Source organism: Sinomonas sp. ASV322, assembly GCF_030908245.1.
Classification (GTDB): domain Bacteria; phylum Actinomycetota; class Actinomycetes; order Actinomycetales; family Micrococcaceae; genus Sinomonas.
Map to the genome: position 1 here is coordinate 111,360 of NZ_JAVFJJ010000007.1, position 100,285 is coordinate 211,644.

Genomic DNA, 100,285 nt, shown 5'->3' on the forward strand with positions numbered 1-100,285 from the left:
CAAGGATCTTCGCGACCCCGGACTCGTCGACCAGACTCCCGGACCCCTTGTGTGCTCGCTTGCCTCGCCGAGCCCGGCGCCCACACCGGCGAAGTAGCCGCGCCAGGCGTCAGGCCCTGACCGGGCGCCGATCGTCGTCGAAACGCGCCCCCACGCCGAGCTGGATGAACCGCACGGTGGCGTCAGTGTGCCGATCCGGCGAAGTGGGCTCCCCCATGGGGTCCGACGAGGGCGACGCGTCCACCTCGCCGTCCTTCTGCCCGCGGTTCGCGCTCGCCGCGAGCGAGCCCAGGACAAGCTGAGCGAGCTCCTCGAGATCGGCCCGCGGGATGTACCCCTCGTCCATGCATTCGCGCAGGATGTCGCGGAGCACCGCGTTGAGCTCGCCAACGTGATCCCCGAGCTTCGCGAACGACGACGGCGAAAGCACCGCGCGCATCGCCGGTCCCGGCGGGAGATGGCGGCGCGAGAGGTCCTCGACCTGCGCCCGCACGTAGATCGCGAGCTTGTCGACGGGATTCCTGGCCGCGGCGAGCTGGTCCTTGAGCTCGGTGAGGAAGCGGCCGGTCTCGTCCAAGGCGTAGCCGATGAGCAGCTCTTCGAGGTCGGCGTAGTAGTTGTAGACGGCGGTGCGCCCGATGCCGGCTTGCCGTGCGACGTCGGTCATCGTGAGCCCTGGTAGGCCGCGAGTGAACAGGAGCTCGCCGAACGCGTCGAGGATGCGGCGCTGTGTGAGGGCGCGCTGGGCGGCATTCGACTCTGCCTGGATGCGGGGCATACTGCCATTTTACGTCGGAGTGTCACCAAACGCGTGCATCGGGGCCGTTCTGGTGGGGCGCGGTCGCGCTCCGGCCCGCTTCTTGGGCTCCGTTTTCGCGTGCCGGCGCGACACGCCGCGCTCCCGACCGATTGGGAAATCACAACCGGTCGGGAGCGCGGCGGCGCGAGGCGGCGGGAGGCGGGCCAAGCGCAGCGGCGGTCAGCCCTGGTTGCTGAAGGCCGCGTCGAAGGAGGCGGTGCTCGGCGCGAAGTCGAACTTCTTGAGCGCCGCGAGGGCCTCGGGGGCGCCCTGGAGGCGGTCCATGCCGGCGTCCTCCCATTCGACGGAGATCGGGCCGTCGTAGCCGATCGCAGTCAGTGCCCGGAACGAGTCCTCCCAGGGGACGTCGCCGCGGCCGGCGGAGACGAAGTCCCAGCCGCGGCGGGGGTCGCCCCATGGCAGGTGGGAGGAAAGGATGCCCGCGCGGCCGTTGCCCATGCGCATGCGGGTGTCCTTGCAATCCACGTGGTAGATGCGGTCGGCGAAATCGGTGATGAAGGCCACGGGGTCGATGCTCTGCCACATCATGTGGGACGGGTCCCAGTTGAGGCCGAACGCGGGCCGGTTCCCCACCGCGTCGAGGGCGCGCTTCGTGGACCAGTAGTCGTAGGCGATCTCGGACGGGTGGACCTCGTGGGCGAAGCGGACGCCGCATTCGTCGAAGACGTCCAGGATGGGGTTCCACCGGTCGGCGAAGTCCTGGTACCCGGCGTCGATGACCTCGCCGGGCACGGGCGGGAACATCGCCACGTACTGCCAGATGCTCGAGCCGGTGAACCCGACGACGGTCTTGACCCCGAGCGCCTTGGCCAGCCGCGCGGTGTTCTTGAGCTCCTCGGCGGCACGCTGACGCACGCCCTCGGGGTCGCCGTCGCCCCACACGCGGGAGCCGACGATCGCCTGGTGGCGGAAGTCGATCGGGTCGTCGCACACGGCCTGGCCCTTGAGGTGGTTCGAGATGGCCCAGACCTTGAGGCCGTACTTTTCGAGGATGCCGAGGCGCTCGGCGATGTACGCCTCGTCGTCCCAGCGCCATGCGTCGAGGTGCTCGCCCGAGACCGCGATCTCGAGCCCGTCGTACCCCCACTCGGCGGCGTACCTGGCCACCTCCTCGAGGGTCAGGTCGGCCCACTGGCCGGTGAACAGGGTGAAGGGGCGGGGCATCGGGATTCCTTCCGGGGGAGCGGGTGTGGGTGGGAGGACTTTCGTTCAGGGGTCACGTCCCGTGGGTCGTGACCCACGGGACGTGACCCCTGAACGGGCGGGCGGGTGGCTGGGTGGGTTTGGTTGCGGGGCTAGAGCTGGACGGTGAGCGACTTCGCCGCGGCGGATTCCTCGACGGCGGCGAGGACGCGCTGGACCTGCAGTCCCTCCTCGAACGACGGCGACGGGGCGGCCCCGTCGCGGATCGCGGCAAGGAAGTCGCGGATCTGGTGCGTGAACGTGTGCTCCCAGCCGATGATGTGGCCCTGCGGCCACCACGCCCCCACGTACGGGTGCTCGGGCTCGGTCACGACGATCCGGCGGAAGCCCTGCTCGGCCGCCGGCGCGGCACCGTCGAGGAACTCGAGCTCGTTGAGCCGCTCGAGGTCGAACGCGAGGGCCCCCGCGGAGCCGTAGACCTCGATCCGCAGCGAGTTCTTGCGGCCCAGAGCCACCCGCGAGACCTCGACCGAGGCCACCGCGCCCCCGGCGAGGGACAGCGTGGCCCACGCGGCGTCGTCGACCGTGACGTCCTCGACCCCGGACGGGCCGGGGCGCTGGCCCACGAAGGTGTGCAGGCGGCCCGAGGCCTCTGTGACGGTGTCCCCGAGCAGGAACTGGACCTGGTCGATCGCGTGCGAGGCGATGTCTCCGAGCGCCCCGGACCCGGCGGTCTCCTTCCGCAGCCGCCACGTCATGGGCGAGGAGTCGTCGGCGAGCCAGTCCTGCAGGTACGACGCGCGGACCTCGCGGACCGTGCCGAGCCGCCCGTCCGCGATGAGCTGGCGCGCGTACGCGAGCGCGGGCACGCGCCGATAGTTGAAACCGACCATGGACTGCACCCCGCGGGCCCGGGCGGACTGAGCCGCGGCGACCATGCGCTCGGACTCGGCCATCGAGTTCGCGAGAGGCTTCTCCACGAGCACGTGCTTGCCCGCCTCGAGCGCCGCGATCGCGATCTCGGCGTGCAGCCACCCCGGTGCGCAGATGTCCACGATATGCACATCATCCCGGGCGATCACCTCGCGCCAGTCCGTCGCGGACTCCGCCCACCCGTACCGCGCCGCAGCCTCGGCGACCTCGACGGCGTTGCGGCCCACGAGCACGCGCTGCTCGACCGCCGGGACGTCGAAGTACGCCGCGACATTCCGCCACGCCTGCGAATGGGCCTTGCCCATGAACGCGTACCCGATCGCGGCTACGCCCAGCGGCGCCGGGCCCACCCCGCTGCGGGGAGTGCTCATGCGAGCACCTCGTCGAGGGTCGGCTCCTCAGGGGCCCAGTCCTCGGGGAGCGGCGTGGACGACGGCGCCGAGCTGGCGACGTCGATGAACGTCCCCGAGTCGATGGACTCGGAGATCGAGACCATGGTGTCGAGAACGTGGTACGCGAGCTGGCCCGTGGCCCGGTGGGGCTGGTCGGCGCGGATCGAGCGGGCCATGTCGAGCACGCCCATCCCGCGTCCGTTCGCGGGCCCCGTGGTCGGGATGGCGGTCCATTCCTCGTCTCCGGCCCGGCGGATCTGCAGCTCGCCGTCGAAGTAGTTCGGGTCCGGGATGAGGAGCGTGGCCTCGGAGCCCGAGAGCTCGAAGTACCCGGCCTTCGCGAACGGGGACTGGAAGCTGTAGATGCCGTGTGCCGAGCCGCCGCCCTCGAACTGCACCTGGGCGCTCACGTGGGTGGGCACCTCGACGACGAACTCCTCGCCTGCCTTGGGGCCTGAGACGACCGTGCGCACGTCCTTCGACTTCGAGCCGACGGCGGCCACGCGGCGCGCGCTGCCGAACGTCTGGACGAGGGCCGTGAGGTAGTAGGGCCCCATGTCGAAGAGCGGGCCCGCGCCGTGCTGGAACAGGAACGCGGGGTTCGGGTGCCACAGGTCGGGGCCGGCGTACTGGAAGACGGTCTGCGCCGTGAGCGGGACGCCGATGTCGCCGCGCTCGATGATCCGCCGGGCCGTCTGGAGGCCCGCCCCCAGGAAGGTGTCGGGGGCGCACCCAAGCCGGATCCCGGCGTCGTCCGCTTCCGCCAGGAGCGCAAGCCCGCTTTCGCGGTCGAGGGAGAACGGTTTCTCGCTCCACACGTGCTTGCCGGCGCGCACGGCGGCCGTCGCGACCTCGACGTGAGCGGCCGGGATCGTGAGGTTCACGATGATGTCCACGTCCGGGTGGCCGAGCGCGAGCTCGGGGGCGCCGTGCTCGGCGATGCCGTACTCCTCGGCGCGGGCCTTGGCCGCCTCGGGGAACAGGTCCGCGATGACGTGGACCTTGAGGTCCGGGAACTTCGTGAGGTTGTCGAGGTACTGCGTGCTGATGTTGCCCGCGCCGATGACGGCGACGCCAACCGGACCGCGGCTCATCGAGCCACCTCCTGAGCTCCAGCGCCGGCCTTGAGGTAGCGCAGCGAGCCCGCGACGCCGTCGAAGATGTCGCCCGCGAAGCCGTCGAACTCGACGACGCCGACCTCGAGCCCCTTCGCCGCGGCGATGACGCCCCAAACATCGATCTCGCCCTGGCCAGCCGGCAGCTGGGTCGCCTTGAGCGCGTCGTAGTCGAGTTCTTCGAGGGAGACGCTGCCGAGGTCGCGCACCGGCCCGTCCTTGATGTGGATCGCGATGACGCGCTCGCCAAGCCGTTCGAGCAGCGCAGCCGGGTTCTCGCCGCCCATCGCGACCCAGTAGGTGTCGACCTCGAGGACGAGCTCGGGGTCCAGGAGCGAGGCGAAGTACTCGAGCGCGGTGGTGCCCTCGATCTTCGACGTGATCTCCCAGTAGTGGTTGTGGTAGCCGACGCGGATGCCGTGCTCGGCGCCCTTCTTCGCGGCGTCATTGAGGCGCTCCGCGATGGCACGCACCGAGTCCGCGTCCTGCCATTGCTCGGCCGGGATGAACGGGTCGATCACGGTACCGATGCCAAGGCGCTTCGCGGCGGCGAAGATCTCGTCCTGATCGGCCGAGAGGAGGGGTGCGTGGCCGGTCGGAGCCGTGACGCCGTTGTCGGCGAAGGCCTGGGCGAGCTCGTCGGCACGGGCCGCGAAGTTGTACGGCTCGACCTGGGTGTAGCCGATCTCGGCGAGCCGCCGGATCGCTCCCGGCAGATCGGCCTCGATCGCGTCGCGGACGGTGTAGAGCTGGACTGAATAGGACATGCGGAACAGTTTCCTCTTTGGGGTGGGTGGGAGGGTAGATGGGTCCGTGGAAGAGCGTTTCAGCGGCCCGCGAGGGAGCCGCCGATGCCGCCGACGCTGAAGTACTTGTTGAGGGCGGCGAAGACGATGATGGGTGGGAGCATCATGACGACGGCGAGGGCCATGACGGAGCCCCAATCGGTCGCGTTCTGCTGGAAGAAGGACTGCACGCCGACGGGGAGGGTGAAGACCTCGTTCGAGCGGAGGAAGACGATCGCGACGAGGTAGTCGTTCCACGCGAGGAGGAACGCGAAGATCGCGGTCGAGAGGACGCCGGGGAGGCTGTTGCGGAGCACGACCTTCGTGAACGAGCCGAACACCGAACAGCCGTCGATCCAGGACGCTTCTTCGAGGCTGGCCGGGATGGAGTCGAAGTAGGCGGCCATCATCCAGGTGGCAACCGCCATGGTCGAGGCGACGTAGACGATCGTGATGCCGAGCAGGTTGTCCGCGAGGCCGAGGTTCGCGAAGAGGATGAACAGCGGCACGATCGAGGTGATGATCGGCAGGGACTGCATGACGAACAGCAGCAGCGAGTAGCCCGAGACAGCCTTGGAGCGTCCGCGGGAGAGGACGTAGCCCGCGGGCGCGGCGACGGCGACGGAGACGACGACGGTCGCCATCGTGACCATGAGGCTGTTCCCGAGCCAGGTTCCGGCGAGGGTCTTGTCGAAGACGCTCGCGAAGTTCTCGAAGGTCAGCCCGGTCGTGGTGCTTGCCGCCGCGGGCGTGAAGGCGAGGACGACGACGGCGAAGATCGGCACGAGGACGACGGCGGTGATTGCGAGGATGAGCGCGAAGCGCCACCAGCGCCCGCGGAGGTCGGCTTCCGATACCGTACGGCGCTTCCGCGGCCCTGCGGTTGAAACGACTGCAGGCTCGGCGTGGGTGTGCAGGACGGTGCTCATTCGACGCTCGACTTTCGGATCTGGCGGTACAGGATGGTGGAGATGATCACGAGGGTGAGGGTCATGAGGAACGCGATCGCGACGCCGGGGCCTGTCTGGAAGTCCTGGAAGACCTTGCGGTAGGCATAGACGACGAGGGAGGTGGTGGCGTCGACGGGGCCGCCGCCGGTGAGGAGGTAGATCGTGGGGAAGTCGTTGACGCAGAAGATCGTCATGAGGATCCACGAGATGTAGGTCGAGCGGGCGGTCAGCGGCAGGGTGATGCCCGTGAACTGCTGCCAGCGCGTTGCGCCGTCCATGCTCGCGGCCTCGTAGACGGTGTTGTCCACGCTTGTGAGGGCGGAGGCGGACATCATCATCATGAACGGGAAGCTGATCCAAACCTTGAACACGCACACGGTGACCTGGGCGAGGGTGGGGTCGGCGAGGAAGAGCGGCGTGCCGAGGCCGAGGGCGTTGAAGAGGGCGCTCGTGGGGCTCCCGGGGGAGGCGACGAGCCAGTTCCACGACGTCGACGAGACGACGATCGGCACCACCCAGGGCAGGAGCAGGAGGACCTTGAAGAAGCCTCTCGCGGGGATCCGCGTGCGCAGGAGGAGCGCGAGGCCGAGCCCGACGGACCACGAGCCGAAGACGCCGACGATCGTGAACACGATCGTGAACTGGACGGCCTTCCAGAACGCGGCGGACGCGAGGACTTCGGTGAAGTTCGCGAAGCCGACGAAGTCGCCCGCCTCGATGAGGGAGCCGTTGTGGGTGGCCTGGATCGCGGCGTAGACGAGCGGGTAGCCGTTGATGAGCAGGAGGAGCAGGACCGAGGGCAGGATGAGCCAGAAGTAGGTCTTCGTGGTCTGCGAGCTCAGCCTGCTGGCACGGTTGCGGGCCGGGCGGCCCGGCCCGCCGGGGGCGAGGCCCCGGCGGGCTCGGGCGAGCCCCGTGTCAGTCGTGGTGGTCACGGGGTGCCTCCTACTAGGACTTGACGACGGACTTGAGCCCGTCTTCGAAGGCCTTGAGCGCGGTCTTCGCGTCGCCCTTGCCGGAAAGCACGGTCTGGGCGAACTGCGTGAGGGCCTGGCCGCCGTCGAGCACCGCGGTGTTGGCCGAGAGCTTCGTCCCGCGAGAGGCGAACGTCTTCGCGATCGGCTGCCATTCCTTGATGATCTTGACGTTGTTCGGGTCCGACGTGAACTCGGGGAGCTCGGTGATCGACTTGAACACGGGCAGCGCGTTCATCTGCTTCTGCTTCCAGAGTTCCTTGATCTGGCCGAGGTACGCGACGAGGAACGCCTCCGAGGAGTCCTGCGACGGGGTGTTCTTGTACATCATGATGTTGTTCGGGAACACGAGCGTGCCCTTGTCCCCGTGCGGCCCGGACACGACCGGGGCGACCTGGAGGTCGCCGGACGTGTCGCCCACGCGGTTGGTCAGGCCCGCCACGTGGAGGCCGTAGGCGCCCTTCGTCTTGTCCTTCCACTGCGCGTCGTGGTTGTCCTGCGTGTAGCTCACCGCGGCGGGGTCGATGATGCCGTTCGAGTAGAGCTCGTACAGGAACTCGATGGCTTCGATGTTGCGGTCGTTCACGACGTCGATCTGGCCATCTGTGCCCCACACGCCGCCGCCGTTGTTGACCATCGTCTGGACCACGAGGTGGTTGCCCATGAAGTTGCCCGCACCCGCACCGGTCACGAATCCGCCGGCGCCGATCTTCTTGAGCGCCTTGCCGGCCTCGAGGATGCCCTTCCAATCGGTCGGGGCCGCGACGCCAGCCTTGTCGAAGAGGGACTTGCGGTACCACATGACGCGCATGTCGAGCTGCCACGGGACGGCGACGTAGCCCTTGTCCGACTTGAACGGGTCGAGCACCCCGGGCAGGAAGTCGTCGTACTGGCCGTTCTTCTTGAGGGCGTCGATGACCTTGTCGGCGTACGCGATCGCGCCCTGCTGCTCGAACTGGAACGCCTGGAAGCCGCCACCCGTCGAGACGGCGGGGCCGGTCTTGGACGCGATCGCCGAGGAGAACGTCTGGTAGAAGTTGTTCCACTGGATGATCTGGTAGCTCGCCTTGAGGTTGCTGCCGGTCGGCGCGTAGCCCTCGACGATCTTCTTCGCCGCGTCGTTGTAGGCGGGCGTTCCCCACGGCATGTCCCAGAACTTGATCGCGTCGCCGCCTCCGCTCTTCGATGCGGAGCCGCCGCCGCATGCGGCGAGGGCGGGGACGGCCGCGGCTGCGGCCGCGAGGCCGAGAAAGCCCCTCCGGGAGAACGGCTGGCGGGAGAACGGCTGCCGGGACAACGGGCGCGAAGAGGTCATAGCTGGTCCTTCATCTTTGAGGGTGGGTGGGGCAGGAAAAAGCGCTTCGCTTCAGCCGAGAGCGGCGGCGGCGAGAGGGGTAAGGCGGTGAAGCTCGGCGATGTCGCCGGAGATGGTGTCCCCGGCGGCGATTGCCACGGCCCGCCGCCAGCTTGCGCGGCGGGAAGTTTCCCAGAGCGTCGGGAGGAGGCGTTCGCCGTCCCGAGCGACGACCCGGATTTCGGCCGGAGCGGCCGTGTCTGGGCTGGGCACGACGGCGGTGAGCCCGCCGTCGTCGGTCAGGATCCGCAGCCGCAGGCTTGCCGACGCGGCGTCCGTGACAACGAGTGAGAGGGCGAGCGGGGCGCCCGAGCGGGTCCCGCCCGCGAGGTGCCAACTGTTCGCGCCGCGGTGCAGCGAGCGCAGGGAGGCAGGCTCGCCGGCGACGCGGTCGACGGCGACGAGCACGTCGAGCAGCGCGGCGTCGAGGTCCGTGCCGCTCGGCACGGCGAGGGTTGCCTCGGCGAGCACGGCGCTTTCGCGCAGCGGCGCGGCGGCGTCGGCTGCGGCGAGGACACCCGGATTTGCGGCGAAGTCCCACGCGAGCACGACGCGCGGCGCGGTCTCACTCGCAAGGGCCGCGACGCCGTCGTCCGTCTGAGGCGAGCCGACGACGACGGCGAGCGCTCCGCCGTCGGCCGCCTCCATCGCACGCTGTGCCCACCCGGGCGAGCCGGCGACGGCCGCGAGCTGGGCGGGCCCGTCGCCAACCGGTGAGAGCGAAAGCGGCAGGGACGCGACGATTTCGGCGAGGCCCGCCGTATGCGTCGTGTCGACGGAAAAAGCGCTCATGCTGCGGCCTCCAGGACGTGGGCCCGCGCTCCGTCGGCGATCGCGAGGGCGAAGCGGAGGTCGTCGATGAGCGTCGCGGCGTCCGGGGCCTGCTCGGTTCCGCGGACGATCCCGGCGATCCGCCGCCACTCGCCCTCGTAGCCGTTGCAGCCGAAGGGGCCGGCGACCGTCGTCTGGTCGGCGGTCGTGAACTCGGCGACCGCCGAACCCGCCTGAACGTACGACGGCGTGAACGTCACCTTGAGGGTCGAGTCCGGGCCGATGGCCTCGAACGTCCAGTCGGGCTTCCAGGTCGCGTTCATCGCCGCGGTCAGCTCGATCGTGCGGCCGCCCGCCTGCAGGAGGAAGACGTAGCCGAACGGGCGGACGATCTCGGCATGGAGCACCTCGAGGTCGTCGAAGCGCGGCACGAAGCGGCGCACGATCGGCAGGTCGTGGATCGCGAGGCCCAGGACGCCGCCCTCGAGCATCGTGGCCACGACTGCCAAGTCGGAAAGGTCCGGCTCGGGGCGGGAGGGGTGGGTGAGAGGAGGGCGGGTAGGGCCGGGAGGGCGGGTGAAAACTTGAGTCGCGAAGTCCTCGAACCGGGCGTTTGGCGGGAGGACGACCGAGGAGCGCAGCGTGTGTGCGGTCTCGGGGAGGTCGCCCATGAGCTGCTCGGCGGCGAGCCAGCCCGGATCGAACGTGTGCATCGCGCCGACGACGATCGGCACGCCCGTCTCGTCGGAGACGGCAGCGATCTCTGCCGCCTCCTCGCCGGAGACCGCGAACGGCTTCTCGCACAGGACGGCCTTCTTGCCGGCTCGGCACGCGGCGATGACCTGCGTGGCATGGAACTTGTGCGGGCTGCAGATCGCGACGACCTCGACGCGCGGGTCGGCGAGCAGTTCCTCCATGGACGTCGAGTGGCGGGCTCCTGCGCGGGCGGCCACGTCGGCGGCGACTCCGCCGTCGACATCCATGACGTGCGCGACCGCGAAGAGATCCGTGAGCCGCGCGAGGCTCGGAAGGTGGATCGCCTGCGTCACCGGCCCCGCACCGAGGAAGCCGACGCCGATGAGCGGCGAGCCGTCCTCGGTGTGAGTCGTGTGGGGCATCGATGCTCCTGGGGTGGGTTCTGTAGCGCGGGTGGGCTTTGAATCGGGTGGGTTCTGTGGCTCGGGCGTTCCGTGTCGGTGTGAGCTGGTTCACTAGGAGCGTAGAGGGACTTTTGACGAGACGCAAGCAAAAGTTGTGAAGTCTGTGGTTGTCTTTTGATCTATGGCTTCGATTAAGCCCGTATGGGAGACTTTCGTCCATGGCAGATGACCGACGCGCGACAGCCCGGACGGCCGTCGAGGCCGCCCTCGGCGAGCCCGTTTCCGCTGCCATGTCACGGGCCGGCGATCTGTTCCAGCTCCTGCGCGACGGCAATCCGTGGACACGCGCCCAGCTCGCCGTCACGACGGGACTCGCCCGCTCGACCGTGGCCGGGAAGGTGGACCTGCTCCTCAACTCGGGCCTCATCGTCTCGGTCGGCGAGGCGGCGTCGAGCGGCGGCCGCCCGCCGTCGCGCTTTGCCTTCCACGCTCAGGCGCGCACGGTCCTCGCGGCCGACGTCGGCGCGAGCCACGTGCACGTCGCCCTGACCGACCTCAACGGCGACGTCCTCGCCGAGGAGCGCGAGGGGCTTCCGGTCACGGCCGGGCCCGAGGCCGTGCTCGGTCACGTTGTCGCCGCCGGAAAGCGGCTCCTCGCCGCGGCGCATCGGCCCGACCGCCTCCTCGCGGGCGTCGGGATCGGGCTCCCGGGGCCGGTCGAACACGCGACGGGCCGGCCCGTGAAACCGCCGATCATGCCTGGATGGGACGGGTTCGACGTCGTCGGACTGGTCCAGCGCTCGCTGCAGGTGCCGGTCCTCGTCGACAACGACGTCAACATCATGGCCCTCGGCGAACGCGCGGGCTTCTGGCCCGGCGTCGACGACCTGCTCTTCATCAAGGTCGCGACCGGCATCGGGTCCGGGATCATCAGCAGCGGCGAGCTCCAACGCGGCGCCGACGGCACGGCTGGGGACCTCGGCCACGTCCGAGTCGCGCGGGGCGAGGGGATCGTGTGCCGGTGCGGGAACATCGGGTGCCTCGAGGCGCTCGCGTCGGGCGCCGCCGTCGCCCGCTCCCTCGCGGCGAGCGGCGTCGCCGCCGGGAGCGGGCGCGACGTCATCGAGCTCGCCTCGCACGGCAACATCGCCGCGATCCAGGCCCTCCGGCAGGCCGGGCGGGACATCGGCGAGGTGCTCGCGACGTGTGTCAACCTGCTCAACCCGAGCGTCATCGTGATCGGCGGGTCCATGGCCGCGGCGGGCGAACACATCATGGCCGGCGTGCGCGAGGTCGTGTACCACCGGTCGCCGCCGCTCGCGACGACGAACCTTCGGATCGTCCTCTCCCGCGCGGGGGGCCGGGCCGCCGTCATGGGCGCGAGCCAGCTCGTCTCGCAGCACGTTCTCTCGCCCGCCGGGATTGAGGCCGCGCTCGCGGCACTCGTCGCGGCGGGGTAAGCGGGGCTCAGTCGGCGCGGATCCGGACCACCCTGTCCGCGCGGTGCGACATCGCCTCGATGAGCGCCGCGTTGGCCTCGTCCGTCCCGAGCGCCCACGCCGTCGCGGCCTCGCGAGACTTGCCGAACGCGACGTGGCGGGCGATGAGCCGCGAATGCCGCAGGGGCCTGTCGATCTCGAGGAACCAGCATTCCGTGAGGCACGCCCTGGCCCGCGGCCACGCCCCGGACTCGGCGAGGAGATAGTTCCCCTCGGTCACGACGAGCGGAACGTCCGGCCTCACAGGGATGCTCCCCGCGATGGGCTCCTCGAGCGACCGGTCGAAATGCGGCGCGTACACGACCTCGCCTGGTGCCTGGCTGCGCAGGCGCTCGAGCAGGCTCGCGTAGCCGGCGTCGTCGAACGTCTCGATCGCACCCTTGACGTGCCGCAGCCCGCGCTCGAGCAGGACGCTGTTCGCAAGGTGGAAGCCATCCATGGGCACGAGCACCGCGCGGCCCGGCCCGAGTTCGCGCACGATGCGCTCGCCGAGCGTGGACTTGCCGGCGCCAGGGGCGCCCGTGATGCCGAGGATCGCCCGCTCGCCTCGCGATGCGAGTGCCTCGGCGAGGGCGACGAGTCCGGCTTCCCTCATGGTGCTGTGCCGCATCTGGCGCCCTTCCCCGCTATGGTGCTGCTGGCCCGCAGCACCATAGCGGGGAAGAGGCACCCAAGAAGGGAAGCGGCACAGATCGGGGGTGTCCCGGCCACGTCTCAGCCGCCCCGCCGGGCTGTGAGCACCGCGTCGGTCAGGACCACCCGCTGCCCCTCGGGCCCCACCGCCTCGCGGCCCTCCGTCGTCGTCGCCTCCACGGACCACCCGCCAGCCCGCAGGCCGAGCGAGGCGGCGAGCTCCTCCGCCGTCGGCAGCTCCGCGCCCTCCCCGTGGGTCTCCTCGCCGGCGTGCCACGGCGGGAATGCCGCGTGGCCGACGACGACCAGGAGCCCGCCCGGCGCAACCGCCGCGGCCGCCGCGCGGAGGATCCGTGCGCGGGGGAGGTCGACGGGCGAATGCAGGAACTGGGCGGACACGAGGTCGTACTCGCCCTCGGGCTCCCACTCGGCAAGGTCTCGGCGCAACCAGGCGACGCGGTCGGCGACGCCGGCTTCGTCGGCGTGCTGCGCGGCGCGGCCGAGGGCGACGGCGGAGATGTCGATGCCCGTGACCGTCCACCCGCGCTGTGCGAGCCAGATGGCGTCGGCTCCCTCGCCGCACCCGAGCTCGAGCGCCCTGCCGGGAGCGAGCATGCCGACCTCGCGCACGAGCGCCGCGTTCGGGTTCCCGCTCCATACGCGGTCCCGCTCACGGTAGAAGCCGTCCCAGAACTCGGAAGGGCGAGGCTTGCTTTCGCTGTCCATGGACCACTCCTATCGACGGCGCATGCCCCGACGCAAGGGCTGCTTGGGCCCTTCCCCCGGGGGAGGCGGCTACGTAATCTCAAGGCTAGGAGGTGATCCGCCATGAATGCAGTGCAGGGAGACCGGATCGTCATCCGGGGCCGGACTGTCGAGTCCCAGGACCGGCACGGGGAGATCCTCGAAGTCAAGGGAGCGAACGGCGACCCGCCGTACCTCGTTCGCTTCGACGACGGCCATGAATCCGTGGTCTTCCCAGGTGGCGACTTCGTCGTGGAGAAAGCGGGCAGCTGATCGTGCGGGCGCTCGCAGACCTTGCGGAACTGCTGCGCGACCCTGGCCCATGGTGCACCGTCCACGCGGAAGTGAGCGCGGGGACGGTGACCGCCCACGAGGCGGCCGACCTGCTCGGCCAGACAGTGTCCAGCGCCCTCGGACGGGCTGGCGCGAGCGAGGCCGACGTGCGGGCGGCCGAGACCCTCGACTGGCCCGCCGCCGGCATCGGCGGACCAGCCTCTCGCTTCGTGCTCATCCGGGCCGGCGAGGTGGTGGTCAACCAGCTCGTGCCGGGAACCCCGAAGACCCTCGTCGCGGAGGCGGGGCCCATTGCGAACCTCGTCCCACTCGCGACGGTGCGCGGGGCCGACGTCGAATACCTCGTCGTCGAGGCCGAGCGGGCCGACGCCGAGATCGGCCGCCACCGTGCGTCGGCCCTCGGGCCAGCCGACCGCCGCGAACTGCACGGGGAGACCGACTCGCTCACGAAGGTCCCGCTCGGCGGCTACTCGCAGGGCAAATACCAGCACCGCACCGAGGAGATCTGGCGCCGCAACGGCGCAGAGGTCGCCGCCGAGGTGAACCGGCTCGTCGAGGACGGCGGTGTGCAGCTCGTGGTCCTCGCGGGCGACGAGCGCGCGCGGCTCAAGGTGCAGGGAGCGCTGAGCGAGCGCGCGGCGGGGCTCGTCCAGACCGTCGGCAAGAATGCCTCCGCGGGCGCCGACCGGGCGCGGTTCGAGCAGGAGGTGGACGCCGTCGTCGCCGGTGTTGCGGCGCGGCGCCAGCGCGAGGCCCTCGAACGGCTCGTCGCGGGCCTCGGGAGCTACACCGCGGGCGGATGGGCCGAGACATTGCGCGCCCTCCAGGAGGCGCGCGTCGAGACTCTCCTGCTGAGCCCCGAGGTCGCCGAGGGCCGAACACTGCTCGCGCTCGGCGCCGAGCCCTGGGTTGCGCAGGAAGAGTCCGATTCGCTCGGGGCGCCCGTGCTCGGCCCCGCCGCGGCGGCCCCCGCGCTCCTGCGCGCCGCCGTCCTCACGCGCGCGGACACCGTCCTGTTCCCGCCGGGCGCGCTCGACAGTGGTGAGGCAGCGGCCGCGCTCCTGCGCTGGTAACGTTCGGACCGTGCAGTACACGCGACTCGGACGAACCGGCCTCGAAGTCTCGCGCCTCGCCGTAGGCTGCATGAGCTTCGGCGATCCACAGCGGGGCAACCACCCCTGGAGCCTCTCCGAGGAGGAGAGCCGCCCGCTCATCAAGCAGGCTGTCGAGGCTGGCATCAACTTCTTCGACACCGCGAACGTCTACTCGGATGGCACGAGCGAGGAGATCGTCGGCCGCGCGCTCAAGGACTTCGCGGACCGCGACTGGGTCGTGCTCGCGACGAAGGTCCACGGGCGCATGCACCCCGGCCCGAACGGCGCGGGCCTTTCTCGCAAGGCGATCATGTCCGAGATCGACGCGAGCCTCCGACGCCTCGGCACCGACTACGTGGACGTCTACCAGATCCATCGCTGGGACCCGCACACGCCGATCGAGGAGACGCTCGAGGCCCTGCACGACGTCGTCAAGGCCGGCAAGGCGCGCTACATCGGGGCTTCGTCGATGTGGGCGTGGCAGTTCTCGAAGGCGCAGCATCTCGCGCGGGCCAACGGCTGGACGCCCTTCGTCTCGATGCAGGATCACTACAACCTCCTGAATCGGGAGGAAGAGCGCGAGATGTATCCGCTGTGCGCGGACGAGGGCGTGGGCGTCCTTCCGTGGAGCCCCCTCGCGCGTGGCCGCCTCACGCGCGAATGGGGGACGACGACGGCGCGCACCGAGGGCGACGCGTTCGGCCGTACGCTCTACCACGAGAGCGACAAGGCGATTGTCGACGCCGTGGGCCGGGTTGCCGAGCGGCGCGGCCTTCCACGCGCCCAGGTCGCGCTCGCATGGGTGCTCCGGAACCCCGTCGTCACGGCGCCAATTGTCGGGGCCACGAAGGCTTCGCATCTCGAGGACGCGATCGCGGCTTTGGAGATCGGGCTCGACGACGCCGAGGCCGCCGAGCTCGAAGGCCCGTACACGCCGCGGGAGCCTGCGGGATTCTGATCAGGTTCTGAAGCGGGAGCCAGGCCGCACGTCTACCGTGCGATCCAGCCCGCTGGCTGTCCGTCTGCGACTACAGGCAACGACCGGTCAGCCCGTCACGAGCTGGGTCGGCTTGATCCCGCTGACCATGGCCGGGTAGTAGCCCTCGGCGTAGCCTGTGGCCGTCGGGTGGAAGTTGAAGTCCGTGAGGGGCCCGAGGTTGAACCAGGAGTCGGAGGAACCGATCTCGTGCCCTGCGAATTTCGAGGTGACGTCCACGAACTGCGCCCCGGCCGCCTGCGCCTTCGAGGCGAGGATCGTGTTGAGCGCGTCCGTTCCGACGTCGAACACGGCAGCGGCCGCCGCCGACATGACGCCGCCGCCGGCCTGGACCGTCGTCGACTCGTCCGCCGTGGCGAAGAGGTGAGGGTAGCCGAGCCAGGCGACGTGCGCCTTCGCCGCGAAACCCTGGATGGTCGCGACCGTCCCGGCGACGTCGATCTGCTGCGCGGCAGCAAGGCCTGCATGTGTGGCCGCCTGGCACTGAAGTGCCTGCGGGGTTGTGTCGGCGGCGCAGATGGCGATAACGCCGCCGAAATTGACGTCGTTGCCGCCCGCAGTAAGGGTCACGAGACCGGTCCCGGCGTTGAGTGCACCGTCCGCGGCTGCCTTCGTGGCCTGCTGCAAGATGGTGGGCACGGGCGAGGCCGACGCCCCGACCTGGGCTCCCGCACACGCGTAGTCGCCAGCGAGGGACACCGATTTGAGGGCCGAGAACAGCGTGACATCGTCAGGTCGTCCGCCGATGAGGCACGCAGGGCTGCCGATGGCCGGGTTGAAGGCGGAGGTCGGAGGGAAGGCGCCCCAGCCGGCCGAGTAGGAGTCGCCGAAATTGACGTAGCTGACGGGCGCCTGTGCCGCGAGCGCGGGGGCGGGGGCGCTTGCGAGGGCGAGGGCTGTAGCAGCGACGAAGGCGACTGCGGTGCTGCGGAGGGCTGCAGGGAATGGCATGATCTTCTCCAGATGCTCTCGGGTGGAGGTGTCTCGGCCCGAGTTCCTGCGCCTCTTCTGGTGTCTCCCCTCGGTCGAGTGTAGGTCGATGGTCTGTCCTCGGTCCAAGGTTCGAGTTGACTCATGTAAGACCCCAGGTGGCCGTGGTCGTGGCGCTCATCTGAAGCATCTACACTGGGCCCGGTATTCTCGGTGCTTGGTGCGCGCTTGGCGCGTCTTTGGGGCGCGCGGCGCTTGGGACGCGGCGAACGGCGCAGGTCTTTTGGCAGGGGGGCAGCATGGGGCGAGGTCTCGTGGCGGCGCTGTGGGCGTTCGCCGAGCTCCTCATCACCTTTGCGCTCTGCGCCCTGCTCTTCGTGGGGTGGTATGACTTCTACAACCCGTGGGTCGTCGGGGTGCATCAGCAGGCGACCGCGGCGGAGCAGAGCCGCCTGCTGAGCCGCCAGATCGCGGCCTCCGCGGCGCCGTCGGCCCCTAGCCGGCCCGCGGGGCAGGCGATGCCGAGCGCTCCGGCCGGGTCGCCGTCGCCCGCTCCTTTGGGCGCGGCCCCTGCGCACGCCGCTCCTTCGAATGTGCCGGTCATGGCGGAGCCCGGACGCGTGGCTGCGCCCATCGGCGTCATCTATATTCCACGGCTCGGGGACGACTGGCGGCGGATCGTGCGCGAGACGGTGGACACCGAGCGGGTGCTCAATAGTGTGACGGCTGGGGTCGGCCACTATGAGGGCACGGCGATGCCCGGGGGGATGGGGAACTTCGCCGTCGCTGCGCACGACATCGGCTATGGCAACAGCTTCCTCAAGCTGAGCACCCTTCGGCTCAGCGACAAGATCTACGTCCAGACGGCCCAAGGCTGGTACACGTACACGTTCCGGAACTTCCAGTTCGTGCAGCCCTCGGCCGTCGACGTGATCAACGCGGTGCCGGCGGTTTCCAAGACGGCGACCACGGATCGGCTCATGACCCTCACGACGTGCTACCCGGCCGTCTTTCCGCCGCTCGAGCGAGCCATTGCGTACGCCGAGTTCGAGGGGTTCGACACCGCGGCGCCCGCCGCGCTCGCTTCGATCCTCGCAAAGGATGGCTCATGATCTATCGCGCCCTCTGGCGGCTCCTTCCGGGTCCGCCGTTCGTCCGCGTGCTCATCCTGCTCGGGCTTGTGGCGGGCGTTCTCGTCGTCTTCGACCAGTGGCTTTTCCCGTGGGTCGCGGCGACCTTCTTCGACGACGGAACAGGAACTGTCGGTGGCCCTCAAGGATGACCGCGTGGCTGACGTGACCGAACCGGCTGCCGAGTTGGGTGCGCGGCGCGCCCGCCCGAGTTGGGCTGCGCGGGTGCGGGGCGCCGTCGTCGCCGTGCTGGCCCTGGCCGGGGCCGTGGGCCTTGTTGCGACCCTCGCGAGTGGGCCTTTGGCTGGGCTGTTCAGGCCGCAGGGCGCGCCGCCGTCCCCCGTGCCGGCCTCGCCGTCCCCCTCTCTGTCGCCGAGCGCGATTCCGACGCCGGGGCTCGCGCGCTTCGATCCCGCGGCGTCGGACGGCGCGGTCCTGCAGCTTTTCGCTCGCGTCCTCAAGCAATCGGTCGACTCGGCGGGAGAGCCCGACGGCAAGGCTCTGACGGGCGCGCTCGCCGCGGCGGGCTTCGACCCGCGGGCCATGCAGCGCAGCGCCGACCGCACGAGCGTCGACCTTCCGGCGCCGAGCATTTCGGTTTCGGTTCGCGTCCGCGACACCTGTTTTGTGGGGCAGTTTGTCCGGGCGGAGCGAAGCGTCGTCGGCGAGGTGACGGCGCCGATTTCGACGGGAGCGTGCCTCATCGGCCAGACGGTGCCGGTGGGGTAGGGGTCAGACCGGCCAGGTGAGCCAGACGCCGAGTCCGTTGAAGACAACGTGACCGACCATGGCGGCGCCGAGGCGACTCGTCGCGGCAGCCGCGATGCCTGCCCCGACGGAAAAGATGAAGGTCCCGGCCGCGAGTGCGGCAAGTTCGGTGGGGGTCCGCGCGAGCAGCAGGACGTGGATGGCCGCAAACACGAGGGACGTGACGACGACGGCGACTGTCGCCCGGGCGAAAGCAGAGCGCGGCCGGAGCAATTCCGTGAGCGTGCGCTGGATAAGGCCGCGGAAAAAGAATTCTTCTAACAAGGGTGCAATTATTACGGGTGCGACCACCCCTGTGACGAGCGTCGACCCCGAGACGACCGCCCCCAATGTCGGTTGGCTTTCAAGACCTGTTGATCCGGTCAACAGGATCTGAAGATAACCATCTGCAGCTCGCGCGGCACAGGCCAGCCCGAGTCCCCAGAAGATGTCCATAGCGTGAACTCGAATGCCCAGATAGCTGACGATCTGGCGAAAACTGTTCCCTTTCATGGCCAGCGTGAGGGCCGCCAGCATTGGCAGCCAAGCGGCCAGATAAGCTAACAGGCCGCTGACGTGGGGATTGTCGCGGGGTGCCCAGTTTTCTGCGGCCAAACCGCATGCGAGCGTGGCAACGATACCCAGCCCGGCCCACGTCAACCGCCGGACTCGGAGGGCTGCAATCGTCTCCATCGATCTCCAAATCGGCCTGTTTTCGCGGGTGTCGTGTGGCAACATATGTGTGGTCGCCATCTGCGACTTTGTGACAAGAATGGGGAACTTCGTGGAGCTACGGGACTACATCCGCATCATACGCACGGGCTGGGTCCTGATCGTCGTGATGGCGCTGGTGGGGGTCGCTGCTGCGGCGGGCATATCAATTCTCATGAAGCCGCAGTTCAAGGCTTCGGCGCAGGTTTTCGTGTCGACGCAATCGGGCGGATCAGTGGCGGATCTTGTTCAGGGGAGCACGTTCACCCAGCAGCGTGTCAAGACTTACGCCGGACTTGTCACGACGCCGATAGTCCTACTCCCCGTCATTTCCACTCTGCACCTCTCTATGACGGCCGATGAGCTTGCAAAGTCCGTGACGGCGAGCGCTCCGCTCGACACGACGCTCATCCAGATCTCGGCTGTGTCGTCGGATCCCGTGCGCGCCGCCGAGATTGCCAACGCTACGTCGGAGAGCCTGACCAACGTCGTCCAGTCGATCGAATCTACGGGCTCGCAAGCCTCGCAGTCCTCGCAGGTCAAGCTGACGCGCGTCCAAGAGGCGCAGGTTCCCTCGACTCCGGTAACGCCGAACGTTCCCCTCAACCTCGGGCTCGGACTATTCCTGGGCCTAGCACTCGGGGTCGGGGGCGCGGTTCTGCGGCACGTTCTGGACAACCGGGTTCGAAATGAGCACGATATCGAGTCGATCAGCCCGTCGCCCGTTCTCGGTGGGACAACGTTCGACTCGAAGGCAGCCAAGCGTCCGCTCATCGTGCAGGACGATCCTCGCAGCCCCCGCGCGGAGGCATTCCGCGCCCTACGGACGAATCTGCAGTTCATCGACGCCGGCGGGGGCGCCCGGAGCTTCGTCATTACCTCGTCCATCGAGAGTGAAGGCAAGAGCAGCACGGCCTCGAACCTCGCTATTGCGCTCGACAATGCGGGCCATAAGGTGGTCGTCGTCGATGCCGACCTCCGCCGTCCGAAACTGGCCGAGTACATGGGCCTCGAAGGCGCCGTCGGTCTTACCGATCTCCTGATCGGCCGCGCGGAGATGGATGACGTTCTTCAGCCGTGGGGCCGAGGAGACCTCCATGTCTTGCCCGCGGGTAGCGTACCTCCCAACCCGAGCGAGCTTCTCGGTTCGCGCGCGATGTATGCGCTTGTTCGCCGCCTTGAACAGGATTTCGACTACGTCCTCTTCGACGCCCCTCCGCTGCTTCCAGTGACCGATGCTGCGATCCTGAGCAAGACCGCCGGGGGAGCCATCGTCGTGGTGGCCGCGGGGAAGACGCATCGCGGCCAACTCGGCGCGGCCGTTACCGCCCTCGAGAACGTTGGGGCCCGCGTCTTCGGCTTCGTCCTGACCATGCTGCCCGTCCAAGGTCCGCATTCCTATGGTTATCAGGCCTATGGGTATGGATACGGAGCTTCGCACGCCGAGGATGAGCCCGAGACCGTCAAGCCGGAGCGGTCGACCGCTCGCCGAGTGCGCGGAACGGTCGGGTAGACATGTCTGCGGACAACTTTCACGTCCTGTTTGTGTGCTCGGGGAACATCTGCCGATCCCCCATGGCCGAACAGCTGCTGAGAGCCCGAGGCGCCGGTTCTGACATCGGCGTTTCCAGCGCCGGCACCATTGCCGACGAGGGGGCTCCGATGACACGCGAGGCCGCGGAGCTCTCCCAACGGTATGGAGGAGACCCGTCCGGGCATCGATCCCGTCTGCTGACCTCAGAGGTCTTGATGTCCGCTGATCTGGTCTTGACGGCCACACGCGCGCAGCGTGCATCCGTCGCGCAGCTCGTCCCTCGGGCATCTCGGCGGACTTTTACCATCCGGGAGTTTTCGCGGCTCCTTCGGGCGATCCCCGGGGACGATCGCATCTCGCTCAGGGATTCGTTTGCCCTCGTTGAGGCTGCCCGGTCTAGGCGTGGATTCATCGAACCGCCCAACAACCCTGACGACGACGACGTCGAGGATCCGTACCTCCGGCCGATTGAGGTCTACGAGAGGGTCGCGGCCCTCTTGGACTCCGAGGTCAAGGCCATCGCAGCACACCTCGCGTTGGGAGGAGGGGTGCGGTGAAACTCCTAAGCGCGAATGGGGCGCGTGGACGGAGCTCGAAGATTTGGACGATTTCCGGCATCGCTGTTCTCTTCCTCGTGGATGTGGGGCTCTCGGGTCTGGCCTTTGCTGCGGCGCGCCCTGCCGTGAGCGGGACCGCTGGGCCTATTCCAACCTTCACTTCGGTGAACCAGCCGAAACCTAGTCCCGCTCCAAGCGCGCAGGCGACTCCGTCCGAGACGGCGAAGCTTGTCAACACCACAGCGGCGGAAGGATCCGGGTACCGTTTCCTCGCCGCGGTGAGCTCCACGGACGGGTGGCGATCCAGCGGCGGGTCGTGTGGGGGTTCCGCCGCCGTGATCGAGCACACGACTGATGGGGGGCATTCGTGGGTGCCCGTGCCGACGGACTCCCGCTCAATGGGGCAAATCCTGGCTATGGGCGTGACCGGGAACCGGGTGTGGACCGTTGCTGGTGGCGGGGCTAGATGTACACCCGGCTACTGGTCGAGCGCGACCGGAGCTTCCTGGGACACCTCTGACCAAGCCCTCGCGGCTGCTGCGTACATCGACTCGGATGGACATTCCTTGCACTTCGGCCAAGGGGCTGAAGCAGCGCCTTGCCAGGCCGCTCTTCGGCTTGCCGTTCGTCCTGATGGTTCTGCTGCGCTCCTGTGCGCGGATGGCCTGTGGAGCCGAGGGGCGTCCGCGCGCGCATGGACCCACGTCGCTGTGTCGGGTCTGCTCGATCTCGCCCCCGGGCGCACAGGATTCCTCGTGGCCTTTGCAGACCCTGAGAACTGCCAAGGCGTGGCATTTGGCTCACTCCCCAGCGGGTTCACTGTGGGGGCCGTGCCAAATCGCATTGGCTGCGCAGACGGCGCAAGGGCACCGGTTGCGCTAGCAAGTGTTGGAGCAGTGGTCTGGCTTTGGGCTAGTGAGACCGTTCAGCTATCACAAGACGGAGGTGCCACATGGAAGCGCTGAGTCTTGGGAAGCGAGTTCCGCTTGCCGGGGGTGTCCGAGACTGGCGTCAGTGGTTGAGCCGCGGCTTGGTGTTTACCGACCTGCTAGTGCTCGTATGGGTCATCTTTGGCGTCCAGATAGCGTGGTTGGGCTTCGACAGCGACAACGTGAGCTTCCAAGGGGCTTTGGACTCGCTCGCTGTGAATTACTCGACCGTCTCGTTGGTGCTCATCGTGGCTTGGATGGCCATGTTGGCCATCTATGACACCCGGGACGCTCGCGTCATCGGTGCCGGGCCAACCGAGTACCGGCTGATCGCGGACGCCTCTCTCCGCATGTTCGGCCTAGTAGCCATCGTCTCCTTTCTCTTTCAGATCAACCTGGCGCGCGGGTACATCTTGATCGCCTTCCCGTCGGGCGTAGCCGTACTGTGGCTCTCGCGATGGCTGTGGCGCCAGTGGCTGGGCGTGAAGCGTCAGACGGGGGAATTCTGTTCGCGGGTGCTCCTTGTCGGCACTCCGACTTCGGTCCGACACCTCCGCATTGAACTTGCCCGGCATCCCGAGGAGGGATACCACGTTGTCGGTGAGTGCTGGTCCGGAGTCGCTTCCGGGTCCGTTCAGGAACCGAGCGTTCCGGTCTACTTCGATCTCGATTCCATCGATCAAGCGATGGCTGAAACGCGGGCCGACACTTTAGTGATCACGAGTGCTGAGGAACTCACGCCAGAGACGGTCCGACGTCTTAGCTGGAAGCTGGATGGCGACCGGCAGCAACTCATCGTTGGTGCGAGCCTCACGGACGTTGCTGGTCCTCGTATCCACACGCGTCCCGTCGCCAGCTTGCCGCTCATCCATGTCGAAGTTCCGCGTTACGAGGGGCCCAGGCATCTCGGAAAGCGCGCACTCGACATCGTCGGATCGGCGGCTCTCATCATGCTTCTTGCTCCTTTGTTGGTGGTGCTTGCGCTTGTCGTCAAGCTCACGAGCGCGGGCCCTGTCATCTATCGGCAGGAGCGAGTCGGACTCAACGGCAAGTCCTTCATGATGTACAAATTCCGCTCTATGCGCGTGAATGCCGACGCGGAACTGGCACAGCTGCTCACGACGCAGGGGAAGGGCGACCGGCCCCTGTTCAAGGTCGACGACGATCCTCGCATCACGCCGGTGGGGCGTTTCCTCAGGAAGCATTCCCTCGACGAATTCCCGCAGCTATTCAATGTCCTTTTCGGAACCATGAGCCTTGTGGGCCCGCGCCCTCAGCGTCACGGCGAAGTCGCTCTCTACGACGAGGCCGCACGGCGTCGACTGCTGCTCAAGCCAGGAATGAGCGGTCTGTGGCAGGTAGGCGGGAGATCGACATTGTCTTGGGAGGATTCGATTCGCCTGGATCTGTTCTATGTAGAGAATTGGTCATTGACCGGCGATCTCATAGTCCTGTGGCGGACAATTAGAGCCGTTCTCGCGCCGGGAAAGGAGGCCAAATGACTAGCAATTTGGCAGCTCCGATTAAACGCAGAGTTTGGGTTGTCAATGGTGCCGCGAATCTGGTGCGTGCTGCGTCAGGGAGCCTCGAGAACCTTCTTCTTCCGCTCATCCTGCTCTGGCTGCTGCCAAAGGATCAATATGGTGCGTGGGCGATCGTCTTCTCGGTCTCGACCTACGTCACCTATCTCGACCTCGGGCTGCAGACGGCGGTTCAGACCAACGTCGCGCGATGGGCAGGGTCGAATGATCCGGTCGGCGCTGCCCGGATGGCCTGGACCGGCGTCAAGGTTGCCCTCATCGTCGGGGGTGTCGCCTTCGTCGCTCTGGCCACAGCTGCGAGAGCTCTCGGGAGTATCTTCCCTGATGTCCCCGCGGGATTCCTCCAACAAGCAGCTGAGGCCCTCGTGCTCTTGGCGGTTGGGCAGGTCGCCAACCTGTCGATCAACGTCTTGGCGTCGTACTATGCGGGGCACCAGCGGTCGGTCTTTCCTGCGCTGCTCATGTCATCTGCACGCTTGGTGTCACTCCTCTCCATCGTCGTGGTCGGCAGTTTCGAACAGCAACTTCCAGCGGTGGCCACCGCATATTCCTTGCCCTTGGTTGCGGGGTTCCTGACACTCCTGATTGCGTTTCTTCGAGAGTTGCGCCGCCTTGCGCGCGATTCGGATCGGGTCGCGCCGGTCGCCGTCGTCGGATCCCGCGTCGGTCACCTTCTGCGCTACTCCGGTCCTCTCATGATCTGGAACGTGTGCACTTTGGCCGTGAGCGCCGCAGGAACGGCAATCGTGGGCCGCGTCGACTTCGGCGCGGTGGTCATCTACTCCATCTCGACCATGTTCGTCCTTGCGATCGTTGGCGTCGATAATGCGGTGATGTCCCCTCTTCTCTCAGAACTCGGGCGCCTGGCCGTTGCAGGGGATCGATCTACGTTGGGGCGCACAGCCGTGAAAGCCACACGAATTAACTCTGCGATCCTCGCCATGCTCATTTGCATCAGTTGCGTCGTAGTCGCCGTTCTAGCAAACACTGGCCGCTTCACGGGGCAACGCACTGATGCGACGATCGTGGCGATTCTGCTGATCATGGCCGCCGCTATCCGGATCACCATGACGCCTCTCACCTTCGCATTTATTTCCACGGGAGACCACCGGCGCATCGTCGCTCAGCCGGTCCTCGACGCACTCATCAATTTGGTGTTGAGCATCGGGTTGGGACTCGCGTTTGGTGTGATCGGCGTCGTTGTGGGGGGTGTCCTCTCTGGAGCGATATCTGTCGTGTTGGGCATTTCATGGTCACGCCGCGCAGCTCGCTTCCGAGATATCGTGACGGCGCAAGACATCGTCCGCTCCGTGGGGGAACCCATGATGTGTATCTTGCCCGCAATTGCGATGACGCTCGTGGCGCCTGGGTTCGCCTTTCTCGGATCCATCGCCTCGATCATCATTGTCGCCGCAGCGTCATCGCTGAGCCTGTCGTTGGTCTGGTTCCGGTCCTTGCCGAGGGACGTGAGGACTTCGCTCGCGGGAGACCTGCTTAGACGACGGCGCATGGCCAAGACTTGACCTCCAACCTGCCAGTACGCCCCTCCTCCCACGCTGACGAGAGAGAGCCAATTTCATGATCGACACCGGCCACAGTGAATCACCCCGACGAGTCGTCCTCACAGGCGGGTTAGGCTTCATCGGGACAAAAATGGTCGACCGGCTCATTGATTCTCATGAGATTTTTGTGGTCGACAACCTTCATCCGCAGGTCCACCAAGACCGCCGTCGAGTCGATGAACTCCCCGAACGTGTGACGTTCCTTGAGGGTGACGTCGCAGATCCTTCGAACATGCAGGCAGTCGCGGCGTTCCGCCCGCATGTCGTCGTCCACCTTGCGGCCGAAACCGGGACGGGCCAGTCACTTCTCCAGTCCCGGAGGCACGCCGAGGTTAATGTCACCGGTACCGCCACTCTTCTCGATGCTCTCGCTGGCGCCGACGCGCTCCCCGAAAGACTCGTCATTCCCTCGTCGCGAGCCATCTACGGGGAAGGCGTCTGGACGCTGGCATCGGATGAGAACGTCTCTGCGCACGGGCTCCCGCGGGATCCAACCCGTCTTGCAAATGGCGAATGGCTGCCCACCGGCCCCGATGGCGAAGAACTCGGCTCTCCGCTGCCGAACAATGCCGCACGTTCAGAACCGCGCCCGGCCAACGTCTACGCGGCGACCAAACTTGCCCAGGAGAATGTCGCACGCGCCTGGTGTATTGGGCTAGGTGTTCCCCTTTCATTGCTTCGACTTCAGAACGTCTACGGAGCTGGGCAGGCTACGGGTAACCCCTACACGGGCGTGCTCACGTTCATGGCAAAACAGGCCCTGGCCGGAGAGCAGATCAACGTCTACGAGGGTGGGGGCATCATTCGCGATTTCGTCAACGTAGCGGACGTGGCCGATGCGCTGACGCAAGCCGCGCTCGACCGCACACAGGACAGCCTGACCGTGGACATCGGCTCAGGTGACGCTAAACCGCTTGAAGAAGTTGCCCGCCTGCTGAGCGAACTCGCTGGCGCCCCTGAGCCTCGGCTGTCCAACGACTTCCGCGCGGGCGACGTTCGAGCGGCCTATGCCGACATCGATGCCGCAGGCCACGCTTTGGGCTTCTCGCCGAAGGTTGGCCTGCGAGACGGGCTCCGCGAGCTTCTTTCTTGGGTCGGATCGGAGGTCTCGAAATGACTCGTGTGTCAGTTGGCGTGGTCACCGTGACCTTCAACAGTTCGTCCGTGCTCGACGACTTTCTCGCAAGCCTGTGGGCGCAGGAGGGCGTCAACGTGCGCCTTTACTCCGTGGACAACGATTCGCAGGACTCGACCGTTGACCGCCTCACCGAGGAGTCTTGTCACCATCCTGCGACCGTCATTGCGAACGATGCCAACTTCGGTGTTGCCGTGGGCAACAACCAGGGCATCGAGGCAGCGCTCGCCGACGGGTGCGACTGGGTGCTTCTTCTGAACAACGACACGATGTTTTCTCCAACGTTCATTGCCGACCTCGTGCGCGTGGCGAATCACCGCGGGCTCGACATCGTCTCCCCGCTGATCGAAGCTACGGAACCTCCTGGCTCGAACTGGTATTCGGACGGAGTAATTCAGCCGTTCAAGGCGATGAAGACCACACACCTCGGCATGGGAGACCCTCTCCTTCCGGCCAGTCACCCCGAAGTCGTGGCGGTCGATTACGCTTCGACTTGCGCCCTCCTCGTTCGGCCGGTCGTCTTCGAGACGGTTGGCCTCATGGATCCGATCTACTTTGTCTATGGCGACGACGTTGATTTTTGCATCCGTGCGAAGCGCGCCGGCTACCACTACACGGTAACCTCTAGTGCTGTTCTCACTCATAAGGCAAGCAGTCTCACCGGTGAATTCACCGGCGCTTTTGCCTCACATTGGATCACCCGAAACTGGGTTGTTGTCGCCCGCCGTCACTGCTCGCCCCTCCAACTGTTCGTCGGAAGCGTCTATATGGCTATGTGGGTAGTCGGCCGACTTGTTTTCCGTCGCGAGAGTCTCTCCGTGACCCGACGACGGATCAACGCAGTGCGAGAAGGATGGCGCCTCGACTTGAGGCCAGAGCCTCCGCGACTCTCCATCACTAAGGTCCAGGTACGAACAACAAAGGGGGAACCATGAGCAGTTCCGATGTTTTCTGGAAGATTTGGTCCGTCGCGGCCGCGTCCCGCCGATTCGCGTCATTCGGAAATCGAACGTGGATACGGAGGCCGATGATGATCGTGAACCCTCAATACATGTCCATCGGAAGCAACTGCTTCATTCGTGATGGAGCCCGCCTCGAGGTCGTCATTCGGCCTGGCGAGGAACCGGGCCGTCTCACGGTTGGAGATCGAGTCACGATGGAGCAGGACGTACACATTGTCGCGGGTGATTCAGTAATCATCGAGGACGACGTGGCGATAGCGCCGCGCTGTTTGATTGTCGATGCCACGCATCCTATAGGTTCACCCGGAGACGGAAACCGGGCACGAACACTCTCCAGCGAACCATCTTTCGTGCACTTGGAAAGGAGAGTGTTTCTTGGGGCAAACGTCGTTGTCCTAGCCAATGTGCGCATCGGGGCCAACAGTGTAATCGGGGCTAATTCAGTGGTCACCCACGATATCCCGGCAAACTCTGTGGCCGTTGGGGCTCCGGCTCGAGTCATCAGGAGGATAGAGTGATCAGGCGAAAACAACCTGACGATTTGGAGCAGCTGGTGATGGGGGTTCTGTGAAAATTTTGCACGTCACAGAATGCGTCGGCGGTGGGGTCGCGCGAGCTATCGATTGCATTCCTGGCTCGATGCCCAGCTGCGAGCACTTCCTCTTGAGCGTCCGGCCCGACGTTCAGACGCCATCGGGCAGGGGTTTCGCGGGTACAGCAATCCTGCCGGAAGGGCATATCAAGCGCATCCTCGCCATCCGGCGAACGGTTTCAGAACTCCGTCCCGATGTCATTCACGCACATTCGAGCTGGGCTGGATTCTATGTCCGAGCCATGAGTCTCCCCGGTCGAATCGTGTATCAGCCACACGGTTACGCTCTTGAACTCGGTGGCTGGTTACGTCGAATCGCTTTCACGGCCGCCGAGTGGATGCTTGCGCAAAGGCGGTCATCCGTCGCGGTTTTGTCGCCCCACGAGTTCGATATTGCTGGTCGCCTCAATGGCGGCGTGCGACGGGTCTTCGTGCCGAACGTGCCGACGGTATCCCCCCGCCCGGGTCGCGCGGTGAGTCGATCGCGTCGCGTGGTCATGGTTGGTCGCCTCGGCTACCAAAAGGACCCCGAATACTTCGCGGCTCTAAAGCAGTGCGTCGCCTCACAGGATGGCACTATTGAATTCCGTTGGATCGGTGATGGCGATGTCGTGCGAAGGCGTGATCTTGAGCGAGCTGGCGTCACGGTCACGGGGTGGCTCAACGATAATGACCTTGTTGAGGAACTCGAAGCTGCCGGCATCTACGCCCATACCGGCAGATACGAGGGCTTCCCTCTCAGCGTTCTCGATGCGGCCGCCTGTGGCTTGCCGGTAGCGGCGCGAGCCATTCCCGCGTTCGACGGCCTCCCCGTGGCGCAATTCGAGAGCCTCTTCGAACACGCCCAAGCGATCGTTGAGTTCTTCGCGGGCCCGGGCAGTGACAGCGACCTCGCGGCACGCAATGCTGAGCTGCTGAAGATCATGAGTCCCGTCGAGCAGGAGGCGGCACTCCGCCGACTGTACGATCCTTTCGCGCCAGCCGACGAATCTTTCGTGATCGCAACGGGTGCACGACTGTGAGGGACGGAAGGGCTATGCGTTGACCACTCTCGGAATAGTCTTCCTAAGCGCGTACGGACTCGCCTTGTTCGGCGGTCGTCGATGGGTGCTCCTCGTGTTGGCGTCGTCCATTGCGTTCAACGACTCCGCGGTGATCGTGCTCGGAGAAGCGACGATCTCGCCGTTCTATTTCGGCCTGATCCTCTATTCGATTTGCTCGTTCACCGCCTGGCGACGAGGTCCGGGTGCCCAATCCAGTGGATTTCGCGGCAGGGTAGTACTGGTTATTCTGCTCGTATATTGCACCTTCGTGACGGCAATCTCGCCAGCGTTATTCGCGGGCCTCGGCGTCATCTCAGCCACGAATGGAATCGATGAGCAAGTTCGATCTTTGACTCCGCTGACCTTCACGCTATCGAATTTTGCGCAAATTGCGTATCTGCTTCTGAATGTCATGTTTGTTTGGCGAAGTCAGCGTGACGGCACCTTTGAAGGCCGTCACATCGCCATCGGCCTTGCGATCGGTGCTATTGTGGCGTGCTCTTCCTTTATGGGAGACGTCTGGCCTCATGCGCTTTTTGACAATTCCCCTCGGGGTTTCTACACGATTGAGACCGGTCGGTTTCGTGGTCAATTCAGCGAGCCTTCACACCTCGGGGCATTCGCCGTCATAGCCACCATCTATTTCGGAGCTACCCTGGCTCGCACCAAAACGGTGCGCGGATTCGTCGGCTATGCAGTGCTGACTTTCATGGCAGTGGCACTTCTCTATGCTTCAGCTTCAGGCACGGCAGCTATCGGATTGGGCGCGGCAGTGCTGGCCATGTTGGCTATATCGCTCCGCGGACGCCGGTTTGGAGGTTCTACGCGCGTCCGACTTCCCGTCTTCCTAGGCGGCCTCGTTGCGGTGGTGATGCTGACGGTGCTGCTACCGAGCATCATCGACGTGATCAAAGCCATTGTCGACAGCAAGCTTGGCTCGACCTCGCTGACTAACCGCTCGCTCGTCGACCAGAATTCGATCGCTGTGTTGTTCAGGACGTTCCTGCTCGGGGCTGGTGACGGCAGTAACCGAGGTTCTTCGCTCTTATTGATGTTGCTGAGCCAGATAGGACTCATCGGAACGGCTCTCTTCCTCGTGGTTGCTCTGACGTCAATCTTCCGAGGCCTGTCGTCGAGGGCTAATGCGCCTGCGGCTCTGGCTCTCATCGGCTTCTTGTCATCGGCGTTCGTCTCCCTCCCGGACTTCGCTTCGCCGATCCTCTGGTCGCTGATCGCGGTGACGTATTCGACAGCTTTCGTGCGCCAAGAAGGAGGGGCCGCGCTGGGGGCGGTCCCGCGTGGTGTCGTCGACGAGCGCGTGAAATCGACCGGTTCAGCTCTCGAAAGTGAATTTGCTACGGTGACGGGATATGGCACGCGATGAAGATTGTTCACGTAACCAACGTCATCTCGCCGGACAAGCTGGGCGGGCTCGAGCGCTACGTTCGGGAGCTGGCCGCCGCGCAGGTGTCCGTGGGGCACGAAGTCGTCATAGCCAGCAAGAGCCTCACGGCATTGGTGCCGCCGAAGGAATTGGGCGAAGACGGCGTGGTCCTTAGAAGGCACTCGAGCCCGTCGAAGTCGTCGGTGTTATTTGCCCTAATGTACCCTTTCGTGATCTTCGCCGGGGTCCGAAAGATAATGCGCGAAGAGGTCAAGCGGGCTGATCTGACTGAGGGGCAGACCATTGTCCATGCGCATTTCCCAGTGCCTGCTCTTGCGCTTGCGGTGCTTCGCATTCCGTTCATTTACACGTTTCATGCGCCCGTCTATCGCGAGATGGTCGGCGAGCGTCAGGGTTCCTATGCTCTCCCCGGAATCGCGGAGCGCGTGGCTGTCTTTGGCATGAAACTCACTGAACGGCTAGTTCTCAATCGAGCGAGAATGATTCTCACTCTAAGCGACTTCATCGCGGGAGAAGCGCGAGAACTCGGCGTTCCAGCAAAGAAGATCAAAATCATTCCAGGCGGCCTGGACGAGGTGCGCTTTGCGTTGGGCCTGACCGGGGTCTCGGCGAGTGCGGTCTCCACCCCGTCCGGTCCTCGCTTGTTCGCCGCGCGCAGGTTTGTCGAGCGGACAGGTGTGGAGCAGCTTGTTGAGGCCATGGCGGCCGTTCGCGATGTCATTCCCGGTGTGACGCTTCGGTTGGCCGGCTCTGGCCCGCGTGAGGCGCAAGTGCGGGCGCTCGTCGAGAAGTTCGACCTCGAAAAAGTTGTGCAGCTACTGGGCAGGATCCCCGACGATCAACTCGTGTTGGAGTACAAGGACGCGACGCTGACAGTCACGCCCACCTTGTATCTTGAAGGCTTCGGGCTCTCCACCGCCGAGTCGCTCTCCGTTGGTACGCCGGCTCTGGTGACTCCTGTCGGCGCCAATCCGGAACTGGTGGCAGAACTTTCCCCCTCACTAGTGGCGGATGGAACCAGTGCCGCCGACCTCTCCCGCGCCCTCATTCGACTGCTTGGTGATTCCGGTTACCTCGAAGAGCTGCGCGGTCGGCTTCAATCCGGGTTCGCGAGTAGGTGGGGCTGGTCGAATGTCGTGAGGCAGATCACAGAGGTCTACTGGGGCCTCGGAGGGATATGAATCATGGCCCGTCGCTTTCGATTGCCCCGGCGGTGGAGACTGCCTGTCTTCGCAGTTGCGGTCCTCGCCGTGCTTGGTTGCGGGATCTGGCTTGGTGTTCGTGCCTATCTGGCTCAGCACGAGATGGCGGATGCCGAAAGGCTGGCCCGTGAGGTGCAGCAGGACATCGTCTCCGGCCGACCAGCCGAGTCTCGAGCAGCGGCGGCCCAGCTTGTCGCTCGCGTTGATGCGGCCAAGGCATATACGAGTGATCCCGTTTGGCGCGCCGCCGGCTTGATTCCTTGGGTGGGCGGCAACTTTTCGATCCCCACTCGCCTGGCCGAGGTTCTCTCCGACGTAGCTCATGGCGCCGTCGAGCCCGCAAGCTCGGCCGCGGCCGACTTCGATCTATCCAAGCTGAAGCCCGTCAATGGAGGCGTGGATCTGAAGGAGCTTGCGACTACGCAGACGGTCGTCGATCGTGTTGATTCGGTGTTGCGCAAAGCGCACGACGACGTGGCGCAGATTCGATCAGGCCTTGGGGTTATCGCTCCGCTTAGCGACGGAGTCGAACGGTTGACAGCCGAGCTGTCCAAGGTCAGCAATCAAGTGGAGGGTGCGAACCGGGCGCTTCAGCTATTGCCCCCGATGCTCGGCAATGATGGTGCACGAAACTACCTCATCCTCTTCCTCAACAACGCAGAGCTGCGCAGCACAGGAGGGATTCCGGGATCCGTGGCCCTGATCCACGTCGATCATGGCCATATCTCCCTGGCCCAGCAAACGGAGGCCAAAGGGTTTCCCGCCTTTGCAAAGTCCGTTCTCCCGCTGGCGCCGCAGACGGAGGGCCTATACGGGTCGATTACCGGGCGGTACTTCCAAGACGTGAACCTCACACCGCAGTTCGACGTCTCGGCGCGCGTGGCGGCTGAGATGTGGCGGCAGAAATATGGCACCACCGTGGATGGCGTGTTCTCCCTCGATCCCGTCGCGCTCAGTTTCGTGCTCAAGGCCACGGGGCCGGTGATGCTGCCTACGGGGGGATGGCTGGACAGTGAGAACGCCATTCGAGCGCTTCTCAGTGACGCCTATGCTCACTTTGACTCTGTTGCCGATAAGGACGGATTTTTTGCGTCAGTTGCGGCAGCGGTCTTCGCCAAGGTCGTGAGCGGGGGGTTCGACCCCAAGGCGATGGCCGCCCAGCTAGGTGCCGCCTCTGCAGAGCGGCGTGTTCTGGCGTGGAGCTCCCGCCTCGCCGAACAAGAGGTCTTTGAGGCCGCCGGGATTTCGGGAGATATCTCCGCCCGGGGAACGCCGAATGGGGGCCTGCGCGTGTACCTCAACGACGCCACCGGCGCCAAAATGGACTACTACCTTCGCGTGTCATACAGGGTCGGCGGTGTCGCGTGTCGAGCGGACGGGCGGCCCAACTGGGAGATAGAGGTCACGTTCAAGAACGAAGCCCCGGCGGATGCGGCACACTCGCTGCCTGAGTACGTCACCGGAGGCGGCTTGTACGGAGTCCCCCCCGGTGACATGAAAACGCAGGTCAATGCGTATGCGCTCCCGGGATCCGTCTATTTGGGGGCCCAGCGAGACGGCGCGCATATCGATCTGCACACCGACATGGATGCTGGATATGCAGTGGCGCAGACCGATCTCATTTTGGCTCCCGGCCAGTCATCGGTGCTCCGGTTCCAGTTTCTTGGACCCGCGGGTGCCAAGGTGGATCCTCCACTCGTCGTGACACCTACAGTTAACACAATAACAACTTCTCCTTTACCACTTTCCTGTGACGACAAGTTAGGCTAGGCTCCAGTCTGGTTGTACATGTCGAACCTCGGCCTCGATCCGACATCCATCTCTCGCTATAGAACTGGGGATATAGCTCATGAAAAAACTCCTCGCCGCCCTCTCCCTCGCACTTCTGACTCTTGTTGCCGTCCCGACGGTCGCCACAGCTGCTGGTTATGTGCCAAGCGGCAATGTCTCGGTGTCGGGAACCCCGACTCCGGGCGGCACCACCGCCGTTGGCTTTTCGGCAGGTTCCTTCACTTCGGGTGAAACCGTCACATACTCGGTGAGCGGCAACACGACTGCAACGCTTTCCGCCGTCAAGGCCGCGATCCTGACGACCTTCAGCAAGCCGGCCGCGGCAGACGGTTCCGCTTCCGTGAACGTAGCGCTGCCCTCGAATGCGTCCGGTACCTACACGCTGACCGCCACCGGCCAGACCTCGGGGAACGTCGGCACGGCGTCTCTGACGGTTGTTCCTCAGAACGCCCAGGGCAATCAGAACCAGAACGGCCAGGGGTCTGCAAGCCTCGCCAACACGGGCGCGACTATGCCGATTCTGCTCGTGTGGATCGGTGCCGGGGCACTCCTTCTCGGTGCAGCGATCGTCGGCACGCTGATGTTTGTCCGGAGGCAGAAGCGCAACGCGTAATGCATTTCCCCTCCCGTTGAGGAGATTTGTTCCGGATGCCGCCTGCTTGTCCTTGAGGGCAAGCAGGCGGCATCCGTTGTTATTGGACCGTTATTACAGAACGGTCATTTTGCTAATGTCCACGCGGTCCTTGACCTCAGCACCCGTCCGGACCGCACGCCTCGCCGTTGAGTTCGTCGGAGGCGTCTGTCGGATTCGCGGGGGAGTTGACCATGACGAGAGGATTCGACTCGCGCCACGCCGTGTCGAGCGCGCGGGCGAACAGTTCGGCCGGCTGAGCGCCCGAAACTCCGTACTTACTGTCGATCACGAAAAACGGCACACCCTGGATGCCGAGCATCTGGGCTTGGCGGATGTCAGCGCGCACCGCATCGCGGTACGTCCCGGCGTCGAGCGCGTCGGTGATCTCCGTTTCGGTGAGCCCGGCCGCCGTCCCAATAGCCACGAGCACCTCCCGGCTCCCGATGTCCTGCCCCTTCTCGAAGTGGGCTGAGAGCAGCGCCTCCTTGACGGCGTCGGCCGTGTTCTTGCCGCCGACGCCGGTCCCAGCGTTCCCCGAATCGCGGGCCTTGGCGAGGTGAATGAGCTCGTGGCCTGCGAAGGAATTGGCGACGACGACGCTGCCGAAGTCGTACGCGAGGCCTTCTCCGGCCGCCACCTCGGCGACGTGCTCGAACATCTGCGAGACGTGCGCAGGCTGCATGCCCTTGCGCTTGCTGAGGTAGTCGAGCTCGGTGCCGTCGTAATGCTCGGGGATGCTCGGGTCGAGCTGGAAACTGTGCCACGTGACCGTGATCTGGTCCTTGTGCGGGAACTCCGCGAGGGCCGTTTCGAAGCGGCGCTTGCCGATGTAGCACCAGGGGCAGGCGATATCGGACCAGATGTCCACGTTCATTGAATGTTCAATAGGCACAGTAGCTTCAAGTGATCGCGGCACGGCGGTATTCCCCTCTGTTCCTGCAGGCCGTCCCGGGACAGACTGTCAACGTGACGTTCGAACTCACGGAAGACCAGCGGGCCCTCGTTGACACGGTACGCGATTTTGCCACGGAACGGCTGGCCCCCCATGCCCTCGAATGGGACGCGGAGAAGCGTTTCCCCGTGGACGCACTGCGGGAGGCGGGCGAGCTGGGACTGGGCGGCGTGTACGTCTCGGAGGACTACGGGGGCGCCGGGCTCCTGCGGGCCGACGCGGCGCTCATCTTCGAGGAACTCGCCAAGGCAGATCCGACGATCGCCGCGTACATCTCGATCCACAACATGATCGTGTGGATGGTCGATTCGTTCGGCACCGAGTCACAGCGGGCCGAATGGGTTCCGCGGCTCGCGTCGCTGGAGGCCCTCGGAAGCTATTGCCTCACCGAGCCGGGCGCGGGATCGGACGCGGCAGCGCTCACCTCGCGGGCGACGCTCGACGGCGACCATTACGTCCTCAACGGGGTCAAGCAGTTCATCTCGGGGGCGGGTTATTCCTCGCTGTATGTCGTCATGGCGCGCACGGCCGAGGGCGGAAGCCGCGGCATTACGGCCTTCCTCGTGCCCGGGGACGCGCCCGGCCTCTCCTTCGGGAGCAACGAGAAGAAGATGGGCTGGAACGCGCAGCCGACAGGCCAGGTCGTCTTCAGGAACGTCCGCGTTCCCGTCTCGAACCGCCTCGGGGACGAGGGCATGGGGTTCGGCATCGCGATGAAGGGGCTCAACGGCGGGCGCATCAATATCGGTGCGTGCTCCCTCGGCGGCGGTCAGGCCGCGCTCGACAAGACGGTCGCGTACCTCAAGGAACGGACGGCATTCGGCGGGCGACTCGCGGACAAGGAAGCGCTCGTGTTCGAGCTCGCCGACATGGACATGAAGCTCGAGGCCGCCCGCAGCCTCCTCATGCGCGCGGCCGACGCGCTCGACCGGAACGCCCCCGATGCCGTACGCCTCTGCGCGATGGCGAAGCGCGTGGCCACCGACGCCGGATTCGAGGTCGCCAACCAGGCGATCCAGCTCCATGGTGGGTACGGCTATCTGCATGAGTACGGCATCGAGAAGATCGCGCGCGACCTTCGAGTGCACCAGATCCTCGAGGGCACGAATGAGATCATGCGCCTCATCGTGGGGCGGATGCTCGTGGGGGACTAGATGCCTCATCGCCAGATGTCCTCCGCGTAGGCCTCATCAGAATTCGAGTACCGGCAAGTATGGCGGGCGGCCGATGCGGCATGCGAGCGTATGTGCACCGGCGTGGAAATCGAACATTCGAATGGGGGCATCATGGGAAGACCGCTGGATTGGGGCTCCGGGGATCAGTTCCGGGAGTATGACTTGCCCATCCAGATTCGCGGGCTGCGGATGCCGCGCTGGGCGGGAGTGTCCCTCGGCGTGGGCCTTCTGGTGGTCGCTGTCGCAGCCATTGCTGGCTCGATCCTCGTCAACGAGCGCGACAGCACGATCATCGCGGCCTGGGCCGAGGCGCTCATCTTCGTGGGGGCGATCACGGCAGCGATCGTCGGCGCACTCCTCCTCTGGCGCGCTGGCGAGTGGGTGACGCTCACCCGAGAGGCTGCGATCGTTACGAAGGCGTTCCGCGCTCAAGACGGCGTGGACCGCACGCAACTTGAAGACTTCCACGCCTATCTTCACGAGTACGCCGCGCGCGGGGGAGTCCAGTGCAGGATGGTGCCGACCTTCACCGTCAGGGAGTGGGACGGACAGCTCCGAGACTTGCCGCTGACGTTCTTGGCCTACTGGAACCCCGCCGGGGGCACGGAAGCGCCGCTGCCGCCGCGCGCTGCGTACATCGAGGCGTGGGCGCGCACGGCCAGCAGCCCGTACTCGAGAACTGTGCTCGCAGGCAATGTGCCGTACGCGCTAGCTATGCACCGGAACTTCGCGCGTTTCGGCCTTCAGCGCCGCGCGCGCCTTGCAGCCGTCCTTATCCCACTGATCTCGATCGGGCTCGGCTTGGTGCTCGGCTTCGGGCTTGGCCCCGCCTCAAGAGTCCTTGGCGGGCACCACAGCTTCGACGCCCAGACGAACCGTACCGGCATCCGCGACTTGGACGACAAGCTCAATCCTGCCATGACCGGATACGAGTGGCGTGCGCGGCAGACCGCACCTGACACGAGGGATTTCACCTTCTTCCCTACCCTCCGGTCACTGCCGTCCGCGCCCTTTACGGTCCACTACTTCATTCGCGACCCCGCGCAGCGCGGCGCCGACCTCAGCGTTCCGGAACAGAAGTACGGCCGGATCGTCTCGCAAGGGATCATCTCTGTAAAGAACCCCACGATCGAGTTCGCGCTGGACCACGACGATACGGTCTTCTCATTCGAGATTTACGTCACCGACGACCATGGCCACACCACCTTCAACTCCGACCTCTATAGGAACATCGCTGGGAACCCTACGCCGCCGTCCTGAGGCAAGCGGCTCGCTGAGGGTGCAAGCACGCCGAGGGGCCGGACCGCGCAGCACCACTACGCGGCCCGACCCCTCAACTCTGTTCCCGATCGCCTGCCCCCGGCCTTCGGGGCGCGTGTTGCGATTCCGCGTGCCGGCGTCGGGAAGTGTTGGCCGTCACCCGCGGGAAGTTCCGGGTGGGTGGGCGGGAGAGACGAGCGCGGCTCAGGCCGCCGACATCGCCCGCTCGGGCTCGGGCAGCCCCGCCTCGTACTCGTCCTCCTTGCCTGCGTCCTCGCACAGGTACCGCGCGTAGGCCGGGAGGGTCAGGAACGTCGGGAACTCTGGCGCGAGGGCGACCTCCTCGAAGATCTCGTGGGCGTCGCGGAATCGGTCGCCGTCGAAGCGCTCGAGCTTCGCGAACTCCTCCTCGAACAGCTCCTTGACCCATTCGCGGGTGATCACCTCGCCGTGGTCCGTGATCGCGTGCGAGTAGATCCACTGCCAGATCTGCGAGCGGGAGATCTCCGCCGTCGCGGCATCTTCCATGAGGTTGTGGATCGCGACGGCGCCGCTGCCCCGGAGCCACGCCTCGATGTAGCGGACGCCGACCTCGATGTTGTTCCGGATGCCGGTCTCCGTGATGGTCCCGGCGCAGGAGCCGACGTCGATGAGGGCGCGGTCGTCCGGCACCACGTCGTCGCGGAGCCGGTCGAGCTGGTTCGGCCGATCGCCGAGCACCGAGTCGAACACTTCGCGCGCCACGGGCACGAGGTCAGGGTGCGCGACCCACGAGCCGTCGAAGCCGTCGTTGGCCTCGCGCGTCTTGTCCGCCCGGACCTTCTCGAACGCGATCGCGTTGGCCTCCGCATCCTTCCGGTTCGGCACGAACGCGGCCATGCCGCCGATCGCCATCGCGCCGCGGCGGTGGCACGCCCGCACGAGCTGCTCGGTGTACGCCCGCATGAACGGCTGCGTCATCGTCACCTGGCCGCGGTCCGGGAGCACGAAGCGCGGGCCCCGGGTCCGGAAGTTCTTGATGACGGAGAAGATGTAGTCCCACCGTCCGGCGTTGAGGCCGGACGCGTGCTCGCGCAGCTCGTACAGGATCTCCTCCATCTCGAACGCTGCCGTGATGGTCTCGATGAGCACGGTCGCCCGGATGGTCCCCTGCGGGATGCCGAGGAGGTCCTGGGCGAGCACGAACACGTCGTTCCACAGTCGCGCCTCGAGGTGGTTCTCGATCTTCGGCAGGTAGAAGTAAGGGCCTTTGCCGGCCGCGATGAGGCGCGCCGCGTTGTGGTAGAAGAACAGGCCGAAGTCCACGACTCCGCCCGCGATCGGCTTGCCGTCGATGAGCATGTTCTTCTCCGGCAGGTGCCACGCGCGGGGACGGACGACGACGGTCGGCCGCTCCTCGGCGGGGCGGAGCCGGTACTCCTTGCCTTCGGGCGAGACGAAGTCGATCCGGTCTGTGAGCGCGTCAATGAGGTTGATCTGGCCCTGGATGGCGTTGCGCCACGACGGCGTAAGCGAATCCTCGAAGTCGGCGAGCCAGACCTTCGCGCCCGAGTTGAGGGCGTTGATGGTCATCTTCCGCTCGACGGGCCCCGTGATCTCCACGCGGCGGTCCTCGAGGCCGGGCGCCGGGGGAGCGACGCGCCAGCTCGAGTCGTTGCGGATCCACGCCGTCTCGGGCAGGAACCGCGGGTCCTGGCCCTTGCGGATCGCGGCGCGGCGCTCGTGGCGGGCCTCGAGCAGCTCCTGACGGCGTTCGGCGGTGGCGCGGTGGAGCTTGGCCACGAACTCGAGGGCGCCTGAGGTCAGGACCTCGTGCTGGCGGGCCAGCGGCTGCGCGGTGAGGGTGATGCCGTTGATGGTAAATCCGTCAGAGCTGGTGAAGGTGTTCATGAGAGGTCTCCTGGAATGCGTGAAGTACGACGGCGGGTGAGAACTCGCGCGCGAGCCCCACCCGCCGTAGTCCGTTCTGTCAGTGGAACTGGCCCTCTTCGGTGGATCCCACGAGGGCGAGGGTGCTGGCGTTCGGGTTCAGCGCCGTGGAGACCAGGTCGAAGTAGCCGGTGCCCACTTCGCGCTGGTGCTTGGTTGCGGTGTAGCCGCGGTCTTCGGAGGCGAATTCGCGCTCCTGGAGCTCGACGTAGGCGCTCATGCCGTTGCGGGCGTAGCCGTGCGCGAGGTCGAACATCGAGTAGTTGAGGGCGTGGAAGCCCGCGAGGGTGATGAACTGGAACTTGAAGCCCATCGCGCCGAGCTCGCGCTGGAACTTGGCGATGGTGGCGTCGTCGAGGTGCTTCTTCCAGTTGAACGAGGGCGAGCAGTTGTACGCGAGCATCTGGTCCGGGAACTCGGCTTTGACCGCCTCGGCGAACCTGCGCGCGAGCGCGAGGTCCGGCGTGCCGGTCTCCATCCAGATGAGGTCCGAGTATGGCGCGTAGGCCTTCGCGCGGGCGATGCAGGGCTCGACGCCGTTGCGCACCTTGTAGAAGCCCTCCGGCGTGCGCACCGGCTGTCCCTCTTCGCGGAGGATGAACTCCTGGTCGCGCTCGTCGACGTCCGAGGTGATGAGCGTGGCCGCCTCCGCGTCCGTGCGGGCGATGATTACGCTCGGCACGCCGGCGACGTCGGCGGCGAGCCGAGCCGCATTGAGGGTGCGGACGTGCTGCTGGGTCGGGATGAGCACCTTGCCGCCCAGGTGGCCGCACTTCTTCTCGGACGCGAGCTGGTCCTCCCAGTGAACGCCAGCGGCGCCGGCCTGGATCATGGACTTCATGAGCTCGTACGCGTTGAGCGGGCCGCCGAAGCCTGCCTCGGCGTCCGCGACGATCGGAACCAGCCAGTCCTCGACGCTCTGCTTCCCCTCCGAGAACTCGATCTGGTCCGCGCGCAGCAGCGCGTTGTTGATGCGACGCACGACGGCGGGCACCGAGTTGGCGGGGTAGAGGGACTGGTCGGGGTAGGTGTGGCCCGAGAGGTTCGCGTCCGCGGCGACCTGCCAGCCCGAGAGGTAGATGGCCTTGAGGCCGGCCTTGACCTGCTGCACGGCCTGGTTGCCGGTGAGTGCGCCGAGGGCGTTGATGTAGCCCGTGCCGTTCTCGCGGCCCTCCGTCACGGCCTTCCACAGCTTCTCCGCGCCGCGGCGGGCGAGCGTCTGCTCCTCGGTGACGCGGCCGCGCAGCGTGACGACGTCCTCGGCCGTGTAGTCGCGCGTGATGCCGTCCCAGCGGGGGTTTGCGGACCACTCGAGCTTGAGGGCTTCGGCCTGCTGCTGGGGGGTTTGGGGCTGCTCGGTCATCGTGGTCTCCTTCGACTGATCACGGAGGGAATTCTTCGTGACATCAACTTTTCCGGGTCTGCAACCCCTCGACCAGATAAAAGTGCTGGAAAGAAACGCAGATCTTCACGTATCCTCAAGAAATGTCTGCTGCATCCTCGTGGGTCCGTCCCGAGCCGTCCGCCGCCCCGCGGAAGGGCGCGGAGGTTGACGTCATCAGCCTTGGCCGCCGCGTGCGCCACTTGCGCAAGTCCGCGGGGCTCACGCTCGACGAGCTCGGCACCGCCGTCGGCGCCGCGGCGAGCCAGCTGAGCCTCATCGAGAACGGCAAGCGCGAACCGAAGCTCGGCCTGCTGCAACAGCTTGCGAGCGCCCTCGGCGTCGGCGTCGACGCCCTGCTCGGGGCCGAGCCGCCGAGCCGCCGAGCGGCGCTCGAAATCGAGCTTGAGCGCTACCAGCGCAGCCGGCTCTACGAGTCCCTCAATCTGCCCAAGATCCGCATCAGCTCGCGGACGCCGCTCGATGTGCTCGAGTCCCAGCTGGGCCTCCTGCGCGAACTTGAGCGCAAGCTCAACGAGCAGGTCGCGACGCCCGAGGAGGCCCGCCGCGCCAACGGCGAGCTGCGCCGCATGATGCGCGAGCGCGGCAACTACTTCCCCGAGTACGAGGCCGAGGCGCAGAAGGTGCTCAAGGCCGTCGGCTACCCGGGCGGTCCGCTGAGCCAGCACCTCATCTCCGACATCGCGACGCACCTCGGCTTCACCCTGCATCACGTCGGTGACCTGCCCCATTCGACGCGGTCCGTGACCGATCTGAAGAATCACCGGATTTATCTCACGCACAACCAGCGCTCGGACCACGACCCCCGTTCGGTGCTGCTCCAGGCCCTCGGGCACTACGTTCTCGGCCACGAGACGCCCCGCAGCTACGGCGACTTCCTCGCCCAGCGCGTCGCGACGAACTACTTCGCGGCAGCACTGCTCCTGCCCGAGCACACGACCGTCGAGTTCCTCCAACAGGCCAAAGCCCGCAAGGAGATCTCGGTCGAGGACCTCCGGGACGCGTTCGCCGTGAGCTACGAGACGGCCGCGCACCGCTTCACCAATCTCGCGACCCGGCACCTCGGCATCACGACGCACTTCCAGAAGACCCACCAGAGCGGCATCATCTACAAGGCCTACGAGAACGACGGCGTCAACTTCCCCATGGACCACACCGGCGCGATCGAGGGCCAGCCCGCGTGCAAGGCCTGGACGAGCCGGGCCGTCTTCGACGTCCCCGACAAGTTCAGTTCCTACAGCCAGTACACCGACACGGTCAACGGCACATTCTGGTGCACTGCCCGGACCGAGCGGAGCGCGAACGGCGAATTCTCGCTGAGCATTGGAGTTCCCTACCAGCACGTCAAGTGGTTCAGAGGGCGGGAGACGACGGCGCGCGCGACCTCCCGCTGCCCCGATCCCGCGTGCTGCCGCCGCCCGCCGACCGGGCTGAGCGAGCACTGGGCAGGCAGCGCGTGGCCTTCCGCCCGCGCCCACTCCCACCTTCTCGCCGCGATGCCGCCCGGCGCCTTCCCCGGCGTCGACGAGACCGAGGTCTACGCGTTCCTCGAGGCCCACGCGGGAGGCTGAGACGCAGGCTGGTTTCGCCCGTCTATTAGGGGGAGGAGGGCGATTCTGTTGGAAACGTTACGGTCAAAACGCGCTTTTGCCCGTAACACTTTCGGGCAGCACTCCTCGGGACCGGCGGCCGCGGGCCGGCGGCCGCGGGCCGGCGGCCGCGGGCCGGAGGCAGGAATGTCGGTGGGCTCTGGAAGGCTCACACCATGGCCCGCCGAAACTCTGTTCCCGACCCTGCTGTATCCGCGCTCATGGAGCTCCTCGCGACGTCGCCATCGTTCCTCGAGATCGGTGGAATTGCCTTCGACGGGCTCAATCACGTCAATCAGCTGCGCGCACTGTCCGAGCGAGCCGGTTTGGCCGTTCCACGAGAACTGAGCGTCGAGGAGATCTTCGCCCTTCGTGGCAAGGAACCGCTCGACGCGCTCAGCCTTGACGACCCCGGATGGTGTCCGTCGCCGGGAATCTCGGATGTCGCTGCGGTGAGGCGGCTGCGTGAAACCCTCCGAGACGCTCTCTTCGCCTCGGGCGCTCCATCGGAGAAGATGGCCGCCAGGCGCCTGACCTCTGCGGCACGCGGATACCTTCTCACGCCGGCGCTGACTGATCGTGGCGACCTGATGGTGCAGACCTCGCAGAGCGATTTCAGCTCGCGATTGGCGGCACGGCTTGTTCCCGCGGCCATGCGCCTCGTTGCGGATGGGCAGATGCATCGACTCGGCCGGTGCGCCGAGCCGTGGTGCCGAAGCCCATTCGTTGACCGGAGCCGCAATGGCAGTGCCGCATACTGCGGCGCCAGATGTGCGTCACGCGCGCGAATGCGCCGACATCGAGATGCTGCGTGATGCGAGAATGCCTGCCGTGACAGAACAACAGACCACCTTCCCCTCCGAGGGCGTGCGCCCCAAGCCCCGCTTTGCCTCGATCGGTTCGCCGTACTTCGGCATCCTCCTCGCGGCGATGTCAGTCATCGTGATCCTGAGCAATATCGGCGCGTCGAAGGGCGTGATGTTCGGGCCGATCGTGACGGATGGCGGCTTCTTCCTGTTCCCGCTGGCCTATGTGATCGGCGACGTCATCAGCGAGCTCTACGGATTCCGCGTGGCACGCCGCGCGGTCGTGAGCAGTTTCGTGTTCTCGGCCTTCGCCTCGCTTGCGTACTGGGTCATCATCATCCTTCCGGGCTTCGACGACGACTACGGCCGCGCGAAGCAGGCGTCGATCGAGGGCGCGCTCGGGCCGGTCCCGCAGATCGTCCTCGCGTCGCTGCTCGCGTTCCTTGCGGGGCAGCTCATCAACTCGTGGATCATGGTGCGCATGAAGGCCCGCTCGGGCGAGCGGCGCCTGTGGGCCCGGCTCATGGGGTCCTCGGGCCTCGGCGAGTTCGTCGACACGCTCATCTTCTGCAGCATCGCGGCGCCGGTCATCGGCATCACGGACATCGGCTCGTTCGCGAACTACGTCATCGTCGGCTTCCTCTACAAGACGCTCGTCGAGTACGCGCTCGTGCCGGTCACGAGCACCGCAATCGGCTGGCTCAAGCGCCGCGAGCCGAGCTATCGCGCGTCAGGGGACGAGTCGCTGCCCGCCGCCTCGTGAGCAGGCCCAGACTCAGCCGGGGAAGAGTGTCCTAGGGATGTCCGGCTCGCCGTCGTGGTTGTCGTCGCCGTAGGCCCGCATCGCGATCCGACGGGCGATCTTCTCGTCCATCTCGTAGGGCAGGACGTCACGGAAGGCGCGGATCTCGCGCCTCGTGGGCTTCTCGCGTTCGGCGGACCCATTCTTGGCCGACTTTGCGCGCTTCCTGAACAGGCTCATGGGGACCTCCTCCCCAAACGTGGATCCCCATCCACTCTTTCACCATACGCTGGCCGGGCCTGAAAGCTAGGTCTGAGCAGCCACGACTCGAACGCGACCAATATGACCGAAACCCCCGTGCCGCGGGCCACAGCAAGTATCGTGGCCCGCGGCCGGGGCGCAGCGGCGCGCCGCGGCGGAAAGGTCCCGTACGCACCATGACGACAACACTCACGAGCACTGCGGCACAGACGCGCCGTGCGATCGCGAACACGCTCAAAGGCTCCGCCGGCAACCTCATCGAGTGGTACGACCTCTACGTCTACGCGGCCTTCTCGTCTTACTTCGCGACGTACTTCTTCAACTCCAAGGACCCCGTCCAGGCCCAGATCGACGCCTATCTCACGTTCGCGCTGACGTTCCTCATGCGTCCCGTCGGGAGCTGGTTCTTCGGGCGTTTTGCGGACCGTCGCGGCCGCCGCGCGGCGCTCACGCTCAGCGTGACCCTCATGGGCCTCGGCTCGCTCCTCGTCGCGATCCTCCCGGGCATCGCCCAGATCGGCGTCTGGTCGACCGTTCTCATGTACGGGTCCCGCCTCCTCCAGGGCTTCTCCGTGGGCGGAGAGTATGGGACGAGCGCGACGTACATGAGCGAGGTCGCGACCGCGAAGCGGCGCGGCTTCTTCTCGAGCTTCCAGTACGTGACCCTCGTGGGCGGCCAGGTCCTTGCGCTGCTCACGCTCGTCGTCCTCCAAGGCGTCCTGAGCGAAGGCGACCTCAAATCGTGGGGCTGGCGCCTCCCCTTCGCGATCGGCGCCGTCGCGTCGCTCGTCGTCCTGTGGCTCCGCCGCTCGATGGACGAGACCATCTCGAAGGAGCAGGTCCACGCGGCCGAGGCGCACGCTCGCGCTGCTGAGCCTGGCACGCTCAAGCTGCTGTTCACCAAGCACTGGAAGGCGTTCCTCGTCGTCGTCTTCCTGACGATGGGCGGGACCTGCGCGTTCTACCTGTACACGACGTACATCCTGAGCTTCATGAACAACGTCTCGCACATCCCGAAGACGCAGACCTCGGTCATCAACTTCTGGGCGCTCTTCGTGTTCATGCTGCTCCAGCCGGTCTTCGGCGCCCTCTCCGACAAGTTCGGCCGCAAGCCGCAGCTCATCGTGTTCGGCGTCCTCGGCGCCATCTTCACATGGCCCATCATGTCGACCCTCGCGGGCGTCAAGGACCCAACGATCGCGTTCCTGCTCATGCTCGCGGGCCTCGTCATCATCGTGAACTACACGTCGATCAGCGCACTCGTGAAGGCGGAGCTCTTCCCGTCCTCGGTCCGTGCCCTCGGCACCGGCCTCGGCTACGCCGTCGCGAACTCCCTCTTCGGCGGCACGGTGCCGTTCATCGGCGAGGCGCTGTCTAGCCACGGCCTCAAGGAGTGGCTGTTCACGTACGTCACGATCACGATCGTCATCTCCCTGGTCGTCTACATCTTCTTCCTGCCCAACAAGAAGAAGACCCCTCTCGACGAAGACTTCGGGGCGGCGTTCGAGGGTCAGACCGCCGAGCGGGCACGGGCGTAGTACCGTCCAAGCGTCTCGGCCTTGAACTCCCAGAAGGTGCCGTCCTCGATCGAGTGCCGGACGTCGTCGACCATCCGCACGACGAAGCGCTCGTTGTGGATCGAGATAAGCGTGTGGGAGAGGAGCTCCCTCGACTTGTACAGGTGCCGGATGTACGCGCGCGAGTAGTTCTGGCACGTGTAGCAGTCGCACCCGTCCTGGAGCGGGCCCCAGTCGCGGCGGTACTTCGCGCCCGAGAGGTTGAACCGCCCTTCGGCCGTGTAGAACGCCGAATTGCGTGCGACCCGGGTCGGTGAGACGCAGTCGAACGTGTCGGCGCCGGCCTCGATCGCGGAGAAGATGTCATCCGGCTCGGAGATTCCGAGCAGGTGCCGCGGCTTGTTCTCGGGGAGTTCCTCGGAGCACCAGCCCACGATCGTGCCGAGATTCTCCTTCTCGAGGGCGCCGCCGATCCCGAAGCCGTCGAACGGCATGGACGCGAGGTCGCGGCACGCCTTGCGCCGCAGGTCCTCGTATTGTGCGCCCTGGATGACGCCGAACAGGGCCTGGTACGGCTTGCCGCCGCGCTCGTCGGTGAGGCGGAAATGCTCGACGACGCAGCGCTCGGCCCAGCGGCGCGTCCGCTCGAGGGACTCTTCCTGGTAGCCGCGCGAGTTCTGGAGGGTCGTGAGCTCGTCGAACGCGAACATGATGTCCGCGCCGATCTGATGCTGGACGTTCATCGAGATCTCGGGGGAGAAGCGGTGCCGGTCGCCGTTGAGGTGGCTCGTGAACCACACGCCGTCCTCGTCGATGTGGGCGAGGCGCTCCTTGCCGGGCGCGACGGCGTCGTCCCGTCCGATGTGCTCGGAGCCCGCGACCACGCTCATCTCGATGACCTTCTTGAAGCCCGAGCCGAGGCTCATGACCTGGAAGCCGCCCGAATCGGTGAACGTCGGTCCCTGCCAGTTCATGAACTTCCCGAGCCCGCCGGCCTCGTCGAGGATTTCGGGCCCCGGCTGGAGGTACAGGTGGTACGCGTTCGCGAGGACGGCCTGTGCGCCGAGCTCGCGCACCGACTCGGGGAGCACGGCCTTGACGGTCGCCTTCGTGCCCACTGCGATGAACGCCGGGGTCTGGATCTGTCCGTGGGGAGTCGTGATGGTGCCGGTCCTGCCCAAGGCCGGGCCGCCGCCGTCGTTCGCACTCGACGCGCCGGGCAAGCGCGTGTTGACACGGAAAGAGAACTCGGATTGGCGAGGATGGTCGGCAGGCACGATACAAGTGTGCCGCACAGCGGAGACACAGCGTCGCCATCTAAGGTCGTGGGAAAGCAGGAGGACACGATGGTGCATGGGGGCGGCGCACGCCGGCGCCGGAGACGGCTTCCGTTCGAGCGGCTCCTTGGGCGCTCGGTGCGCGTACGACGGCGGCGCCTCACCGTGATCGCCATCGGCGCCGCGCTCGTGGTCACCCTGGGGACGATCGGCCTCACCTCCCTCGGCGCCGGGGCCGTCCGAGCGTCCGCGAACGGACGCCGCGAGGCGACGCCGCCGTCGGCCGAGACACCCGTTCGGGCCACGCCTTCGGCGACGGCCACGCCTTCGGCGACGGCCACCCCGACCCCGTCGCCGACCGTGCCCCCGTCGCCGACCGTGCCCCCCTCGCCGACGGCGACCCCGTCGCAGCCCTCGCCGACGCAGCCGCCGCCGTCGTCGTCCGTGCCCTCGTGGCAGGACCTCCCCGCGCAGGCGCAGCGCATTGTGTCGCAGTTCCTCGCGGACCAGGGTGCGGCGGGCCTCGCCGTCGCCGTCTCGACCGGCGGTGCGAGCGGCGGTGCCGGGACCGACTACCTCGCGACGCTCGGCGACGCGGCGCAGGGCGTCGAGTGGTCGGCGGACACGCGCTCTGCCTACCGGAGCATCACGAAGAGCTTCGTGGGCACGGTCGTGCTCGAACTCGCGGGCGAAGGGAAGCTCGGCCTCGACGACCCGATCTCGCGCTACGTCCCCGACCTCGCCTCGGCACAGTACGACGGCGCCCCCGCGGGGAACTCGATCACCGTCCGCATGGCCCTCGAGATGCGCACAGGCGTGCCCGAGTTCTCCGGGACGGAGGGCTTCTCGGACCGGCTCTCGGACGACTACACGGGCGCGTTCACGGACGATCAGCTCCTCGGCTACGCCCTCGCGGAGCCCCTCGACTTCGCTCCGGGGCGCCAGTACGAATACAGCAACACGAACTTCGTGCTCCTCGGCAAGGTCGTCGAGGCCGTCACCGGGAACGGGTGGGATCGCGAGGTCCAGTCGCGGATCCTCTCGCGCCTCGGCCTGCAGTCCGTCGCCTACTCGGGATCGGGCGATCCCGCGGCGGGCGATCCATCGCGGCTCGTCGCGACGCCGTACGAGATCGACGGCCAAGAGGACCTTGAGAACGTGGCCCAGGTGAGCCCGTCGCTCTACGGGGCGTCAGGAGGCCTGTTCGGGAACATCGGCGACCTGCTGCGCTGGGGCCGGGCCCTCGGCTCGGGCGAACTCGTCCCGGCAGCCCTCCAGCAGGCACGGCTCACGGCCATCTCGAATCCTCAGGCTGAAGACCCGGGCAGCCCCGACTACGACGCGTATGGCCTTGCGGCCGGCGAAATCGACGGCTGGTGGGGCCACACGGGAACGGGTCTCGGCTACGAGTCGCTCACGATGTACAACCCGAAGACCGGCATGACGATCGCGATCCTCATCAACACCCAGCTGCCGAATCCCAACGGGCCGGCCATCCTCTTCAAGCAGCTTGAGGGCTCGCTCGACGCGCTCGCGTAGCCTCTTCGCCGGGTCGCTACTTCCGGACCGAGTCAAACTGGGGTACAAAAGCGACGAGGCACAAGCGTGCCTCCGCACGGCCGCCTTTGTCTGGCGCCTCACTCGGGTGCCGGGAATCGGCGGCCTGACGGGCTGACAAGGAGGTCTCATGTCCGACATACCCACCCGCGACACCCCGACGCGCGGGCCCGCCCGGCCGCTTCCGTACGTGCTGGCGGGCATTCTGCTCGCGGTCGCGATCGTTCTCCCGCTCGTCCCACAGCTCTACTCGTTCGACGCCCCGCGGCTCGGCGGGATGCCGTTCTTCTACTGGTACCAGCTGCTCTGGGTGCCCATCTCGGCGGTCCTCAGCAGCATCGCCTATTGGCTCACCGTGTCCGAAGACCGACGACGGCGGAACGCTCTGCAGAACAACGCGCCTGATGCGGGAGCGAACGGCGGTGAGCAGGCATGAGCCGCGAGATCAACTGGGTCGCACTCGCCGTCGTCATCGTCCTGTTCGCGGTCGTCGCGGTCATGGGCTTCATGGCGGCGAACTGGCGGCGATCGAAGTCGGCCGAAGGGCTCCACAGCCTCGACGAATGGGGCCTCGGCGGGCGCGGGTTCGGAACGTGGATCACGTGGTTCCTGCTCGGTGGCGACCTCTACACGGCGTACACGTTCGTCGCCGTCCCGGCGGCCATGTATGCCACGGGCGCCGTGAGCGGCTTCTTCGCCGTTCCGTACACGGTCGTCCTGTACCCGATCATCTTCATCATCATGAGCCGCCTCTGGTCGGTGTCCCATCGCCATGGGTACGTGACGGCCGCCGACTTCGTGGGCGGGCGCTACGGCAGCCGCTGGCTCTCCCTCGCCGTCGCCCTCACGGGCATCGTCGCGACGATGCCGTACATCGCCCTGCAGCTCGTGGGCATCAAGGCGGTCCTCACGGTCCTGGGCCTCGGCAGCTCGAGCAATCCGCTCCTGACCGATCTGCCGCTCATCCTCGCGTTCGTCGTCCTCGCGGCGTACACGTACACGTCGGGCCTCCGCGCCCCGGCCATGATCGCGTTCGTGAAGGACATCCTGATCTATCTCGCGATCATCGTCGCCGTCATCTATCTGCCCATCAAGTTCGGCGGATGGGACACGATCTTCAACGCGGCGCAGGCCAAGCTCACGACCCCGAGCCCGACCACGGGCAAGCCACCCGGGGTGTTCATCCTCAGCCCCACCAACTACTCGGCGTACTGGACGCTCGCGCTCGGTTCGGCCATGGCGCTGTTCATGTACCCGCACTCGATCACGGGGGTGCTCGCGTCGAAGGGCCGCAACACGATCCGGCGCAACGCCGCCATCCTGCCGCTGTACTCCCTCATGCTGGGCTTCCTCGCGCTGCTCGGCTTCGTGGCGATCAGGGCCGGCACCAAGCCGATCGACCTCGACGGCTCCACGAATCCGCAGCTCGTGATCCCGCAGCTGTTCCTCGACGCGTTCCCCTCGTGGTTCGCGGGGATCGCGCTCGCCGCCATCGCGATCGGCGCCCTCGTGCCCGCGGCCATCATGTCCATCGCCGCTGCGAACATGTTCACGCGCAACATCTACCGCGACTTCTTCCGCCCGGACGCGGACCCGAAGACCGAGGCGAACGTCTCGAAGATCGTCTCGCTCGTCGTGAAGGTGGGCGCTCTCGTCTTCGTCATCGTGATGGACCAGACGACGGCCATCAACCTGCAGCTCCTCGGCGGCATCTGGATCCTCCAGACGTTCCCCGCCGTCGTCGCGGGCCTGTACACGCGCTGGTTCGACCGCTGGGCGCTGCTCATCGGCTGGGCCGCGGGCATCCTCTTCGGAACCGTCTCGGCGTACAACGTCGTCAACCCGACCACGAAGGCCCACTTCGGCGGGTCCCTCTCGCCGATCCCGGGCACGGACATCACGGTGTACATCGCGGTCACGGCGTTCGTGATCAACCTGATCGTCGCCGTCGTCCTCACGCTCGTGTTCCGCGCGCTCAAGGTGCCGCAGGGCGAGGACAAGACGCGCGCCTCCGACTTCGGCGCCGACGAGACCGATCCCAAGGTCGCGCAGCTCGAGAAGGTCCAGGGGCTCAGCGGGCCGGGCGGCGCCCCGCCCGTGGTCTAGCTGGGGTTCCGGGCCGGGGCATCCGGGCCGGGTTCGCCCGGCCCGTAGCCCCAGCCGAACCTGCTAGCGCCCGACGGCGTCGAGCTCGATCCGGATGCGACGGTCGAGCTCGGCGTCGTCGAACGCCTCGGAGCCGCCGTGCGCGCGGAGGTGGAGGAGCGTGGCGAGCCGGAGGACGCGCCAATTGCGCTCCTCGGCGTCGTCGCCGGCCTCGTCCGCGCGCGAGACCTCCTTGTCGTACAGATTCGGCTCGTTGAGCGTGCGCTGCCGCACGCGCGCGGCCATCTGCGCCCGGAACGGGTCGGCCTCCGCGGTCTCCGGCCCCCGGAGCAGCTCCGAATAGGCCGCCGCACGCTCTCCCTGGCCGCGCTCGCGGGCCAGATGCGCTGCGAGCGCGAGCCCTGACTCGACAGAGGACCATCGCCCCGGGTTCCCGTCGAACGGGATGACAGCGAGGAGGTCCGCGACCTTGAGCGCGTTCTCCGCGTCGTTCTGCCCGACGAAGAGCTCGTAGGCCAGATCGCGCAGGTCCTGGAGGCACGCACCCGACTTCGGGTTGATGCCCCTCGCGAGCCGCTCCGAGAGCTGATGCACGGCGCTGCGGCCGGGGTGGACCGCGTCGATGTGCCGGATGAGGTCCTCGGGGGTGCCCTCGAGCTTCGGGATGAGGCGGAGCGCCGCGGACGGCGTGGACGTGCCCGGGCGCGCCTTCCCGGGAACGACGACGACGTCGCCCGTGTCGAGCGTGATCGTCGTCGCCTTGCGCTCGGGCACGTCGGGGACGTGCAGTGCGAGCTCGGCCCACGAGGGTTCGGCGACACTGCCTCCGGCGCCGCCGTCGGCGTCGTCGGGGATTTCGTGCTCCGCGATGCCGCGCTCCTCCGCCGACTCTCCCGTGCGGAGCGACGCGTCCGCGCCGTTGCCGGCCGCAACGTCGGTGGCCGCGACGTCACCGACTGCAACGTCGCCGACTGCAACGTCGCCGGCTGTGGGGCCGGCGAACAGGAGGTCGGCGGGGCGGCTCGGTCTCGGAACCGCGATGCTGACGCTCGTGCCGTGGGCGACGCGGAGGTTCGTGCTGTTGTCGAGCGCGATGAAGTACAGGGCCGGACGGCCGTAGTCGTCGACGACCGCGTCGACTTCGAGGATCTGCGCGGTCGTCTCGCCGTCGGGCAGTCGCAGCCGGTGCCCGGGGCTCAGCTCGGATGCCTCGATCTCGCGCAGGTGTTCGGGCGAGTGGGCGGCGTGCCCGAAGGGCTGGAGTTCTGGGCTGTACTGCATCGCGGAGTCCTTCAAGTAGCTGTCGGTCCGCGGCCAGTCTATAAACGTACGGTAACGGCTGGGCCGAGGCGCGCCACGGGCGGGTTCACGGATGGGACCCGTGCCCGCACTACGCGGAGACGCCCGCGAAGGCCAGGGCCTGCCGCACGAGCTCGCCGCGACCGCCCGCGAACTCGCCCTGGACGCTCGCGCTCAGGACGTCGGCGGGGGACATCCACGTGAGCTCGAGGGCGTCCTGGCGCGGCTGGCATTCGCCCGTGACCGGGATGACGTACGCGAGGGCGACGGCGTGCTGCCGCTCGTCCGTGAACCCCGTCTGCGAGGGCGACGGGAAATACTCGACGACGGTGAACGGAACCGGGCTCACGGGGAGCTGCGGCAGCGCGAGGGGCCCGAGGTCCTTCTCGAGGTGGCGCAGCAGCGCGGCCCGGATCGTCTCCTTGTAGAGAACACGGCCCGAGACGAGGCTGCGCACCATGTTGCCTTCGTCGTCGGCCTGGAGGAGCAGCCCCACTTCGTTGACGTAGCCGAGGGGGTCGAGGCGCACGGGGACGGCCTCGACGTACAGCATGGGCAGGCGATTCCGGGCTTCGTAGAGGTCCTCGGGGGAGAGCCAGCCGGGATACGGGTCGGGTGTGCGCACTGCCATGTCTACTGTTCTACCGCATAGGGCTCTGTTGCCGCATGGGTCACGCCGATGACGGCGATGCTGCTGCCGTCGGGCGCCGAGACGGTGAGGCCTCTCGACGTGGCGCTCACGCGAGCTCCCGTCGCGGCGAGCCGATCCGCGAGCGGCGCGAGGTCGCCGTCGTACTCGAACGCGAGCCCTCCGCTCGCCGCGGCCTCCGCCGCCGCGACGACGAGGACGCCGCCGTTCTTCGCGACGAACTCCGCGCCCTCGCCCACGGTTCCCGACGCGTCGCGGGGCCGCGCGCCGATGGCCCGGAGCGTGGCCGCCGCGCCGAGGACGTCCGGCGTGAGCCAGGCCATGCGCACGGTGAGGCGCGGGTCGGCGTCGGCGGACGTCGCGCCGTGCGTGGTCGGATCGGCGCGGAACGAGAAGCCGTCGGGACCTTCGATGCGAACCCACGGCGCGTCGGTGCGTTCGGCGCCGAAGGGAGGCTCGTCGCCGTCGTGCACGAGGGCAGCCGCTCCGCCGTCGTCGACGGTCCGGCGGGCGAACGTCTCGGGATCGCGGACCTCGACGGCGAACGCCACCGAGTGCCGCGGCTCGTGCGCCTCCCGGAGCGCGACGCGGCCGTGCCCGGCGTCGAGCACGAGCCACGGGCCGTGGGCGTCCGCGCCGCCGTCGGTCACGACGAGCCCGAGGGCCTCGAGCAGGCGCCGCATCTCGGGAACGCGGGGAGTCGTGATGATCGGCCTGACGCGGAGCACAGGGCCTCCTTGGGGCAGCGGGTGGTCGCGTTCGAGTGTAGTCCGGGTGAGCGGGCGCGGGCCGGTGGGCGGGCGGTAGCCTAGGCCCATGGCCCCAGACCTTCCCGAGCTCCTCCTGGCGGACGAGCACGCGTGGCGCGCTTGGCTCGCCGAGAACCACGCGACGAGCCGCGGCGTGTGGCTCGTGCAGCACAAGAAGGGCGGCGACGTCACGGAGCTCAAGTTCGAGCAGGCGCTCGACCACGCCCTGTGCTTCGGCTGGGTCGACGGGCAGATCGGGCGGCGCGACGAGGGCAGCTACGTCACGCGCTTCACGCCGCGCGGGCCGAAGAGCAAGTGGTCTCAACGGAACGTCGAGAACATCGAGCGGCTCGAAGCCGCGGGCCTCATGACGGACGCGGGCCGCGCCGTCGTCGATTCGGCGAAGGCCGACGGGCGCTGGGAGGCCGCGTACGCGGGCCAGGCGACCGCGGAGGTCCCAGCCGACCTCGCCGAGGCGATCGCGGCGAACCCCGAGGCGCAGGCCATGTTCGACGTCCTTACGTCCGTGAACCGCTATGCGCTCATCTACCGGACGCAGTCCGTCAAGAAGCCGGAGACGCGGGCCCGGAAGATCGCCGGGTTCGTGGACATGCTCGCGCGCGGCGAGACGATCTACCCGCAGACGAAGACGCCCTAGATGTCCGAGCACGTTCCCGAGGCGAGGCTCCATGCCACCGTGAAGGGCATGGTCCAGGGCGTGGGCTTCCGCTATTGGACGCGGGGCGAGGCCGATCGCCTCGGGCTCGTCGGGAGCGCGGGCAACCGGCTCGACGGGACGGTCGAGATCATCGCGGAGGGCGATCTCGAAGGCGTCGAGCAGCTCCTGCGATGGCTCCAGTCGGGCGATACACCCGGGCGCGTCGACGGCGTCGAGGCGAGCATCGGCCCCGCAACGGGGGAATTCAAGCGCTTCTCGCTGTGGTAACCGCGCCTGGGTGACGGATCAGACCCAGCCGCGCAGATAGTCGAGCTGCGCCGAGACGGAGGCTTCGGCCGCACGGCGCACGGAGGGATCGACGTCGGCGTAGACGAGGTCCGTGACGGCGCCGACGGGGGCGTCAGCGCCGAGCCGCGCGAGGGCGTCGCGGATCTGGTCGAGCCGCTCCTCGCGGTGCGCGATGTATGCCTCCACGATGGCCGCGAGATCGGGCAGGACCGGCCCGTGGGCAGGGAGCACCGTCACGGGCTTCCGGGCTGCGTGGGCGAGCGCCTCGAAGCGGCGCATCGACGCGAGATAGTCCCCGAGCCGGCCGTCCGGATATCCGATGACGGTCGTGCCGCGGCCGAGGATCGTGTCACCCGTGAGGACCGAGCCGCCGTCGCCGTCGTCCGGCACGTGCAGCGAGATCGAGTCCGCGGTGTGCCCCGGCGTCGAGAGGACGACGATCCGCACGCCCGCCGCCTCGATGACCTCGCCGTCGACGACGGCAGGCGCCTCGATGCACAGCGCGGGATCGAACGCGCGGACGGGCGCGCCCGTGAGCCGGTGGAATTCGGCGGCGCCCTCGGTGTGGTCGGGGTGATGGTGCGTGAGGAGCACGAGCTCGACGCGCCCGGCCGCGGCGAGCTCCCCGAGGTGGGTCGCCTCGAGCGGCCCGGGGTCGACGACGACGACGGCAGTACTTTGTGGGCTCTGCCCACGCGCCGCGACCACGTACGAGTTCGTCCCGTCGAGACTCATCGGCCCCGGGTTGGGGGCGAGACGGTATCGAGTGAGCTCGGAGCTGGTGACCCACATGCCGGCAAGCCTACTCAGCGAGCGTGCTCGGCTTCGAGGACGGCTCGCCCACGGGGAACGCGACGCCCTCGCCGATGACCTTGAGCGCGAGGTCCATGCCGCGACGCGACATCGCGGCGTTCCAGTGGCGGATCGTGATGACCTCGCCGCCGCCGGGCACCCGGGGATCGAACGGTCCGACGCGTTCGGCAAGCTTGATCCGCACCGACGATTCGGGCCCGAAGTAGTCCCAGTCGAGGACCGTTCCGTGGATCGGGGATTCGCTCGCGACCCGGATCTGTTCGGGGCGCAGCATGATCTGCACGTGGCCCTGCGTCGTGGGGTGCCGCACCGGGACCGGGCCGAGCGAGCACATCGCGAGACTGCCCTCGAGCCACGCGTCGAGGATGACGGCGTCGCCGAGGAACTCGGCCGTCGCGCGGTCCGCGGGGCGCGTGTAGACGACGAACGGGTTCCCGATCTGGGCGAGCTTCCCGCCGCGCATGACGGCGACCTGGTCGGCGAAGCTCAGGGCCTCGGCCTGGTCGTGGGTCACGAGGATCGTGGTCACGCCGGCCTTCGCGAGCACCCTCGCGATCGCGCGCCGGGTCGCGACGCGGAGGCCAGCGTCAAGCGCGGAGAACGGCTCGTCGAGGAGCATGACCTCGGGCTCGCGCGCCATGGCGCGGGCGAGGGCGATGCGCTGCTGTTGGCCGCCGGAGAGCTCGTGGGGCCGGCGCCTCGCGTACGAGCCGTCGAGCGCGACCATCTCGAGCAGCTCCTCGACGCGCGTCGCGACCGCCTTGCGGCCCCGGAAACGGCCGCCGAAGGCCGCCTTGTCGAGCCCGAACGCGATGTTCTGGCCCACCGAGAGGTGCGGGAACAGCCCGCCGTCCTGCGCGACGTACCCGATGCTGCGACGATGCGCGGGCACCCAGGCGTCGCCCGCGACGGCCTGTCCGTCGAGCACGATCCGCCCAGAGTCGGGGGCCTCGAAGCCCGCGATCAGGCGCAGGAGCGTGGTCTTGCCGGACCCCGAGGGGCCCACGATCGCCGTCGTCCCTCCCCGGGCGACGTGCAGGTTGATGCCTTTGAGGACCGGGTTCGTCCCGCCGCCGCGGCCGAACGTCTTCGTGACGTCCTCGATCTCGAGGTGGTGGTCCGCCGTGTCGGCGATCGACCGCGCGACGCGCGGCTCGGGGAGCCGGGATCCGGACGCGGGGGTGGGGCTCTGTTCGGTCACTGGCCGGCCGCCTTCTTGGACTGCTGGAACAACAGGTAGGTCATGGGTGCGGAGAGCGCGATCATGAGGAGCGCGTACGGTGCGGCCCCAGCGTAGTCGATGCCGTTCGAGAGGTTCCAGAACTTGGTCGCGAGCGTCATAGTCCCGGTCGGCGAGAGCAGGAGCGTGGCCGTGAGCTCATTGACGACGGCGAGGAACACGAGCGCGGCACCGCCCGCCGCCGCGGGGGCCGCGAGGCGGAGCGTCACGCGGAAGAACGCCCTGAGCGGCGGGCGCCCGAGGGCCTGGGCGGCCTCCTCGAGCTCTCGGGGGGCCTGGGCGAGGCCCGCGCGGAGGCTCACGAGCGAGCGCGGAAGGAACAGGAGGACGTACGCGAGGACCAGGAGCGGCGTGGTCTGGTAGACGATCGGGACCGCCTGGAGCGCGACCGTCACGAACGCGAGCGCGAGGACGATGCCCGGCATCGAGCTCGTGACGTAGTTCGCGAGCTCAAGCGTCTTGCTGAGCCAGCCCGGGAAGCGCACCGCGAGCCACGCGAGCGGGAAGGCCGCGGCGGTCGTCGCGAGTGCCCCCAGCAGGCCGAGCCAGAGGCTTTGGCCGAGGGCCGTCGCGAGGGTCGAGAGCGAGTCTTCGGCCCAGATCTCGACGCCGCCGGCCACGAGCCAGCGCCCGATGATCCAGACGGGCACGCCGAGGGCGAGGAAGGCGACGCCGAGGAGCCCGAGGTGGGCCGGGACCTCCCACGCGCCGAGCCGAAGCCTGCTCGGCGCCGCCTGGACGCCCGAGCCGAGCTTCGCGTATCGGGCGTTGCCGCGGGCCCGCGACTCGATGACGAGCATGACGAGGCACAGGGCGGCGAGCACGCTCGCGAGCATGTTGCCCGCCGCGCCGTTGAACGTCGAGCGGTACTGCTCCATGATCGCCGTCGTGAACGTATCGAAGCGGATCATCGCGAAGGCGCCGTATTCGGCGAGGAGGTGCAGGCCCACGAGGAGCGCGCCGCCAGCGATCGCGATGCGCAGCTGGGGGAGGACGACCCGGAAGAAGACGCGCACGGGCCCGAGCCCGAGCGATGCGGCCGACTGCTCGATCGCGGGATCGAGGCGCGAGAGCGACGCGGCCGCGGGGATATAGACGAGGGGGTAGTACGAGAGCGTCGCGAGGAGGACGCCGGACCCGAGCCCCTCCATCGACGGCACGGCCGAGACCCACGCGTACGAGTTGACGAAGGCGGGGATCGCGAGCGGCGCCGCGAGGATGACGGCCCAGGCCCGGTGGGCCCGCAGAGTGGTGCGTTCGACGAGCCACGCCCCGCCCACGCCGAGGACGAGGCACAGGGGCACCGTGAGGAGCACGAGCCACACCGTGTTGCCCAGAAGCTCGAGGACGCGCGGCCGGACGATGAGGGCGACGGCGGAGTCCCACCCGGTCGCGATCGTCATGGCGACGACGAAGCCGAGCGGGACGAGCGAGAGCGCGCCGACAAGCAGGCTCAGGACGATGACCGGCCAATGCGCGAGCCATCCGCGGCGCCCTCTGGCCATCGGCCCGAGGCTTCCCGGCGAGTTCCAGGCAGCCCGCAGCGGGCGGAAGCGAGTGCTTCCGCCCGCCGTGGCTGTTCCGTGCGCCGACGTGGCTTTCGCCTGGAACGAGGATTGCAGCAAGGCCTTAGAGCAGTCCTGCCTGGGTCATGAGGTCGGTGACCTTCTTCGAGTTGAGCTTCGCCGGGTCGACCGCGGGGGCCTGGAGATCCGCGAGCGGGGTGAGCTTCGGGTTCGCCGCGACGTTCGAGCCGATCGGGTACTCGTACGAGGACCCCGTCTGGAGCACCTTCTGGCCCTCAGGACCCGTGATGAACGCGAGGAACTTCTGGGCCGCCGTCTGGTGCTTGCTCGACGCGAGGACGCCGCCCCCCGAGACCGAGACGAACGCGCCCGGATCCTGGTTCTTGAAGTAGTACAGGCCCACGTTCTTCGAGTTCTCGCCGGTCTTCGCCTGGTCGCCGAACCAGTAGTAGTGGTAGATGACGGCCCCGTCGATCTCGCCCGCGTTGACGGCCTTCATGGCCGTGCTGTTGCCCTTGTAGGCCTTCGAGTTGTCCTTCATGGCCTTGAGCCAGTCGAGCGTCGCGCCCTCGCCCTTGAGCTGGAGCATCGCGGAGACGATGGCCTGGAAGTCGGCGCCCGACGGCGACGCGGCCCAGCGGCCCTTCCACTCGGGCTTCGCGAGGTCCATGAGGGACTTCGGGAGGTCGCTGTCCTTGAGCTTGGTCTTGTTGTACGCGAACACCGTCGAGCGCGCAGCGATTCCGACCCACTTGTCCGACGACGGGCGGTAGGCCTGCGGAACGTTCTTTTCGGCGTCGTCGCCCGGGTCGCCGAACAGCCCGGCGTTCTCGACGGCGGTCATCGCCGGGGAGTTCTCCGTGAGGAAGACGTCCGCGGGGGAGTTCTTGCCCTCCTGGATGATCTGCTGGGCCATCTCGGGGTCTTCGCCGTTGCGGAGATTGACCTTGATGCCCGTCGACTTCGTGAACGCATCCACCCACGCCTGCGTGAGTTCTTCGTGCTGCGCGTTGTAGACCGTGATCGTGTCGTTCGCGCCGCCGCTCGCGCCGGAGCCGCCGGAGGACGTCGACGTGCCGGTGGCGGCGCCGCCGCCGCACGCGGAGAGGCCGAGGGCGGCGACCGCGGCGAGCGCGATGCCGGCGAGGGCCTGGGAACGGATCTTCATGGAAGGTCCTTTCGTGGCATTCGGGGGCCAAACACGGTTGGCCCGAGGGTGCGATGAGGCTTTCGACGTCGACGGAGGCCGTGCTGTGAGCGAGGGCGCACGCATGACCTCCGAGGACGACTGTAGGTTAGCCACACCTAACCATGGGTCGATTCCGGCTCAATTGTGGTGCAAATCACCTCAATTACGCAATTTTGATGTTCCCTAATTACGTCCGGTTGGCCTCTGACACGGTCCAGGCCGCCTCGAGGGTCATCCATGCGGCGAGCCGGGCCGAGAGGACCCGGCTCTCCCGCCACGCGGCCTCCGCCCACGCGTTCTGCGCCGTCGCGAGGACGAGCCGGCCGGCGGTCGCGCGCGTCTTGTCGGGGAGGCGGGCGTCACGTGCCGCGAGGGCGAGGTATCGCGTGAGGATCCCGCGGAACAGGGCCGGGTCCCCGGCGGTCCCGTCGGACCGGACGACGCCGTCGCGCGCGAGGCCGCGATCGATCGCTGTGACGAGCTCCGCGGCTCGCGCGAGGTCGCGCCGCGCGTCGGGCGTGCTGGCCGATTGGGCGCCGGCCGGTGGGGCGCCGGCCGATGGGGCGCCGGCCGGTTGGGCGCTGGCCGGTTCGTCGTCGCCGAGCTCGAGGAGTGCGCCGAGGACCGGACCCTGGCTGTATGTCCACACGTCCCGGTTGAGTGTGGTCGTCGCACCACGGCCGTCCGCGTCCCGGCGCACGTCGATGCCGTCGAGGAACAGGCCCGCCGACGTGTCGAACAGCTTCTCGTAGAGCCACTCGACGAGGGCTTGCGCGCGGCGCCGGTCGGCCTGGGTCGCGCGCCGCGCGAAGAACAGGGCCGCCGGGCCCGTCGCGGCGGTGTTCTTGTACGTCCGGCTGGTGTTCCACCACATCCCGCCGCCGAGGTCTGGGGTGTCGCCCGCGACGAGCCGCCGGCCGAGTGCCTCTGCCGCGCTCCTCGCCGCACCGAGCCCCACGCCGCGCATGTGTCGAGAGAGCTCATCGGCGCGCCGCGCCGCAAGCGCGAGCCACGCCATGTCGTCGAAGAACATGTTCGCGAAGGACCCGAAGTTCCGGAATCGGATGGTGCGGATGAGCCGCCGTGCGAGCGTGAACGACGGCGGCTCCGCGCCCGCAGCCGGGGGGTCCGTGGCGTGTTCGCGGGCGGCGGCGTCGACGAGGCAGTCGAGCAGCTGCGCTTGCCACCAGTAGTGCCACTCGCTCCACGGGAGCTGCGGCCTTGCGCGCGGGAGTTCGACCCAGCCGAGCCAGGTGCCCGGGATTCCGAGGAGCCGGTGGCCGAAGTTGCCCGTCACGGCCGTCGCCGCGGCTTCGGCGCGCGCGGCCCACTCGGCGGTCATGGCTCCACGGTAGCCACAGCGGGAGGCGTGGGAAACTCACCATCTCTTGGCTGGGCCGCCCGGTCCGACGACGGCGCGCCCCCGATGACACGCCGTCGTTCGCGCATCCCCTGCTTCGGAACGTGGTGAAAGTCCGTCCGTGACGGGCGTCACGCGAGCCGCTAGACTGAGCTCAGTTAGCCGTCATTAACTGAATGGAGGAGCGATGGAGCTCAGAGGCGCGACGGCGCTCATCACCGGCGGGGCATCCGGCCTCGGGGCAGCGACGGCGCGGCGACTGCACGCGGGAGGCGCCGGCGTCGTCGTCGTCGATCTTCCGGGGGAGCGCAGCGAGGAGGCGGGCCGCCGCCTCGTGGCAGAGCTCACCGCGCAGCCGGGCGGAGCCCCCGCCGCGTTCGCGCCCGCGGACGTGACGGAGGAGGGGCATGTGCGCGCCGCCGTCGCCCTTGCGGCCGGCGAGGGCCCCGGTGGTGAGGGAGGGTTCGGGCCGCTGCGCGTCGTCGTCAATTGCGCTGGGATCGCGACGCCGGGAAAGGTCCTCGGGCGCGACGGCGTGCTGCCGCTTGAGGAGTTCGAGCGGGTGATTCGCGTCAACCTCATCGGCACGTTCAACGTGATCCGCCTGGCCGCGGAGGCCATCGCGCGGACCGAGCCCGTGAGCACCGAGGTCGGCGGACCGGAGCGCGGGGTCATCGTCAACACGGCGTCGGTCGCGGCGTTCGACGGGCAGATCGGCCAGCCGGCCTACTCCGCCTCGAAGGGCGCCGTGCACGCCATGACGCTCCCCATTGCGCGCGAGCTGGCCCGCTCGCTCATCCGCGTCGTGACGATCGCGCCCGGCATCTTCGAAACGCCCATGATGGCCGGCCTCTCGCCGGAGGCCCAGGAATCGCTCGGGAAGCAGGTCCCGCACCCGGCCCGCCTCGGGCGACCGGCGGAGTACGCGAACCTCGTCGCGCACATCGTCGACAACGCGATGCTCAACGGCGAGACGATCCGGCTCGACGGCGCCATCCGGATGGCTCCGCGATGACCGCCGTCGTCGGCGTCGAGCTGCCCTCCGCCGATTATTACGACGTCGAAGCGCTCCTCGATGTGCGCGAGCGGGCCAAGCTCGCCGAACTGCGGGAGTTCCTCGCCGCCGAGGTCGCCCCGAACGCGCAGGGCTGGTGGGACCGGGAGGAGTTCCCGTTCGGCCTCCTGCCCAAGCTCGGCGCGCTCCAGCTCTCGGCGCCGCATCGAACGCTGCCCGGCCGGCCCGCCTATTCGCGGCTCTTCCATGGACTGGTCATCGCGGAGCTCACGCGCGCGGACACGTCCATCGCGACGTTCTTCATGGTCCACCACGACCTCTTCGTCGAGGGCCTCCACGAGTTCGGCACGCCCGCACAGCGCGACCGCTACCTCGCCGACGCCGCCGCCCTGCGCACGACCGGCGCCTTCGCCCTCACGGAGCCCGAGCACGGCTCCGACGTCGCGGGCGGGCTTGCCCTCACGGCACGCCGCGACGGCGACGGCTGGGTCCTCGACGGCGCGAAGCGCTGGATCGGGAACGGCACCTTCGCGGATCACTTGCTGGTGTGGGCCAGGGAGTCCGGGGCCGGCGACGGCGGGACGCCGGGTGCGGTGCGCTGCTTCATCGTCGCGGGCGACTCGCCGGGGCTCACGCGCACGAAGATCGAGCACAAGATCGCGCTCCGGACCGTCCAGAATGCGGTCCTGACGTTCGACGGCGTGCGGGTCGCCGAGGCGGACCGGCTCCCGGGCATCTCGTCGTTCGACGAGGCGCGCACGATGCTCCTCAGCTCGCGCCTCCTCGTTGCGTGGCAGGCCGTCGGGCTCCAACTCGCGGCGTTCGACGTCGCGCGGAGGTATGCCGTCGAGCGCGAGCAGTTCGGGCGGCCCATCGCGTCGTTCCAACTCGTGCAGGGTCAGCTCACGCACATGCTCGGCAACGCGACCGCGTCGATGGCCATGCTCGTGCAGCTCGCCCGTCTGCAGGAATCGGGCGAGGCGACCATGCCGCGCGTCGCGCTCGCGAAGGCGTGGGCGACGGCGCGGGCGCGAGAGACGGTCGCGCTGGGTCGCGGGATACTGGGCGGCAATGGGATCGTGACCGATTACCGCATGGCCAAGATCTTCGCCGACGCCGAGGCCGTCTACACGTACGAGGGCACCTTCGAGGTCAACACGCTCATCGCGGGCCGGGATGCGACGGGGATCTCGGCGATCCGCTAGCGCAACGTCGATGGTTCGAATCGTTCATAACAAAAAACCCAAAATCTATTGCTTCTCGTAATGATTGCGTCTAGCGTGAGACGCATCACAAAGCGAGAGGCCACGATCACATGCATGTCATCGACATCACTCCTTCTGCCGACGGAACGGCGATTGTTCTGCACGGAGGAGCGGGTGGACGCACTGCCGAGCTGACCCCCGACGAGCACAGGGAGTATGCCGCGGGACTTGAGGTCGCATACCGGGCAGGGCGGGCCGTCCTCGACGCGCACGGGTCCGCGTTGGACGCCGTCTGCGCGGCGGTTGAGCAGCTCGAAGACTCACCGCTCTTCAATGCCGGGCACGGGGCGGCGCTGAACGCGCAGGGCGAGGCCGAGCTCGATGCATCGATCATGGCGGGAACGGGCAGGGCGGGCGCCGTCGCGGCGGTCCGCCGAGCCAAGAACCCCGTCTTCGCAGCGCGACACGTCATGGAGAACACCCCTCACGTGCTGCTCGTCGCGCCGTCGTCCGAAGTGATGGCAGAGTGGGGTCTCCAGGTCGTCGACCCGGAGTATTTCATCACCGATGCGCGGAGGCGCCAGCTCGAGACGGTGCTTGCCGGTCGGCTCGAGCCGACCCGTCATGGAACCGTGGGCGCCGTCGCGCGAGACGCGGCCGGGCACCTCGCCGCGGCGACCTCAACGGGCGGGATCGTGGGCCAGCACGAGGGCCGCATCGGGGACACCCCGATCATCGGCGCCGGCAACTACGCCCGCGACGGCATCGTCGCCGTCTCGTGCACGGGCATCGGCGAGGCGTTCATGGAAGGCGTCGTCTCGCACGAGATCTACGCCCGCTTGCGCTTCGGCGGCGTATCGCTCGCCGAGGCCGTTCGCGGCACCATTGTCGACGAGCTGGACCCGCGCGCGGCCGACGGCGGTGTGATCGCCGTCGGCGCCGACGGCCGGGTCGTCGTCGCCCACAATTCAACCTCGATGTTCGCTGCGTACGAGCGCGACGGCGCTCTCGTCACACTCACCTGAGACCCCCGCCATGATCAGAATCAAGAAGGAAATCTTCGACCGGATGGAGGAGCTCTCTCCTTCGGAGCGGAAAGTCGCGCGTGCGCTGCTCGCCGACTACCCAAGCAGCGGGCTGGGGAGCACTGGGCAGCTCGCGCGAGCCGCCGGGACGAGTGCGCCGACCGTGCTCCGTCTCGTCGCGAGGCTCGGCCTCGGCAGCTATGCGGAGTTCCAGAAGCACCTGCGCGACGAGATCATGCACGACCTGAATGCCCCGGTGCGCCGCGCGGAAAGCGAGGCGCCTCGCGAGGATCGCACCGACGTCGGCCGTTCCCTCGCGGAACGTCGCGATCTACTCGACCGGCTCGGCTCAACCGTGTCCGGCTCCGAAATCGAGCGAGCCGCACGGCTCCTGGCGAGCGAGCCCAAGGCTGTCCTCATCTCGGGTGGCTATTACTCGCGCTTTCTGGCGGAGATCCTCGCGCGGCAGCTCGACCAGATCACCCCCAACATCGATTTTCTCCCGGACCCTCTGGGGTACAACGTCGGCAAGTTCTATGGCGCCAAGCGGAACACCGTCGTGGTGCTCTTCGACTTGCGGCGATACCAGCTCGAGGCTGCCCAGGTCGCAGCTCTGGCCAAACGGGAGGGCGCGTCGCTCATCGTGATCACCGATGAGGAGATTTCACCCATCGCCGACAAGGCCGACGTCGTGCTTGCGGTTCCCGTCGGGGGGATTCCGTTCGACTCTTTCGCACCTCTCATGGTCCTCGTCGAAGTGCTCGTGGAGGCTGTCCTTCGCGCGGCGGGCCAGAAGGGGATCGACCGCATGAAGCTCTGGGAGGACCGCTCCTACCTCGAGCGCACCCCACATCCGCAGCCGGACGAGGCCGCATCCCCTTCGCAGGAGGCATCATGACCATCCCTCGCGTATCGCTGCGCTCAGTCAACAAGCACTTCGGCGAGCTGCACGTCCTCCGCGACATCGACCTCACCGTGCTTCCCGGGGAAGTCATCGTGGTCGTCGGTCCCTCCGGCTCGGGGAAGTCCACGCTCTGCCGAACCATCAATCGCCTCGAGGCCGTCGACTCCGGAGAGATCCGCATTGACGGCCAGGAAGTCCCGGCCGAGGGCAAGGATCTGGCCAAACTCCGTGCCGACGTCGGCATGGTCTTCCAGTCATTCAATCTCTTCGCCCACCGGACAATTCTCGACAACCTCACCCTTGCTCCGACGAAGGTCCGGGGGATCGAGCGTAAGCAGGCCGAGGAAGAGGCCATGCGGCTCCTGGAGCGCGTCGGCATCGCCAACAAGGCACACAGCCGTCCCGCCGAGCTCTCCGGCGGGCAGCAGCAGAGGGCGGCCATCGCGCGGGCCCTCGCCATGCACCCCAAGGTCATGCTCTTCGACGAGCCCACGTCCGCCCTCGACCCGGAAATGGTCAACGAGGTGCTCGGTGTCATGACCTCCCTCGCCGCCGAGGGCATGACCATGGTGGTCGTCACCCACGAGATGGGTTTCGCCCGCCGTGCCGCAGACCGCGTGGTCTTCATGGACCACGGCCAGATCGTCGAGGAAGGCGTACCTGAGGCCTTCTTCGATGCCCCACAGACGGACCGCGCGCGATCCTTCCTCGCGTCGGTCCTCACGCACTAGCCGCTCATCCCCCTACCCACATCCCCTCTCCGCCCCCAACCCGAAAGGTGGCCATGTTCACCACTCCCATCACGCGCCGGTCGGTTCTCGCCGGTGCTGTCGTGACCGGATTCTCCGCCGCGTTGACCGCCTGCTCCGGTGGCTCCGTGACCCTCCCAGGTGCCTCTTCGGCATCAAGCACGGCGAACGATGCGGTCTTCAAGAACGCACCCATTGCCGATGCGAGCCTCATCCTCTCGGGCTCGACGATGGACACCATCAAGAAGCGGGGGAAGCTCGTGGTCGCGACCGCGCTCGACGCCCCGCTTGTGTCTCAGCAGGACCCCGCGAACCCCCAGAACGTCAATGGCTTCGATGCCGACCTCGCGAAGCTCCTGGCGATCTACATCCTCGGCAAGCCGACAGTCGAGTGGGTCCCTTCGGCCTCCGAGAGCCGTGAGGCACTCCTCTCGAACGGCACGGTTGATGTGGTCTTCTCGACGTACACCATCACGACGAAGCGCGCCGAGCAGATCGCTTTTGCAGGCCCGTACTTCATGTCGGGACTCGCCGTCGCGGTCAAGTCGGACAACACGACCATCAAGGGGATCGACGACCTGGGCGGCAAGAACGTCATTGTCCAGACGGGCACGCCGTCCGTCGCCGAGGTCCCGCAGAAGCAGCCGACCGCCAAGCTCACGCCGTTCGCGACCACGCCTGAAGGCGTTCAGGCGCTCACGCAGGGCCGTGGCGACGCCTACGTTCAGGACTACGTCCTGCTCGCGAGCCAGTCGTCCTCGAACAAGGACATCAAGGTGGTTGGTGCACCGTTCACGAGCGAGCCTTACGGGATTGGCCTGAAGCACGGCGACGCCGCGTTCAAGACGTTTGTCAACACGTGGCTGACCACGATCGAGAAGCAGGGCCTGTGGGGCCAGGTCTGGAAGAACAGCCTCGGCTCGGTCGGCGACACGCCGATGCCGACCGCGCCGTCCATCGGTTCCGTCCCCGGATCCTGACCGAATACGCCGACAGCGCCAGCGGAGTGACCAGATGAATGCATTCTTCGAAGACCTCGGATCCTTGGCCGACGGCCTCGGCATGACGTTGCTCATGCTGCTTGCCGCCGGAGCGGGATCGATCCTTGTGGGCGCCCTTGTGGCCGTGGCGCGGATCAGCCCGCTGCGCGTCCTGCGGGGAGCCGCCTTCGTCTACGTGCAGTTCTTCATCAACGTCCCTCTGCTGGCGCTGTTGATCCTCGCGGTGTTCGCGCTGCCGGCGGCGGGATTCATCCTGCCGATCGTGCCGACGGCGATCATCGTCTTGACGACGTACGAATCGGCCTACGTCGCGGAGGCGCTTCGAAGCGGCGTCAACACCGTGCCCCAGGGGCAGATCGAGGCGGCGCGGGCGCTCGGACTCACTTTCGGCCAGTCGCTCCGCCTCGTGATCGTCCCGCAGGCGTTCCGCGCAGTGGTGCAGCCGCTCGGCAACATCATGATCGCGCTCGCCATGAACACGTCGCTCACGGCTGTTGTCGGCGTGGTCGAGCTCACGGCCCATGTGAACAAGGTCAATCTGGTCTATGCGCAGCCGGTCCTGTTCTACACGACCGGTGGCCTTGTCTATATGGGCATCGCACTCATCATCGGCCTGCTTGCGGGCCGCTTTGAACGGAAGCTGGCGATCGTCCGATGAAGACCAGGAACACCGCTCGCTCGGCCAACAGCATCGTCCGGATCTATGACGAGCCCGGTCCGAAGACCAGGCGGAACATGAGGATCGGTTCGGTCGCAAGCCTCCTGGCCCTCGCCGTGCTCGTGTTTGCCGGGACGGCGCAGTTCGCCGCCCATGGCCAGCTGGACCCGGCGAAATGGGCCCCGTTTCTTTCCGGAGCCGTCTGGGCCTATCTCGGTGAAGGCCTGCTCGGCACCCTCCAATCGGCCGCGGTGGTGGCCGTGCTGGGAGGGATTCTTGGCCTGTTCCTCGCGTTCGGGAGGATGAGCCGGTCCACGCCGATCCGCTGGGTCAGCTCGCTCTACGTGGAGGTGGCGCGGACGGTGCCGGTTCTGCTGCTCATCTACCTCATGCTGTTCGGCCTTCCCCAGCTCGGCATCAACGCGCCGACACTGTGGAAGATGGCGATCCCGCTCACCTTCACCACCTCCGCGGTGTTCGCCGAGATCCTGCGCGCAGGAATCACGAGCCTCCCCGCCGGACAGATGGAGGCGGCCTTGAGCCTTGGCCTCAGCCGAGGGCAGGCCATGCGCCTCGTCATCCTGCCCCAGGCCGCGCGGAACGTCTCGCCGTCGCTCCTCACGCAATTCGTGAGCCTTCTGAAGGACACAACTCTCGGCTACATCGTCGCCTACACAGACTTGCTCTACCGCGGGCAGCTGCTCACGGCGTATCTCAACCAGCTGATTCCGACGTACATCGTCATCACGCTCGTGTACCTGGCGGTGAGTGGAAGCCTCACGGCACTCGCCACGCATCTGCAGAAGCGGCTCGACCGAAAGCCGCTTCCTGCCGTTGTCCCCGCCGCGCTCCCGGCCCTCGAGCATTCCGCCCCGTAGCGCGAGATAGGGTCATGCTCGGCCATGAGCGGTTCCGGGCCGGGCGGCGTTACCTCGGAACGCTCAAGGCTCAGGCACCGGCGTCGGGCATCTTCTCTCCGGCCTCGACGGCAAGGTCGAGCGAGTTGTCCTTGACCGGCATGGGGCACGTCCCGTACGGCGTGAACGCGCTCGGGTAATTGATGGCCCTGTTGAAGTCGAGGATGACGGTGCCGTCCGGGCGGGGCTTGGCGGTCGTGACCTTGCGCCAGTCGTCGGTCGTGCGGCCGTTCGTCTCGTCGTGGAACGTGATGGTGAGATCCCCGAGCTTTCCCTGCTCCGCCTGGAGCCGGTACTCGTGGCCGTGCCGGTGGAACACGACCTCGCCCGCGGAGAGGTGCGTTCCCTCGACGAGCGGGTTCGCCGTCGAGATCGGCATCTTGTGCGGTTCGGGATACGGCTCCCACTGGGCCTCGATGACCCACTCGGGCGCGTAGTCGTAGACGGGTACTCCGCGGAACTCGGTGAGCGTAGGCGATTGCGAGTCGCGCGTCCGGATTGCGTAACGGCCGCCGCGCATCGCGAGCTCGACGACGATGCTCCCGTAGCGGACCCAGTCGAGTGACTCGTCCTCGGTCAGGTGCGCGCTGAACGTCCCGTTGACCGGATCGCCCTCCTCGTCGAATACGAGCCCCTCGTCCGCGCGGGCCGTGAGCACTGCGGTCTCGAGACCGACAGACTCGGAGGTGGACCACAGGCCCGGCACGAGTTCGACCGGCGACGGCGTGGCCTCGAGCCATTGGAACGAAGTCAGCGTGAGCCAGCCGTGTTCCTCGGCCAGAGCGCTGTTGCGGTTGTCGCGGAAGCGCTGCCAGCGGGCGAGCTGCTGGGCGTCGTGGGTTTCGCTGGGAGCAATGGGCGTGGCGGGCATGGCGTCGGTCATGCACACAGAATGCCGCACGGGGGCGGGCTATTCCCAGACCCCGGGGCCCAAACGTCGGTGCCAAACAAGTCCGTCCCGGGTGCGCCTCGACCGTCCCTCGGCGGCACAACCGTCCCTTGGACCCCGGCGGAAGGGACGGTCATGCCGCTGAGGGACGGCTGTGTGGCGGAGGGGACGGCTGTGCCGCTCCGGGACGGTCATGCGGCGGGGTGGGCTCCCTGCCGCTTCCGCGCGAGGCGGAGATACAGCTTCGTCATTCGAGGGACGACGACGTAGACCGCCGCGGGCACGATGACGATCGTGAGCGCGAACGCGCGGAGGACCGGGTGCCATTCGGCCATGAGCGGGCCGAGGGTCCAGAGGCCGATCGCGACGAGAGGGAAGATCGCCGACCACGTGATGAGCGCCCGTTCGTGGACGCTCGGTCCCGAGATGGGCGCGGGCGATGCGGGCTGGACGGGCGATGCGGGCTGGACGGGCGTCAGGCTCATGATCACTTCCAACTGTCTAGTTGCGATTTCCATTCCACGCTAACCCCTCGCCATGCCAACTGCAACCGTTTAGTTGGAAATTCCCTGGAGACGGGCTAGCCTAGGGCCATGGCCTGGGACACTGAGCGGACGCGCGCGCTCCTGCTTGCGGCCGGCGCGACGGAGTTCAGCCAGCACGGGCTCGCGGGCGGGCGCGTCGACCGGATTGCCGCCGAGGCGGGCGTCAACAAGGAGCGCATCTACCAGTACTTCGGCAACAAGCAGGGACTCTTCGATGCTGTTGTCGTCTCCGAGCTCGGCAGGGTCATGGATGCCGTTCCGATTCAGGGAACGGGGGTGGATGCCGTGACCGATTACGCGGGAAGGCTCTTCGACTATCACCTTGCGCGGCCCGATCTCGCCCGGCTCGTGTTCTGGGAAGGGCTCGAGCGCGGCGAGGGAGCCGTTGCGCTCGCGGAGCGCGCGCAACGAAGCCGGGACAAGGCCGCCGCGGTGCAGGGGATGCTGCCCGGCGTCACTGCCGCGGCGGCCGCCGAGCTTCTCCTGACCATCGTGACCCTCTGCGACGCGTGGCCCACGATCCCCCAGCTCGACCGACTCATCACAGGAGGAGGCGAGGGCCGGGCCCAAGCCAGGCGGGCCGCCGTCGTCCGTCTTGCCCGCCTCGCCGCCGAAGACGCGCTCGCAGGCGTTCAGGGCGGGTCTTAGGCGCGCCCGCTCGCTTCGGTGCTCCGCGCCCGCAATGGGGCTGCGGACCCGCGGCACCGGTGCTGGGAAGGGCGCCCCCTGCGGGGAAGGGCGCCCCCTGCGGGGAAGGGCGCCCCTTGCGGGGAAGGGCGCCCCCTGCGGGAAGCGCGTGTGGCCCCTCGCGGGCTACGCGTGCCGGGCCTCGAGCACCGCGGCGACGCCGAAGGCCCCGAGAACGGTCCCCGTCACGCGATCGATCCAGCGCCGGAACGTCGGGCCCTCGAGCCACTTCCGGAAGAAGTGCGCGGCCGCGACGATCGCGATGAACCACACGACGGCCTCGGCGTTGCTCACCACCGTGAGCATGAGCCCCATCCACACGGGCGGCACGCCCGGCACGAGGAACTGCGGGATGACGGCGATGCAGAACATGCCGTACTTCGGGTTGAGCAGGTTCGAAACGAGGCCCTTGGCCCACGTGCGGCCGAGCGGTTCGTAGCTCAGGTGGGGAAGCCCGCGGACTGGCTGGCCGCCGTCGTCCGGTCCGGCGCCCTTGCGGAAGGAGGCGCGCCAGAGGCTCACGCCGAGCCACACCATGTACGCCGCCCCGGCGATGCGGAGAACGTCGTAGGCAACGGTCGAGACGGTCAAGAGCGCCGAAACGCCCGTCGCGGCCGCCGCGCCCCACACGAAGGCCCCCGAGATCATGCCGAACGCGGCCATGTACGCGTGGCGGCGACCCTGGCTCAGGGTGTAGCGCAGCACGAGGGCGGTGTCGGTCCCGGGGATCACAGTGATGAGCGCGGCGAGCGCCGCAAAGCCCAGGAGGGAGTCTTGGAGCGTCACTTGTCAAGGATAGGGCCCGCCTAGAGTGGGGCTGTGCCCAGCTTCCGCGCCGTCCTCCAGATCACGGGCCTCCGCCCCGGCAACCCGCCCGAGCGGGTCATGCAGGCTGCCCAGGAAGCCCTCGCCTCGCGTCACCTCGTCGAGGCGACGAGCCTCGACATCGTGCGCGGGGTGCCGCAGATCACCTTGCGCTTCCTCGTCGAGGGCGCGTCCGACGACGACGAAGCGGCCCTCGCGCGCGAATCCGCCTATGCGATGCATGACGCCGTCGAGGAGGTCGCGACGACGGGCGTCCTCCGGGTGCTGCGCCGGCGGCGGGGGAAATGGCTCCCTGTCTAGTCATCGACTGCTCCGTAACTGTCGTTATGGACGCGCAAAACGACAGTTACGGAGCAGTCGATGTGGATTACGCCGCGGCCGTGAACACCTCGGCCATGTCCGGCGTGAACAGGACGAATTCGACGAGCTGGACGGCTTTGGTCTCAGCCTCGCGGATGGCGTCGATCGCGGTGCGGGCTACGACCCGCGCGTCCCATCCGTAGACGCCGGCCGAGATCGCGGGGAACGCGATCGAGGCGGCGCCGAGCCGGTCGGCGAGGGCGAGGCTCTCGGCGAAGGCCGACTGCAGCAGATGCGGGCTGCGCTGGCCCGCGTGCCAATTGGGGCCCACGGTGTGGATGATCCATCGAGCGTGAAGCTTGAACCCGGGTGTCGCGACGGCTTGGCCGACGGGGAGCCCGTCGCGGTACTCCTTCGCACGCAGTTCTCGGCATGCGGCAAGGAGCTCGGGGCCCGCCGCACGGTGGATGGCGCCGTCGACACCGCCGCCGCCGAGGAGCGAGCTGTTGGCGGCATTGACGATCGCGTCGACGTGACGCGTGGTGATGTCACCCGTGACGATGTCGATCTTCATGGCTCCAGTGTGGCCCACATCTGAAGGCCCGCCAATGGCGCGGCCGGGGGCCCGCGACGTCCGCGACGGGGGCTGTCAGGCGGTCGGCTGGACCGCCGGCGGGGCCTCGCGGAGCGTAAGCCTGCTGCGGAATTCGGTCTCTTCACGCGTGAACGGGTCGCGGAACCGGATGGCGCGGGCGAGGAGTTGGAGGGGACGGCCGTAGTCGTCGGGGGCCTTGTCGAGGAGCACGGGGTAGAAGGGGTCGTGCATGATCCCGGCGCCGAGGCCGGCCATGTGGACGCGGAGCTGATGGGTCTTGCCGGTGCGCGGTTCGAGCCGGAAGAGCGCGCGGATCCTGGGCGAGCCGTCTTCGCCCGGATGTGGCGCCGTGCGCACGAGCTCGATGCGCGTCTCGGCGTTCGGCTCGCCCTCGACGACCTCGGCGAGGAGGTAGTCGCGCGACTTCATCATGCGGTTGCGCACGACGACGGGCGCGGCGAACCGCTCGAGGGGAGCTCCGCCGTCGCACGCTGCGCCTGGGGACCCCAGCAAGGAGACGCACTCGTACTCCTTCTGCACGGCCCGTCGCTCGAACAGCACCTGGTACTTACCGCGCGTCTCGGGGTTGACGGCGAAGAGCAGGACGCCCGCGGTCATGCGGTCGAGGCGGTGCATCGGCACGAGGTCGGGGAGGGCGAGCTCGTTGCGGAGACGCACGAGCGCGGACTCCTGGATGTAGGCGCCGCCCGGCGTCGTGGGGAGGAAATGCGGCTTGTCGACGACGACGAGGTGGTCGTCGCGGTGCAGGACGGCCAGCTCGAACGGGATCCGCTCCTCCGCGGGAAGCGTCCGGTAATACCAGATGAAGGTGTGCTCGTCGAGCGGGGTGCCCCGATGCAGCGGCAAGCCGTCCGCGCCGACGATCTCGCCGTTGTCGAACCTCTGGAGGATCCCCTCGGGGTCGATGTGGCCCCAGCGGTGCAGCATGTAGTCGAGCGCGGTCTCCCATGGCCCCGCCGCGGGCAGGCGAAGGCGCGTCGCGTTGACGCCGTCGCGCACGGGAAGGGGGGATGACACGCTGTTAAGGATATCTGGGGTGCGCACTCCCAGCATGCGGACCCCGCGCGCGATGCGGCGGGGGCTGCGGTATTGTCAAGCGCTGGAATGTCCTCCGGCTCACAGTATCCGGCGTCGCGTACGAGCCCCGATCCCTGTGGAGTGCCCGCATGCCCTTCTCCGACGTGACTTCTGGCCCCGGCCCCGCCGCCGAGCTGCGGGCGGACGTCCGCCGCGTCTCGACGCTCCTCGGCGAATCCCTCGTACGGCAGCACGGTCCCGAGCTCTTGCGCCTCGTCGAGGAAGTGCGCCTCCTGACGAAGGAGTCCAAGGAGGCGGCGCGCGGCGGGGCGGGCGCGCTCGGCCCGTGGAACGCGGCCGACGTCGCCGCCCAGGTCCGCGAGCTCCTCGCCTCCCTGCCGCTCATCGAGGCGACCGAGCTCGTGCGCGCGTTCGCGTTCTACTTCCACCTCGCGAACGCCGCCGAGCAGCTGCACCGCGTCCGCGAGCTCGGATCGCGCGCCGAGGACGAGGGGTGGCTTGCCGCCGCCGTGCGGGACATCGCGGAGCGGGCCGGCTCGCGGTCGCTTCAGGAGGTCGTCGACGAGCTCGACGTGCGGCCCGTCTTCACGGCCCATCCGACCGAGGCGTCCCGCCGATCGGTGCTCGACAAGCTGCGCGCCGTCTCGAAGATCCTCGCCGTCCCGTCCGCGGAGGGCACAACGCTGCGCCGCCGTCAGGACCGCCACCTCGCCGAGATCATCGACCAGATGTGGCAGACCGACGAGCTGCGCCAAGTCCGCCCGACTCCCGTCGACGAGGCCCGCAACGCCGTCTACTACCTCGGGCAGATCCTTTCGGGGCCGCTCCCCGAGGTCCTCGACGACCTTGCGGGCCTCCTCGCCGAGCACGGCGTGACCCTCCCGGCGTCGTCGTCGCCCCTTCGCTTCGGATCGTGGATCGGCGGGGACCGCGACGGCAACCCCAATGTGACGCCCGAGGTGACGCGCGAGATCCTTGCGCTCCAAAGCCAGCAGGCCGTGCGGATCGCGGTGCAGCTCGTGGACGAGCTCATCAGCATGCTCTCCAACTCGACTGCGCTCACGGGGGTCGAGCAGGAGCTCCTCGACTCGATCGACGCCGATCTCGCGAAGCTGCCGGGCCTCGACAAGCGCGTCCTCGAGATCAACGCCCAGGAGCCGTACCGGCTCAAGCTCACGTGCATCAAGGCGAAGCTCCTCAACACGGGCCGCCGCGTCGCGGCCGGGACGCCGCACGAGCCAGGCCGCGACTACGCTGCGACGACGCAGCTCGCGGAGGACCTCGCCGTGCTCGACCGCTCCCTCCGCGAGCACGCGGCGCAGCTCGCGGCCGACGGCGTGCTGGCCACCGTGCGCCGCGTCGTCGCGTCGTTCGGGCTGCACCTCGCGACGGTCGACATCCGTGAGCACGCGGACTACCACCACGAGGCCGTCGGGCTGCTCCTGGACCCGCTCGCCGAGCTCTCGCGGCGCTATCTCGACCTCCCGCGCGCCGAGCGCCGCCGAATCCTCGCGCTCGAGCTCGGCAGCCGCCGTCCGCTGTCGGGCCATCCCGTGGAACTGCCCGGCCACGCCGCGCGGGTGTACGAGACGATGCGCGTCATCCGGCAGGCCCGCCGCGTGTACGGGCCCGACGTCATCGAGACCTATATCGTGTCGATGACGCGCGGCGCCGACGACGTCCTCGCCCCCGCGCTCCTCGCTCGCGAGGCCGGCCTCGTGCGGCTGCACGGCGAGGCGCCGTACGCGCACATCGGCTTCGCGCCCCTCCTCGAGACGGTCGAGGAGCTCCGCGCGTCGGCGGAGATCATCGACCAGCTGCTCTCCGAGCCCGCGTATCGCGAGATCGTGCGGCTGCGCGGCGACGTGCAGGAGGTCATGCTCGGGTACTCGGACTCCAACAAGGAGTCCGGCGTGCTCACGAGCCAATGGGAGATCCACAAGACCCAGCGCAAGCTGCGCGACGTCGCGGCCCGTCACGGCGTCCGGCTGCGGCTGTTCCACGGCCGCGGCGGGTCCGTGGGCCGAGGCGGCGGGCCGACGTACGACGCGATCATGGCCCAGCCGAACGGCGTCCTCGAAGGCGAGATCAAGTTCACCGAGCAGGGCGAGGTCATCAGCGACAAGTACTCGCTGCCCGAGCTCGCGCGCGAGAATCTCGAGCTCTCCCTCGCCGCCGTCATGCGCGGCTCCGCCCTTCACCGCACCCCGCGTACGACCGTCGACGAGCGCGAGCGCTACGGCGAGCTCATGGACCTCATCTCCGACGCGGCGTTCGTCCGCTACCGGAAGCTCATCGAGGATCCGGACCTGCCGGCCTACTTCGTTGCGTCGACTCCCGTCGAGCAGCTCGGGCAGCTCAACATCGGCTCGCGCCCGTCGAAGCGCCCCGACTCGGGGGCCGGGCTCGAGGGGCTGCGCGCGATTCCGTGGGTCTTCGGATGGACGCAGTCGCGGCAGATCATCCCGGGCTGGTTCGGCGTCGGCTCCGGCCTCCGCGCCGCGCGCGAAGCCGGGAAGGACGCCGAGCTCCGCGAACTCCAGGAGCGGTGGCCGTTCTTCCAGTCCGTCATGTCGAACGTCGAGATGATGCTCGCGAAGACGGATCTCGACATCGCCTCGCACTATGTGTCCACGCTCGTCCCGCCCGCGCTGCACCACCTCTTCGGGGACATCCGGGCCGAGTATGAGCTCACGGTGATCGAGCTGCGCCGGCTCACGGGAGAGGATGAGCTTCTCGACGCGTCACCCACCCTCAAGCGCACGCTCGAGATCCGCGACCAGTACCTCGACCCGATCAGCTACCTCCAGGTCGAGCTCCTGCGCCGCATCCGCGAGGCCGGCGACGCTGGGGGCCTCCGCGAGGGCGAGATCGACGAGCGCCTCCAGCGCGCGCTGCTCATCACCATCAATGGCGTCGCGGCGGGACTGCGCAACACTGGCTGAGCCCGGCTGAACTGCCCATCGATCCTGCGGTTCTCCGGACCTTGATGTCCGCTGTGGCCCGGGCCAAGCTGGTCTCAGGTGGTCCACGGGCTGCGCCGTCACGGTCGCGGGGTGCGCGCGCCGCGAACGTGTCGATGCGAGCGAGGGGCCACCCCCAGGCCTTCAGGCAGGAGAGGGAGGGCGGGTTGTCATGTCAGACATGACCAAATGGTTCGAGGGGCGCAGGACCCCGTTCGACCTGATCGAGCGGCTCTTCGAGGGCGACGTCGCGTCCGGGGCGATCAAGGTCGAGCAGGTGATCGACGGCGACGCCTTGGTCGTGCGCGCCGAGCTGCCTGGAATCGACCCCGAGAAGGACGTCGACGTGAGCGTCTCGGGCGGCGAGCTGCGGATCAACGCGCATCGCGAGGAGAAGATCGAGTACAAGGAGCGCGGGAGCTACCGATCCGAGTTCCGGTATGGCTCGCTGTCGCGCACGCTTCCGCTGCCCAAGGGGGCGAAGGAGGGTGACGTCACGGCGAGCTACAAGGACGGCGTCCTCGAGGTCCGCGTGCCGATTCCGGTTCAGCCCGCTGGCGCGGGCACGAAGATCGAGGTGAAGCGGGGGTAGTCTCCGGGGCGCGGCGTGTGGCAAATTCGGGGGCGCGTCACAGTCCACTCACTGGCAGCAGCCGTACGCTGGCAGTGTGGCGGCGTGGGGGCCGTGGCCGCCTCGGTCTGAAGTGGAGGTTGCGATGATTCGCTTCGCAGGGCCGGGTATGGGAGTCGTGTGGCTCGCGATTCTGCTGGTCCTGATCTTGGCCGTTCTCGTGGTAATCACGGTGCGCCTGTTCGTGATGCAGCCATGGCGGCCCTCAAGGCAGGTTCCCCTTGGGGCTGTCCCGCCCGGAGCCGTCCCGCCCGGGGCAGTTCCTTCAATGCCGGGGCACGCGCCCACCAGCCCGCATCCCGGGTCCGCGCGCGAGATCCTCGACGCCCGGCTTGCGCGGGGCGAGATCACTCCCGAGCAGTATCGGGAGCTTCGGCAGACGCTCGAGGGCTAGCGGCGGTCGCTGGGTTCATCGTGTCGTCGAGTCCTCGGGGTGCCGCGCACTCGCGACGACGAGGGAGACGTTCTGCCCGCCGAAGCCGAAGGAGTTGCTGAGCACGGCCTGTTGAGGGAGGTTGCGTCGTTGGGTCGCGACGTCGAGGCCGATGTCCGGATCGACGTCGGCCGCGGTGAGGTTGCGGGTCGGCGGAACGACACCGTGTTTGACACTAAGGACCGCAATGAGGGCCTCGATCGCCCCCGCAGCCCCGAAGAGATGGCCGAGCGCGGCCTTGGGCGCGGTCACGGTCGCGTGGCCGAAGACTTCCCTGATCGCGCGCGACTCGGCCGCGTCTCCTACGGGCGTCCCGGTGGCATGGGCATTGATGTGGCTGATCTGGTCGGGCGCAAGTCCGGCTTGCGCGAGCGCCTTCCGCATCGCCGAGATCTGACCGCTGCCATCCGGAGCGGGGGCAGTGATGTGGTGCGCGTCGGCCGCGATGCCGGCTCCGGCCAGTACTGCGTGGACCCGTGCGCCGCGCGCAGCGGCGTGTTCCGCGCTCTCGAGCACCAAGACCGCGGCGCCTTCTGCGAGGACGAATCCGCTGCGGTCCGCGGCGAACGGTCGTGACGCCGAGGCCGGCTCGGCGGTGTGTCGGGACAGCGCCTGGGTCTGCTTGAAGCCGGCGACGGTGATCGGGCTGATCGCAGCCTCTGTTCCGCCAGCAATGACCACGTCTGCCTCGCCAGCGCGGATGAGTCTGGCCCCCATCGCGATCGCCTCGGCGCCGGAGGAGCAGGCGGAGACGGGCGTGTAGACCCCGGCCCGCGCGTCATACTCAATGCTGATCAGCGCGGCGGCGGCGTTGGGCATGAGCATCGGGACGGTTCGTGGCGAGACGCGTCGGGCACCGGAGCGCTCAAGAACGTCGTCTTCCTTCAAGAGGGTCTGTACGCCGCCGATTCCGGTGCCGATCGCCGAGGCGAGTCGCTCCGGGTCGATCTCAGGGGCACCGGCGTCAGCCCATGCCTCGGCCGCCGCGACAAGAGCCGCCTGCTGCGAGCGGTCCAGGCGCCTGGCCTGGGCCGGGGACAGCCGCTCGGCCGGGTCGATCGCCATGGTCCCTGCCACGGTGCCGGCGAGTTCGCCGTCCTCATGCCCGGGCAGGACGTTGCCCCGGATGCCGGACTCGCCAGCCAACAGGGCTTCCCAGGTCGATCTGACGTCGCCTCCGAGCGGCGTGATCGCGCCAAGCCCGGTCACGACAACCTCATTCCCGCGCATCCCCGTCAACCGCCTCTCTTGTATGACATACAACTGTCCCTACTTTTGTATCACATACAATTGGGGGGTGGCTAAGCGAACCGAACCCGAGACGCAGACCTCGACGCTCGAACGCGGCCGCGCGACGCGCAGGCGGCTCATCGAGACCACGGCGCGACTCGGCAAAGAGCGTCATGGAGCCCAGCTGAGCGTCGCGGAGATTGCGGACGCGGCCGGGGTGTTCCCCAACCAGATCACCTACTACTTCGGCTCCAAGGACTCTCTGCTCGTGCATGCCGCTTTCCTTGGCCTGCTGCACGACACTCGGCGGATCGAGCGGATCGGACGCCAGGCCCCCGACGCGGCGACCTTCCGGCGCAACATCGCCCGCGCGGTCCTCGCCCTGCCGTCGCTCCCCTCGGTCGCGGGAGCCCTCGCGACCGGAATCGCCAAAGCCGAACTCGCCCCCGTGGTCGATCAGCACCTCCACCTGCTGTTCCGCCAGTCGGAGCGCTTCGTGAGCCGGCTCATCGATAGCCGGGGCTGGAGCCTCGGGAGGCCCGTCGATGTCGAAGCCAGGACATTCTGGAGCGCGGCGCTCGGCGCCGCACTCCTCGCACGCGCAGGGGTGCACGGCACCGGAGCAGACCTCGACCTCGCCGGGACGTTGACGGTCCACGACGAGGTCGACACCGTCTGAGTCGCAGTTCGCCCCTTTTGCAACAGCAAGCCGCGCCATCCGGCTCAGTCTGGCGAAGCGCGCCAGGCAACGGACGATCATTTTGGTCTTGACAAAAAGATTTGTCGGTAGTCATGCTGGAGGCATGCAAGACGTCGTCGTGATCGAAGATGCGGCCGCAGCCGCCGCGAGCCTCGACCCGCTCCGGGCGAGGCTCCTGCGGGAGCTCGCAACGCCGTCGTCCGCGTCTGGACTCGCCGCCAAGGTGGGCCTGCCCCGGCAGAAGGTCAACTACCACCTGCGTTCCCTCGAGGAGCACGGGCTCGTCGAACTCGTCGAGGAGCGCCGCAAGGGCAACGTCATGGAACGGGTCGTCCAGGCAACGGCCGCCGCGTACGTCATCTCTCCGGTGGCGCTCGCTGCCGTGCAGCCCGACCCCGGGCGCTTTCGGGATCGCTTCAGCGCCTACTGGCTCTTGGCCCTCGCGTCGCGGATGGTCCAAGAGGTCGGGCGGCTGCTCGTGGGCGCGACGGCAGAGAAGCGGCAGCTTGCAACTTTCGCGATCGACGGCGAAATCACCTTTGCGTCCGCGGCCGCCCGGGCTGCGTTCGCGGAAGAGCTCGGAGCAGAAGTGGCGCGCCTCGCCACGAAGTACCACGACGCCGCGTCACCGGGCGGGCGCAAGCACCGGCTCGTCGTCGCGCTCCACCCAAGCCTCAAAGAATCGACCGACAACGCAGCACCGAACGAGGAGATCCAGCCATGAGCCACGAATTCGAAATCGTCCAGGACGTCGTCATCAAGGCCACGCCCGAGCAGATCTGGAAGGCCGTCACGGACGACACGCCCGCGTGGATGTTCCCGACGGCGCAGTGGCCGGCCGTCCGGACCGTCGACGAGTACCCGACCCACCTCGTGACCCGCATGGAAGGCCCCGACGGGTGGTACAACCAGCTCGAGCACGTGCTCACGCCCGGCCCCGACGGCACGCGCCTCCACTATGTCCACTCGGGCGTCATGACTGATGACTGGGAACAGCAGTACGACGGCGCCGCGAACCACACCGTCTTCTACCTCCACACGCTCGGCGAGTACCTCGCTCACTTCGATGGGCGCCCTGTGGCGTTCAGCGACGTGCGCGGGCCCGATGCGTCGGAAGCCTCCGATGCGTTCGAGAAGTTCGTCGCCTACCTCGGGCTTGAGGGTGCTTCAGCCGGCGACGTGCGTGCGCTCGAGCTGCCCGGCCTGGGCCGGGTGGAGGCGACCGTCGATTTCCGCAACGCCAACTTCCTCGGCCTGCGGACCCGGGATGCCCTTGTGCGGGTGTTTGGCCGGAACGCGTTCGGCGATCGCGTGGGCCTTACGGTCCACGACTTCTCGGTCGACGCCGCAACGCCGGACGAGCGGGACGCGCGGGGCGAGGCCAACACCGAGGCCTGGACCGAGTGGCTCGCGGGCGTCTACGCGTAGTTCTCGCTCGGAATTGTTGGATTATGCCGGGTTGCGGCAGTCGCAACCCGGCATTTCCCAACAATTGCGGGTCTCGAGCGGGGTCTCGAGCGCGCCAGGAGCGCGTCACGAGCGCGGCTGGCAGCTCGGGCAATAGTAGATGTCCCGCTCGCGCTGTTCGACCGGCCACGTATCGGGCCCCGACTCGGCGGGCTCTCCGAGTGTCGCGTGCTCGATGCGCGTGCGGCACCGGCGGCACGGCTGGCCGGCCCTGCCGTACACCCATGAGTCGCCGCGCGGCCCGTAGCCGCCTGTCGTGTTGCGCGCGGCGCGCGAGCGGTTGACGTCGAGCAGCCGATGGGCCATCGCGACGAGGCCCGGGAGGTCCTTGACCGCGGAGACCGGCGCGGCCGGGTGGATGCGGGCAAGGAAGCACAGCTCGTTGCGGTAGATGTTCCCGATCCCGGCGAGATTCCGCTGATCGAGGAGCGCGAGGCCGATCGCCCGGCCGGGGCGGGAGCGGAGGTTGGCCTCGGCGAGATCGGAGTTCCAATCAGCCCCGAGGAGATCCGGTCCGAGGTGGCCGACGACGAGCCCTTCGTCCGCGGTGGGGATGACCTCGAGGATGCCGAGGGAGAAGCCGACCGCGCTCACACCGTCCTCGGCCCTGAGCACTACGCGGGCGGTGTGGGCGGGTTTGCGCCACCGATCCGTCGGCCCGTAGACCTGCCAGCTTCCCTCCATCATGAGGTGCGAGTGGATGCTGAGGGGTTCGGGTGCCGCGAGGCGGTGCAGGAGGTGCTTCCCGCGGGAGACGACCTCGAGGACGGTCCACCCCGCGAGGTCGAGGGTCGCGAGTGCGGGGACACGGAAGTCGCTCGCGGCGAGCCGCTTTCCCGCGAGGCCGGAGTGCACACGGGCGGCCGTCTGCCAGACGCTGTCCCCTTCAGGCACGCGATTCCCCGGCCGCGGTCATCTCAGGCACGAATCCGGATTCCGCGCGGCGTCGAGTAGGCGCCGGCCGCGGTGAGAGCGTGGGCGAGCGGCGTGTCGAGGAGGTCGCGGCCGTTGACCTTTTCCATGACGAGCTTGTCGACCGCGCCCGAGCGGACGACGCCGACGAGGGCCGCCGCCGCGGGTTCGAGCAGGCCCGGGTCGTCGGCGAAGGCGAGCAGCGTCTTGCCTCCGCGTTCGACGTAGAGGATGAGCGCGCCGTCGACCGTCACGACCAGCGCGCCCGCCTTCCGGCCCGGCCGGTGGCCCGTCGCGGCGCCCGAGACCTCGGGCCACGCGAGTGCGGCGCCGTAGGGGTTGGCGGGGTCGGTCGCCGCGAGCGCGAGCCCCGCGCGGGGCGCTGCGGAGCCGCCGGGGGTGCCCGCCTCGGGGGTGGGGTCGGCGTCGTCCTTCGCAAACGAGCGCAGGCGGTCCACGGTCGCGGGGACGGCGAACTGGGCGGCGCCGAGCCGGTCGACGAAGTAGCCGCGCCGGCACTTCCCGGCCTCTTCGAGCCGGGAGAGCACCTTGTAGAGGAGCCCAAACCCGCCCGGGACCTCCTCGGCCATGACGGATCCGCGGGTGAGGACCCCGTAGCGGTCCATGAGGAGCTCTGCGAGGGCGTGCGCCTTGATGGTCGGATCGAGGTCGACGCGCGGAACCGCCGACCAGCGCCCCCCAACCATGGGCGGCGCAGCGGCCGACGGCGCGTCGAACCCGTGGCCCGCGACGGCACCGAGATGTCCCATGCCTCCCATCGAGGCGAGCCGGCCGCCGCGCAGCGCGTGAGGCGCGCGGTAGGAGCGCGCACTGTACGAGCGCGTGCGCGGGGTACGGGCGGCCTGTCGGTGGGCCGTGTGCCCGGCGTCAAGCATCGCGCGGACGGGTGCGAACGTATCGCCGGTCACGCGCCCGGCCCAGGCGAGGTCCCAGAGCGACGTGACGGCTTCCGCCTCGGTGAGCACCGTGTCCATTCCGCCCGCGGCCTCCGCGACCTGCCGGAAGAAATAGCCTCCGCCGCCCGCGAGGAACGCGAGGACGCGCTGCTGCGCGGCGTCGGGGGAGAACTCCTGGTCGGGCGCGAGCGTGAGCGCCGCGGTCTCCGCGAGGTGAAGGCTGATCCAGCCGTCGTTCCCGGGGAGGGACCCGGCGCCGGTCCAGAGGACCTCCCCGTTGGCCATGAGTTCGTCGAGGATCGCCGGCGCGTAGTCCGTGACCCGGCTCCGCAGGACGAGGGCCTCCCATGCGCTCGCGGGGATGGGCACGCCGGCAAGTTGGTCGACGACGGTGAGGACGCCGTCGTGCCCCCTCAGGCCGTTCCGCGCGGCTCGCTTTTCGCCGGGGCCTTCGGCGGGGCTGACGTGCTGCCACGCCGCCAGGAAGCGCGCGAACGCGGGTTGGTCGACGGGCTCGACGTCGGCGCGGAGCGCGGCGAGCGAGCGGCGTCGGATCCTGCGCAGGACCTCGGCGTCGCACCATTCTCCGGGGCTCCCTGCTCCGAGCGCGGGAGCGTCCCCGCTCGCGGGACGGAACGTGCCTTGGATGACGCGCCCGTTCGCGGCGAGGCGCTTGAGGGTCGAATGGACGACGGCGACGCCCAAGCCCAGACGGGCCGCTGCCTCCCCGGCCGTGAACGGCCCGTGCGTGCGCCCGTAGCGGCCGACGAGGTCGCCGAGGGGATCGACCACGGGCTCGATGAAGGCCAGAGGAACCCCAATAGGGAGGGGAACCCCCAGGGCATCCCGCAACCGAGAGGCATCCTCGATGGCGGCGTAGCGCTCAGAGCTGGCGATAGAGACCACGAGGGCCCGCCTGCTGGCGACCAATTCCTCGAGCTGGGCGGTCGTCACGGCGAGGTGATCCCCGCCGTCGTCCGAGGAACGAAGCCGCTCCGCGACCTCGGCGGCAGACAGCGGCCCCAGAAGCCTGAGCAGGTCCGCCGCTCCTTCGAGTCCGGACAGCTTGCGGTCGTCGGCGAGCCGCTGCAGCTCGCGCTCGGTCTGCTCGATGATGCGCGCGTCGAGGAGCTCGCTCAGTTCGGCGCGGCCGAGGAGCTCGTTGAGCAGGGTCGAGTCGAGCGAGAGCGCAGCGGCGCGACGCTCTGCAAGCGGCGAATCGCCCTCGTAGAGGAACTGGGCCACGTACCCGAAGAGGAGCGAGCGCGCGAACGGCGAGGGCTGCTGCGTGGTGGTCTCCACGAGCCGGAGCTCGCGCCGCTGCACGGCGCGCGCGACGTCCTTGAGCGCCGGGAGGTCGTAGACGTCCTGGAGGCATTCGCGCACGGCCTCGAGGATGATCGGGAACTGCGGGAACTTCTTCGCGACGTCGAGCAGCTGCGACGCGCGCTGGCGCTGCTGCCAGAGCGGCTGGCGTTTGGCGGGGTTCTGCCGGGGGAGCAGGAGCGCGCGAGCTGCGCATTCGCGGAACCGCGCCGCGAACAGCGCGGAGCCGCCGACCTCGTCCGTGACGATGCCCTCGAGCTCGTCGGGCTCGAACACGAACAGCTCGGCTCCGGGCGGCTCGTCCTCCATCATGGGCACGCGCAGCACGATCCCGTCGTCGGCCGCCATCGCGGAGCCGTCGATCCCGTAGCGCTGGCTCAGCCGCTGCCCCACGGCGAGGGCCCACGGCGCGTGGACGGGCATGCCGAACGGGGAGTGGAGCACGACGCGCCAGTCGCCGAGCTCGTCCTGGAAGCGTTCGACGACGAGCGTCCGATCGCTCGGGACGACCTCCGTGGCCTGCTTCTGCTCGTCGAGGTACTGGAGCAGGTTCCCGGCGGCGAACGGGTCCAGCCCGGCGGCTTCGATGCGCTCGAGCGCGCGCTCGCGGTCCGCGCCGGAGACCTCGCGCTGGAATGCCCCCAAGGCGCGGCCGAGCTCGACGGGCCGCCCCACGCCGTCGCCCTTCCAGAACGGGAGCTTGCCCGGCTGGCCGAACGCGGGGGAGACGAGCACGCGGTCGTGCGTGATGTCCTCGATCTTCCAGCTCGTCGCGCCGAGCGCGAAGACATCCCCGACGCGGGACTCGTAGACCATCTCCTCGTCGAGCTCCCCGACCCGCCGGCCTCCTCGGGCGGCCTGGGCCGCCGTCGTCCCTTCCGCCTCCGTGCCCACGATGTACACGCCGAACAGCCCGCGGTCCGGGATCGTGCCGCCCGACGTCACGGCGAGCCGCTGCGCTCCGGGCCGCCCCTCGATCGTGCCCTCGGTCCGGTCCCACACGATGCGCGGCCGCAGCTCGGCGAACTCGTCGCTCGGATACTTGCCGGAGAGGAGGTCGAGGGTTGCGTCGAAGGCCGAGCGAGGCAGCGTCGCGAACGGCGCGGAACGGCGGACGACGTCGAACCACTCCTCGACGTCGACCGGGCCAAGCGCGGTGGCCGCGACGGTCTGCTGAGCAAGGATGTCGAGCGGATTCGCGGGAATGTGCAGCGCCTCGATCTGTCCTGAGAGCATGCGTTCGACCGTGATCGCCGTGTGGACGAGGTCGGCGCGGTGCTTCGGGAACAGCACGCCCTGGCTCACCTCGCCAACCTGGTGGCCCGCGCGGCCCACGCGCTGAAGCCCGGACGCGACCGAGGGCGGCGACTCGACCTGGATCACGAGGTCCACGAGGCCCATGTCGATGCCGAGCTCGAGGCTGCTCGTCGCGACGACGCAACGCAGCCTGCCCGACTTGAGGTCGTCCTCGATCTGCGCCCGCTGCTCCTTCGACACGGAGCCGTGGTGAGCGCGCGCGAGCACGGGATCCGCGCCCGCCGTCTGCCCAGCCTGCGCCATCATCTCGGCCGGCGTGCGCGTGGGCGCCCGCGAGGCCCGTTCAGGGGTCACCTCCCGTGGGTCACGACCCACGGGAGGTGACCCCTGAACGCCGGAGGGCTCCGGAGCGACGGGTTCGTCCCACACGTTTGGCTGCATCCGTTCGGCGTAGATCTCGTTGAGGCGGCCCGTGAGTCGCTCGGCGAGACGGCGCGAGTTCGAGAACACGATCGTGGAGCGGTTCGCGAGGATGAGATCGACGATCTTCTCTTCGACGTGGGGCCAGATCGACGCCTGTGGCTGCAGGCCGGACGCGGGCCCCATGTCGTGCGCGGCAGCCGCACCCTGGAGATCGCTCATGTCCTCGACGGGCACCGTGACCGTGAGTTCCCACGTCTTCGTCGCGGGTGGCGCGACAATCTCGCACGGTGCCTGCCCCGCGAGGAACTGGGCCACGAGCTCGCGCGGCTCGACCGTGGCCGAGAGGCCAATGCGCTGCGCGGGCTTCGGCAGGAGCGCGTCGAGGCGCTCGAGCGAGACCGCGAGGTGCGCGCCGCGTTTCGTGCCGGCGACGGCATGCACCTCGTCGACGATGACGGTCTCGACCCCCATGAGCGTCTCGCGGGCCTGCGACGTGAGCATGAGGTAGAGCGACTCGGGTGTCGTGATGAGGATGTCCGGCGGGTTGCTCAGGAGCGCCCGTCGGTCCGACGCGGTCGTGTCGCCCGAGCGCACCCCGACGCTCACCTCGGGCACGGGCAGGCCGAGACGGCGGGCCGTCTGCGAGATGCCGATGAGCGGGGCACGCAGATTGCGCTCGACGTCCACGCCGAGAGCCTTGAGCGGGGAGATGTAGAGGATCTTCGTGAGGTTCTTGGGCGTACGACGGCGGGAGCCGCCCCGCGCGGTCCGGGCACCGCCGCCAACGGCTTCCTGGGCCGCGACATCGGTGAGGCTCAGGCCCGGAAGCGCCCCGCCGTCGTCGTCCGTCCCGGAGGCCGGCGCTGAGGCGGCCGCCGCGCCGTCGTGCCGCATGAGCCGGTCGAGGGACCACAGGAACGCCGCGAGCGTCTTGCCCGAACCCGTCGGTGCGACGACGAGCGCGTGGCGGCCGGACGAGATCGCCTCCCACGCCCCGGCCTGGGCGGGGGTCGGTTCGCGGAATGCCCCGAGGAACCACTCTCGCGTCGCCACGCCGAAGCGCCCGAGGACCGCGCCCGCTTCGGGGGCGGCGGGGGCGTTGCGGGGCGTCATGGGACCATCATCCCGCACCCCACCGACAGTTTTGGAGGCGCTAGCCGGGGACGTCAGCCGTCCTGAGGACATTCACGGAATGCGGCGCCAAACCCCGCCACGCTTCTTCAGGATCCTCAAGCTTCCGCGGGCGCCAGCCGAGTGGATCTCCGTCGCATCCGACTTCTGGCGGCGCTCGACGTCCTCGATGGTCTCGTCCCGGTACTCGGCGGGTCGACGGACATCGTCAGGTATGGGCTCCCCAAGCATTTCGAGCAGCTTCACCTGTCCGCGTGCGGCTGCCATCTCGGATCGATGAATACCCATCTCTTTGCGTCCCGCTCCGTGGTCAGCTCTTGTCTCGCCTTCTCTGTGTAGATACCGAGGACCTGCGCAGTCAGACGAAACGTGCCCACCATTCCCTCCGAGCTGCAGCCGTTGTCTCCCTGGTAGACGTTTGAGGCGTCGGGAATGTGAGGCGCTGACGGGCGCATCACACCGGAACGCGGTCGCTAGGGCACGCGTGCGCGCTACATCGGCTGGAACGCCCTGAGGGTCAGGAGGTGGATCGACGTCTCGCTGCAGGCGTTCTCGGACTGGGGGATGAAGAGGGAGCCGTAGTCCTCGGGCGGGTAGATCCGCAGGCCAGCGGCCGGGACCTGCGTGCAGCTTCCGGCGTACACACCGGGCTGCGTGTACCCGAAGTCAGCCGCGCCGGCCTGGCCTGGATTGAGGACGACGTCGACGACGGGCACGGAGGCGTCGCGGTCAGCCGGGGCGCCGATGGGCCCGCCGTTCGGGCCGTCGGTGAGCGAGAGGCCCGCGAAGCCGCTCAGGAGGCACGGGGTCGAGCCCGTGTTCTTGAGCACGATCTTGGCGTAGACGTGGCCCGCCGCGCCGCCCGCGCCCTGACCGAGCGAAGCGCTCAGCTGGGTCGAGAGGCACCGGGCAGGTCCCGCCGCGCCGGACCCGCTCGGCGATGCAGGCCTCGAGCTCGCCGAGGCGGACGGGCTCGACGAGGCGCTCGCGGACGGCGACGCGCTCGCGGTTGACGTCGACGCGGGGGTGTTTCCGCACGCCGCGAGGCCGACGGCGGCAAGGAGCACAGTGGCGGCAAGGGCCGGGAGACGCAGAGTGCGGGTCATAGTCCCACCATTCACTCCAGTCCCACAAGCGTCAAGAGGCGCCACGCGTTGACGCCGGAACGTTAGGAAGCCGCGCCCAGATCACGGACCTCCACATCGAGTGTTTGGATGCTGTTGTTCCCCATGCCCTGCAGATTCCACGGGGCGTCCTCGGGCTGGACGTTGCCCGCGGCATCGTGGGCGCGGCACGCGAGACGATGCTCGCCCGCTGTCGCGACCCACGGGCAGGACCACTCCTGCCACGCGTACGGCCCGACAGGCGGTTCGAGCTGGGCCGTGGCCCACACGCCGTCGACGCCGACCTCGACCTTCGTGATGGGCCCCGTCCCCGACCACGCTCGCCCGCGCAGCATCGTCGGCCCCGCGTCGACGGTCCTGCGCCGCGTGAGGAAGTCCGGGACGCCTGGCGGAACCATGAGCGAGCGGACCCTGACGCGCTCGACGCGAGTGCCGCCGTCGTCCGCGTCCGCCTGATAGCGGTAGGCGACCGCCTGCTGGTAGCCCTCGAACGGTTCGGCGACGGCGTTGATCGAGCGGAGCCACTTGACGCTCGCCATCCCATACCACCCTGGTACCACGAGGCGGAGCGGGTAGCCGTGCTGGGGCGGGAGCGGGGCACCGTTCATCTCATACGCAAGGAGGACGTCGGGCGAGCTCGCCTCCGTGATCGGCAGGCTCCGCGCGAAAAGGTGTTCGACGCCGTCCTGGAAGCCGCGGTCTTCGCCCTCGAACACGAGCTCGAGGGCCTCCGGCTCGAGACCGGCCTCGTCGAGCAGTGGAGCGAGCGGGGTCCCGGTCCACTCAGCGGTTCCGAAGCCGCCGAGGTCCCATGGCTGGCTGATCGGCCGCGGCTCGAGGCGCGAGCGGCCGTTGCCGGCGCATTCGAGCGTCACGGTGAGCGTCCGGCGCGGGCGACGGCGGAGGTCGCTCAGCGTGAACTCGAGGGGATGGGCGACGGCGCCGCCGAGCCTCAGCCGCCACTCCACTGGGTCCACATCCGGAACGTCGAAGTGCGTCAGGATGTAGTGCAGGCCAGGCGGGCTCACGGGCCAGCGGAGCGATTCGAGCGGCGCCTCGTGGTTGCGGGCCGCAAGGTGCAGCTCGTCGCGCGTGAGGGGACCGGTCGTGGGGGAGACTGCGGGCGACCAGTTCGCCGGTGTGGTGGCTTGGGTCTCTGGCACGACCGACGTCGCGTGGTGCGGCCGGTGCTGGGCGGTGATTTTGGCTCGCATGCAGCCAGTGTGGGCGCGCCCGGCACGGTTCACAATGGCGTGGCGGCCCGCGGCTCAGGTGCCCGGGGCGGGTTTGCCCTTCGAGGCTTCGGATCCGCCGCCAGGCGGTGCGTCGCCCATCTGGGTGTTGGCCGGCGGACGACGCGCGGCGAGGCTCGCCGCCGTCGTCGTCATCCCGATCGTCACAAGCGCCCCCAGGAGCATCGCCGCGTCCTCGCCGGGAGCCAGCACGCCGAGGCTCCGGCCGATCGTCGCAGCAGCGACCGGCACCCCGAGCTGCGCGGCAGAGGCCGCGGCGAAGGGGAGCGGCAGGCCGGCGAGCCGGGACGCGGCGTGGGCAAGGATCGCGCCCGCGCCGAGCAGGACGCCCAGGAGGATCATCTGCGGGTGGCCGCCGAGTTGGCGCAGATCGATTGACGCCCCGAGCCACACGAAGAAGACCGGGCCGAGGAAGCCGTCGTTGAGCGCGAACAGCTGCCGGGCGAGTCGCCGCGGCTCGCCGACCGCGGAGACCGCGAGGCCGAACGCGAACCCCGCGAGCATGATCGAGACATTGAACGCGAGGGCGAGCCCGGCGAGCGCGAACAGGATGGTGAGCTGGATCCGCAGCTCGAGCGCGAACTTCCGGTTCTCCGAGACATCGTGGAGCCGCTGCCGCGAGCCATTGGCCTCGACGACCCTCAGGAGCCACCAGACGATGACCGCGCACACCGCGACGGCAACCGCGCCGATCGCCTTCGGCCCGGCGTGGGAGGGGTCGATCGCGAGGGGCAGCGCGACGATCGCCGCGACGTCCGCGAGCGCCACCTGGGCGGTGAGTTCGAGGACGGAGGTGCCCTTGAACTTGAGGGATTCGATGATGGGCAGCACGAGCGCGGCCGACGACGACGCCATGAGCACCGCGTAGAGCGGCGCGTTCGCTGATCCGAACAGCAGCGCGACGGCCACGCCGAGCGCAATCGCGACCGCCGCGGTCACGACGACCCGCAGCGCGCCACGGCCGATCGCGGTGCGGATCGTGCGATCGCGCACGGGAACATGTGTGCCCGAGACGAACATCATGAGCGCAAAGCCCATATCCGCCAGGAATTTGAGCGTCTCATTGTCCGCGTTGACCCACCCGAGCAGCGATCGGCCCACGATGACGCCGGCCAGCAGCTCTCCGAGGACGAGCGGCAGGTGCCACATCCGCTTGGCCGCGAGGAGCGGCCCGACGAGCGCGACGAGGCAGATGAGCGAGAGCTCGATGAAGCTCACGTCAGGGTCTCACTCGCCCTTCAGCGGGAAGTCGGCGAGCTTGACCGGAATGTCCGTGTTCTCGTCCGTGTAATAGCTCGCGCAGACGCGGTGGTAGCCGTCCGCGATCTGGAGCGCGTCACCGTTCGCGAGGTTCCCACGGACCAGCAGGATGGGGGAGAGCTTCTCTCCCTTGTGGACCTTCACGAGGTCGGAGCGAACGTGGGCGTTCGTCTCGTCGAGCAGGTCCAAGCGCGATGCCCTGAGGATGTCCTTCGCCTTCTGATGCGTCACGGGCGCCTTCTTGAGCGCCTTGACGATGTCTTTGACTTCGTCCTCGGTGGCGAGGAGGTTCAGATAGGAGGCGGCTGCCGGGTAGTCGTGCTCTTCGGGCTCGTCGAGCCATGTGACGGACATGGTGGTTCCCTTCGGTGAGGCCTGCGCGTCCGGGGACGCCTTGAGAGGTACCGCGTGGCCGCATCATACGCCCCGTCGAGGTTCGAAGGCCCGAACCCCCGTGCCCGGAATTCAGTGGAGGCCGATGAGCAGCATCTGGCTTGTGCCCGGAATACAGGTCTGGAGGAAGATCGGGGGATATCCGCCGGCGAACCCTGCCAGGACACGTTCCGATGCGCCCTGCGGGACGACCATCCGCTGGAAGGCTGTGAAGGTTCCGTACCCCTGGACCGTGACGGTGGTTCCGGGCTGGATCCAGCTCATCCTGTTCCAGCCGCCGCAGTAGTCGTGTTCGGCGATGCTGACCGAGACCGTGACGGGCGTGAAGTGGACGGGACCCTGGCAGGCGTTCACGGCGGCCTGTCCGCCGGCCCCGACGACGGGGATGAACACGGTCGCCGGCGGCTCAGCCGCGGGCGGTTTCGGTGCCGGGGAGACGACGGCGGGGGCCTGGCTCCCTTGAGCGGTCTCCTGAGCGGCTTGGGCCGCCGCGGCCTGCTCGGCCTGAGCGGCCTGAGCGGCTTGAGCGGCTTGAGCGGCGGCTTCCTTCGCTGCTGCCTCTGCTGCGGCCTGCTCTGCTGCGGCCTGCTCTGCTGCGGCCTGTGCAGCAGCGGCCTCCGCCTTCCGGCGCGCGTCGGCGGCGTCGTCCGCCAAGCGGACCCGGGTCGCCTCCCTGGCTACCTGGGCGAGAACCTGCTGCTCGCCGAGAGCGTCTGGCGCTGCCGCACTGGCTGCGCTAGGTGGCGGCGCCGATGCGGGGACCGCGGCTGATGATCCCCCGACGATGAGGAATGCGCCGACCGCTGCAGTCGCGACGAGGGGGCGGAGGAGGGCTGAGACCGGTGCCATCGTTGAACCTCGGGTTGGCCGTGCGACACCGGCTTCTCATCCCAAGGTGTAGGACCGCACGAAGGCGGTAAAGGACGACGGCGCGAATTGCGTCCTCATCGCCCGGCAATCGAGTGGTGGGCGGGCGCTCATGAGGCGCCGTTGCGTAGTCGTGCCGCGAGGACCAAGTAGACGCGACGTACGAGCTGCGCAGCAACGCGTCGGCGTCGTGGGCCCGGCCGTGCTGGGGCGCTCGCTCGACCGAAGTCCCCTTATGGGCATTTAGTGCCCCAAACGTCTCCAACCGCCGCCGTGCTCGACGCCAGAAGCCAAGACGCCAGACGCCTTCTGTCAGATAAGACGGCTCGAGGGCGTCTTCTGGGCCACAAGCCGTCTTCCGCAGGGCGATCCCTGGGGCCAGAACGAAAACGCCCCCGGTTCGGAAACCGGGGGCGTTCTCGATGTCCTAGGACATCACATGCGCGGTGGTGGAGGGATTTGAACCCCCGTTGGCTTTTACACCAAACATCATTTCGAGTGATGCACCTTCGGCCGCTCGGACACACCACCAGCAGGCATCTACTTTACCGGGATGATGGCGCGAGTCCAAACCGAGGGTTCGTCCATGCCGTCGGAGGGCTGTCGTGGGGCTGTCGTGGGGCTGTCGTGGGGCTGTCGGAGGGCTGTCGTGGGGCTGTCGTGGGGCTGTCGTGGGGCTGTCGTGGGGCTGTCGTGGGGCCGTCGGAGGGCTGTCGGAGGGCTGTCGTGGGGCTGTCGTGGGGCCGTCGGAGGGCTGTCGGAGGGCTGTCGTGGGGCCGTCGGAGGGCTGTCGCGGTGGCAGCAGACGGGCCGGTGACTAGTCGGCGACGGTCGTGGGAGCCTGGCCCTAGACCCCCGAGGGCGCCGGCTCGGAGGGGCTGGTTCCGGCGTAGGCGGCCTCGGTCCACAAGTGCATGAGGGCGTACGCACGATAGGGGCGCCACGCTTCCGACCGTGTCTCCGCCTCGTGGGGGCTGACCCCGCCGAGGGCGCGCCGTAGCACGAGATCGCCCGGCGTGAACGCGTCACGGTCCCCGTACCGCACCGCGAGATAGTCGACCGTCCAGGGGCCGATTCCCGTCACCGCCAGAAGGGCCTTGCGGCCTGGGGTTTCTCCCGATTCGGCCCATAGGCGGGACATGGAGGAGATCGTGCGTGCGCGGGCAGAGGTCAGGCCGACGGCCGCGCGGAGTTCCTCGGTATCCGCGTCGGCGAGGACGGCCGCTTCGGGGAAGCACCGCAGGCCGCCGGGCCCGTCTGTTCCGTATGTGGCGACGAGCCGCCCCGAGAAGGTGCGTCCGGCCGCGAGTGAGACTTGTTGCCCCAGGACGGTCGTGACGGCGGTCTGGAACCGGTCTGTCGTGCCGATCACCCGAAGGCCGGGCCGGGCCGCGAGAAGAGGGGCCAGGAACTGATCCCCTGACAGGAAATCGCGGACGGGCTCCAAATCGGCATCGAGGTCGAACCATTCGCGCACGAGGGCTACGAGGGATGCGGGGACGCCTAGATCCGTCTGGGACCCAGCCCTCGACAGCTCCGTCCTTGACCGCTCAGTCCCCGTTAGCCCAGCCCTCGAAAGCTCAGCCCCCGATTCGGCCCTGAGCTCAACGCCATGGGCGTCGGGACGAATAGTGACGGCGCACGGGCCCGACGCGAGGCTCACGAGCCGGGAATGGGTCCCGGCCTCACGGTCCGTTCGTTCGGCCCCCGGGATGGTGTGTGCCGCGAGGCTCCCGAGCACGGCCTCGGGGTCAAGGCCTCCCGGAGCCTCGACTCGGACGATCACGACCACACGCCCGACGTTCCGCGTCGGTGGCTGTCCACGAGGTGGGTGTCGATGATGCCGATCGCTTCCATGAGCGCGAACATCGTGGTGGGACCGACGAACGAGAAGCCCTTCTTCCGTAGCGCCTTCGAGAGGGCGGTCGACTCTGGCGACGTGCTGGGGATCTCGGACAGCGTGCGCGGCGCGGGAGTCGCCTCTGGCCGGAACGACCAGACGAACTCGACCAGCCCGCCCTCGTTGCGAAGAGCAATCGTGGCTTGAGCGTTGCGTATGGTCGCCCGGATTTTGGCGCGGTTCCGGATGATTCCCTCGTTCAGCATGAGGCGCTCGACGTCGTCCTCGGTGAACGCGGCCACGACATCCGGATCGAAGCCCTGGAAGGCCTCGCGGAACGCAGGGCGCTTCCGCAGGATCGTTGCCCACGAGAGGCCGGCTTGGAACCCTTCGAGGCTGATGCGCTCGAAGAGCCCCTGCTCGTCACGAACGGGCATGCCCCATTCGCTGTCGTAGTACTCGCGCATGAGGCCGTCCGTACTGGCCCACGTGGGCCGCGCGAGTCCGTCGTCACCGAGCACGACCCCGCCCACCACATCCGGCTCTGCCGTCCCCGGCTCCGTTGTGGTGTTGGTTGCTGTCACATCCGTCATCGGTCCCCCGCCCCTCTCATGTTCCGCCGCGCTCTGGTTCGCGCAGTCCCGTAACGCGCAGTGTGATGTTGACTCTTCCCGTGTCGAGGCCGCAACCGGGCGGCGAGGTGTTCGCGATGACCCTCGTGACGCCGTGGTAGGCGAGTCGAGACGGTCCGCCGAAGACGAAGAGGTCTCCCGACGCGAGCTCGACGTCCTCATAGGGACGCCCCCGACCCTCGGAGTTGCCGAAGCGGAAGGTGCACGTGTCCCCGAGGGAGAGGGAGACGACGGGATCCCTCGACAGTTCGTCTCGGTCTTGGTGCATGCCCATGTGGGCGGACCCGTCGTAGTAGTTCACGAGGGCCGTGTCCGGCGCATACGCCTCGGCGTCCGCGCTTCCGCCGTACGCGTCCGCGACGGCAAGCCGACCGACGCGGATCATCCACTCCGGCATCGGGAGCACGCATCGCCCGTTCACATCGGTGGCCTCGCGCGTGTACCTGTACGGCTGCCAGTGCCAGCCGAGGCACACGGTCTTGACCGACATCTCGTGCCCGCGGACCGAAGCCGATCTCAACGGGACCGGCCCGGCGGCCCACTCCCGGAAGCGGTCGGCGATCCACGACTGCTGCTCGAGTGTGAGCCATCCTGGGACGTGCACGGCACCCGGCGCGAGCTCCCGGCGCGGGCGTGCGATGAGGTCGTCGCCGAACAGCGTGCTCATGCGGCGGCGGCTTCGAGACGCAGGAGAGACGTCTTCGCCTCGAGCCCGCCGATGTAGCCGCCGAGGCTTCCGTCCGAGCGCACGACGCGATGGCACGGCACGACCACGGGCAGCGGATTCGTTGCGCACGCGCTGCCTACCGCCCGTACCGCCCGCGGGTTGCCGACAGCCTTCGCGACGTCGGCGTAGCTCTCGGTCGCTCCGAGCGGGATGGCCGGAAGATGCTGGAGGACGGTCCGCCGGAACCCCTGCGAGAGACTCAGATCGAGCGGGAGATCGAACGAGCGCCGCCTCCCGCCGAAATACTCGTCTACCTGTCGAGCCGCCTCGGCGAGGCGCCCCGGAACCTCGAGGATGCGCGGGCTCAGGCGCTCGGCGAGCAGGCTCAAGACGGCGTCGTGGCCCTCTCGTTCGTAGGCGACCCGGACAAGGCCCCGCTCGGTTGCGACGAGCAGGAGCCGGCCGACTGGCGTATCGACGAACCGGTACGCGATGTCGAGGAGACCCTCCCTCGAGGCCCGGTCCGCGAGCTGGGCATGGAGCCGGCCGAGGACGCCGGGATCGACGGACACAAGCTCGGGTGCGAGCGCGAGGTCGATGGGTCCAAGCGCAGCGCTCTTGCCCGCCAGGCCTTCGCCCACGAGCCCGTCGTTCTGCTGAGTGCTGATGTTCGTGTGCGCGGTCATGCGCTTTCTCCTTCGGTGTGAGCGGCTGCAAAGGCCGCGCGGAGAGATCTGATGCCGTCTGAAGCGGCTCGGCGAGCGGCCGCCGGTGACCCTCCGACGATCTCGGCGATGTCGTTGAAGGGCAGATCGGCGAGGAAGCGGTAGGCGATGACTCGGCGTTGCTTGTCGGGCAGCTGGGCCACGCTGGCCCAGATGCCGTCGCCGGGCCGTTCGGCGCCCGGAATCCCGTGCGGCGAGTGGTCTTCGGGAGGCTGAGCAACAGGGCTGGGTCTCCGCCGGCCCGCTCGCACGGCGTCGAGGCTCTTCCGATGGGCGATGGTCACAAGCCACGCCTCCGTGTTGGCATCGGCGGGAAGGTCGGGATAGGCGCGCAATGCCGCGAGGAACGTCTCCTGCCAGACGTCTTCGGCGTCGGCGGGCCCGACCACCGCGCGACACACCCGCAGGACGGTGGCGCCGTGGCCTTCCACGAGCTTTTCGAAGGGCTGTTTCATGTCCATCACTGTGTAGACGATGCGCAGGCCAGGAATGTGAGGTCGGGGCCGTGAGAATTCTGCGCGGTCAGAACAGCCGCGCCTCCTTCGCCTCGGGCGGCTCCTCGAGCTCGAGCAGGAACCTCTTGCGCCCAAGCCCGCCCGCGTACCCCGTGAGGCTCCCGTCGCTGCCGACCACGCGATGGCACGGGATCACGATGCTCAGCGGATTGTGGCCCACGGCCTGGCCGACGGTCTGCGCGAGCCCTCGCCCGCCGAGCCGGTCGGCAAGCGCTCCGTACGTTGTCGTCCCGCCGTAGGGGATGTCCAGCAGCATCTCCCACACGGCGAGCTGGAAGTCATTGCCGCGCGGCGCCGTCGTGAGCTCGAAGCTGCGCCGTTCGCCGGCCAGGTACTCGCGGAGCTGCCGCGCGGCGTCGTCGAACAGCGGATCCGCCGATGGCGAGCCGACGCGCTCCCCGAAGCCCGCGTCCTTCGGGAGGGTCCAATGGCCGGGGAAGTAGATCGCCGTGAGCGCGTCGCCCTCGGCCACGAGCGTGAGGGGCCCCAAGACCGTCTCCGCCTCGGTGTGCCGCATGGCTCCATTCCACCACGCCCGGGCCGCGGGCCGGCTACCGGTGGGCCGCGAAGAATTCCCGGAGGAGCTCTCCGCACTCGTCCTCGAGGACGCCGCCGTAGACCTCGGCGCGGTGGTTGAGGCGACGCTCGCGAAGGATGTCGAAAACGCTCCCGGCCGCTCCAGCCTTCTCGTCCCACGCACCGAAGATGACGCGCGGGATCCGCGCGAGCACGACCGCCCCAGCGCACATCGCGCACGGCTCGAGTGTCACGACCAGCGTGCAGTCCTCGAGCCGCCAGCCGTCGCCGGCACGTGCCGCGGCGCCGTCCTGCAACGCCCGGGCGGCTGCTCGGATCGCGACGAGCTCGGCATGCGCCGTCGGGTCGCCGAGCGCCTCCCGCTCGTTGTGGCCGACGGCGAGCACATCGCCGTCCGGCCCCACGACGACGGCGCCGATCGGAACGTCTCCCGTCGCGAGCGCGGCGCGCGCCTCGGCGAGGGCACGGCGCATCCAGGCTTCGTGCCGACGAGCATCGGGCTGCGGAGCGGGCGCGGACATGCTGTCAATGATAGGTTCGAGCCCGGCGTCGCCCGCTCACAGGGCAGCGGCCCAGAGTCCGACGACGGCGACGATCACCCCCGAGGACACGAGCAGATGGACCCACCGCGGACTCGGCCAGCGCGCGGCGAGCCATAGTCCGAACAGCACCCCAGTCGCTGCGGTGGAATATGCGAGCAAGGAGACCATGAGCGTCTTCATGACGCCACCTCCTTACCGAGGATGGCCACAAGTGTACCGCCGAGTAGGTCTCGCGGTAGAGCCCCGGGAAGCTTCCTGGCCCCGCACCCCCGGATGGTAATTTGGCAGCCATGCGCACACTCGTCGTCGACCACCCGCTCGTCGCCCACAAGCTGACGGTCCTGCGGGACAAGAACACGCCCAGCCCCGTGTTCCGCCAGCTTGCCGAGGAGCTCGTGACGCTCCTCGCCTACGAGGCGACGCGGGAGGTGCGCACCGAACCCGTCACGATCGAGACGCCCATCACGACGACGACGGGCGTCGCCTTCACGAAGCCGACGCCCCTCGTCGTGCCCATTCTGCGGGCGGGCCTGGGCATGCTCGAAGGCATGACGAAGCTCGTGCCGACGGCCGAGGTGGGCTTCCTCGGCATGGCCCGCGACGAGGAGACCCTCGACATCATCACGTACGCCGAGCGCCTCCCCGAGGACCTCACGGGCCGGCAGATCTTCGTCCTCGACCCCATGCTCGCGACGGGCGGCACGCTCAGCGAGGCGATCAAGTTCCTGTTCCGCCGGGGCGCGAGTGACGTCACGTGCATCTGCCTCCTTGCGGCGCCGGAGGGCCTCGCGCGTCTCGAGAACAGCCTCGGCGACGCGAAAGTCACGATTGTGCTGGCCTCGATCGACGAGCGGCTCAACGAGAAGGCCTACATCGTGCCGGGCCTCGGCGACGCGGGCGACCGCCTCTACGGGCTCGCGAAGTAACCCGCCGCCGGACGGCGGAGGCGCCGGAAGCGGCGCTCAGGGAAGCGGGAGCTGCTGTCCCCACCCCAGGTCCGGCCGCGGAAGCTCCGACGCCCCCGGGATCGGAAGCGATGGAACCCCGAGACTCGGACGCGGGGGCTGACGGTCCTGCGGCGAGGTCGGGGCGGGCGTTGCCGACGCGGGATGCGCGCTCGAAGAGGTCGTGCTGCTCGGCCGCGGGCCGGGTGTTCCGGTCGACGACGGCGCAGGCTGGGCCGGGACGGCGGGAGCCTTGGGGGCGGGGTTCGAAGGCGACGGCCCGGCATGGCCCGTCAGGACGCGCACAACGGTCGAGACCCCGTCGCCCAGCGCCCCCCGAAAGCCCGGATCTGCGGCCGCCGCGGCGGCGGTCCCCGCGCCGAGCGCCGCGGTGAGCGCGACGGCGGCGGCGAGGGTGCGCCGTCGTCCGCGTCCGGCCGGCGAGCCATGCCGCGCCGCCGTCGACGCCGCCGAACGGCGGTAGACGTCGAGCGAAACGGGGGCGGGGGCGGCCTCGCCCACGAGGAGGCGGGCGACGTCGGCGCGCGGCTCCACGGGGCCCGGATGCGCGAGCGCGCGGAGCCCCTCGAGCAGGGGGCGGAGCTCGGCGGATTCGGCCGGCGCAACGTCGGCGAGCAGGCGCTCGACGACGAGGCGGTCTTCGGGGCTGGGGCGCGAATTCATGAGGTGCTCTGTTCTGCGAGGAGCGCGGTGTTCCTGAGCGCGTCGAGGGCTCGGCGCTGAAGCTGTTTGATGGCGCCCGGCGTCCGGTCCATGATGTCGGCGGTCTGCTCGATCGAGAGATCGGCCACGACCCGGAGGAGCAGGACCTCGCGGTGGTCTTCGGTCAGGCCGTCGAGAAGGCCGACGACGCCGGCGCCCGAGAGGGCGAGGTCTTCGGCGGACGCCGTGGTTGTGCGGGGATCGATCTCGGGCTCATGGGGCACGAGCGCTGGGGTGCGCTCGCGGCGCCGGTAGAAGTCGACGGCCCGGGAGTGGGCGATCGTGAAGACGAGGGCCTTGGCGCCGTCGAGCCCGCCCGTCACGCCGCGGCGCTTCGGGGGCCCGTGGTCCGACGGCTCGGCACCCGAGCTGATCCTCGTGTACAGGGCGAGGAAGACGTCTTGTGTTACGGCCTCCGGGTCCTCGACGCCGCGCGCCCGGAGGTAGCCGAGCACGGACGGAGAGAGCAGTCGGTAGGCAGCGGTAAAGAGCTCGGCCTGCTCGTCAGGGTCCCCTGAAGGACTGTCACGACAGGTCTTCTCGCGCTGCGTCAACCGATCAGCCTTTCCGTTCTGGCCTGCGCGAGGGACCTCGGTGCGTGCCCCGCGTGCCGGTCTCAAGCCGGCCGTTGGGGGCCCGGCGACGGCCGGACCCCCGAAACGACTTGCCAGACTACCCGTCCCGACGGCGCGGGCCTTACTTGTGAAGGACGGTCGCGGCGTCGTCGGCGACCCCGGCGGCCGGCGCCGGAAGCGCCGGGGCCTGAACGGACGGGACGTTCGGGAGCGAGGGGGCGGACGGAAGTGTCGCCGATCCATCCGCATCGACCGAGACGTTCGCGCCCACCTGGGCCGAACCGGCGGCGGCACCCGACTGCAGCGTGGCCGAGCAGAACGACGTGACGTTGGCCTGACCGTGGGCGGCGGCGGCGAGGTCCGTGAGGCCGGTCGAGCCAGCCGTCAGGCCGCCGTGCACGAACGTCTGGCACAGGTCTGCGAGGGACACGCCGCCCAGGCTCGGCGCGCTCGGGAGCGAGGCCGGGGCGGAGGGCAGAGTGGGGGAGGACGGAACGGCCGGGGCGGCCTTGTCCGCTGCGGCGGTGGCGTTGGCCACGGCCGAGCTGACCTTGGGCGACGGCGCGCCGATCAGGTTGTGGGCCGCCTGCTGGGCGGAGTCCGGGAGAGCGTTGGCATACGCGGCCGTGCCGGCACCGCCGACGGCGAGGGCGCCGACGGCGAGGGCGCTGGCGGCGAGCTTGCTCGAGGCGATGACGCTGAAGAAGGACATGGGGGCTCCTGACGAGGGGGTCGAAGTGGTGGGAGGGCCGCCGCGGTCGGCCCTACGTCGCCTTAACCGACCCGGTACGTGATGAGGTCACGCGGATCCGGAAAAAATCTTCTGCGGACACGAACTGTCCGCAGCCCGTCCGCGAAACCTACCCGCCGCCGTCGTGCGCGCCTAGCGTTGTGGGCATGGATTGGAAGCTTGAACTTGTGTTCGTGCCCGTCTCCGATGTAGATCGGGCCAAGGATTTCTACGTTAATAAGGTGGGCTTCAACGCCGACTACGACGAGCGCGTCAACGAGAACCTCCGCTTCGTCCAGCTCACGCCTCCCGGCTCGGGGTGCTCGATCGCGATCGGTGAGGGGCTCAACGACGCCCCTCCCGGCACAGCGCCGAGCCTTCAGCTCGTGGTCAACGACATCCAGACCGCCTACGACCACCTCAAGGGCAACGGCGTCGACTGCAGCGAGATCGACATCCAGGACTGGGGGCACTTCGTGTACTTCCAGGATCCCGACGGCAACAAGTGGGCCGTCCAGTACATGCCGTACAAGCAGAACGCGTAAGCAGCAGTCCCCTTCTCGCTCGGGGAGTTCTCTTCAGTGGAACTTCCCGAGCGAGAAGGGGACTTCGATTCTTCTAGACGGTATGGAGTGACCGCTCCGCTTCGTGAGTGGTTGCGGGCCGGGGCCTCGCTCACGCACATTCGTGGGTTACCGGGCAGAGTCCCCTGCCCGGCCTATCCGACATGCGTGGGAGGCCCCGGTGTTCATTGAGCGTACGAGTGTTGGGCTGGATGTGCACGCCCGTTCGGTTGCCGCGGCGGCGATCGACGGCGTGACCGGCG

Annotated in this window: 101 protein-coding genes and 1 tRNA gene (1 of these 102 running past the window's edge); 49 read left to right on the plus strand and 53 right to left on the minus strand. The window is 68.3% G+C overall.

Annotated elements, in window-relative coordinates; all coding sequences use genetic code 11:
• Window positions 1-97, plus strand: the 3' portion of a protein-coding gene (locus tag RBS12_RS11600; protein WP_307966263.1) for a LytR C-terminal domain-containing protein. It extends 545 nt beyond the left edge of the window; 97 of the gene's 642 nt are visible here — the last part of the coding sequence; its start codon lies off the left edge, out of view; its stop codon occupies window positions 95-97.
• A 12-nt stretch (window positions 98-109) separates the two neighbouring features.
• Here the strand turns inward: RBS12_RS11600 and RBS12_RS11605 are convergent, their stop codons facing one another.
• From RBS12_RS11605 to RBS12_RS11650, 10 genes are all read right to left on the minus strand, one after another.
• Entirely contained in the window at window positions 110-778 is a 669-nt protein-coding gene (locus tag RBS12_RS11605; RefSeq protein ID WP_307966264.1) for a TetR/AcrR family transcriptional regulator, read from the minus strand.
• Window positions 779-979: 201 nt separating this feature from the next.
• A complete protein-coding gene (locus tag RBS12_RS11610; protein WP_307966265.1) occupies window positions 980-1,984 on the minus strand; it encodes a sugar phosphate isomerase/epimerase family protein in 1,005 nt (334 codons plus the stop codon).
• A gap of 131 nt (window positions 1,985-2,115) precedes the next feature.
• Window positions 2,116-3,267, minus strand: a complete 1,152-nt coding sequence (locus RBS12_RS11615; RefSeq protein ID WP_307966266.1) for a Gfo/Idh/MocA family oxidoreductase — start codon at window positions 3,265-3,267, stop codon at window positions 2,116-2,118.
• On the minus strand, window positions 3,264-4,382 hold the full coding sequence (locus tag RBS12_RS11620) for a Gfo/Idh/MocA family oxidoreductase (protein WP_307966267.1): 1,119 nt from the start codon (window positions 4,380-4,382) through the stop codon (window positions 3,264-3,266). Before RBS12_RS11620 ends, RBS12_RS11615 begins: the two co-directional genes overlap by 4 nt.
• Complete coding sequence (locus tag RBS12_RS11625; RefSeq protein WP_307966268.1) at window positions 4,379-5,170, minus strand: sugar phosphate isomerase/epimerase; 792 nt, start codon at window positions 5,168-5,170, stop codon at window positions 4,379-4,381. Before RBS12_RS11625 ends, RBS12_RS11620 begins: the two co-directional genes overlap by 4 nt.
• A 59-nt stretch (window positions 5,171-5,229) precedes the next feature.
• Window positions 5,230-6,117 carry a carbohydrate ABC transporter permease gene (locus RBS12_RS11630; protein WP_307966269.1) on the minus strand — a complete coding sequence of 296 codons (888 nt, stop codon included), beginning with the start codon at window positions 6,115-6,117 and terminating at the stop codon, window positions 5,230-5,232.
• Window positions 6,114-7,073, minus strand: coding sequence for a sugar ABC transporter permease (locus RBS12_RS11635; RefSeq protein ID WP_307966270.1), 960 nt, complete (start codon window positions 7,071-7,073; stop codon window positions 6,114-6,116). The genes RBS12_RS11630 and RBS12_RS11635 overlap by 4 nt, the downstream gene beginning before the upstream one ends.
• Window positions 7,074-7,086: 13 nt before the next feature.
• Window positions 7,087-8,427: an extracellular solute-binding protein gene (locus tag RBS12_RS11640; RefSeq protein WP_307966271.1), complete on the minus strand. Its 1,341-nt coding sequence runs from the start codon at window positions 8,425-8,427 to the stop codon at window positions 7,087-7,089.
• A gap of 51 nt (window positions 8,428-8,478) precedes the next feature.
• The gene (locus tag RBS12_RS11645; RefSeq protein WP_307966272.1) at window positions 8,479-9,258 is read right to left on the minus strand and encodes a hypothetical protein; all 780 of its coding nucleotides are present in this window, start codon (window positions 9,256-9,258) and stop codon (window positions 8,479-8,481) included.
• Window positions 9,255-10,355, minus strand: coding sequence for a Gfo/Idh/MocA family oxidoreductase (locus tag RBS12_RS11650; RefSeq protein WP_307966273.1), 1,101 nt, complete (start codon window positions 10,353-10,355; stop codon window positions 9,255-9,257). The genes RBS12_RS11645 and RBS12_RS11650 overlap by 4 nt, the downstream gene beginning before the upstream one ends.
• Window positions 10,356-10,627: 272 nt before the next feature.
• Between RBS12_RS11650 and RBS12_RS11655 the strand changes: the two genes are divergently transcribed.
• Window positions 10,628-11,797 carry an ROK family protein gene (locus tag RBS12_RS11655; protein ID WP_307966362.1) on the plus strand — a complete coding sequence of 390 codons (1,170 nt, stop codon included), beginning with the start codon at window positions 10,628-10,630 and terminating at the stop codon, window positions 11,795-11,797.
• A 7-nt stretch (window positions 11,798-11,804) separates the two neighbouring features.
• On the opposite strand, the gene RBS12_RS11660 is transcribed toward RBS12_RS11655, so the two are convergent.
• The gene (locus tag RBS12_RS11660) at window positions 11,805-12,446 is read right to left on the minus strand and encodes a nucleoside/nucleotide kinase family protein (protein ID WP_307966274.1); all 642 of its coding nucleotides are present in this window, start codon (window positions 12,444-12,446) and stop codon (window positions 11,805-11,807) included.
• Window positions 12,447-12,550: 104 nt separating this feature from the next.
• Window positions 12,551-13,195, minus strand: a complete 645-nt coding sequence (locus tag RBS12_RS11665) for a class I SAM-dependent methyltransferase (RefSeq protein ID WP_307966275.1) — start codon at window positions 13,193-13,195, stop codon at window positions 12,551-12,553.
• Between the two features lie 102 nt (window positions 13,196-13,297).
• Here RBS12_RS11665 and RBS12_RS11670 point away from each other — a divergent pair, with 102 nt between their 5' ends.
• The 3 genes from RBS12_RS11670 to RBS12_RS11680 are packed head-to-tail and all read left to right on the plus strand — an operon-like array spanning window position 13,298 to window position 15,559.
• On the plus strand, window positions 13,298-13,486 hold the full coding sequence (locus RBS12_RS11670; protein ID WP_307966276.1) for a DUF1918 domain-containing protein: 189 nt from the start codon (window positions 13,298-13,300) through the stop codon (window positions 13,484-13,486).
• A 2-nt stretch (window positions 13,487-13,488) separates the two neighbouring features.
• Window positions 13,489-14,580 (plus strand): Vms1/Ankzf1 family peptidyl-tRNA hydrolase, encoded by a 1,092-nt coding sequence (locus RBS12_RS11675; protein ID WP_307966277.1) that lies wholly within the window; start codon window positions 13,489-13,491, stop codon window positions 14,578-14,580.
• 10 nt (window positions 14,581-14,590) lie between these two features.
• Complete coding sequence (locus tag RBS12_RS11680; RefSeq protein WP_307966278.1) at window positions 14,591-15,559, plus strand: aldo/keto reductase; 969 nt, start codon at window positions 14,591-14,593, stop codon at window positions 15,557-15,559.
• An 87-nt stretch (window positions 15,560-15,646) separates the two neighbouring features.
• On the opposite strand, the gene RBS12_RS11685 is transcribed toward RBS12_RS11680, so the two are convergent.
• The gene (locus RBS12_RS11685; protein ID WP_307966279.1) at window positions 15,647-16,549 is read right to left on the minus strand and encodes an SGNH/GDSL hydrolase family protein; all 903 of its coding nucleotides are present in this window, start codon (window positions 16,547-16,549) and stop codon (window positions 15,647-15,649) included.
• Between the two features lie 278 nt (window positions 16,550-16,827).
• Between RBS12_RS11685 and RBS12_RS11690 the strand changes: the two genes are divergently transcribed.
• Genes RBS12_RS11690 through RBS12_RS11700 form a run of 3 tightly spaced genes read left to right on the plus strand, consistent with a single transcriptional unit; the run spans window position 16,828 to window position 18,387 of the window.
• Window positions 16,828-17,640: a class E sortase gene (locus tag RBS12_RS11690; RefSeq protein ID WP_307966280.1), complete on the plus strand. Its 813-nt coding sequence runs from the start codon at window positions 16,828-16,830 to the stop codon at window positions 17,638-17,640.
• Window positions 17,637-17,810, plus strand: coding sequence for a hypothetical protein (locus RBS12_RS11695; protein ID WP_307966365.1), 174 nt, complete (start codon window positions 17,637-17,639; stop codon window positions 17,808-17,810). The genes RBS12_RS11690 and RBS12_RS11695 overlap by 4 nt, the downstream gene beginning before the upstream one ends.
• Before the next feature lie 4 nt (window positions 17,811-17,814).
• A complete protein-coding gene (locus RBS12_RS11700) occupies window positions 17,815-18,387 on the plus strand; it encodes a hypothetical protein (protein WP_307966281.1) in 573 nt (190 codons plus the stop codon).
• Window positions 18,388-18,390: 3 nt separating this feature from the next.
• Here the strand turns inward: RBS12_RS11700 and RBS12_RS11705 are convergent, their stop codons facing one another.
• Window positions 18,391-19,098 carry a CPBP family intramembrane glutamic endopeptidase gene (locus RBS12_RS11705; RefSeq protein ID WP_307966282.1) on the minus strand — a complete coding sequence of 236 codons (708 nt, stop codon included), beginning with the start codon at window positions 19,096-19,098 and terminating at the stop codon, window positions 18,391-18,393.
• A gap of 79 nt (window positions 19,099-19,177) precedes the next feature.
• On the opposite strand from RBS12_RS11705, the gene RBS12_RS11710 reads away from it, so the two are divergent.
• The 12 genes from RBS12_RS11710 to RBS12_RS11765 all read left to right on the plus strand — a co-directional run bounded on the left by RBS12_RS11710 (window position 19,178) and on the right by RBS12_RS11765 (window position 33,982).
• The gene (locus RBS12_RS11710; RefSeq protein WP_307966283.1) at window positions 19,178-20,629 is read left to right on the plus strand and encodes a polysaccharide biosynthesis tyrosine autokinase; all 1,452 of its coding nucleotides are present in this window, start codon (window positions 19,178-19,180) and stop codon (window positions 20,627-20,629) included.
• A 2-nt stretch (window positions 20,630-20,631) separates the two neighbouring features.
• On the plus strand, window positions 20,632-21,207 hold the full coding sequence (locus tag RBS12_RS11715; RefSeq protein ID WP_307966284.1) for a low molecular weight phosphatase family protein: 576 nt from the start codon (window positions 20,632-20,634) through the stop codon (window positions 21,205-21,207).
• A 952-nt stretch (window positions 21,208-22,159) separates the two neighbouring features.
• Window positions 22,160-23,638 carry a sugar transferase gene (locus tag RBS12_RS11720; protein ID WP_307966285.1) on the plus strand — a complete coding sequence of 493 codons (1,479 nt, stop codon included), beginning with the start codon at window positions 22,160-22,162 and terminating at the stop codon, window positions 23,636-23,638.
• Entirely contained in the window at window positions 23,635-25,200 is a 1,566-nt protein-coding gene (locus RBS12_RS11725; protein ID WP_307966286.1) for an MATE family efflux transporter, read from the plus strand. Before RBS12_RS11720 ends, RBS12_RS11725 begins: the two co-directional genes overlap by 4 nt.
• 55 nt (window positions 25,201-25,255) lie before the next feature.
• A complete protein-coding gene (locus RBS12_RS11730) occupies window positions 25,256-26,356 on the plus strand; it encodes an NAD-dependent epimerase/dehydratase family protein (RefSeq protein WP_307966287.1) in 1,101 nt (366 codons plus the stop codon).
• On the plus strand, window positions 26,353-27,309 hold the full coding sequence (locus RBS12_RS11735) for a glycosyltransferase family 2 protein (RefSeq protein ID WP_307966288.1): 957 nt from the start codon (window positions 26,353-26,355) through the stop codon (window positions 27,307-27,309). Before RBS12_RS11730 ends, RBS12_RS11735 begins: the two co-directional genes overlap by 4 nt.
• Complete coding sequence (locus RBS12_RS11740) at window positions 27,306-27,854, plus strand: acyltransferase (protein ID WP_307966289.1); 549 nt, start codon at window positions 27,306-27,308, stop codon at window positions 27,852-27,854. Before RBS12_RS11735 ends, RBS12_RS11740 begins: the two co-directional genes overlap by 4 nt.
• 49 nt (window positions 27,855-27,903) lie before the next feature.
• The gene (locus RBS12_RS11745; protein WP_307966290.1) at window positions 27,904-28,950 is read left to right on the plus strand and encodes a glycosyltransferase; all 1,047 of its coding nucleotides are present in this window, start codon (window positions 27,904-27,906) and stop codon (window positions 28,948-28,950) included.
• A gap of 130 nt (window positions 28,951-29,080) precedes the next feature.
• The gene (locus tag RBS12_RS11750; RefSeq protein ID WP_307966291.1) at window positions 29,081-30,355 is read left to right on the plus strand and encodes a hypothetical protein; all 1,275 of its coding nucleotides are present in this window, start codon (window positions 29,081-29,083) and stop codon (window positions 30,353-30,355) included.
• The gene (locus RBS12_RS11755; protein WP_307966292.1) at window positions 30,352-31,557 is read left to right on the plus strand and encodes a glycosyltransferase family 4 protein; all 1,206 of its coding nucleotides are present in this window, start codon (window positions 30,352-30,354) and stop codon (window positions 31,555-31,557) included. The genes RBS12_RS11750 and RBS12_RS11755 overlap by 4 nt, the downstream gene beginning before the upstream one ends.
• A gap of 3 nt (window positions 31,558-31,560) precedes the next feature.
• Complete coding sequence (locus RBS12_RS11760) at window positions 31,561-33,348, plus strand: DUF4012 domain-containing protein (RefSeq protein WP_307966293.1); 1,788 nt, start codon at window positions 31,561-31,563, stop codon at window positions 33,346-33,348.
• Window positions 33,349-33,427: 79 nt separating this feature from the next.
• A complete protein-coding gene (locus RBS12_RS11765; RefSeq protein WP_307966294.1) occupies window positions 33,428-33,982 on the plus strand; it encodes a hypothetical protein in 555 nt (184 codons plus the stop codon).
• A gap of 136 nt (window positions 33,983-34,118) precedes the next feature.
• On the opposite strand, the gene RBS12_RS11770 is transcribed toward RBS12_RS11765, so the two are convergent.
• Window positions 34,119-34,877 (minus strand): DsbA family oxidoreductase, encoded by a 759-nt coding sequence (locus RBS12_RS11770; RefSeq protein ID WP_307966295.1) that lies wholly within the window; start codon window positions 34,875-34,877, stop codon window positions 34,119-34,121.
• Between the two features lie 92 nt (window positions 34,878-34,969).
• Here RBS12_RS11770 and RBS12_RS11775 point away from each other — a divergent pair, with 92 nt between their 5' ends.
• Entirely contained in the window at window positions 34,970-36,109 is a 1,140-nt protein-coding gene (locus tag RBS12_RS11775; protein WP_307966296.1) for an acyl-CoA dehydrogenase family protein, read from the plus strand.
• A gap of 90 nt (window positions 36,110-36,199) precedes the next feature.
• Window positions 36,200-37,390 carry a hypothetical protein gene (locus RBS12_RS11780; protein WP_307966297.1) on the plus strand — a complete coding sequence of 397 codons (1,191 nt, stop codon included), beginning with the start codon at window positions 36,200-36,202 and terminating at the stop codon, window positions 37,388-37,390.
• A 204-nt stretch (window positions 37,391-37,594) separates the two neighbouring features.
• On the opposite strand, the gene aceB is transcribed toward RBS12_RS11780, so the two are convergent.
• Window positions 37,595-39,280, minus strand: coding sequence for a malate synthase A (gene aceB / locus RBS12_RS11785; protein ID WP_307966298.1), 1,686 nt, complete (start codon window positions 39,278-39,280; stop codon window positions 37,595-37,597).
• A gap of 79 nt (window positions 39,281-39,359) precedes the next feature.
• Window positions 39,360-40,682 carry an isocitrate lyase gene (aceA, locus tag RBS12_RS11790; RefSeq protein ID WP_307966299.1) on the minus strand — a complete coding sequence of 441 codons (1,323 nt, stop codon included), beginning with the start codon at window positions 40,680-40,682 and terminating at the stop codon, window positions 39,360-39,362.
• A 122-nt stretch (window positions 40,683-40,804) separates the two neighbouring features.
• Between aceA and RBS12_RS11795 the strand changes: the two genes are divergently transcribed.
• The 3 genes from RBS12_RS11795 to RBS12_RS11805 all read left to right on the plus strand — a co-directional run bounded on the left by RBS12_RS11795 (window position 40,805) and on the right by RBS12_RS11805 (window position 43,879).
• Entirely contained in the window at window positions 40,805-42,292 is a 1,488-nt protein-coding gene (locus tag RBS12_RS11795; protein ID WP_307966300.1) for a helix-turn-helix domain-containing protein, read from the plus strand.
• A 194-nt stretch (window positions 42,293-42,486) separates the two neighbouring features.
• Window positions 42,487-43,125: a CGNR zinc finger domain-containing protein gene (locus RBS12_RS11800; protein WP_307966301.1), complete on the plus strand. Its 639-nt coding sequence runs from the start codon at window positions 42,487-42,489 to the stop codon at window positions 43,123-43,125.
• A gap of 7 nt (window positions 43,126-43,132) precedes the next feature.
• Entirely contained in the window at window positions 43,133-43,879 is a 747-nt protein-coding gene (locus RBS12_RS11805) for a queuosine precursor transporter (protein WP_373886511.1), read from the plus strand.
• A 12-nt stretch (window positions 43,880-43,891) separates the two neighbouring features.
• Here the strand turns inward: RBS12_RS11805 and RBS12_RS11810 are convergent, their stop codons facing one another.
• Entirely contained in the window at window positions 43,892-44,098 is a 207-nt protein-coding gene (locus RBS12_RS11810; RefSeq protein ID WP_307966303.1) for a hypothetical protein, read from the minus strand.
• A 197-nt stretch (window positions 44,099-44,295) separates the two neighbouring features.
• Between RBS12_RS11810 and RBS12_RS11815 the strand changes: the two genes are divergently transcribed.
• The gene (locus RBS12_RS11815) at window positions 44,296-45,657 is read left to right on the plus strand and encodes an MFS transporter (RefSeq protein WP_307966304.1); all 1,362 of its coding nucleotides are present in this window, start codon (window positions 44,296-44,298) and stop codon (window positions 45,655-45,657) included.
• Here the strand turns inward: RBS12_RS11815 and tgt are convergent.
• Window positions 45,630-46,913, minus strand: a complete 1,284-nt coding sequence (gene tgt, locus RBS12_RS11820) for a tRNA guanosine(34) transglycosylase Tgt (RefSeq protein WP_373886512.1) — start codon at window positions 46,911-46,913, stop codon at window positions 45,630-45,632. The genes RBS12_RS11815 and tgt overlap by 28 nt on opposite strands.
• A 48-nt stretch (window positions 46,914-46,961) precedes the next feature.
• Here tgt and RBS12_RS11825 point away from each other — a divergent pair, with 48 nt between their 5' ends.
• The 3 genes from RBS12_RS11825 to mctP all read left to right on the plus strand — a co-directional run bounded on the left by RBS12_RS11825 (window position 46,962) and on the right by mctP (window position 50,576).
• Window positions 46,962-48,452 (plus strand): serine hydrolase domain-containing protein, encoded by a 1,491-nt coding sequence (locus RBS12_RS11825; RefSeq protein WP_307966305.1) that lies wholly within the window; start codon window positions 46,962-46,964, stop codon window positions 48,450-48,452.
• A 148-nt stretch (window positions 48,453-48,600) separates the two neighbouring features.
• Entirely contained in the window at window positions 48,601-48,906 is a 306-nt protein-coding gene (locus RBS12_RS11830; protein ID WP_307966306.1) for a DUF3311 domain-containing protein, read from the plus strand.
• A complete protein-coding gene (mctP, locus tag RBS12_RS11835; RefSeq protein ID WP_307966307.1) occupies window positions 48,903-50,576 on the plus strand; it encodes a monocarboxylate uptake permease MctP in 1,674 nt (557 codons plus the stop codon). Before RBS12_RS11830 ends, mctP begins: the two co-directional genes overlap by 4 nt.
• Window positions 50,577-50,639: 63 nt before the next feature.
• Here mctP and RBS12_RS11840 read toward each other — a convergent pair whose 3' ends face one another.
• The 3 genes from RBS12_RS11840 to RBS12_RS11850 all read right to left on the minus strand — a co-directional run bounded on the left by RBS12_RS11840 (window position 50,640) and on the right by RBS12_RS11850 (window position 53,252).
• On the minus strand, window positions 50,640-51,857 hold the full coding sequence (locus RBS12_RS11840) for a DUF6707 family protein (protein WP_307966308.1): 1,218 nt from the start codon (window positions 51,855-51,857) through the stop codon (window positions 50,640-50,642).
• 109 nt (window positions 51,858-51,966) lie between these two features.
• Entirely contained in the window at window positions 51,967-52,506 is a 540-nt protein-coding gene (locus tag RBS12_RS11845) for an NUDIX hydrolase family protein (RefSeq protein WP_307966309.1), read from the minus strand.
• Window positions 52,507-52,508: 2 nt separating this feature from the next.
• On the minus strand, window positions 52,509-53,252 hold the full coding sequence (locus RBS12_RS11850; protein WP_307966310.1) for a VOC family protein: 744 nt from the start codon (window positions 53,250-53,252) through the stop codon (window positions 52,509-52,511).
• An 88-nt stretch (window positions 53,253-53,340) separates the two neighbouring features.
• Between RBS12_RS11850 and RBS12_RS11855 the strand changes: the two genes are divergently transcribed.
• Window positions 53,341-53,931: a YdeI/OmpD-associated family protein gene (locus tag RBS12_RS11855; RefSeq protein WP_307966311.1), complete on the plus strand. Its 591-nt coding sequence runs from the start codon at window positions 53,341-53,343 to the stop codon at window positions 53,929-53,931.
• Window positions 53,932-54,219: an acylphosphatase gene (locus RBS12_RS11860; protein WP_307966312.1), complete on the plus strand. Its 288-nt coding sequence runs from the start codon at window positions 53,932-53,934 to the stop codon at window positions 54,217-54,219.
• Window positions 54,220-54,237: 18 nt separating this feature from the next.
• Here RBS12_RS11860 and RBS12_RS11865 read toward each other — a convergent pair whose 3' ends face one another.
• The 5 genes from RBS12_RS11865 to RBS12_RS11885 form a co-directional block, all read right to left on the minus strand.
• Entirely contained in the window at window positions 54,238-55,032 is a 795-nt protein-coding gene (locus RBS12_RS11865; protein WP_307966313.1) for an MBL fold metallo-hydrolase, read from the minus strand.
• A gap of 10 nt (window positions 55,033-55,042) precedes the next feature.
• A complete protein-coding gene (locus RBS12_RS11870; protein WP_307966314.1) occupies window positions 55,043-56,254 on the minus strand; it encodes an ABC transporter ATP-binding protein in 1,212 nt (403 codons plus the stop codon).
• The gene (locus tag RBS12_RS11875; protein WP_307966315.1) at window positions 56,251-57,798 is read right to left on the minus strand and encodes an iron ABC transporter permease; all 1,548 of its coding nucleotides are present in this window, start codon (window positions 57,796-57,798) and stop codon (window positions 56,251-56,253) included. The genes RBS12_RS11870 and RBS12_RS11875 overlap by 4 nt, the downstream gene beginning before the upstream one ends.
• Window positions 57,799-57,922: 124 nt before the next feature.
• Window positions 57,923-58,987 (minus strand): iron ABC transporter substrate-binding protein, encoded by a 1,065-nt coding sequence (locus RBS12_RS11880; RefSeq protein ID WP_307966316.1) that lies wholly within the window; start codon window positions 58,985-58,987, stop codon window positions 57,923-57,925.
• A 208-nt stretch (window positions 58,988-59,195) separates the two neighbouring features.
• The gene (locus tag RBS12_RS11885) at window positions 59,196-60,350 is read right to left on the minus strand and encodes a glycoside hydrolase family 76 protein (protein WP_307966317.1); all 1,155 of its coding nucleotides are present in this window, start codon (window positions 60,348-60,350) and stop codon (window positions 59,196-59,198) included.
• A 205-nt stretch (window positions 60,351-60,555) separates the two neighbouring features.
• Between RBS12_RS11885 and RBS12_RS11890 the strand changes: the two genes are divergently transcribed.
• The 8 genes from RBS12_RS11890 to RBS12_RS11925 all read left to right on the plus strand — a co-directional run bounded on the left by RBS12_RS11890 (window position 60,556) and on the right by RBS12_RS11925 (window position 67,803).
• Window positions 60,556-61,383, plus strand: a complete 828-nt coding sequence (locus RBS12_RS11890; RefSeq protein WP_307966318.1) for an SDR family NAD(P)-dependent oxidoreductase — start codon at window positions 60,556-60,558, stop codon at window positions 61,381-61,383.
• The gene (locus tag RBS12_RS11895; protein WP_307966319.1) at window positions 61,380-62,588 is read left to right on the plus strand and encodes an acyl-CoA dehydrogenase family protein; all 1,209 of its coding nucleotides are present in this window, start codon (window positions 61,380-61,382) and stop codon (window positions 62,586-62,588) included. The genes RBS12_RS11890 and RBS12_RS11895 overlap by 4 nt, the downstream gene beginning before the upstream one ends.
• A 110-nt stretch (window positions 62,589-62,698) precedes the next feature.
• Entirely contained in the window at window positions 62,699-63,613 is a 915-nt protein-coding gene (locus tag RBS12_RS11900; RefSeq protein WP_307966320.1) for an isoaspartyl peptidase/L-asparaginase, read from the plus strand.
• A gap of 10 nt (window positions 63,614-63,623) precedes the next feature.
• Window positions 63,624-64,511 carry a MurR/RpiR family transcriptional regulator gene (locus tag RBS12_RS11905; RefSeq protein WP_307966321.1) on the plus strand — a complete coding sequence of 296 codons (888 nt, stop codon included), beginning with the start codon at window positions 63,624-63,626 and terminating at the stop codon, window positions 64,509-64,511.
• Window positions 64,508-65,248: an amino acid ABC transporter ATP-binding protein gene (locus RBS12_RS11910; protein ID WP_307966322.1), complete on the plus strand. Its 741-nt coding sequence runs from the start codon at window positions 64,508-64,510 to the stop codon at window positions 65,246-65,248. Before RBS12_RS11905 ends, RBS12_RS11910 begins: the two co-directional genes overlap by 4 nt.
• A gap of 53 nt (window positions 65,249-65,301) precedes the next feature.
• Window positions 65,302-66,246 (plus strand): glutamate ABC transporter substrate-binding protein, encoded by a 945-nt coding sequence (locus RBS12_RS11915; protein WP_307966323.1) that lies wholly within the window; start codon window positions 65,302-65,304, stop codon window positions 66,244-66,246.
• A 34-nt stretch (window positions 66,247-66,280) separates the two neighbouring features.
• Window positions 66,281-66,925, plus strand: a complete 645-nt coding sequence (locus RBS12_RS11920) for an amino acid ABC transporter permease (RefSeq protein WP_307966324.1) — start codon at window positions 66,281-66,283, stop codon at window positions 66,923-66,925.
• Window positions 66,922-67,803: an amino acid ABC transporter permease gene (locus tag RBS12_RS11925; RefSeq protein WP_307966325.1), complete on the plus strand. Its 882-nt coding sequence runs from the start codon at window positions 66,922-66,924 to the stop codon at window positions 67,801-67,803. The genes RBS12_RS11920 and RBS12_RS11925 overlap by 4 nt, the downstream gene beginning before the upstream one ends.
• 70 nt (window positions 67,804-67,873) lie before the next feature.
• On the opposite strand, the gene RBS12_RS11930 is transcribed toward RBS12_RS11925, so the two are convergent.
• Together RBS12_RS11930 and RBS12_RS11935 are read right to left on the minus strand one after the other, a co-directional pair.
• Entirely contained in the window at window positions 67,874-68,725 is an 852-nt protein-coding gene (locus RBS12_RS11930) for a DUF1684 domain-containing protein (RefSeq protein WP_307966326.1), read from the minus strand.
• Between the two features lie 197 nt (window positions 68,726-68,922).
• Window positions 68,923-69,216 carry a hypothetical protein gene (locus RBS12_RS11935; RefSeq protein ID WP_307966327.1) on the minus strand — a complete coding sequence of 98 codons (294 nt, stop codon included), beginning with the start codon at window positions 69,214-69,216 and terminating at the stop codon, window positions 68,923-68,925.
• A gap of 108 nt (window positions 69,217-69,324) precedes the next feature.
• On the opposite strand from RBS12_RS11935, the gene RBS12_RS11940 reads away from it, so the two are divergent.
• Window positions 69,325-69,924 (plus strand): TetR family transcriptional regulator, encoded by a 600-nt coding sequence (locus tag RBS12_RS11940; RefSeq protein WP_307966328.1) that lies wholly within the window; start codon window positions 69,325-69,327, stop codon window positions 69,922-69,924.
• Between the two features lie 165 nt (window positions 69,925-70,089).
• Here RBS12_RS11940 and RBS12_RS11945 read toward each other — a convergent pair whose 3' ends face one another.
• Window positions 70,090-70,749 carry a LysE family translocator gene (locus tag RBS12_RS11945; RefSeq protein WP_307966329.1) on the minus strand — a complete coding sequence of 220 codons (660 nt, stop codon included), beginning with the start codon at window positions 70,747-70,749 and terminating at the stop codon, window positions 70,090-70,092.
• A 33-nt stretch (window positions 70,750-70,782) separates the two neighbouring features.
• On the opposite strand from RBS12_RS11945, the gene RBS12_RS11950 reads away from it, so the two are divergent.
• Complete coding sequence (locus tag RBS12_RS11950; RefSeq protein ID WP_307966330.1) at window positions 70,783-71,088, plus strand: hypothetical protein; 306 nt, start codon at window positions 70,783-70,785, stop codon at window positions 71,086-71,088.
• A 67-nt stretch (window positions 71,089-71,155) separates the two neighbouring features.
• Here the strand turns inward: RBS12_RS11950 and RBS12_RS11955 are convergent, their stop codons facing one another.
• The gene (locus tag RBS12_RS11955; protein WP_307966331.1) at window positions 71,156-71,662 is read right to left on the minus strand and encodes an O-acetyl-ADP-ribose deacetylase; all 507 of its coding nucleotides are present in this window, start codon (window positions 71,660-71,662) and stop codon (window positions 71,156-71,158) included.
• A 75-nt stretch (window positions 71,663-71,737) separates the two neighbouring features.
• Window positions 71,738-72,721 carry a pseudouridine synthase gene (locus tag RBS12_RS11960; RefSeq protein WP_307966332.1) on the minus strand — a complete coding sequence of 328 codons (984 nt, stop codon included), beginning with the start codon at window positions 72,719-72,721 and terminating at the stop codon, window positions 71,738-71,740.
• Window positions 72,722-72,870: 149 nt separating this feature from the next.
• Between RBS12_RS11960 and ppc the strand changes: the two genes are divergently transcribed.
• The 3 genes from ppc (at window position 72,871) to RBS12_RS11975 (ending at window position 76,730) form a co-directional block, all read left to right on the plus strand.
• The gene (ppc, locus tag RBS12_RS11965) at window positions 72,871-75,687 is read left to right on the plus strand and encodes a phosphoenolpyruvate carboxylase (RefSeq protein ID WP_307966333.1); all 2,817 of its coding nucleotides are present in this window, start codon (window positions 72,871-72,873) and stop codon (window positions 75,685-75,687) included.
• Window positions 75,688-75,877: 190 nt separating this feature from the next.
• Window positions 75,878-76,297, plus strand: coding sequence for an Hsp20/alpha crystallin family protein (locus RBS12_RS11970; protein ID WP_307966334.1), 420 nt, complete (start codon window positions 75,878-75,880; stop codon window positions 76,295-76,297).
• Window positions 76,298-76,421: 124 nt separating this feature from the next.
• Window positions 76,422-76,730, plus strand: coding sequence for an SHOCT domain-containing protein (locus RBS12_RS11975; protein ID WP_307966335.1), 309 nt, complete (start codon window positions 76,422-76,424; stop codon window positions 76,728-76,730).
• Window positions 76,731-76,745: 15 nt separating this feature from the next.
• Here the strand turns inward: RBS12_RS11975 and RBS12_RS11980 are convergent, their stop codons facing one another.
• Window positions 76,746-77,978: a beta-ketoacyl-[acyl-carrier-protein] synthase family protein gene (locus RBS12_RS11980; protein WP_307966336.1), complete on the minus strand. Its 1,233-nt coding sequence runs from the start codon at window positions 77,976-77,978 to the stop codon at window positions 76,746-76,748.
• Window positions 77,979-78,066: 88 nt separating this feature from the next.
• On the opposite strand from RBS12_RS11980, the gene RBS12_RS11985 reads away from it, so the two are divergent.
• From RBS12_RS11985 to RBS12_RS11995, 3 genes are all read left to right on the plus strand, one after another.
• Window positions 78,067-78,678: a TetR/AcrR family transcriptional regulator C-terminal domain-containing protein gene (locus tag RBS12_RS11985; protein ID WP_307966337.1), complete on the plus strand. Its 612-nt coding sequence runs from the start codon at window positions 78,067-78,069 to the stop codon at window positions 78,676-78,678.
• A 124-nt stretch (window positions 78,679-78,802) separates the two neighbouring features.
• On the plus strand, window positions 78,803-79,423 hold the full coding sequence (locus RBS12_RS11990) for a helix-turn-helix domain-containing protein (protein ID WP_307966338.1): 621 nt from the start codon (window positions 78,803-78,805) through the stop codon (window positions 79,421-79,423).
• The gene (locus RBS12_RS11995; RefSeq protein WP_307966339.1) at window positions 79,420-80,127 is read left to right on the plus strand and encodes an SRPBCC domain-containing protein; all 708 of its coding nucleotides are present in this window, start codon (window positions 79,420-79,422) and stop codon (window positions 80,125-80,127) included. The genes RBS12_RS11990 and RBS12_RS11995 overlap by 4 nt, the downstream gene beginning before the upstream one ends.
• A 105-nt stretch (window positions 80,128-80,232) precedes the next feature.
• Here the strand turns inward: RBS12_RS11995 and RBS12_RS12000 are convergent, their stop codons facing one another.
• The 17 genes from RBS12_RS12000 to RBS12_RS12080 form a co-directional block, all read right to left on the minus strand.
• The gene (locus tag RBS12_RS12000; protein ID WP_307966340.1) at window positions 80,233-81,060 is read right to left on the minus strand and encodes a DNA-formamidopyrimidine glycosylase family protein; all 828 of its coding nucleotides are present in this window, start codon (window positions 81,058-81,060) and stop codon (window positions 80,233-80,235) included.
• Between the two features lie 23 nt (window positions 81,061-81,083).
• Window positions 81,084-86,114, minus strand: a complete 5,031-nt coding sequence (locus RBS12_RS12005) for an ATP-dependent helicase (RefSeq protein WP_307966341.1) — start codon at window positions 86,112-86,114, stop codon at window positions 81,084-81,086.
• A gap of 72 nt (window positions 86,115-86,186) precedes the next feature.
• On the minus strand, window positions 86,187-86,399 hold the full coding sequence (locus RBS12_RS12010) for a hypothetical protein (RefSeq protein ID WP_307966342.1): 213 nt from the start codon (window positions 86,397-86,399) through the stop codon (window positions 86,187-86,189).
• A 224-nt stretch (window positions 86,400-86,623) separates the two neighbouring features.
• Window positions 86,624-87,238: a DUF4232 domain-containing protein gene (locus RBS12_RS12015; RefSeq protein WP_307966343.1), complete on the minus strand. Its 615-nt coding sequence runs from the start codon at window positions 87,236-87,238 to the stop codon at window positions 86,624-86,626.
• A gap of 62 nt (window positions 87,239-87,300) precedes the next feature.
• On the minus strand, window positions 87,301-88,470 hold the full coding sequence (locus RBS12_RS12020; protein WP_307966344.1) for a sulfite oxidase: 1,170 nt from the start codon (window positions 88,468-88,470) through the stop codon (window positions 87,301-87,303).
• Between the two features lie 54 nt (window positions 88,471-88,524).
• Window positions 88,525-89,727 (minus strand): cation:proton antiporter, encoded by a 1,203-nt coding sequence (locus RBS12_RS12025; RefSeq protein WP_307966345.1) that lies wholly within the window; start codon window positions 89,725-89,727, stop codon window positions 88,525-88,527.
• A 9-nt stretch (window positions 89,728-89,736) separates the two neighbouring features.
• Window positions 89,737-90,123, minus strand: a complete 387-nt coding sequence (locus tag RBS12_RS12030) for a hypothetical protein (RefSeq protein ID WP_307966346.1) — start codon at window positions 90,121-90,123, stop codon at window positions 89,737-89,739.
• A gap of 111 nt (window positions 90,124-90,234) precedes the next feature.
• Window positions 90,235-91,011 (minus strand): LysM domain-containing protein, encoded by a 777-nt coding sequence (locus RBS12_RS12035; protein ID WP_307966347.1) that lies wholly within the window; start codon window positions 91,009-91,011, stop codon window positions 90,235-90,237.
• Window positions 91,012-91,473: 462 nt separating this feature from the next.
• Window positions 91,474-91,560 (minus strand) — tRNA-Ser (locus RBS12_RS12040).
• A 316-nt stretch (window positions 91,561-91,876) separates the two neighbouring features.
• Window positions 91,877-92,821 (minus strand): AlkA N-terminal domain-containing protein, encoded by a 945-nt coding sequence (locus RBS12_RS12045; RefSeq protein ID WP_307966348.1) that lies wholly within the window; start codon window positions 92,819-92,821, stop codon window positions 91,877-91,879.
• Entirely contained in the window at window positions 92,812-93,462 is a 651-nt protein-coding gene (locus RBS12_RS12050) for a DNA-3-methyladenine glycosylase I (RefSeq protein WP_307966349.1), read from the minus strand. The genes RBS12_RS12045 and RBS12_RS12050 overlap by 10 nt, the downstream gene beginning before the upstream one ends.
• Before the next feature lie 16 nt (window positions 93,463-93,478).
• Window positions 93,479-94,168 carry an alpha-ketoglutarate-dependent dioxygenase AlkB gene (locus RBS12_RS12055; RefSeq protein WP_307966350.1) on the minus strand — a complete coding sequence of 230 codons (690 nt, stop codon included), beginning with the start codon at window positions 94,166-94,168 and terminating at the stop codon, window positions 93,479-93,481.
• Window positions 94,165-94,854, minus strand: coding sequence for a methylated-DNA--[protein]-cysteine S-methyltransferase (locus RBS12_RS12060; protein WP_373886513.1), 690 nt, complete (start codon window positions 94,852-94,854; stop codon window positions 94,165-94,167). Before RBS12_RS12060 ends, RBS12_RS12055 begins: the two co-directional genes overlap by 4 nt.
• The gene (locus tag RBS12_RS12065) at window positions 94,851-95,348 is read right to left on the minus strand and encodes a sigma-70 family RNA polymerase sigma factor (protein WP_307966351.1); all 498 of its coding nucleotides are present in this window, start codon (window positions 95,346-95,348) and stop codon (window positions 94,851-94,853) included. The genes RBS12_RS12060 and RBS12_RS12065 overlap by 4 nt, the downstream gene beginning before the upstream one ends.
• 67 nt (window positions 95,349-95,415) lie before the next feature.
• A complete protein-coding gene (locus RBS12_RS12070; protein WP_307966352.1) occupies window positions 95,416-95,925 on the minus strand; it encodes a methylated-DNA--[protein]-cysteine S-methyltransferase in 510 nt (169 codons plus the stop codon).
• Window positions 95,926-95,959: 34 nt separating this feature from the next.
• A complete protein-coding gene (tadA, locus tag RBS12_RS12075; protein WP_307966353.1) occupies window positions 95,960-96,466 on the minus strand; it encodes a tRNA adenosine(34) deaminase TadA in 507 nt (168 codons plus the stop codon).
• Between the two features lie 36 nt (window positions 96,467-96,502).
• Window positions 96,503-96,667: a hypothetical protein gene (locus RBS12_RS12080; RefSeq protein WP_307966354.1), complete on the minus strand. Its 165-nt coding sequence runs from the start codon at window positions 96,665-96,667 to the stop codon at window positions 96,503-96,505.
• Between the two features lie 110 nt (window positions 96,668-96,777).
• Here RBS12_RS12080 and upp point away from each other — a divergent pair, with 110 nt between their 5' ends.
• Window positions 96,778-97,413: a uracil phosphoribosyltransferase gene (gene upp, locus RBS12_RS12085; RefSeq protein WP_307966355.1), complete on the plus strand. Its 636-nt coding sequence runs from the start codon at window positions 96,778-96,780 to the stop codon at window positions 97,411-97,413.
• Between the two features lie 36 nt (window positions 97,414-97,449).
• On the opposite strand, the gene RBS12_RS12090 is transcribed toward upp, so the two are convergent.
• From RBS12_RS12090 to RBS12_RS12100, 3 genes are all read right to left on the minus strand, one after another.
• Window positions 97,450-98,115, minus strand: a complete 666-nt coding sequence (locus RBS12_RS12090; protein ID WP_307966356.1) for a hypothetical protein — start codon at window positions 98,113-98,115, stop codon at window positions 97,450-97,452.
• Window positions 98,112-98,708, minus strand: coding sequence for an RNA polymerase sigma factor (locus tag RBS12_RS12095; RefSeq protein WP_307966357.1), 597 nt, complete (start codon window positions 98,706-98,708; stop codon window positions 98,112-98,114). Before RBS12_RS12095 ends, RBS12_RS12090 begins: the two co-directional genes overlap by 4 nt.
• 142 nt (window positions 98,709-98,850) lie before the next feature.
• Window positions 98,851-99,441, minus strand: a complete 591-nt coding sequence (locus RBS12_RS12100; protein ID WP_307966358.1) for a protein tyrosine phosphatase — start codon at window positions 99,439-99,441, stop codon at window positions 98,851-98,853.
• Between the two features lie 185 nt (window positions 99,442-99,626).
• On the opposite strand from RBS12_RS12100, the gene RBS12_RS12105 reads away from it, so the two are divergent.
• Window positions 99,627-100,004 (plus strand): glyoxalase superfamily protein, encoded by a 378-nt coding sequence (locus RBS12_RS12105; protein WP_307966359.1) that lies wholly within the window; start codon window positions 99,627-99,629, stop codon window positions 100,002-100,004.
• The last annotated feature ends 281 nt before the right edge of the window (window positions 100,005-100,285 follow it).

Bases quoted from the DNA above. Each gene is read 5' to 3' on its own strand.
- RBS12_RS11605 (WP_307966264.1), bottom strand. From the start codon at position 778: ATGCCCCGCATCCAGGCAGAGTCGAATGCCGCCCAGCGCGCCCTCACA.
- RBS12_RS11610 (WP_307966265.1), bottom strand. From the start codon at position 1,984: ATGCCCCGCCCCTTCACCCTGTTCACCGGCCAGTGGGCCGACCTGACC.
- RBS12_RS11615 (WP_307966266.1), bottom strand. From the start codon at position 3,267: ATGAGCACTCCCCGCAGCGGGGTGGGCCCGGCGCCGCTGGGCGTAGCC.
- RBS12_RS11620 (WP_307966267.1), bottom strand. From the start codon at position 4,382: ATGAGCCGCGGTCCGGTTGGCGTCGCCGTCATCGGCGCGGGCAACATC.
- RBS12_RS11625 (WP_307966268.1), bottom strand. From the start codon at position 5,170: ATGTCCTATTCAGTCCAGCTCTACACCGTCCGCGACGCGATCGAGGCC.
- RBS12_RS11630 (WP_307966269.1), bottom strand. From the start codon at position 6,117: ATGAGCACCGTCCTGCACACCCACGCCGAGCCTGCAGTCGTTTCAACC.
- RBS12_RS11640 (WP_307966271.1), bottom strand. From the start codon at position 8,427: ATGACCTCTTCGCGCCCGTTGTCCCGGCAGCCGTTCTCCCGCCAGCCG.
- RBS12_RS11645 (WP_307966272.1), bottom strand. From the start codon at position 9,258: ATGAGCGCTTTTTCCGTCGACACGACGCATACGGCGGGCCTCGCCGAA.
- RBS12_RS11650 (WP_307966273.1), bottom strand. From the start codon at position 10,355: ATGCCCCACACGACTCACACCGAGGACGGCTCGCCGCTCATCGGCGTC.
- RBS12_RS11655 (WP_307966362.1), top strand. From the start codon at position 10,628: ATGTCACGGGCCGGCGATCTGTTCCAGCTCCTGCGCGACGGCAATCCG.
- RBS12_RS11660 (WP_307966274.1), bottom strand. From the start codon at position 12,446: ATGCGGCACAGCACCATGAGGGAAGCCGGACTCGTCGCCCTCGCCGAG.
- RBS12_RS11665 (WP_307966275.1), bottom strand. From the start codon at position 13,195: ATGGACAGCGAAAGCAAGCCTCGCCCTTCCGAGTTCTGGGACGGCTTC.
- RBS12_RS11670 (WP_307966276.1), top strand. From the start codon at position 13,298: ATGAATGCAGTGCAGGGAGACCGGATCGTCATCCGGGGCCGGACTGTC.
- RBS12_RS11685 (WP_307966279.1), bottom strand. From the start codon at position 16,549: ATGCCATTCCCTGCAGCCCTCCGCAGCACCGCAGTCGCCTTCGTCGCT.
- RBS12_RS11690 (WP_307966280.1), top strand. From the start codon at position 16,828: ATGGGGCGAGGTCTCGTGGCGGCGCTGTGGGCGTTCGCCGAGCTCCTC.
- RBS12_RS11695 (WP_307966365.1), top strand. From the start codon at position 17,637: ATGATCTATCGCGCCCTCTGGCGGCTCCTTCCGGGTCCGCCGTTCGTC.
- RBS12_RS11705 (WP_307966282.1), bottom strand. From the start codon at position 19,098: ATGGAGACGATTGCAGCCCTCCGAGTCCGGCGGTTGACGTGGGCCGGG.
- RBS12_RS11710 (WP_307966283.1), top strand. From the start codon at position 19,178: ATGGGGAACTTCGTGGAGCTACGGGACTACATCCGCATCATACGCACG.
- RBS12_RS11715 (WP_307966284.1), top strand. From the start codon at position 20,632: ATGTCTGCGGACAACTTTCACGTCCTGTTTGTGTGCTCGGGGAACATC.
- RBS12_RS11720 (WP_307966285.1), top strand. From the start codon at position 22,160: ATGGAAGCGCTGAGTCTTGGGAAGCGAGTTCCGCTTGCCGGGGGTGTC.
- RBS12_RS11725 (WP_307966286.1), top strand. From the start codon at position 23,635: ATGACTAGCAATTTGGCAGCTCCGATTAAACGCAGAGTTTGGGTTGTC.
- RBS12_RS11730 (WP_307966287.1), top strand. From the start codon at position 25,256: ATGATCGACACCGGCCACAGTGAATCACCCCGACGAGTCGTCCTCACA.
- RBS12_RS11735 (WP_307966288.1), top strand. From the start codon at position 26,353: ATGACTCGTGTGTCAGTTGGCGTGGTCACCGTGACCTTCAACAGTTCG.
- RBS12_RS11740 (WP_307966289.1), top strand. From the start codon at position 27,306: ATGAGCAGTTCCGATGTTTTCTGGAAGATTTGGTCCGTCGCGGCCGCG.
- RBS12_RS11755 (WP_307966292.1), top strand. From the start codon at position 30,352: ATGAAGATTGTTCACGTAACCAACGTCATCTCGCCGGACAAGCTGGGC.
- RBS12_RS11760 (WP_307966293.1), top strand. From the start codon at position 31,561: ATGGCCCGTCGCTTTCGATTGCCCCGGCGGTGGAGACTGCCTGTCTTC.
- RBS12_RS11765 (WP_307966294.1), top strand. From the start codon at position 33,428: ATGAAAAAACTCCTCGCCGCCCTCTCCCTCGCACTTCTGACTCTTGTT.
- RBS12_RS11770 (WP_307966295.1), bottom strand. From the start codon at position 34,877: ATGAACGTGGACATCTGGTCCGATATCGCCTGCCCCTGGTGCTACATC.
- RBS12_RS11780 (WP_307966297.1), top strand. From the start codon at position 36,200: ATGTGCACCGGCGTGGAAATCGAACATTCGAATGGGGGCATCATGGGA.
- aceB (WP_307966298.1), bottom strand. From the start codon at position 39,280: ATGAACACCTTCACCAGCTCTGACGGATTTACCATCAACGGCATCACC.
- aceA (WP_307966299.1), bottom strand. From the start codon at position 40,682: ATGACCGAGCAGCCCCAAACCCCCCAGCAGCAGGCCGAAGCCCTCAAG.
- RBS12_RS11795 (WP_307966300.1), top strand. From the start codon at position 40,805: ATGTCTGCTGCATCCTCGTGGGTCCGTCCCGAGCCGTCCGCCGCCCCG.
- RBS12_RS11800 (WP_307966301.1), top strand. From the start codon at position 42,487: ATGGCCCGCCGAAACTCTGTTCCCGACCCTGCTGTATCCGCGCTCATG.
- RBS12_RS11805 (WP_373886511.1), top strand. From the start codon at position 43,133: ATGCCTGCCGTGACAGAACAACAGACCACCTTCCCCTCCGAGGGCGTG.
- RBS12_RS11810 (WP_307966303.1), bottom strand. From the start codon at position 44,098: ATGAGCCTGTTCAGGAAGCGCGCAAAGTCGGCCAAGAATGGGTCCGCC.
- RBS12_RS11815 (WP_307966304.1), top strand. From the start codon at position 44,296: ATGACGACAACACTCACGAGCACTGCGGCACAGACGCGCCGTGCGATC.
- RBS12_RS11830 (WP_307966306.1), top strand. From the start codon at position 48,601: ATGTCCGACATACCCACCCGCGACACCCCGACGCGCGGGCCCGCCCGG.
- mctP (WP_307966307.1), top strand. From the start codon at position 48,903: ATGAGCCGCGAGATCAACTGGGTCGCACTCGCCGTCGTCATCGTCCTG.
- RBS12_RS11840 (WP_307966308.1), bottom strand. From the start codon at position 51,857: ATGCAGTACAGCCCAGAACTCCAGCCCTTCGGGCACGCCGCCCACTCG.
- RBS12_RS11845 (WP_307966309.1), bottom strand. From the start codon at position 52,506: ATGGCAGTGCGCACACCCGACCCGTATCCCGGCTGGCTCTCCCCCGAG.
- RBS12_RS11855 (WP_307966311.1), top strand. From the start codon at position 53,341: ATGGCCCCAGACCTTCCCGAGCTCCTCCTGGCGGACGAGCACGCGTGG.
- RBS12_RS11860 (WP_307966312.1), top strand. From the start codon at position 53,932: ATGTCCGAGCACGTTCCCGAGGCGAGGCTCCATGCCACCGTGAAGGGC.
- RBS12_RS11865 (WP_307966313.1), bottom strand. From the start codon at position 55,032: ATGTGGGTCACCAGCTCCGAGCTCACTCGATACCGTCTCGCCCCCAAC.
- RBS12_RS11875 (WP_307966315.1), bottom strand. From the start codon at position 57,798: ATGGCCAGAGGGCGCCGCGGATGGCTCGCGCATTGGCCGGTCATCGTC.
- RBS12_RS11880 (WP_307966316.1), bottom strand. From the start codon at position 58,987: ATGAAGATCCGTTCCCAGGCCCTCGCCGGCATCGCGCTCGCCGCGGTC.
- RBS12_RS11885 (WP_307966317.1), bottom strand. From the start codon at position 60,350: ATGACCGCCGAGTGGGCCGCGCGCGCCGAAGCCGCGGCGACGGCCGTG.
- RBS12_RS11890 (WP_307966318.1), top strand. From the start codon at position 60,556: ATGGAGCTCAGAGGCGCGACGGCGCTCATCACCGGCGGGGCATCCGGC.
- RBS12_RS11895 (WP_307966319.1), top strand. From the start codon at position 61,380: ATGACCGCCGTCGTCGGCGTCGAGCTGCCCTCCGCCGATTATTACGAC.
- RBS12_RS11900 (WP_307966320.1), top strand. From the start codon at position 62,699: ATGCATGTCATCGACATCACTCCTTCTGCCGACGGAACGGCGATTGTT.
- RBS12_RS11905 (WP_307966321.1), top strand. From the start codon at position 63,624: ATGATCAGAATCAAGAAGGAAATCTTCGACCGGATGGAGGAGCTCTCT.
- RBS12_RS11910 (WP_307966322.1), top strand. From the start codon at position 64,508: ATGACCATCCCTCGCGTATCGCTGCGCTCAGTCAACAAGCACTTCGGC.
- RBS12_RS11915 (WP_307966323.1), top strand. From the start codon at position 65,302: ATGTTCACCACTCCCATCACGCGCCGGTCGGTTCTCGCCGGTGCTGTC.
- RBS12_RS11920 (WP_307966324.1), top strand. From the start codon at position 66,281: ATGAATGCATTCTTCGAAGACCTCGGATCCTTGGCCGACGGCCTCGGC.
- RBS12_RS11925 (WP_307966325.1), top strand. From the start codon at position 66,922: ATGAAGACCAGGAACACCGCTCGCTCGGCCAACAGCATCGTCCGGATC.
- RBS12_RS11930 (WP_307966326.1), bottom strand. From the start codon at position 68,725: ATGACCGACGCCATGCCCGCCACGCCCATTGCTCCCAGCGAAACCCAC.
- RBS12_RS11935 (WP_307966327.1), bottom strand. From the start codon at position 69,216: ATGAGCCTGACGCCCGTCCAGCCCGCATCGCCCGTCCAGCCCGCATCG.
- RBS12_RS11940 (WP_307966328.1), top strand. From the start codon at position 69,325: ATGGCCTGGGACACTGAGCGGACGCGCGCGCTCCTGCTTGCGGCCGGC.
- RBS12_RS11955 (WP_307966331.1), bottom strand. From the start codon at position 71,662: ATGAAGATCGACATCGTCACGGGTGACATCACCACGCGTCACGTCGAC.
- ppc (WP_307966333.1), top strand. From the start codon at position 72,871: ATGCCCTTCTCCGACGTGACTTCTGGCCCCGGCCCCGCCGCCGAGCTG.
- RBS12_RS11970 (WP_307966334.1), top strand. From the start codon at position 75,878: ATGTCAGACATGACCAAATGGTTCGAGGGGCGCAGGACCCCGTTCGAC.
- RBS12_RS11975 (WP_307966335.1), top strand. From the start codon at position 76,422: ATGATTCGCTTCGCAGGGCCGGGTATGGGAGTCGTGTGGCTCGCGATT.
- RBS12_RS11990 (WP_307966338.1), top strand. From the start codon at position 78,803: ATGCAAGACGTCGTCGTGATCGAAGATGCGGCCGCAGCCGCCGCGAGC.
- RBS12_RS11995 (WP_307966339.1), top strand. From the start codon at position 79,420: ATGAGCCACGAATTCGAAATCGTCCAGGACGTCGTCATCAAGGCCACG.
- RBS12_RS12005 (WP_307966341.1), bottom strand. From the start codon at position 86,114: ATGACGCCCCGCAACGCCCCCGCCGCCCCCGAAGCGGGCGCGGTCCTC.
- RBS12_RS12010 (WP_307966342.1), bottom strand. From the start codon at position 86,399: ATGGCAGCCGCACGCGGACAGGTGAAGCTGCTCGAAATGCTTGGGGAG.
- RBS12_RS12015 (WP_307966343.1), bottom strand. From the start codon at position 87,238: ATGACCCGCACTCTGCGTCTCCCGGCCCTTGCCGCCACTGTGCTCCTT.
- RBS12_RS12020 (WP_307966344.1), bottom strand. From the start codon at position 88,470: ATGCGAGCCAAAATCACCGCCCAGCACCGGCCGCACCACGCGACGTCG.
- RBS12_RS12030 (WP_307966346.1), bottom strand. From the start codon at position 90,123: ATGTCCGTCACATGGCTCGACGAGCCCGAAGAGCACGACTACCCGGCA.
- RBS12_RS12035 (WP_307966347.1), bottom strand. From the start codon at position 91,011: ATGGCACCGGTCTCAGCCCTCCTCCGCCCCCTCGTCGCGACTGCAGCG.
- RBS12_RS12050 (WP_307966349.1), bottom strand. From the start codon at position 93,462: ATGACGGATGTGACAGCAACCAACACCACAACGGAGCCGGGGACGGCA.
- RBS12_RS12055 (WP_307966350.1), bottom strand. From the start codon at position 94,168: ATGAGCACGCTGTTCGGCGACGACCTCATCGCACGCCCGCGCCGGGAG.
- RBS12_RS12060 (WP_373886513.1), bottom strand. From the start codon at position 94,854: ATGACCGCGCACACGAACATCAGCACTCAGCAGAACGACGGGCTCGTG.
- RBS12_RS12065 (WP_307966351.1), bottom strand. From the start codon at position 95,348: ATGAAACAGCCCTTCGAAAAGCTCGTGGAAGGCCACGGCGCCACCGTC.
- RBS12_RS12070 (WP_307966352.1), bottom strand. From the start codon at position 95,925: ATGCGGCACACCGAGGCGGAGACGGTCTTGGGGCCCCTCACGCTCGTG.
- tadA (WP_307966353.1), bottom strand. From the start codon at position 96,466: ATGTCCGCGCCCGCTCCGCAGCCCGATGCTCGTCGGCACGAAGCCTGG.
- RBS12_RS12080 (WP_307966354.1), bottom strand. From the start codon at position 96,667: ATGAAGACGCTCATGGTCTCCTTGCTCGCATATTCCACCGCAGCGACT.
- upp (WP_307966355.1), top strand. From the start codon at position 96,778: ATGCGCACACTCGTCGTCGACCACCCGCTCGTCGCCCACAAGCTGACG.
- RBS12_RS12090 (WP_307966356.1), bottom strand. From the start codon at position 98,115: ATGAATTCGCGCCCCAGCCCCGAAGACCGCCTCGTCGTCGAGCGCCTG.
- RBS12_RS12100 (WP_307966358.1), bottom strand. From the start codon at position 99,441: ATGTCCTTCTTCAGCGTCATCGCCTCGAGCAAGCTCGCCGCCAGCGCC.
- RBS12_RS12105 (WP_307966359.1), top strand. From the start codon at position 99,627: ATGGATTGGAAGCTTGAACTTGTGTTCGTGCCCGTCTCCGATGTAGAT.